The 114096-nt window shown below is 58.6% G+C and carries 106 protein-coding genes and 2 pseudogenes (2 of these 108 cut by a window edge); 47 read left to right on the top strand and 61 right to left on the bottom strand.

Features of this window, described 5'->3' with window-relative positions; translation table 11 throughout:
• Positions 1 to 11 carry the 5' end (the start) of a RadC family protein gene (radC, locus tag PSUM_RS17640; protein ID WP_033041752.1) on the bottom strand. The gene continues 664 nt to the left of window position 1, outside the view, so 11 of the gene's 675 nt are visible here — the first part of the coding sequence; its start codon is at positions 9 to 11; the stop codon falls past the left edge of the window.
• A 136-nt stretch (positions 12 to 147) separates the two neighbouring features.
• Between radC and coaBC the strand changes: the two genes are divergently transcribed.
• The 4 genes and pseudogenes from coaBC (at position 148) to argB (ending at position 4319) form a co-directional block, all read left to right on the top strand.
• On the top strand, positions 148 to 1356 hold the full coding sequence (coaBC, locus tag PSUM_RS17635; RefSeq protein WP_020797901.1) for a bifunctional phosphopantothenoylcysteine decarboxylase/phosphopantothenate--cysteine ligase CoaBC: 1209 nt from the start codon (positions 148 to 150) through the stop codon (positions 1354 to 1356).
• A 5-nt stretch (positions 1357 to 1361) separates the two neighbouring features.
• Positions 1362 to 1817, top strand: a complete 456-nt coding sequence (gene dut, locus PSUM_RS17630) for a dUTP diphosphatase (protein WP_008054604.1) — start codon at positions 1362 to 1364, stop codon at positions 1815 to 1817.
• 175 nt (positions 1818 to 1992) lie between these two features.
• A pseudogene (locus PSUM_RS17625) lies at positions 1993 to 3396 on the top strand (phosphomannomutase/phosphoglucomutase); the annotation flags it as partial.
• A 17-nt stretch (positions 3397 to 3413) separates the two neighbouring features.
• Complete coding sequence (gene argB / locus PSUM_RS17620; RefSeq protein ID WP_020797904.1) at positions 3414 to 4319, top strand: acetylglutamate kinase; 906 nt, start codon at positions 3414 to 3416, stop codon at positions 4317 to 4319.
• A 179-nt stretch (positions 4320 to 4498) separates the two neighbouring features.
• Here argB and pyrE read toward each other — a convergent pair whose 3' ends face one another.
• On the bottom strand, positions 4499 to 5143 hold the full coding sequence (gene pyrE, locus PSUM_RS17615) for an orotate phosphoribosyltransferase (protein WP_020797905.1): 645 nt from the start codon (positions 5141 to 5143) through the stop codon (positions 4499 to 4501).
• Between the two features lie 82 nt (positions 5144 to 5225).
• Here pyrE and PSUM_RS17610 point away from each other — a divergent pair, with 82 nt between their 5' ends.
• Positions 5226 to 6005 carry a catabolite repression control protein Crc gene (locus tag PSUM_RS17610; protein ID WP_008062840.1) on the top strand — a complete coding sequence of 260 codons (780 nt, stop codon included), beginning with the start codon at positions 5226 to 5228 and terminating at the stop codon, positions 6003 to 6005.
• 167 nt (positions 6006 to 6172) lie between these two features.
• Here PSUM_RS17610 and PSUM_RS17605 read toward each other — a convergent pair whose 3' ends face one another.
• Entirely contained in the window at positions 6173 to 6541 is a 369-nt protein-coding gene (locus PSUM_RS17605; protein WP_020797906.1) for a DUF4870 domain-containing protein, read from the bottom strand.
• A 29-nt stretch (positions 6542 to 6570) separates the two neighbouring features.
• Positions 6571 to 7293, bottom strand: coding sequence for a ribonuclease PH (rph, locus tag PSUM_RS17600; protein ID WP_020797907.1), 723 nt, complete (start codon positions 7291 to 7293; stop codon positions 6571 to 6573).
• A gap of 267 nt (positions 7294 to 7560) precedes the next feature.
• Here rph and PSUM_RS17595 point away from each other — a divergent pair, with 267 nt between their 5' ends.
• From PSUM_RS17595 to PSUM_RS17570, 6 genes are all read left to right on the top strand, one after another.
• On the top strand, positions 7561 to 8424 hold the full coding sequence (locus PSUM_RS17595) for a YicC/YloC family endoribonuclease (protein ID WP_020797908.1): 864 nt from the start codon (positions 7561 to 7563) through the stop codon (positions 8422 to 8424).
• A 10-nt stretch (positions 8425 to 8434) separates the two neighbouring features.
• Complete coding sequence (gmk, locus tag PSUM_RS17590) at positions 8435 to 9055, top strand: guanylate kinase (protein WP_020797909.1); 621 nt, start codon at positions 8435 to 8437, stop codon at positions 9053 to 9055.
• A 167-nt stretch (positions 9056 to 9222) separates the two neighbouring features.
• Positions 9223 to 9486 carry a DNA-directed RNA polymerase subunit omega gene (gene rpoZ / locus PSUM_RS17585; protein WP_007921129.1) on the top strand — a complete coding sequence of 88 codons (264 nt, stop codon included), beginning with the start codon at positions 9223 to 9225 and terminating at the stop codon, positions 9484 to 9486.
• A gap of 57 nt (positions 9487 to 9543) precedes the next feature.
• Complete coding sequence (gene spoT, locus PSUM_RS17580; protein WP_008062824.1) at positions 9544 to 11649, top strand: bifunctional GTP diphosphokinase/guanosine-3',5'-bis pyrophosphate 3'-pyrophosphohydrolase; 2106 nt, start codon at positions 9544 to 9546, stop codon at positions 11647 to 11649.
• Between the two features lie 27 nt (positions 11650 to 11676).
• Positions 11677 to 12057 carry a RidA family protein gene (locus PSUM_RS17575; protein ID WP_003229509.1) on the top strand — a complete coding sequence of 127 codons (381 nt, stop codon included), beginning with the start codon at positions 11677 to 11679 and terminating at the stop codon, positions 12055 to 12057.
• A gap of 67 nt (positions 12058 to 12124) precedes the next feature.
• A complete protein-coding gene (locus tag PSUM_RS17570) occupies positions 12125 to 12865 on the top strand; it encodes a hypothetical protein (protein WP_020797910.1) in 741 nt (246 codons plus the stop codon).
• Positions 12866 to 12991: 126 nt separating this feature from the next.
• Here the strand turns inward: PSUM_RS17570 and PSUM_RS17565 are convergent, their stop codons facing one another.
• Positions 12992 to 13849 carry an SDR family oxidoreductase gene (locus tag PSUM_RS17565; RefSeq protein ID WP_083349912.1) on the bottom strand — a complete coding sequence of 286 codons (858 nt, stop codon included), beginning with the start codon at positions 13847 to 13849 and terminating at the stop codon, positions 12992 to 12994.
• 190 nt (positions 13850 to 14039) lie between these two features.
• On the opposite strand from PSUM_RS17565, the gene exbB reads away from it, so the two are divergent.
• The 6 genes from exbB to PSUM_RS17535 all read left to right on the top strand — a co-directional run bounded on the left by exbB (position 14040) and on the right by PSUM_RS17535 (position 20862).
• Positions 14040 to 15014, top strand: coding sequence for a tonB-system energizer ExbB (gene exbB / locus PSUM_RS17560; RefSeq protein WP_083349913.1), 975 nt, complete (start codon positions 14040 to 14042; stop codon positions 15012 to 15014).
• A 6-nt stretch (positions 15015 to 15020) separates the two neighbouring features.
• Positions 15021 to 15449 (top strand): TonB system transport protein ExbD, encoded by a 429-nt coding sequence (gene exbD, locus PSUM_RS17555; protein ID WP_020797913.1) that lies wholly within the window; start codon positions 15021 to 15023, stop codon positions 15447 to 15449.
• The gene (locus tag PSUM_RS17550; RefSeq protein WP_020797914.1) at positions 15446 to 16195 is read left to right on the top strand and encodes a TonB family protein; all 750 of its coding nucleotides are present in this window, start codon (positions 15446 to 15448) and stop codon (positions 16193 to 16195) included. Before exbD ends, PSUM_RS17550 begins: the two co-directional genes overlap by 4 nt.
• 174 nt (positions 16196 to 16369) lie before the next feature.
• Positions 16370 to 17299 (top strand): hydrogen peroxide-inducible genes activator, encoded by a 930-nt coding sequence (locus PSUM_RS17545; RefSeq protein WP_008064487.1) that lies wholly within the window; start codon positions 16370 to 16372, stop codon positions 17297 to 17299.
• Between the two features lie 8 nt (positions 17300 to 17307).
• Positions 17308 to 19383, top strand: coding sequence for an ATP-dependent DNA helicase RecG (gene recG, locus PSUM_RS17540; protein ID WP_020797915.1), 2076 nt, complete (start codon positions 17308 to 17310; stop codon positions 19381 to 19383).
• A gap of 78 nt (positions 19384 to 19461) precedes the next feature.
• On the top strand, positions 19462 to 20862 hold the full coding sequence (locus PSUM_RS17535) for an aminoacyl-tRNA deacylase and HDOD domain-containing protein (RefSeq protein WP_020797916.1): 1401 nt from the start codon (positions 19462 to 19464) through the stop codon (positions 20860 to 20862).
• 90 nt (positions 20863 to 20952) lie between these two features.
• On the opposite strand, the gene PSUM_RS17530 is transcribed toward PSUM_RS17535, so the two are convergent.
• The 7 genes from PSUM_RS17530 to PSUM_RS17500 all read right to left on the bottom strand — a co-directional run bounded on the left by PSUM_RS17530 (position 20953) and on the right by PSUM_RS17500 (position 26603).
• Complete coding sequence (locus tag PSUM_RS17530) at positions 20953 to 22257, bottom strand: NHL repeat-containing protein (protein ID WP_162276372.1); 1305 nt, start codon at positions 22255 to 22257, stop codon at positions 20953 to 20955.
• A 141-nt stretch (positions 22258 to 22398) separates the two neighbouring features.
• Positions 22399 to 22785 (bottom strand): hypothetical protein, encoded by a 387-nt coding sequence (locus PSUM_RS17525; protein ID WP_020797918.1) that lies wholly within the window; start codon positions 22783 to 22785, stop codon positions 22399 to 22401.
• Between the two features lie 148 nt (positions 22786 to 22933).
• Positions 22934 to 23308, bottom strand: a complete 375-nt coding sequence (locus PSUM_RS17520) for a DUF6124 family protein (RefSeq protein ID WP_083349915.1) — start codon at positions 23306 to 23308, stop codon at positions 22934 to 22936.
• A 376-nt stretch (positions 23309 to 23684) separates the two neighbouring features.
• Positions 23685 to 24590: a leucine-rich repeat domain-containing protein gene (locus PSUM_RS17515; RefSeq protein ID WP_042955426.1), complete on the bottom strand. Its 906-nt coding sequence runs from the start codon at positions 24588 to 24590 to the stop codon at positions 23685 to 23687.
• A gap of 205 nt (positions 24591 to 24795) precedes the next feature.
• Positions 24796 to 25071: an HU family DNA-binding protein gene (locus PSUM_RS17510; RefSeq protein WP_003213368.1), complete on the bottom strand. Its 276-nt coding sequence runs from the start codon at positions 25069 to 25071 to the stop codon at positions 24796 to 24798.
• A gap of 194 nt (positions 25072 to 25265) precedes the next feature.
• Positions 25266 to 26414 (bottom strand): NAD(P)/FAD-dependent oxidoreductase, encoded by a 1149-nt coding sequence (locus PSUM_RS17505; RefSeq protein ID WP_033045498.1) that lies wholly within the window; start codon positions 26412 to 26414, stop codon positions 25266 to 25268.
• An 18-nt stretch (positions 26415 to 26432) separates the two neighbouring features.
• Complete coding sequence (locus PSUM_RS17500) at positions 26433 to 26603, bottom strand: rubredoxin (protein ID WP_007995385.1); 171 nt, start codon at positions 26601 to 26603, stop codon at positions 26433 to 26435.
• Between the two features lie 202 nt (positions 26604 to 26805).
• On the opposite strand from PSUM_RS17500, the gene PSUM_RS17495 reads away from it, so the two are divergent.
• Together PSUM_RS17495 and ubiA are read left to right on the top strand one after the other, a co-directional pair.
• The gene (locus tag PSUM_RS17495; RefSeq protein ID WP_033045499.1) at positions 26806 to 27369 is read left to right on the top strand and encodes a chorismate--pyruvate lyase family protein; all 564 of its coding nucleotides are present in this window, start codon (positions 26806 to 26808) and stop codon (positions 27367 to 27369) included.
• Positions 27369 to 28259: a 4-hydroxybenzoate octaprenyltransferase gene (gene ubiA / locus PSUM_RS17490; protein WP_083349916.1), complete on the top strand. Its 891-nt coding sequence runs from the start codon at positions 27369 to 27371 to the stop codon at positions 28257 to 28259. Before PSUM_RS17495 ends, ubiA begins: the two co-directional genes overlap by 1 nt.
• 113 nt (positions 28260 to 28372) lie before the next feature.
• Here the strand turns inward: ubiA and PSUM_RS17485 are convergent, their stop codons facing one another.
• Positions 28373 to 28759, bottom strand: a complete 387-nt coding sequence (locus tag PSUM_RS17485) for a COG4315 family predicted lipoprotein (RefSeq protein WP_033045501.1) — start codon at positions 28757 to 28759, stop codon at positions 28373 to 28375.
• Between the two features lie 152 nt (positions 28760 to 28911).
• Here PSUM_RS17485 and phoB point away from each other — a divergent pair, with 152 nt between their 5' ends.
• The 3 genes from phoB to PSUM_RS17470 all read left to right on the top strand — a co-directional run bounded on the left by phoB (position 28912) and on the right by PSUM_RS17470 (position 32432).
• Positions 28912 to 29601, top strand: a complete 690-nt coding sequence (phoB, locus tag PSUM_RS17480) for a phosphate regulon transcriptional regulator PhoB (RefSeq protein WP_020797927.1) — start codon at positions 28912 to 28914, stop codon at positions 29599 to 29601.
• 80 nt (positions 29602 to 29681) lie between these two features.
• A complete protein-coding gene (phoR, locus tag PSUM_RS17475; RefSeq protein WP_218646489.1) occupies positions 29682 to 30968 on the top strand; it encodes a phosphate regulon sensor histidine kinase PhoR in 1287 nt (428 codons plus the stop codon).
• Between the two features lie 123 nt (positions 30969 to 31091).
• Positions 31092 to 32432, top strand: coding sequence for a hemolysin family protein (locus tag PSUM_RS17470; RefSeq protein ID WP_008064508.1), 1341 nt, complete (start codon positions 31092 to 31094; stop codon positions 32430 to 32432).
• A gap of 114 nt (positions 32433 to 32546) precedes the next feature.
• Here the strand turns inward: PSUM_RS17470 and PSUM_RS17465 are convergent, their stop codons facing one another.
• The 8 genes from PSUM_RS17465 to PSUM_RS17430 all read right to left on the bottom strand — a co-directional run bounded on the left by PSUM_RS17465 (position 32547) and on the right by PSUM_RS17430 (position 43084).
• Entirely contained in the window at positions 32547 to 33443 is an 897-nt protein-coding gene (locus tag PSUM_RS17465) for a peptidoglycan DD-metalloendopeptidase family protein (RefSeq protein ID WP_083349918.1), read from the bottom strand.
• A 175-nt stretch (positions 33444 to 33618) separates the two neighbouring features.
• Complete coding sequence (locus tag PSUM_RS17460) at positions 33619 to 34515, bottom strand: response regulator (RefSeq protein ID WP_020797930.1); 897 nt, start codon at positions 34513 to 34515, stop codon at positions 33619 to 33621.
• 80 nt (positions 34516 to 34595) lie between these two features.
• Complete coding sequence (phoU, locus tag PSUM_RS17455) at positions 34596 to 35357, bottom strand: phosphate signaling complex protein PhoU (protein WP_008064514.1); 762 nt, start codon at positions 35355 to 35357, stop codon at positions 34596 to 34598.
• A gap of 71 nt (positions 35358 to 35428) precedes the next feature.
• Complete coding sequence (pstB, locus tag PSUM_RS17450; RefSeq protein ID WP_020797931.1) at positions 35429 to 36262, bottom strand: phosphate ABC transporter ATP-binding protein PstB; 834 nt, start codon at positions 36260 to 36262, stop codon at positions 35429 to 35431.
• A gap of 131 nt (positions 36263 to 36393) precedes the next feature.
• A complete protein-coding gene (gene pstA / locus PSUM_RS17445; RefSeq protein ID WP_020797932.1) occupies positions 36394 to 38064 on the bottom strand; it encodes a phosphate ABC transporter permease PstA in 1671 nt (556 codons plus the stop codon).
• Positions 38065 to 38079: 15 nt separating this feature from the next.
• Positions 38080 to 40362 carry an ABC transporter permease subunit gene (locus PSUM_RS17440; protein ID WP_033042684.1) on the bottom strand — a complete coding sequence of 761 codons (2283 nt, stop codon included), beginning with the start codon at positions 40360 to 40362 and terminating at the stop codon, positions 38080 to 38082.
• Between the two features lie 190 nt (positions 40363 to 40552).
• Positions 40553 to 41551 (bottom strand): phosphate ABC transporter substrate-binding protein PstS, encoded by a 999-nt coding sequence (locus PSUM_RS17435; RefSeq protein WP_020797934.1) that lies wholly within the window; start codon positions 41549 to 41551, stop codon positions 40553 to 40555.
• 234 nt (positions 41552 to 41785) lie between these two features.
• Positions 41786 to 43084 carry an MFS transporter gene (locus PSUM_RS17430; RefSeq protein ID WP_033043511.1) on the bottom strand — a complete coding sequence of 433 codons (1299 nt, stop codon included), beginning with the start codon at positions 43082 to 43084 and terminating at the stop codon, positions 41786 to 41788.
• Positions 43085 to 43446: 362 nt separating this feature from the next.
• On the opposite strand from PSUM_RS17430, the gene PSUM_RS17425 reads away from it, so the two are divergent.
• Positions 43447 to 43851 carry an acyl-CoA thioesterase gene (locus PSUM_RS17425; protein WP_007896491.1) on the top strand — a complete coding sequence of 135 codons (405 nt, stop codon included), beginning with the start codon at positions 43447 to 43449 and terminating at the stop codon, positions 43849 to 43851.
• Positions 43852 to 43924: 73 nt separating this feature from the next.
• The gene (locus PSUM_RS17420; protein WP_083349919.1) at positions 43925 to 44824 is read left to right on the top strand and encodes a D-hexose-6-phosphate mutarotase; all 900 of its coding nucleotides are present in this window, start codon (positions 43925 to 43927) and stop codon (positions 44822 to 44824) included.
• An 84-nt stretch (positions 44825 to 44908) separates the two neighbouring features.
• Here the strand turns inward: PSUM_RS17420 and PSUM_RS17415 are convergent, their stop codons facing one another.
• From PSUM_RS17415 to PSUM_RS17395, 5 genes are all read right to left on the bottom strand, one after another.
• Positions 44909 to 45445 carry a DUF3299 domain-containing protein gene (locus PSUM_RS17415; protein ID WP_083349920.1) on the bottom strand — a complete coding sequence of 179 codons (537 nt, stop codon included), beginning with the start codon at positions 45443 to 45445 and terminating at the stop codon, positions 44909 to 44911.
• An 83-nt stretch (positions 45446 to 45528) separates the two neighbouring features.
• The gene (locus tag PSUM_RS17410; protein WP_020797938.1) at positions 45529 to 45774 is read right to left on the bottom strand and encodes a GlsB/YeaQ/YmgE family stress response membrane protein; all 246 of its coding nucleotides are present in this window, start codon (positions 45772 to 45774) and stop codon (positions 45529 to 45531) included.
• A 112-nt stretch (positions 45775 to 45886) separates the two neighbouring features.
• Positions 45887 to 46969, bottom strand: coding sequence for a 5-(carboxyamino)imidazole ribonucleotide synthase (locus tag PSUM_RS17405; protein ID WP_020797939.1), 1083 nt, complete (start codon positions 46967 to 46969; stop codon positions 45887 to 45889).
• Between the two features lie 11 nt (positions 46970 to 46980).
• Entirely contained in the window at positions 46981 to 47472 is a 492-nt protein-coding gene (purE, locus tag PSUM_RS17400) for a 5-(carboxyamino)imidazole ribonucleotide mutase (protein ID WP_007971731.1), read from the bottom strand.
• A gap of 308 nt (positions 47473 to 47780) precedes the next feature.
• Positions 47781 to 48695, bottom strand: a complete 915-nt coding sequence (locus PSUM_RS17395; protein ID WP_020797940.1) for a LysR substrate-binding domain-containing protein — start codon at positions 48693 to 48695, stop codon at positions 47781 to 47783.
• A 180-nt stretch (positions 48696 to 48875) separates the two neighbouring features.
• Here PSUM_RS17395 and aspA point away from each other — a divergent pair, with 180 nt between their 5' ends.
• The 3 genes from aspA to PSUM_RS17380 all read left to right on the top strand — a co-directional run bounded on the left by aspA (position 48876) and on the right by PSUM_RS17380 (position 53308).
• A complete protein-coding gene (gene aspA / locus PSUM_RS17390) occupies positions 48876 to 50300 on the top strand; it encodes an aspartate ammonia-lyase (RefSeq protein WP_020797941.1) in 1425 nt (474 codons plus the stop codon).
• 412 nt (positions 50301 to 50712) lie between these two features.
• Complete coding sequence (locus tag PSUM_RS17385) at positions 50713 to 52164, top strand: alanine/glycine:cation symporter family protein (protein WP_020797942.1); 1452 nt, start codon at positions 50713 to 50715, stop codon at positions 52162 to 52164.
• Positions 52165 to 52303: 139 nt separating this feature from the next.
• A complete protein-coding gene (locus PSUM_RS17380) occupies positions 52304 to 53308 on the top strand; it encodes an asparaginase (protein WP_020797943.1) in 1005 nt (334 codons plus the stop codon).
• An 87-nt stretch (positions 53309 to 53395) separates the two neighbouring features.
• Here the strand turns inward: PSUM_RS17380 and PSUM_RS17375 are convergent, their stop codons facing one another.
• The gene (locus PSUM_RS17375) at positions 53396 to 56260 is read right to left on the bottom strand and encodes an EAL domain-containing protein (RefSeq protein WP_083349921.1); all 2865 of its coding nucleotides are present in this window, start codon (positions 56258 to 56260) and stop codon (positions 53396 to 53398) included.
• A gap of 257 nt (positions 56261 to 56517) precedes the next feature.
• Here PSUM_RS17375 and uvrD point away from each other — a divergent pair, with 257 nt between their 5' ends.
• The 4 genes from uvrD (at position 56518) to PSUM_RS17355 (ending at position 60798) form a co-directional block, all read left to right on the top strand.
• Complete coding sequence (gene uvrD / locus PSUM_RS17370) at positions 56518 to 58701, top strand: DNA helicase II (RefSeq protein WP_020797945.1); 2184 nt, start codon at positions 56518 to 56520, stop codon at positions 58699 to 58701.
• Positions 58702 to 58754: 53 nt separating this feature from the next.
• Positions 58755 to 59195: an EamA family transporter gene (locus tag PSUM_RS17365; protein ID WP_033038816.1), complete on the top strand. Its 441-nt coding sequence runs from the start codon at positions 58755 to 58757 to the stop codon at positions 59193 to 59195.
• Positions 59196 to 59373: 178 nt separating this feature from the next.
• Positions 59374 to 60252: a Tim44 domain-containing protein gene (locus PSUM_RS17360; protein WP_033038818.1), complete on the top strand. Its 879-nt coding sequence runs from the start codon at positions 59374 to 59376 to the stop codon at positions 60250 to 60252.
• A 138-nt stretch (positions 60253 to 60390) separates the two neighbouring features.
• Positions 60391 to 60798, top strand: coding sequence for an SMI1/KNR4 family protein (locus tag PSUM_RS17355; RefSeq protein ID WP_003187120.1), 408 nt, complete (start codon positions 60391 to 60393; stop codon positions 60796 to 60798).
• Positions 60799 to 60821: 23 nt separating this feature from the next.
• Here PSUM_RS17355 and PSUM_RS17350 read toward each other — a convergent pair whose 3' ends face one another.
• Complete coding sequence (locus PSUM_RS17350) at positions 60822 to 62585, bottom strand: cation:proton antiporter (protein WP_083349922.1); 1764 nt, start codon at positions 62583 to 62585, stop codon at positions 60822 to 60824.
• Positions 62586 to 62871: 286 nt separating this feature from the next.
• Here PSUM_RS17350 and PSUM_RS17345 point away from each other — a divergent pair, with 286 nt between their 5' ends.
• Entirely contained in the window at positions 62872 to 63354 is a 483-nt protein-coding gene (locus tag PSUM_RS17345; protein ID WP_083349923.1) for an acyl-CoA thioesterase, read from the top strand.
• 62 nt (positions 63355 to 63416) lie between these two features.
• Here PSUM_RS17345 and pdxY read toward each other — a convergent pair whose 3' ends face one another.
• A complete protein-coding gene (gene pdxY, locus PSUM_RS17340) occupies positions 63417 to 64289 on the bottom strand; it encodes a pyridoxal kinase PdxY (protein ID WP_083349924.1) in 873 nt (290 codons plus the stop codon).
• Between the two features lie 120 nt (positions 64290 to 64409).
• On the opposite strand from pdxY, the gene PSUM_RS17335 reads away from it, so the two are divergent.
• Positions 64410 to 64823 carry a DUF3301 domain-containing protein gene (locus PSUM_RS17335; protein ID WP_020797952.1) on the top strand — a complete coding sequence of 138 codons (414 nt, stop codon included), beginning with the start codon at positions 64410 to 64412 and terminating at the stop codon, positions 64821 to 64823.
• A 70-nt stretch (positions 64824 to 64893) separates the two neighbouring features.
• Here PSUM_RS17335 and PSUM_RS17330 read toward each other — a convergent pair whose 3' ends face one another.
• On the bottom strand, positions 64894 to 65859 hold the full coding sequence (locus PSUM_RS17330) for a CobW family GTP-binding protein (RefSeq protein WP_083349925.1): 966 nt from the start codon (positions 65857 to 65859) through the stop codon (positions 64894 to 64896).
• A gap of 26 nt (positions 65860 to 65885) precedes the next feature.
• On the opposite strand from PSUM_RS17330, the gene PSUM_RS17325 reads away from it, so the two are divergent.
• Positions 65886 to 66242 carry a hypothetical protein gene (locus PSUM_RS17325; protein ID WP_042955427.1) on the top strand — a complete coding sequence of 119 codons (357 nt, stop codon included), beginning with the start codon at positions 65886 to 65888 and terminating at the stop codon, positions 66240 to 66242.
• A 3-nt stretch (positions 66243 to 66245) separates the two neighbouring features.
• Here the strand turns inward: PSUM_RS17325 and zigA are convergent, their stop codons facing one another.
• Positions 66246 to 67451, bottom strand: coding sequence for a zinc metallochaperone GTPase ZigA (gene zigA, locus PSUM_RS17320; protein ID WP_083349926.1), 1206 nt, complete (start codon positions 67449 to 67451; stop codon positions 66246 to 66248).
• 94 nt (positions 67452 to 67545) lie between these two features.
• Here zigA and folE2 point away from each other — a divergent pair, with 94 nt between their 5' ends.
• On the top strand, positions 67546 to 68442 hold the full coding sequence (gene folE2, locus PSUM_RS17315) for a GTP cyclohydrolase FolE2 (protein WP_083349927.1): 897 nt from the start codon (positions 67546 to 67548) through the stop codon (positions 68440 to 68442).
• Between the two features lie 195 nt (positions 68443 to 68637).
• Positions 68638 to 69537: a His/Gly/Thr/Pro-type tRNA ligase C-terminal domain-containing protein gene (locus PSUM_RS17310; protein ID WP_020797957.1), complete on the top strand. Its 900-nt coding sequence runs from the start codon at positions 68638 to 68640 to the stop codon at positions 69535 to 69537.
• Positions 69538 to 69598: 61 nt separating this feature from the next.
• Here the strand turns inward: PSUM_RS17310 and PSUM_RS17305 are convergent, their stop codons facing one another.
• Complete coding sequence (locus PSUM_RS17305; RefSeq protein ID WP_020797958.1) at positions 69599 to 70120, bottom strand: DUF3617 domain-containing protein; 522 nt, start codon at positions 70118 to 70120, stop codon at positions 69599 to 69601.
• A gap of 133 nt (positions 70121 to 70253) precedes the next feature.
• Here PSUM_RS17305 and cls point away from each other — a divergent pair, with 133 nt between their 5' ends.
• Positions 70254 to 71693, top strand: a complete 1440-nt coding sequence (gene cls / locus PSUM_RS17300; protein ID WP_020797959.1) for a cardiolipin synthase — start codon at positions 70254 to 70256, stop codon at positions 71691 to 71693.
• Positions 71694 to 71696: 3 nt separating this feature from the next.
• On the opposite strand, the gene cfaB is transcribed toward cls, so the two are convergent.
• The 5 genes from cfaB to hflK (PSUM_RS17275) all read right to left on the bottom strand — a co-directional run bounded on the left by cfaB (position 71697) and on the right by hflK (PSUM_RS17275) (position 79013).
• Positions 71697 to 72884: a C17 cyclopropane fatty acid synthase CfaB gene (gene cfaB / locus PSUM_RS17295; protein WP_020797960.1), complete on the bottom strand. Its 1188-nt coding sequence runs from the start codon at positions 72882 to 72884 to the stop codon at positions 71697 to 71699.
• Positions 72885 to 73052: 168 nt separating this feature from the next.
• Positions 73053 to 74966: a heavy metal translocating P-type ATPase gene (locus PSUM_RS17290; RefSeq protein WP_083349928.1), complete on the bottom strand. Its 1914-nt coding sequence runs from the start codon at positions 74964 to 74966 to the stop codon at positions 73053 to 73055.
• Positions 74963 to 76021 carry a protease modulator HflK gene (gene hflK, locus PSUM_RS17285; RefSeq protein WP_020797962.1) on the bottom strand — a complete coding sequence of 353 codons (1059 nt, stop codon included), beginning with the start codon at positions 76019 to 76021 and terminating at the stop codon, positions 74963 to 74965. The genes PSUM_RS17290 and hflK (PSUM_RS17285) overlap by 4 nt, the downstream gene beginning before the upstream one ends.
• Positions 76018 to 77052 carry a protease modulator HflC gene (gene hflC, locus PSUM_RS17280; protein WP_083349929.1) on the bottom strand — a complete coding sequence of 345 codons (1035 nt, stop codon included), beginning with the start codon at positions 77050 to 77052 and terminating at the stop codon, positions 76018 to 76020. Before hflC ends, hflK (PSUM_RS17285) begins: the two co-directional genes overlap by 4 nt.
• Entirely contained in the window at positions 77049 to 79013 is a 1965-nt protein-coding gene (gene hflK / locus PSUM_RS17275) for a protease modulator HflK (protein WP_083349930.1), read from the bottom strand. Before hflK (PSUM_RS17275) ends, hflC begins: the two co-directional genes overlap by 4 nt.
• A gap of 218 nt (positions 79014 to 79231) precedes the next feature.
• Between hflK (PSUM_RS17275) and lpdA the strand changes: the two genes are divergently transcribed.
• Complete coding sequence (gene lpdA, locus PSUM_RS17270; RefSeq protein WP_083349931.1) at positions 79232 to 80632, top strand: dihydrolipoyl dehydrogenase; 1401 nt, start codon at positions 79232 to 79234, stop codon at positions 80630 to 80632.
• 109 nt (positions 80633 to 80741) lie between these two features.
• On the opposite strand, the gene PSUM_RS17265 is transcribed toward lpdA, so the two are convergent.
• Positions 80742 to 81215, bottom strand: coding sequence for an Lrp/AsnC family transcriptional regulator (locus PSUM_RS17265; RefSeq protein ID WP_008064568.1), 474 nt, complete (start codon positions 81213 to 81215; stop codon positions 80742 to 80744).
• A gap of 146 nt (positions 81216 to 81361) precedes the next feature.
• On the opposite strand from PSUM_RS17265, the gene PSUM_RS17260 reads away from it, so the two are divergent.
• Complete coding sequence (locus PSUM_RS17260) at positions 81362 to 81991, top strand: LysE family translocator (RefSeq protein WP_020797966.1); 630 nt, start codon at positions 81362 to 81364, stop codon at positions 81989 to 81991.
• Positions 81992 to 81994: 3 nt separating this feature from the next.
• Here PSUM_RS17260 and PSUM_RS17255 read toward each other — a convergent pair whose 3' ends face one another.
• From PSUM_RS17255 to PSUM_RS32650, 6 genes and pseudogenes are all read right to left on the bottom strand, one after another.
• Positions 81995 to 84124 (bottom strand): hypothetical protein, encoded by a 2130-nt coding sequence (locus PSUM_RS17255; RefSeq protein ID WP_083349932.1) that lies wholly within the window; start codon positions 84122 to 84124, stop codon positions 81995 to 81997.
• Entirely contained in the window at positions 84111 to 85307 is a 1197-nt protein-coding gene (locus PSUM_RS17250; RefSeq protein ID WP_083349933.1) for a DUF3142 domain-containing protein, read from the bottom strand. Before PSUM_RS17250 ends, PSUM_RS17255 begins: the two co-directional genes overlap by 14 nt.
• A 112-nt stretch (positions 85308 to 85419) precedes the next feature.
• A complete protein-coding gene (locus PSUM_RS17245) occupies positions 85420 to 87450 on the bottom strand; it encodes a 2Fe-2S iron-sulfur cluster-binding protein (RefSeq protein ID WP_083349934.1) in 2031 nt (676 codons plus the stop codon).
• 63 nt (positions 87451 to 87513) lie between these two features.
• The gene (locus PSUM_RS17240) at positions 87514 to 88140 is read right to left on the bottom strand and encodes a glutathione S-transferase family protein (protein ID WP_083349935.1); all 627 of its coding nucleotides are present in this window, start codon (positions 88138 to 88140) and stop codon (positions 87514 to 87516) included.
• A gap of 131 nt (positions 88141 to 88271) precedes the next feature.
• Complete coding sequence (locus tag PSUM_RS17235; protein ID WP_083349936.1) at positions 88272 to 89174, bottom strand: LysR family transcriptional regulator; 903 nt, start codon at positions 89172 to 89174, stop codon at positions 88272 to 88274.
• Positions 89175 to 89253: 79 nt separating this feature from the next.
• Positions 89254 to 89346 (bottom strand): annotated as a pseudogene (locus PSUM_RS32650) (hypothetical protein); the annotation flags it as partial.
• Positions 89347 to 89729: 383 nt separating this feature from the next.
• On the opposite strand from PSUM_RS32650, the gene PSUM_RS31725 reads away from it, so the two are divergent.
• The 8 genes from PSUM_RS31725 (at position 89730) to PSUM_RS17200 (ending at position 96655) form a co-directional block, all read left to right on the top strand.
• Positions 89730 to 89900: a hypothetical protein gene (locus PSUM_RS31725; RefSeq protein WP_020797973.1), complete on the top strand. Its 171-nt coding sequence runs from the start codon at positions 89730 to 89732 to the stop codon at positions 89898 to 89900.
• An 88-nt stretch (positions 89901 to 89988) separates the two neighbouring features.
• Positions 89989 to 91206, top strand: a complete 1218-nt coding sequence (locus PSUM_RS17230) for a YcaO-like family protein (RefSeq protein ID WP_020797974.1) — start codon at positions 89989 to 89991, stop codon at positions 91204 to 91206.
• Entirely contained in the window at positions 91187 to 91867 is a 681-nt protein-coding gene (locus PSUM_RS17225) for a TfuA-like protein (RefSeq protein WP_083349937.1), read from the top strand. The genes PSUM_RS17230 and PSUM_RS17225 overlap by 20 nt, the downstream gene beginning before the upstream one ends.
• The gene (locus PSUM_RS17220; RefSeq protein ID WP_042955428.1) at positions 91864 to 92628 is read left to right on the top strand and encodes a hypothetical protein; all 765 of its coding nucleotides are present in this window, start codon (positions 91864 to 91866) and stop codon (positions 92626 to 92628) included. Before PSUM_RS17225 ends, PSUM_RS17220 begins: the two co-directional genes overlap by 4 nt.
• A gap of 9 nt (positions 92629 to 92637) precedes the next feature.
• The gene (locus tag PSUM_RS17215; RefSeq protein ID WP_020797977.1) at positions 92638 to 92910 is read left to right on the top strand and encodes a MoaD/ThiS family protein; all 273 of its coding nucleotides are present in this window, start codon (positions 92638 to 92640) and stop codon (positions 92908 to 92910) included.
• 1 nt (position 92911) lies between these two features.
• Positions 92912 to 94039, top strand: a complete 1128-nt coding sequence (locus tag PSUM_RS17210; RefSeq protein WP_020797978.1) for a HesA/MoeB/ThiF family protein — start codon at positions 92912 to 92914, stop codon at positions 94037 to 94039.
• Positions 94040 to 94084: 45 nt separating this feature from the next.
• Positions 94085 to 95389 carry an MFS transporter gene (locus tag PSUM_RS17205; RefSeq protein WP_020797979.1) on the top strand — a complete coding sequence of 435 codons (1305 nt, stop codon included), beginning with the start codon at positions 94085 to 94087 and terminating at the stop codon, positions 95387 to 95389.
• Positions 95390 to 95434: 45 nt separating this feature from the next.
• Entirely contained in the window at positions 95435 to 96655 is a 1221-nt protein-coding gene (locus PSUM_RS17200; protein ID WP_020797980.1) for a spermidine synthase, read from the top strand.
• Between the two features lie 53 nt (positions 96656 to 96708).
• Here PSUM_RS17200 and glmS read toward each other — a convergent pair whose 3' ends face one another.
• From glmS to mnmE, 17 genes are all read right to left on the bottom strand, one after another.
• A complete protein-coding gene (gene glmS / locus PSUM_RS17195) occupies positions 96709 to 98541 on the bottom strand; it encodes a glutamine--fructose-6-phosphate transaminase (isomerizing) (RefSeq protein WP_020797981.1) in 1833 nt (610 codons plus the stop codon).
• Position 98542: 1 nt separating this feature from the next.
• Positions 98543 to 99322: a DeoR family transcriptional regulator gene (locus tag PSUM_RS17190; RefSeq protein ID WP_173667189.1), complete on the bottom strand. Its 780-nt coding sequence runs from the start codon at positions 99320 to 99322 to the stop codon at positions 98543 to 98545.
• A 200-nt stretch (positions 99323 to 99522) separates the two neighbouring features.
• A complete protein-coding gene (glmU, locus tag PSUM_RS17185) occupies positions 99523 to 100890 on the bottom strand; it encodes a bifunctional UDP-N-acetylglucosamine diphosphorylase/glucosamine-1-phosphate N-acetyltransferase GlmU (RefSeq protein ID WP_020797983.1) in 1368 nt (455 codons plus the stop codon).
• A 115-nt stretch (positions 100891 to 101005) separates the two neighbouring features.
• Complete coding sequence (locus PSUM_RS17180) at positions 101006 to 101431, bottom strand: F0F1 ATP synthase subunit epsilon (RefSeq protein ID WP_007969909.1); 426 nt, start codon at positions 101429 to 101431, stop codon at positions 101006 to 101008.
• A gap of 45 nt (positions 101432 to 101476) precedes the next feature.
• Positions 101477 to 102856 (bottom strand): F0F1 ATP synthase subunit beta, encoded by a 1380-nt coding sequence (gene atpD / locus PSUM_RS17175; RefSeq protein WP_020797984.1) that lies wholly within the window; start codon positions 102854 to 102856, stop codon positions 101477 to 101479.
• 27 nt (positions 102857 to 102883) lie between these two features.
• Positions 102884 to 103744, bottom strand: coding sequence for a F0F1 ATP synthase subunit gamma (gene atpG / locus PSUM_RS17170; protein WP_008064595.1), 861 nt, complete (start codon positions 103742 to 103744; stop codon positions 102884 to 102886).
• 50 nt (positions 103745 to 103794) lie between these two features.
• Entirely contained in the window at positions 103795 to 105339 is a 1545-nt protein-coding gene (gene atpA, locus PSUM_RS17165) for a F0F1 ATP synthase subunit alpha (RefSeq protein WP_020797985.1), read from the bottom strand.
• Positions 105340 to 105360: 21 nt separating this feature from the next.
• On the bottom strand, positions 105361 to 105897 hold the full coding sequence (locus PSUM_RS17160; protein ID WP_008064599.1) for a F0F1 ATP synthase subunit delta: 537 nt from the start codon (positions 105895 to 105897) through the stop codon (positions 105361 to 105363).
• Between the two features lie 12 nt (positions 105898 to 105909).
• Positions 105910 to 106380, bottom strand: a complete 471-nt coding sequence (locus PSUM_RS17155) for a F0F1 ATP synthase subunit B (RefSeq protein WP_008064601.1) — start codon at positions 106378 to 106380, stop codon at positions 105910 to 105912.
• A 58-nt stretch (positions 106381 to 106438) separates the two neighbouring features.
• Positions 106439 to 106696, bottom strand: a complete 258-nt coding sequence (gene atpE, locus PSUM_RS17150) for a F0F1 ATP synthase subunit C (RefSeq protein ID WP_003097235.1) — start codon at positions 106694 to 106696, stop codon at positions 106439 to 106441.
• 134 nt (positions 106697 to 106830) lie between these two features.
• Positions 106831 to 107700, bottom strand: a complete 870-nt coding sequence (atpB, locus tag PSUM_RS17145) for a F0F1 ATP synthase subunit A (RefSeq protein ID WP_020797986.1) — start codon at positions 107698 to 107700, stop codon at positions 106831 to 106833.
• Positions 107701 to 107716: 16 nt separating this feature from the next.
• Complete coding sequence (locus tag PSUM_RS17140; protein WP_008064605.1) at positions 107717 to 108124, bottom strand: F0F1 ATP synthase subunit I; 408 nt, start codon at positions 108122 to 108124, stop codon at positions 107717 to 107719.
• 148 nt (positions 108125 to 108272) lie between these two features.
• Positions 108273 to 109145: a ParB/RepB/Spo0J family partition protein gene (locus PSUM_RS17135; protein ID WP_008064607.1), complete on the bottom strand. Its 873-nt coding sequence runs from the start codon at positions 109143 to 109145 to the stop codon at positions 108273 to 108275.
• 9 nt (positions 109146 to 109154) lie between these two features.
• A complete protein-coding gene (locus tag PSUM_RS17130; protein ID WP_008064610.1) occupies positions 109155 to 109952 on the bottom strand; it encodes a ParA family protein in 798 nt (265 codons plus the stop codon).
• An 18-nt stretch (positions 109953 to 109970) separates the two neighbouring features.
• Positions 109971 to 110615, bottom strand: a complete 645-nt coding sequence (gene rsmG, locus PSUM_RS17125) for a 16S rRNA (guanine(527)-N(7))-methyltransferase RsmG (protein ID WP_008064612.1) — start codon at positions 110613 to 110615, stop codon at positions 109971 to 109973.
• The gene (gene mnmG / locus PSUM_RS17120; protein ID WP_020797988.1) at positions 110612 to 112510 is read right to left on the bottom strand and encodes a tRNA uridine-5-carboxymethylaminomethyl(34) synthesis enzyme MnmG; all 1899 of its coding nucleotides are present in this window, start codon (positions 112508 to 112510) and stop codon (positions 110612 to 110614) included. Before mnmG ends, rsmG begins: the two co-directional genes overlap by 4 nt.
• A gap of 551 nt (positions 112511 to 113061) precedes the next feature.
• On the bottom strand, positions 113062 to 114096 hold the 3' portion of the coding sequence (mnmE, locus tag PSUM_RS17110; RefSeq protein ID WP_020797989.1) for a tRNA uridine-5-carboxymethylaminomethyl(34) synthesis GTPase MnmE. 336 nt of this gene lie beyond the right edge of the window; the window shows 1035 of its 1371 coding nt (coding positions 337-1371); the start codon falls outside the window, past its right edge — the gene reads right to left on this strand; the stop codon is at positions 113062 to 113064.

Raw genomic sequence — 114096 nt, 5'->3', positions numbered from 1 at the left:
CGAATACTCATAGCACCTCCCTGTCTGTGGGCGCCGCTGTTCCGTAGCGGTCGCTGTGATATCGTAGCCCATCTTTTTTGCGGGCGATTTCACTCCTGGGGAGGGGGTATCGCAACGCAGTCATCAACGAAAATGAAAGGCAGGCCTATGCAGCGGCTGTATCGGAAACGCATTGTTCTGGGCGTCGGCGGCGGTATCGCTGCCTACAAGAGCGCCGACCTGGTTCGCCGCCTGATCGATCAGGGCGCGGAAGTGCGCGTGGTCATGACCCGTGGCGGCGCTGAATTCATTACTCCGCTGACCATGCAGGCCCTGTCCGGGCATCCAGTGCACCTGGACCTGCTGGACCCGGCGGCCGAAGCGGCGATGGGCCACATTGAGCTGGCCAAATGGGCCGATCTGGTGCTGATCGCCCCCGCCACCGCGGATTTGATCGCGCGCCTGGCCCAAGGCATTGCCGATGACCTGCTGACTACGCTGGTGCTGGCCACCGACGCAGTGGTTGCCATCGCTCCGGCGATGAACCAGGCCATGTGGCGCGATCCGGCCACCCAGGCCAACCTGCAAACCCTCGAAAACCGTGGCATCAAGGCCTTCGGTCCAGCTTCGGGCAGCCAGGCCTGCGGCGACGTCGGCCTGGGACGCATGCTCGAAGCGACGGAGCTGGCTCAATGCGCGGCAGACTGCTTCCAGCGCCAGGCACTAACCGGCAAGCACGTGCTGATCACCGCCGGCCCTACCCAGGAAAACATCGACCCGGTGCGCTACATCACCAACCACAGCTCCGGAAAAATGGGCTTTGCCCTGGCCGAAGCGGCGGTTGAAGCCGGCGCCCGCGTAACCCTGATCACGGGCCCGGTGCATCTGCCGACCCCGGACCGTGTTACGCGCATCGACGTAGTCAGCGCCCGCGACATGCTCGCCGCGTGCGAAGCGGCGATTCCTTGCGACCTGTTTATCGCCTCGGCAGCGGTCGCGGACTACCGCCCAGAAGTCGTTGCACCACAGAAACTCAAGAAAGATCCTACGAACGGCGACGGCTTGTTGCTACAAATGGTGCGCAACCCGGACATCCTGGCCAGCATCGCTACACGCCCCGACCGTCCGTTCAGCGTCGGTTTCGCCGCCGAAACCGAACACCTGCTCGACTACGCTGCCCGCAAGCTGAAAGACAAGAACCTCGATTTGATCGTCGCCAACGACGTCGCCAACCCGAGCATTGGCTTCAACAGCGAAGAAAACGCCTGCAGCGTAATCGACCGTGAACTTCACGCCACACTCTTCGCCCAGACCAGCAAGAGCAAGATTGCTCGCCAGCTGATCACTTTTATCGCCGAACGTCTGAACCAGGTTTAATTTACATGCACGCTTTGCAAGCCAAGATCCTCGACCCCCGCATCGGTACCGAATTTCCGCTGCCACAGTACGCCACGCCAGGTTCCGCCGGCCTCGACCTGCGCGCCATGCTGGAGCAGGACATCGTGATCAAGCCGGGTGAAACGGTACTGATCCCCACTGGCCTGTCGATCTACATCGGCGACCCGAACCTGGCGGCGCTGATCCTGCCGCGCTCCGGCCTGGGCCATAAACACGGTATCGTCCTGGGCAACCTGGTCGGACTGATTGACTCCGACTACCAGGGACCGCTGATGGTCTCCTGCTGGAACCGTGGCCAGACCGACTTCACCATGGCCGTCGGCGAACGCCTGGCGCAGCTGGTGCTGGTGCCGGTGGTGCAGGCGCATTTCGAGATGGTTGAAGAGTTTGTCGAAACCCAGCGTGGTACCGGCGGTTTCGGTCATTCCGGCAGTCACTGATACGTTCGCTATACCTCTGAAATCAATGGATTGAACGGCCCAAAGCCGCTCGCGTCGCTGGCATGGCCTTTTCGCACCACGAACTCTGGGCGAAAAACGCCGTCATACCTTTCAGTTTGAACCTGCCGTCGAGTCGTTCGCAGGCAGGTCCAGCCACTTTCAATATGGAGCATTTCCCCAGATGAGCACCCCAGTGCGCGTTGCCCCCAAGTTCCCCGACAGTATTTTCCGTGCCTATGACATACGCGGCACCGTCCCGGAATTTCTCAACGCCGAAACGGCTTACTGGCTCGGTCGCGCCATCGGCGCACAGAGCCTGGCCCAGGATGAACCGAATGTATCCGTTGGCCGTGACGGTCGCCTGTCCGGCCCCGAGCTGGTTGAACAGCTGATTCAAGGCCTGGCCGACAGCGGCTGCCATGTCAGCGACGTCGGCCTGGTGCCAACGCCCGCACTGTACTACGCCGCCAACGTGCTGGCCGGCAAATCCGGGGTGATGCTCACCGGCAGCCACAACCCAGCGAACTACAACGGCTTCAAGATCGTCATTGCCGGCGATACCCTGGCCAACGAACAGATCCAGGCCCTGCATGACCGCCTCAAGACCAACAACCTGACCAGCGGCAAAGGCAGCATCACCCGGGTCGAGATCCTTGATCGCTACAACACCGAAATCGTCCAGGACATCAAACTGGCCCGCCGCCTGAAAGTCGTGGTGGACTGCGGCAACGGTGCAGCCGGCGTGATCGCCCCGCAATTGATCGAGGCGCTGAACTGCGAAGTCATCCCGCTATTCTGCGAGGTCGATGGCAACTTCCCTAACCATCACCCGGACCCGGGCAAGCCTGAAAACCTCGTCGACCTGATCGCCAAGGTCAAGGAAACCAATGCGGATATCGGCCTGGCTTTCGACGGCGACGGCGACCGCGTCGGCGTGGTGACCAACACTGGCAGCATCGTTTTCCCGGACCGCCTGTTGATGCTGTTCGCCCGCGACGTGGTGGCGCGCAATCCGAACGCCGAAATTATCTTCGACGTTAAATGCACTCGCCGCTTGATCCCCCTGATCAAGGAATACGGTGGTCGTCCACTCATGTGGAAAACCGGCCATTCGTTGATCAAGAAGAAAATGAAACAATCCGGCGCCCTGTTGGCCGGCGAAATGAGCGGGCATATCTTCTTCAAGGAGCGCTGGTTCGGTTTCGACGACGGCATTTACAGCGCCGCGCGGTTGCTGGAGATCCTCAGCAAGGAGAAATCCACGGCCGAAGAGTTGTTCGCGACCTTCCCGAACGATATTTCTACGCCGGAAATCAATATCCATGTGACCGAAGAGAGCAAATTCAGCATCATTGATGCATTGCACGACGCGAAGTGGGGCGAAGGCGCCGACCTGACCACCATTGACGGCGTGCGAGTCGACTATGCCAAAGGCTGGGGCCTGGTTCGCGCTTCCAACACCACACCGGTGCTGGTCCTGCGTTTCGAGGCCGATGACGAGGCAGAACTTTCGCGCATCAAGGACGTTTTCCACGTCCAGTTGAAGCGTGTTGCACCTGATCTCCAACTACCGTTCTGATTCACCCGGAGCCCTGAATGACCCTCGAACGCGAAGCCGCCGCCAACACCGCCAAGGTCCTGTCCGAAGCGCTGCCTTACATTCGCCGCTATGTCGGCAAGACACTGGTGATCAAATACGGCGGCAACGCGATGGAAAGCGAGGAGCTGAAAACCGGCTTCGCCCGCGACATCGTGTTGATGAAGGCCGTGGGCATCAACCCGGTCGTGGTTCACGGCGGCGGCCCGCAAATCGGCGATCTGCTCAAGCGCCTGTCGATCGAGAGCCACTTCGTCGACGGCATGCGCGTTACCGATGCCGCTACCATGGACGTGGTCGAGATGGTCCTCGGTGGCCAGGTCAACAAGGACATCGTCAACCTGATCAACCGTCATGGCGGCAGCGCCATTGGCCTGACCGGCAAAGACGCCGGGCTGATTCGTGCGAAGAAACTGACCGTCACCCGCCAGACCCCGGAGATGACCCAACCAGAGATCATCGACATCGGCCAGGTGGGCGAAGTGGTCGGGATCAACACCGAGCTGCTGAACCTGCTGGTCAAAGGCAACTTCATCCCGGTGATCGCGCCAATCGGCGTCGGCGAAAACGGCGAGTCGTACAACATCAATGCTGACCTGGTGGCCGGCAAAGTCGCCGAAGCGCTGAAAGCCGAGAAGCTGATGCTGCTGACCAACATCGCCGGCCTGATGGACAAGGCGGGAACGGTCCTGACCGGCTTGACCACCCAGCAAGTCGACGACCTGATCGCCGACGGCACCATCTATGGCGGCATGCTGCCCAAGATCCGTTGTGCTCTGGAAGCGGTCCAGGGTGGCGTGGGCAGCTCGCTGATCATTGACGGTCGGGTACCGAATGCGATTCTGCTGGAGATCTTCACCGATACCGGTGTGGGCACCCTGATCAGCAATCGCAAGCGCCCTTAAGCGATAGCGCACAAAAAAGCCCCCGCTCAGCCTGGCTGAACGGGGTCTTTTTTTGCCCACGATCCCTATGAAACCTGAATATCCCTGTAGGAGCTGCCGCAGGCTGCGATCTTTTGACTTGGCTTGTAAAAAACAGGATCAAAAGATCGCAGCCTGCGGCAGCTCCTACAGGGATCGTGTTAAACGCCGAATTGCGCGCGATAGGCTTCAACGGCTGGCAAATGCTGCTTGAGCTGCGGATCGTCGGCGAGGAATTCCAGCACCTGGTTCAGCGAAACGATGCTGATCACGGGAATACCGAAATCACGCTCCACTTCCTGGATCGCTGACAACTCACCGTTGCCACGCTCCTGACGGTTCAGGGCGATCAGCACGCCGGCCGCCTTGGCGCCGTCCTGGGAGGCGATGATCTGCATCACTTCACGGATCGCGGTGCCAGCGGTAATCACGTCGTCGATGATCAGCACATTGCCGGTCAGCGGCGCGCCGACCAGGCTACCGCCTTCACCGTGAGCCTTGGCTTCCTTGCGATTGAAGCACCATGGCAGGTCACGACCGTGATGTTCGGCCAATGCCACTGCAGTGGTCGCCGCCAAAGGGATCCCTTTGTAGGCCGGACCGAACAGAACATCGAAGCCAATACCGCTTTCGGCAATGGCTGCAGCGTAGAAACGACCCAGCTGCGCCAAGGCCGAACCCGAGTTGAACAGGCCCGCATTGAAGAAGTAAGGACTGGTGCGCCCGGACTTCAGGGTGAACTCACCGAAGCGCAAAACGCCGCGATCGATGGCAAAACGAATGAAATCGCGCTGATACGCTTGCATGAAAAAAACCCCAAATACCACGGATTTAGCTAATTAGGTTGACGCCGTGTATCATACACGCACGCGATTTTTGGGGCCATTTATGCGGATCATCAGTGTGAACGTCAATGGTATTCAGGCTGCAGTCGAGCGAGGTTTGCTCAGTTGGCTGCAGGCACAGAATGCCGACGTCATCTGCCTGCAGGACACCCGTGCCTCCGCCTTTGAACTGGACGATCCAGCCTTCCAACTGGATGGATACTTCCTTTATGCCTGCGACGCCGAAGTTCCCGCCCAAGGCGGCGTGGCTTTGTACTCGCGGTTGCAACCGAAGGCTGTCATCAGCGGTCTCGGTTTCGAGACGGCAGACCGCTACGGGCGCTACCTGCAAGCAGATTTCGACAAAGTTAGTATTGCAACCCTGCTGCTTCCTTCCGGGATGAACGGCGATGAGGACTTGAACCAGAAGTTCAAGCTCATGGACGACTTCGCCAAGTACCTGGACAAGCAGCGGCGCAAACGCCGCGAGTACATTTATTGTGGTTCGCTGTATGTGGCGCAACAGAAACTGGACATCAAGAACTGGCGTGACAGCCAGCAATCCCCGGGCTTCCTGGCGCCTGAACGCGCCTGGATGGACGAGATTGTCGGCAACATGGGTTACGTCGATGCCCTGCGCGAAGTCAGCCGTGAAGGCGACCAGTACAGCTGGTGGCCGGATAACGAACAGGCCGAAATGCTCAACCTCGGCTGGCGCTTCGATTACCAGATCCTGACCCCGGGCCTGCGCCGCTTCGTACGCAGCGCACGCCTGCCACGTCAGCCACGGTTCTCGCAGCACGCGCCACTGATCGTGGACTACGACTGGACGCTGACCATCTAAGTGTCAGATGCAAAAAAGCCGACAGCGATGTCGGCTTTTTTATGGGTGATTAGTTTTCTGTCGGAGCGAGCCTGCTCGCGAAGGCGGAGTGTCAGTTAATACAAATGTCGCCTGGCACAATGCTTTCGCGAGCAGGCTCGCTCCCACAAAAAGATCTTCGCTGATCGTTATTTGATCAACCGCCAGGTGAACGGATACCGATATGGCACCCCTTCATTGGCTTTCACACCACCGATGATGGTCAAGACCAGCGCCCCAATCGCCACCAGGCCGAACAGGAAAAACCCGATAATCACCAGCATCAGCAGCAAGCAAATGGCGGAAGCAATGGCGACCGTGATCTGAAAGTTCAGCGCCTCCTTGCCCTGCGCGTCGATGAACGGGTCCATCTCGCGCTTCATCTGCCACAGAACCAGCGGGCCGATCAGCGTACCGAATGGAATCCAGATCCCCAGCAAGGCGGACAAGTGACAAAACATGGCCCACTGCCGAACCTCTTTGCTCGGGGTGGGAAGTAGCTGTTGCTCTTCACTCATGGCACCCTCCTTGCCTACAGGTATCCAGATCAGTCGGCCAGTGCAGCCTTTTGCAGATCAAAGATTTCGTTCATGCCTTTTTTCGCCAGTTCCAGCATGGCGTTCAGCTCTTCAGGCTGGAACGGCGCGCCTTCGGCAGTGCCCTGGACTTCGATGAAGCCGCCAGTGCTGGTCATCACCACGTTCAGGTCGGTCTCGGCCGCCGAATCTTCCAGGTAGTCGAGGTCGAGCACAGGTTCGCCTTGATACATGCCCACCGACACGGCGCCGATCATTTGCTTGAGTGGGTCGCCGCCTTTCAGGCCGCCACGCTTCTTGATCACTTTCAAGGCATCGACCAGGGCAACCATGGCGCCGGTGATGGAGGCGGTGCGCGTGCCACCGTCAGCCTGGATCACATCGCAGTCAACGTACAGGGTGATGTCGCCCAGCTTGGACATGTCCAGCGCAGCGCGCAGGGAACGGCCGATCAGGCGCTGGATTTCCAGGGTACGGCCACCTTGCTTGCCGCGGCTGGCTTCACGCTGGTTACGCTCGCCGGTGGCGCGCGGCAGCATGCCGTACTCGGCCGTCAACCAGCCCTGGCCCTGGCCCTTGAGGAACCGCGGCACGCCGTTTTCGACGCTGACGGTGCAGATGACCTTGGTATCACCGAACTCGACCAGTACGGATCCCTCGGCGTGTTTGGTGTAGTTGCGGGTAATGCGGATCGAGCGGAGCTGATCGGCAGCGCGACCACTTGGACGTTTCATAAGGGATACCTGTACGGGGACGGAAAACTGCGGAGCATTATAGAGCCGCCAGCCACGACTGGGCACTTCTAAAAAAATCCTCGGACGAGCGAAGGCTCTGCACAGCCCGCTGCCGACGACCTGCAGGCCTTTGTCACACCGTGTGTTTGGGCGCATCCACGCCACTGCGCTACAATCCTGCGCCTTTGCTGCCAGTCGGCTTAAATTCATTCATATCGGATTGCCGGAACGTCAGTTGCGCGCCGATCCGCATTGCGAGGTACCTCCATGGTGCACAGCATGACCGCCTTCGCCCGCGTCGAGAAAGCCGGGGGCCAGGGCACCCTGAGCTGGGAGCTGCGCTCGGTCAACAGCCGCTACCTGGAACCCCACTTGCGCCTGCCGGAGTCCTTCCGCGACCTCGAAGGCGCCGTACGCGAAGCGCTGCGCCAGGCTGTCTCCCGAGGCAAGCTCGAATGCACCCTGCGCTTCACCGAAGAAAATACCGGTAAACCACTGCAGGTGGACCAGGCACGCGCAGCACAACTGGTTGCGGCCGCCGAGACCATTGCCAGCCTGATCAAGAACCCAGCTGCGCTCAACCCACTCGAAGTGCTGGCCTGGCCCGGCGTATTGGTGGGCGACGCGACCGACCCGCAAGCGCTGAACGCCGAGGCACTGGCACTGTTCAACCAGGGCCTCAAAGAGCTCAAGGCCGGCCGCGAGCGCGAAGGCGCGGAGCTGGCACGGCTGATCAACGATCGCCTGACGTCCATTGAAGAAGACGTGGTGACCCTGCGCGAACTGGTTCCGCAGATGCTCGCCACCCAGCGCCAGAAAGTGCTCGACCGCTTTGCCGACATGAAGGCCGAGATGGACCCGCAGCGCCTGGAGCAGGAAATGGTCATGCTCGCGCAAAAAAGCGACGTCGCCGAAGAACTGGATCGCCTGAGCACTCACATCATCGAAGTTCGCCGGGTGCTCAAGTCCGGCGGCGCCGCCGGTCGGCGCCTGGACTTCCTGATGCAGGAACTCAACCGCGAAGCCAACACACTGGGCTCCAAAGCCTTCGACCCGCGCAGCACCCAGGCTGCGGTCAACCTCAAGGTGTTGATCGAGCAGATGCGCGAACAAGTGCAGAATATTGAGTAAGGCAAACCCCATGACCCACAGCACCGGCACCCTCTACATCATTTCCGCGCCTTCGGGCGCCGGCAAGACCAGCCTGGTCAAGGCCTTGATCGACGCCCAGCCGCAGATCCAGGTTTCCGTTTCCCACACCACCCGCGCGATGCGCCCGGGCGAAGTGGATGGCGTGAACTACAACTTCGTCTCGCGCGAACAGTTCGTGAAGATGATCGAGCACGGCGATTTCCTTGAGCGCGCCGAGGTGTTCGGCAATCTCTACGGCACCTCGCAGAGCCATCTGCAGCAGACGCTGGACGAAGGCCATGACCTGATCCTGGAAATCGACTGGCAAGGCGCCGAGCAGGTGCGCAAGCTGATGCCCCAGGCGCGCTCGATCTTCATCCTGCCGCCGAGCCAGGAGGCCCTGCGCCAGCGCCTGGACAACCGCGGCCAGGACAGCAACGAGATCATCGAAGGTCGCATGCGCGAAGCCGTCAGCGAAATGAGCCACTACGTCGACTACGACTACCTGATCATCAACGACGATTTCGCCCACGCACTGGACGACCTGAAGGCGATTTTCCGCGCCAATCAGTTGCAACAAAAACGCCAGCAGCAACGTTTTGGCAAATTACTGGCTGAATTACTCGGCTAAAGAGCTCTTCCCAAAACAGCTGCAAGGGCTTTACATTGGCACTTGCAGCGCGTTGAAGAGCTTGGTCAAAAAATCAGCGCTTCCCTAAACGCTGGTGATTTTTTAAACTGTTGAGTCCGCTCGCCCATCCGGGCAGCGCGCATATTGCATTTGCTACGAGGAAGACCATGGCCCGCGTAACCGTTGAAGACTGCCTAGAACACGTGGATAACCGCTTTGAGCTGGTCATGCTCTCTACCAAGCGTGCCCGTCAACTGGCCACCGGCGGCAAAGAGCCGAAAGTAGCATGGGAAAACGACAAGCCTACCGTCGTCGCCCTGCGTGAAATCGCTGAAGGCCTGATCGACTACGCAGCTATCGCCGAAGCCGAAATCGTTGAAGATGAACCGCTTTTCGCTGCATTCGAGGACGAGTCCAACGAGGCCGTCTAAGCCTATGCCTGGTCGACGTAGCACGGCGCGGGAACACAGCTTGCGGCAGGAGTCATCATGCCGAGCATAGACGCCCTCGCCGATCGCTTATCGACCTACCTCGGCAAAGACCAGGTCAACCTGGTCCGCCGAGCGTATTTCTACGCCGAACAAGCCCACGACGGCCAACGCCGCCGTAGCGGTGAGGCGTACGTCACGCACCCACTTGCGGTGGCGAATATTCTTGCGGACATGCACATGGACCATCAGAGCCTGATGGCGGCCATGCTGCATGACGTGATCGAAGACACCGGCATTGCCAAGGAAGCGCTGCAAGCGCAATTTGGCGAAACCGTGGCCGAACTGGTCGACGGGGTCAGCAAACTGACCCAGATGAACTTCGAGACCAAGGCCGAAGCCCAGGCTGAAAACTTCCAGAAAATGGCCATGGCCATGGCGCGCGACATTCGCGTGATCCTGGTCAAGCTGGCCGACCGCCTGCACAACATGCGCACGCTGGAAGTGCTGTCCGGCGAAAAGCGCCGGCGCATCGCCAAGGAAACCCTGGAAATCTATGCACCCATCGCCAACCGGCTGGGCATGCACGCCATCCGCATAGAATTCGAAGACCTCGGCTTCAAGGCCATGCACCCGATGCGTTCCGCGCGAATCTACCAGGCGGTCAAGCGCGCCCGGGGCAACCGCAAGGAAATCGTCAACAAGATCGAAGAATCCCTCAGCCATTGCCTGGCCATCGATGGCATCCAGGGCGAGGTCAGCGGGCGCCAGAAACACCTCTACGGCATCTACAAGAAGATGCGCGGCAAGCGTCGGGCCTTCAACGAGATCATGGATGTATATGCATTCCGGATCATCGTCGACAAGGTCGATACCTGCTACCGCGTGCTGGGTGCTGTTCATAATTTGTACAAACCGTTGCCGGGGCGCTTCAAGGATTACATCGCGATCCCCAAGGCCAACGGCTATCAGTCGCTGCACACCACGCTGTTCGGCATGCACGGTGTTCCGATCGAGATCCAGATCCGCACCCGCGAAATGGAAGAGATGGCCAACAACGGCATCGCCGCCCATTGGCTGTACAAATCCAGCGGCGACGAGCAGCCAAAAGGCACGCATGCGCGCGCGCGCCAGTGGGTCAAGGGCGTACTGGAAATGCAGCAACGGGCCGGCAACTCGCTGGAATTCATCGAAAGCGTGAAGATCGACCTGTTCCCGGACGAGGTCTACGTGTTCACGCCAAAGGGCCGGATCATGGAGCTGCCCAAGGGCTCCACGGCGGTCGACTTCGCCTACGCGGTGCACACCGACGTCGGCAACAGCTGCATTGCCTGCCGGATCAACCGTCGCCTCGCGCCGCTGTCCGAACCGTTGCAAAGCGGTTCCACGGTCGAGATCGTCAGTGCTCCCGGCGCACGGCCGAACCCGGCGTGGCTCAATTTCGTGGTGACCGGCAAGGCACGCACCCATATTCGCCATGCGCTGAAACTGCAGCGCCGTTCCGAGTCCATCAGCCTGGGCGAACGCCTGCTGAACAAGGTGCTCAACGGCTTCGACAGCTCGCTGGAAAAAATCCCGGCCGAGCGCGTGAAAGCGATGCTTGCCGAGTACCGCCTCGAACTGATCGAAGACTTGCTTGAAGACATCGGCCTGGGCAATCGCATGGCCTACGTCGTCGCCCGACGCCTGCTTGGCGAAGGCGAGCAGTTACCCAGCCCCGAAGGCCCGTTGGCGATCCGCGGCACCGAAGGCCTGGTCCTCAGCTACGCCAAGTGCTGCACACCGATCCCGGGCGACCCGATTGTCGGTCACCTGTCCGCGGGCAAGGGCATGGTCGTGCACCTGGACAACTGCCGCAACATCAGCGAAATCCGCCACAACCCGGAAAAATGCATCCAGCTCTCGTGGGCCAAGGATGTCACCGGCGAATTCAACGTCGAACTGCGCGTTGAGCTGGAACACCAGCGCGGCCTGATCGCCCTGCTGGCCAGCAGCGTCAACGCGGCCGACGGCAACATCGAAAAAATCAGCATGGATGAACGCGATGGTCGCATCAGCGTGGTCCAACTGGTGGTCAGCGTGCACGACCGTGTGCACCTGGCCCGTGTGATCAAGAAACTGCGCGCCCTGACCGGGGTGATCCGCATCACCCGCATGCGCGCGTAGCCACCCATCCATTACAAGGAGTCATTCATGACCAAGACTGTTATCACCAGCGACAAGGCCCCGGCCGCCATCGGTACTTACTCCCAGGCGATCAAGGCTGGCAACACCGTCTACATGTCGGGCCAGATCCCTCTGGACCCAAAAACCATGGAACTGGTCGAAGGCTTCGAAGCACAGACCGTCCAGGTGTTCGAGAACCTCAAGGCCGTGGCCGAAGCCGCCGGTGGTTCGTTCAAGGACATCGTCAAATTGAACATCTTCCTCACCGACCTGAGCCATTTCGCCAAGGTCAACGAGATCATGGGCAAATACTTCGACCAGCCTTACCCAGCACGCGCCGCCATTGGCGTTGCGGCCCTGCCAAAGGGTTCGCAGGTTGAAATGGATGCCATCCTGGTCATCGAGTAACGCGTCTGGCGCAGCCAATGGCTGCGCCGACCGCTCTGCAGTAAAGAAAGCCTGAAAGGATTCCACCATGCGCAAAGCGCTTGTTCTCTCGCTGCTCGCCCTGTTTTTGGGCGGTTGTGCCAGCAACCCTGCCGACCGTGATATCAGCGGCACCTGGATCAACCAGGCGGCGATCGATGCTGCAGCCAAAGGCGGCCCCCTGCGTGAAGCCCTCCAGGCCTATGGTCCGAACCTGGAGTGGGACGTCAACACCAAGGCCAGTCAGGCCCGCTACACCAATGGTTTTGAAAATGTCGAAGGCAAGTTGCTGGGCGAACAGTCCGGCGCCTGGAAAGTCGACTTTTATGGCAGCTCTGCCAGCGAGCTCAAGCGTGACGGCAAGCAACTGAGCCAGGCCGCCAGCGACAACGAACCCGAGCAGGTCTTCGACCGCGCATTGATTCCGGTTCCGGATGGCGCACCGATGGGCGCCAGTTTCGAACGCGCGCTGTACTCGGCGTACATGGGCGGTAGCTGGAAGGTCGTCAGCGGCCCCGGCGAAGGCAATAGCGTGCAGTTCCAGGCCGACGGCCAGGTCATCGGCCTGCCGGAAGCCGATCGATATGCCCTGTGCCTGGCGGGTGATTGTGCATCGATGAGCGGTGGCAACGACAACATGTGGTTGCAACTCAACGGACAAGGAAACCCCTGGATCTTTGCGCGCAAAGGCAAGGAACTGGAAATCTTCCAGGCGGTGAATACCGCCCAGGCAGACGAAATGCCCCAGTACACACCGGGCAATCGCAAGTGGCTGCTGGAAAAACAGTAATCCACACATGCCCCATGTGGGAGCGAGCCTGCTCGCGAAAGCGGTGTATCAGTCAACATAAATGTTGAATGTTACGACCTCTTCGCGAGCAGGCTCGCTCCCACGATTGATTCGGGCGTCTGGCAGTTAACAATTCCCTTCAATGATCGCCGCATAACCCTCGCGAAAACTCGGATACTTCGGCTTCCAACCCAACGCCTTCGCCCGCGCATTGCTGCAACGCTTGCTCCCGGTGCGGCGCACAGTGGCGTCCTCCGCCCATTCGGTCACACCCATGTACTCGCGCAACCAGCCCACCACATCCGCCAGCGCGGCAGGTGCGTCATCAACACCTATATAGACATCGTCCAGTGCCACTCCACGCCGGTCCGCCTCGAGCAGACACGCCATCAAGCCGGCGGCGTCATCGGCATGAATTCGATTGGCGTACAGCGGCGGATCGATCGCCACGCGATACCCGCGGCGAACCTGGGTCAGCAACCATTCACGACCCGGGCCGTAGATACCGGTCAAACGCACGATACTGGCCGGGATGCCGCTATTGAGAGCAATCTGCTCCGCTTCAAGCATCACACGCCCTGAATAACCCGCCGCCACGGCTGGCGAAGTCTCATCAATCCACTCGCCCTGCTGCTGGCCGTAGACACTGCTACTGGAAACGAACAACAAGCGATTGGGCACCTGGCCATAGTCGTCCAGCCACTCCAGCACATGCTGCAAGCCCTGGACATAAGCGGCCCGATAACCCGCTTCATCGTGATCGGTGGCGGCCGCGCAATACACCAGGTAATCCACCGCACCGACCGGCCAAGTTGCCGGGCAGTCCTTGTTGAACAGGTCGCCGGCCACTCCGACAACCCCGTCGGGCAGGCGCGAAACGTCACGGCGCAGGCCATGGACTTCCCACCCGCCAGCCAACAACTGCGTGGCCAGGCGACTGCCGACATCACCGCAACCGGCGATCAAAACAGAGGGTGCGGACATCAGAAAACTCTCCTTGAAAATGGACAAACCAGCGCTGGCAATGGACGAGCGGCTAGCAATGCAGGAAAAAAAGAGACGCTATTACTTCTGTTAACAAGAATTACTTGCAATAATGCGGACCACTTTTGTTCTCGGCCTTACGAGGCCTGGAAGAACATTAACCGTCTTTTTCCTTCAGGTCCGGCCCAGCATGACACGTATTCAACTCTCCGCTTCGCCAACCAAACGACCTCGCGCCTGGAGCGCGGTGGCCGCCCTGCTACTCAGCCTGATGCTGGCGCCAACCGCCGCCTTTGCTGACGCACAAGCCCCCGCCACCCCGACTGCCGCCGCCGCACCTGCCCAGGCCGACCACGCCGGCCCGGCAGCGGCGCCGGTCGCGACCGATCCTGCCCAGGCAGTACCGGCAGATGCGATTGGTGAAGACGCTCCCGAAGTCCTCGAGGCCGACAACACCCTGGGCATGGCCCATGACCTGTCGCCGTGGGGCATGTACCAAAACGCCGACATCATCGTGAAAATCGTGATGATCGGCCTGGCCATCGCCTCGATCATCACCTGGACCATCTGGATCGCCAAGGGTCTTGAGTTGATGGGCGCCAAGCGTCGTCTGCGCGGTGAAATCGCCCAGCTGAAAAAGTCCGCCTCCCTCAAGGAAGCCAGCGCCACTGCGGCAAAGGAAGGCACCCTGGCCAACCTGCTGGTCCATGATGCCCTCGAAGAGATGCGCCTGTCGGCCAACAGCCGTGAAAAAGAAGGCATCAAGGAGCGCGTCAGCTTCCGCCTTGAGCGCCTGGTAGCGGCTTGCGGTCGCAACATGAGCAGCGGCACCGGCGTGCTTGCCACCATCGGTTCCACAGCGCCGTTCGTCGGCCTGTTCGGTACCGTATGGGGCATCATGAACAGCTTCATCGGCATCGCCAAGACCCAGACGACCAACCTCGCCGTCGTCGCCCCCGGCATCGCCGAAGCCCTGTTGGCCACGGCTCTGGGCCTGGTTGCAGCGATCCCTGCGGTGGTGATCTACAACGTGTTCGCCCGCTCCATCGCCGGTTACAAAGCGCAGGTCTCCGACGCGTCGGCAGAGGTCCTGCTGCTGGTCAGCCGCGACCTCGACCACCAGCCTGAGCGCAGCTCACATCCGCACATGGTGAAAGTGGGGTAATCGGCCATGGGCCTGCATTTGAAAGAAGGGGCAGACGACGATCTGTCCGAAAACCACGAAATCAACGTCACGCCGTTCATCGACGTGATGTTGGTGCTGCTGATCATCTTCATGGTGGCGGCCCCGCTGGCTACCGTAGACATTAAGGTCGACCTGCCCGCGTCCACCGCCAAGCCGGCGCCACGGCCGGAGAAACCGGTGTTCCTCAGCGTCAAGGCTGACCAGCGCCTGTTCCTCGGCGAAGACGAAGTGAAGGTCGAAGCACTTGGCGCCACGCTCGACGCCAGGACCCAGGGCAAGAAAGACACGACGATCTTCTTCCAGGCCGATAAAGGCGTGGATTACGGCGACCTGATGAGCGTGATGGACAATCTGCGCGCCGCCGGTTACCTGAAGGTGGGCCTGGTCGGACTCGAGACGGCAGCCAAGAAATGATCAATACGCGCCATAAGCTGACGCGTTACAGCGGTAGCCTGGCCATTGTGCTGGGCGTTCACGCGCTGGCCATCGCACTGGCCGTGAACTGGACTGCCAACCCGCCCATCGAATTGCCACCTCAGGCAATGATGGTCGAACTGGCACCGCTTCCCGCCCCGCCACCGCCTGCACCGCCGAAGGTCGTCACGCCACCGCAGCCGCCCGCTCCGGTTGAAGAATTGCCGATACCCAAGCTTGCCGAAGCGCCGAAGGCCGAGATTGCCGTGCCCAAGCCGGTAAAACCCAAGCCGAAGCCTCAGCCGCCCAAACCGGTAGAGAAGAAGCCTGATCCGCCAAAGGAAAAGCCGTCGGAGGAGAAACCCGCCGACACGCAGCCGACCCAGGCGCCGACGGAGAAGTCCGCACAGCCCGCACCAGGCCCTTCAGCGGCTCAAGTCGCGGCCAAGGCGAGTTGGCAAGGCGCATTGCTGGCGCACTTGCAAAAGTACAAGAAGTACCCTGCCAGTGCACAGGCACGGGGCAAGGAAGGCATGAACCGTCTGCGTTTCGTGGTGGACGGCGAAGGCAACGTCCTGTCTTTCGAGCTGGTGGGCGCTTCGGGCACAGCCGATCTGGACCGGGCGACCCTGGACATGATTCGCCGAGCGCAGCCGCTGCCCAAGCCGCCGGCCGACATGCTGACCAATGGCTCCATCGAAATCGTTGCACCCTTTGTGTACTCGATCGACAAGCGCCGACGCTGATCACACCGGCCATCCAGGCCCCTGGCTCTGCAAAAGGCACCGATAAGGTGCCTTTTGCATATCTGGATACGGCAAACCGGTATTGCCCTGTGTTACACGCCACATACCTTCTGATAACGTGCGTCTATCGATTGCAGCCGGTATGCTTGGCTCGCAACTTCATGGACGCTTGCTATGACCCTCACAGAATTACGCTACATCGTTACCCTCGCCCAAGAACAACACTTCGGCCATGCCGCCGAGCGTTGTCACGTCAGCCAACCAACCCTGTCGGTGGGCGTGAAAAAGCTTGAAGACGAACTCGGTGTGCTGATTTTTGAGCGCAGCAAAAGCGCCGTGCGCTTGACCCCGGTTGGCGAAGGCATCGTCGCCCAGGCGCAAAAAGTACTCGAGCAGGCTCAAGGCATTCGCGAACTGGCCCAGGCTGGCAAGAACCAGCTGACCGCGCCGCTCAAGGTCGGCGCGATCTATACCGTCGGCCCATACCTGTTTCCGCACCTGATTCCACAACTGCACCGGGTTGCCCCGCAGATGCCGTTGTACATCGAGGAAAACTTCACCCACGTGCTGCGCGACAAACTGCGCAATGGCGAACTCGACGCGATCATCATCGCCCTGCCGTTCAACGAAGCCGACGTGCTGACCTTGCAGCTCTATGACGAGCCGTTCTATGTCCTGATGCCGGCTCAGCACCCATGGACGCAGAAAGAATCCATCGACGCCAACCTGCTCAACGACAAGAGCCTGCTGCTGCTCGGCGAAGGGCACTGCTTCCGCGACCAGGTACTCGAAGCCTGCCCGACACTGGCCAAGGGCAACGACGGCGCCAAGCACACCACGGTGGAGTCCAGTTCGCTGGAAACCATCCGCCACATGGTGGCCTCCGGCCTCGGCATTTCAATCTTGCCGCTGTCGGCGGTCGATAGCCATCACTACGCCCCCGGCGTGATCGAGGTTCGACCACTGTCGGCGCCAGTGCCATTCCGCACCGTAGCCATTGCCTGGCGTGCGAGCTTCCCGCGACCCAAGGCCATTGAAATTCTCGCTGACTCCATTCGCCTGTGCTCGGTGGCCAAACCCGCCGCACCGGTAACGGCCGGTTAAGCCACGCCATGACCGAGTTGTCGCAAGTGTCGGTGACGGCACTCAAGGGTGTCGGTGAAGCCATGGCCGAAAAACTGGCCAAGGTCGGCCTGGAGAATCTCCAGGACGTTCTGTTTCATTTGCCATTGCGTTACCAGGATCGCACTCGCGTAGTGCCGATCGGCGCACTGCGCCCAGGGCAGGACGCCGTCGTCGAAGGCACCGTCAGCGGCGCAGACGTGGTCATGGGCCGACGCCGCAGCCTTGTCGTGCGCATGCAGGACGGCACCGGCGGCCTGAGCCTGCGCTTCTATCATTTCAGCAATGCACAGAAAGAAGGCCTCAAGCGCGGCACGCGGATTCGCTGCTACGGCGAAGTGCGGCCCGGCGCCTCGGGGCTGGAAATCTACCACCCGGAATACCGCGCCATCACCGGCGACGAACCACCGCCCGTGGATGAAACCCTGACCCCGGTGTACCCGCTCACCGAAGGCCTGACCCAACAGCGTCTTCGGCAGCTGTGCATGCAAACCCTGACTTTGCTCGGCCCGAGCAGCCTGCCCGACTGGCTGCCGAAGGAACTGGCCCGCGACTACCAATTGGCGCCGCTGGCCGATGCGATCCGCTACCTGCATAACCCGCCTGCCGATGCCGATGTCGACGAACTCGCCTTGGGTCACCACTGGGCCCAGCACCGCCTGGCCTTCGAAGAGCTGCTGACCCATCAACTGTCCCAGCAGCGCCTGCGCGAGAGCATGCGTGCCCTGCGCGCGCCAGCGATGCCGAAAGCCACGAAGCTGCCCGGCCAATATTTAGCCAACCTCGGCTTTACCCCGACGGGCGCGCAGCAACGGGTGGGCAACGAAATCGCCTACGACCTCAGCCAGCACGAACCCATGCTGCGACTGATTCAGGGCGACGTCGGCGCGGGCAAGACCGTGGTCGCCGCGTTGGCTGCACTCCAGGCGCTGGAAGCCGGTTATCAAGTCGCCCTGATGGCGCCCACCGAAATCCTCGCCGAGCAGCACTTCATCACCTTCAAGCGCTGGCTCGAACCGTTGGGTATCGAAGTCGCGTGGCTCGCCGGCAAGCTCAAGGGCAAGAACCGTGTCGCCGCGCTTGAGCAGATCGCGGGCGGTGCGCCGATGGTGGTCGGCACCCACGCGCTGTTCCAGGACGAAGTACAGTTCAAGAATCTCGCGCTGGCGATCATCGACGAACAGCACCGCTTTGGTGTACAGCAACGCCTGGCGCTGCGGCAGAAAGGCGTCGGCGGGCGGATGTGTCCGCACCAACTCATCATGACCGCCACGCCGATCCCCCGGACGCTGGCCATGAGCGCCTACGCCGACCTCGACACCTCGATCCTCGACGAACTGCCCCCCGGCCGTACTCCGGTGAACACGGTGCTGGTCACTGACACCCGGCGCGTCGAAGTGATCGAACGAGTGCGCGGTGCTTGCGCCGAAGGGCGTCAGGCCTATTGGGTGTGCACGCTGATCGAAGAATCGGAAGAGCTGACCTGCCAGGCCGCTGAAACTACGCACGAAGACCTCACCGCCGCCCTCGGCGAATTAAAAGTCGGCTTGATCCATGGACGCATGAAGCCTGCCGAAAAAGCGGCGGTGATGGCCGAGTTCAAGGCCGGCAACCTGCAACTGCTGGTCGCCACCACAGTCATTGAAGTCGGCGTGGACGTACCCAACGCCAGCCTGATGATCATCGAAAACCCCGAACGCCTGGGCCTGGCGCAACTGCACCAGTTGCGCGGCCGCGTGGGGCGGGGCAGCGCGGTCAGCCATTGCGTGCTGCTTTATCATCCGCCGTTGTCCCAGATCGGACGTCAGCGACTGGGTATCATGCGCGAAACCAACGACGGTTTCGTGATTGCCGAAAAAGACCTCGAACTGCGCGGCCCCGGCGAAATGCTCGGCACACGGCAAACCGGCCTGCTCCAATTCAAGGTCGCCGACCTGATGCGCGATGCCGACCTGCTGCCTGCCGTACGCGACGCCGCCCAGGCCTTGCTGGAACGCTGGCCTGACCATGTCAGCCCGTTACTCGACCGCTGGTTGCGCCACGGGCAGCAATACGGCCAAGTGTGAGCAGTGTCTCAGTTTCCAGGCGATGGCTTTGAGCAAGCTGGTTATACTCCTGAAATTGTTTTGGAACGGATACAGACCATGACCGAAGTTGCCCTCGCACCTGCTGCCCCGCACGCTCCGTCGGTCATTCGGCTGCTGCTGGACAAAATGGGCATTACCTTCGAAGAAGTGCTCGACCATCACGGCCTGAACGCTGCGCGCAAAGTCCAGGCCGTGCTGCTCGATGACAGTGTCGGCGCGCTGATGGTGCTGTATCCGCAGAGTCAATTGCTGGACCTCAATCGCCTGACCGAACTCACAGGCCGCCGCCTCACAGCCGTGTCGACCGAGCGTCTGCAGAAAATGCTCGGCAAACACAGCCTGAGCCTGCTGCCGGGCCTGCCATCGCTGACCAGTTCGCCCTGCCTGTATGAAGAAAGCCTGTTGCGCGAACCCATGGTGCTGGTCAATTCGGGGGAGCCGGGCGTGCTGCTGGAGATCACCAGCGAAGCCTTCAGGTCCATGCTGACCAAGGCCAGCGCCGCCAACTTCGGCGAGAACCTGAGCAGCATCCGCCCCAACCTCGATCGCCCTGACGATGACCGCGATGAGATCTCCCAAGCCGTCCAGGCGTTCACGGCGCGACGTATCCAGCAACGACTGGAAGCGACCATCGAGATTCCACCGCTGGCCGAAACGGCGCAGAAGATCATCAAGCTGCGCGTCGACCCTAACGCCACTATCGACGACATTACCGGCGTGGTCGAAACCGACCCGGCCCTCGCCGCACAAGTGGTGAGCTGGGCCGCATCGCCGTACTACGCCTCACCGGGCAAGATTCGTTCGGTAGAAGACGCGATCGTCCGGGTACTGGGTTTCGACCTGGTGATCAACCTAGCGCTGGGCCTGGCCCTGGGAAAAACCTTGAGCCTGCCCAAGGACCGCCCGCAACACAGCACTCCGTACTGGCAGCAATCGATCTACACGGCCGCGGTCATCGAAGGCCTGACCCGGGCCATGCCCCGCACCCAGCGCCCGGAAGCGGGCCTGACCTACCTGGCGGGCCTGCTGCACAACTTCGGCTACCTGCTGCTGGCCCACGTGTTCCCGCCGCACTTCTCGCTGATCTGCCGTCACATGGAGGTCAACCCACACCTGTGCCACAGCTACATCGAGCAACACCTGCTCGGCATCAGTCGCGAACAGATCGGTTCATGGCTGATGCGCTACTGGGACATGCCGGAAGAACTCACCACCGCGCTGCGCTTCCAGCACGACCCAAACTACGACGGCACCTACGCCGAATACCCGAACCTTGTTTGCCTGGCCGTACGCCTGCTGCGCAGCCGGGGCATTGGTTCGGGACCGGACGAAGATATCCCGGACGCCCTGCTCGAACGTCTCGGCCTGAGCCGTGCTAAAGCCGAAGACGTTGTCAGCAAAGTGCTGGAGGCTGAAGTGTTATTGCGTGAGCTGGCGTCGCAATTCAGTCAACCCTAAAAGCTTCGCGGGCCAGCATCGCTCCTACAAGGATTTGGATCTTCCTGTGGGAGCAAGCATGCTGGCAATGGGTAAAGGTGGCCGAAGAAATCAAGCCAAGCAGCGCACCACATGGCCTGCTAGACCGCTTACGCGTCCATACCCACAAAAAACCACCCGGTGGTCCGGCAACACTGCTAGAGATCTGAAAAAGCCCTCAGTTGCGTCGAAAGCAATAAACCCTTTTCCGCCACCAAACGTCGTATCAAAAGACCCATCAGGAAGGTAACGCGCAACCAGGTTGACCAGCTCTCTACTATCACCAACAAACACTGCCAGCCCCACTAGGATTCGCCCGTCATCCTGCAAAGCAAGGCTTTTCACCACATTGTTTGAATATCCAGAATAAACAGATAACGCTGGCTGCCCCTCATTGAAATCTTTGGAAAAACTGCCATTCGAAGTTAGTGAAACGAGTAGCGTACTCCTTCCAGAAACGCTTGAGTTATCGCCTGCTGCTACCACCCCCCCGTCAGGCTTTAGTGCCATCGAAGTTAGCGTGCTAGATAAGTTAATACTCGGAATGGTCACAATACCAGTTCCTTTATCACCGTAACTTATGTCAACGCTTCCGTCCTGATTATAGCGAATGACATGGACATAGCCGTTATACTTAAAGAAAACCAAAACTTTACCGTCCTGCTGTAACAGTACCCCACGACTAAAACGCTCCTCCGAGCTAGCGGAAGCAATGAATACATAGCCCTTACCACCAAATGTTTCGTCCAATGAACCATTCTCGCTCAGTCGAATCACGATTACCCTAAAATCGCTTGCGCCGACTTTGATAGTCCGAGTCAAAACAATTTGACCATCCAGTGCAGTTGCGACTCCTCTAACACCGCTTGAGTAACCGGTTGATTTATCGACCTGCTCCCCCTCAGCTTCACTGCTGTGAAAACTGGCACCAGGATAGCTATTGCTATCAAGAAAATTGTAAACGTTATAACTGACTTGACCATCATTATTATCGCCAAACGAGGGATCTGGCGCACCATCCTTTACCTGCCGAACAATTGCGACAGTGTTATTTATCGCGCCACTAACAAGAAACTTGTCATCTGGCAACAAATCCAATGAGTTAGCATAAAAATAACCGATACGGGACGTCGGAACAACGACACTCCCACCACTGGCAAACGACGAGTCAAGTGATCCGTCTTCATTTAGCCTTACCATTTTTAGACTTGTATCGTCACCAGTAGTAACCATCAGCAATTTGTTTTGTGGCAGGGTAGCTATCGCCTGAGGAAAATCACTAGCGGCGACATTATCGATTGGGAAGGTTACAACACCTCCGATACCAAAAGTTTGATCGTAAAAATTCCCAGCTATTTTAGCTTGCGATTGACTCATGATCAGGCTCCACCAGGTCGGCATTGATGTACTAAGACCCCCACAATGGAGCATGTCCTCATTTAAAACACCTGTCAGAAATGATAGCTATACATTCTTTTGAGGCAAGATAACCGACTTATCAGGCCAAAAAATCGGAACTCAGCTACCTTTAGTTGGCTTCTTCCGCGGCTTCAAATACTTGGTCAACCCCTGGAACCAGATCACCAGCGCCGGGTTGCCCTTGATCTGAATCGACTTGTCCTGAATACCCGTCATGAACGCCAACTGCTTGTTCTTGGCCTGCATCGTGGCAAAGCCGTAGGCCGCATCCTTGAAGGCAATCGCAAACGCTGGCTCGGCATACACACCCGCCTTGCTGGTGATGCGCTGATCCTTCACCCGGAAGTGCCGCGCTACTTTCCCGTCCAGGGTCTGCAGTTGAAACACCAGTTCTTTATCACCCAGCTGCTGCTGAAACGCCGGATTGGTCCGACTGGCCTTACCCATCAACAAACCCAGCATCCACAGCAGAAAACGAAATTTCATGCGCAAGCCTCAGAAGAAAAATGAACGGCCGGCGCAGTGTAGCGATTAAATTCCAGAACGCCACCTTCCAGATATGTTTGGAGGAGATGCCTGGATTTTTGACGCCGATGACTACCAAGTCACGGACGAAAGCCTGCCTTTTCTGGACTCAGACGGGGTGTGGTGGGGCGACGTTATCCAGCACTCGATTTACCGCCAGTTCACCGAGCATGATCACCTGCTGAAGCGCCAGCATCGTACTGCGGTGCACCCCCTCGAGCATTGCGGCGATTTCACTTGCCATCACGTTGGCCGACGCCAACGACTCACAGGCGTGGGCTAATAGCGTCTCGTTGTCGATGTCAGGCGCCACGACAAAGATCGCGCCGGGTGGATGAGCCCCGGTCATGACCAAGGCATTGGGTTTCAGGTAATGGTCCAGGGCGCGGGTGGCGGCATGGTGCAACTTTCTTGAAGTCGCGGACATGTACGGGGTAGTGCTAACGCTTTCTAATCCGGCGGGCAATTCTTTGGCCTTGGGCATGGTATATCTCCGATGAAGATTGGGAGTGACCAAACTAACCGTCGCGCTTCCGAAGGCCAACCTTAAAAAAGCGTCAGATGCTTCCTCAATTTTGTAAGGAAATTCATCATTTTCGAGATACGTTTAACGATTCCAAACCTGCCGTTTGGTAGCATAATCGCCATGGCCATCAGCAGAATGGTAAATAGGTAATTCATCGCACTCGGCTCTGGACTGCCCTCACACACCGATCCTGAACATGAAAAAAATCGTCCTGTAGGAATGGCCTAAGGCTGCGACATTTTGATGTTTGTCCCGCAAGCTTGCCGGAAACTTCCTGCAAGACGCGGGACGTATCTCGGGGTTCTTCATCCGCTAACCAAAGGATCGTTGGCCGTTACTCGATCACCGCGTAGCGATAGTTCACATTTGTCAGCCGCCCATGAATCGCCAGCATCACTTCGAACGTACCAGTGGTGCCGGTCGGCAAATGCACATCATGCCGGTTTGGGTCCAGATGCGTTCCTGGAGCGCCCACGATTTGAACTCCACTCGGCTCATACAGCTTGTCATCCGGTGTTTGGGCCTGAACAAATATTTCAGGTAGCCTGATGGTCAGCGAATTGTTTTGGCGTACTTTGCCCAAGTCGAAAATGCCCAAGGCTTGATTGTGGAAATTAATATTGGTGGTGGAAGGCATGGCATTCAACACAGTCATGTCTTCAAACCCGTTACTTTGAATCAACAGGTTTTTGAGGGCGGTCAGCCTGGCCATTGAGTCTGGCAGTTTTCCGCACAGATTATTGTTATTACCCACGTCGAAGCGTTCCAGTCTTGTCAAATTACCGATCGACTCCGGAATACTGCCTCTCATAATGCCCAGCGGCCTTTGAGAGCTCAGATTCAACTGGGTCAGGCTGGTGAGATTCCCTATCCAGTCCGGAATTGATTTGAGTGCGCTGTTGATGAAGTGCGCCGACGTCAACTTTGCCAACGTTCCGAAGTCTTCAGGCAGGCGAGTGACAGGTTGATTTTCTATCATTACGTTTTGCAAATTGCGCAGATGCCCAATGCCTCGCAGGCTGGTGAACTTTCCAGGCGCCCCGCTCAGCACACTCAAGACCGTCACTTTATCAAGCATGTCCTGCGTCACGACATCGTCGATGGTCACCGGTATGCCCGTGGCTTCTGAAATATGTGCGGCCGCAATGTGCGCAAAAGAAAGGTCGTCAAAGAGCGTCCTTATCTTTGCCGGGATTATCACAGGGGAAAAAGCCTTTGCAATAGCAGTGTCCGAAGTCATGTCGTCACCTTGCCCGCATTTAATGAACTCCTTTTATAAACCATCGGTTGAAGTTCGGTAACTGTCATAGCTGACAGTTGACAAAAGCCACTTGGCTACATGCTTGATAAGCAGGACTTCTCGATTAACAAAAAATGGGCACCCAATCTCATTGGCGTGCCCATTCTTCAGTCCGCTCCCCTGAACTGCAGGTTCGCGAAACAGATTACGGATTAACACTGTCCTTCAACGATTTACCCGGCTTGAATGCAACAGTGTTGCTGGCCTTGATCTTAACCGGCTCACCGGTTTGCGGGTTTTTGCCGGTGCGGGCACCGCGGTGGCGTTGCAGGAAGGTGCCGAAACCTACCAGCGTCACGCTGTCTTTGCGGTGCAGGGCGCCGGTGATTTCTTCGAGAACGGCGTTGAGGACGCGGTTGGCCTGCTCTTTGGTTAGATCTGCTTTTTCAGCGATGGCTGCGGCGAGTTCTGGTTTACGCATATTAGTGAAGCCCCTTTGACGGTTTTTTGTTGTTATGTCCGTGCCGCCCTCTATGGAGCAGCGCCCAAAGCGCCGCAGGTGCTCTACTCTGCGGCAGACGGGAGTGAGGATGGCACGCAGTGAGGAGCCGCGCCAGTGTCGGCACGGCCAATGTACGGGCAAAATGGGGGTGATTCCGACAGAACGACCGGTATTTACGCCAGCAGTGCCGGAAGCTCTTTGTTGAGGGCCAGCTTTTCCATCACGGCTGCGCCTGTAAGGGCATAACCGAGCAGTTTGCCGTGGGCATCACGGCATAAAACCTTGATGTCGGCGCCCTGCCCTTCGACTGTCCAGAAGCCCTCCGTACCCCGTGGCGGCGGGGATACCACCAATGGGCACACTGGGGTTTTGACAGTGATCGGCATCGGGCCGTAGTTGACCACCGTTGGGTTGCCGGCAAGGGTCTGTGCCAGCGCTCTCGCACAACTCATCAGGGGCATCACGTACAACAGGTTCAGCCCATCGACCTCGGCACAGTCACCCAGGGCGTAGATGTTGGCATGGGACGTTTGCAGGTGCCGGTCGACCACTACGCCGCGATTGACCTGCAGGCCGGCAGCGGTGGCCAGGTCGATGCGCGGACGCAGGCCAATGGCCGACACCACCACGTCGCACGGTATGACCTGACCATCGGAAAGATGGGCCTCCAGGCCGTCAGCAACCCGCTGCAGGCGATTGAGCAGCGGCCCGAGGTGGAAACGTGCACCCAGGCTTTCCAGCCCGGCCTGGACCGCTGCGGCCGCTGCCGGGTGCAATAGGGTCGGCATGACCTGCTCGCACGGTGCAACCAGCTGCACCTCGTAGCCGCCCAGGGTCAGGTCGTTGGCGAACTCGCAACCGATCAGGCCGGCGCCCAGCAACAAGACCCGCCGCTTGCCGGCCGCAGCCGCGCGAAAGCGCGCGTAGTCTTCCAGATCGTTGATCGGGAACACGCAATCACCTGCATCACCTTCGATGGGTACGCGCACGGTTTCCGCCCCCCACGCCAACACCAGGTCACGGTAGATCACCGCTTCCTCGCCGATCCACAGGCGCTTGTGGCCCGGGTCGATGCCACTGATGCGGGTATGGGTGCGCACCTCGGCCTTCAATTGCTCGGCCATCGCGCCCGGTTCAGCCATGCTCAGGCCGTCGGCGTCCTTGTTTTTGCCGAAACCGGTGGAGAGCATCGGTTTGGAGTAGGAGCGCCCGTCATCGGCGGTAATCAGCAGGAGCGGGGTTTCGCTGTCGAGTTTGCGAAACTCGCGAGCGACGTTGTAGCCAGCCAGCCCGGTACCAACGATTACGACAGGTGCGTTCATTCCTTACTCCTCAGTTGTTCAGGCGGCGATTTCGATCATTTCGAAATCCATTTTGCCCACACCGCAGTCCGGGCACAGCCAATCTGCCGGGACGTCTTCCCAACGGGTGCCCGGCGCAATGCCGTCATCGGGCCAACCGTCGGCTTCGTTATAAATCAGGCCGCAGACGATACATTGCCACTTTTTCATTCAGGTAATTCCTCGGGATTCAGGCTATTGCCGGCGCGGACGGTCGATGGTTACTGCGTTGCCATCCAGCTCAAAGCGTTTTTTTACTGATCGGGCACGACAGATGCAAGCCGGTTCGGAGCATCCGGTGGCCCGGATCAATCAACATTGGTGGCTGACATGGTAAGCTCACAGGCTCCTTTGCTGCCAATAATGACTCATTGTGCAACACACAGAATCCCCCTGCCCTCCCCCAACCTGGCTCTTTCAAAGCCAACTGACGCCTCTCCCCGACACGTCTATCCTCGATTGGTTGTTCGATAATGGCTCGCTGACCAGGCGTCTCATTCATCTGACGAATGATGCGTTTAGCGTCACGCCATTATTCGAAGGGTGGCAGCCCCTGCGCACGGATGAATGCGCCGCGCTCGACCTGGCCGAGGGCAGTGAAGGCTGGGTGCGCGAGGTGTATTTGCGTGGCCACGGGCAAGCCCTGGTGTTTGCCCGCAGCGTAGCGGCGCGCAGTGCGTTGCAGGGCGACGGCTTGCACATGGACGAATTGGGCAGCCGCTCCCTGGGCGAACTGCTGTTTTGCGATCACGCCTTCCAGCGCCGTGCCATCGAGGTTTGCCACTACCCGCAGGCGTGGTTGCCGAGCGAAGTGCGGGCGCCCGGGCTGTGGGCTCGCCGCTCGCGTTTCGACCGTGGCGCCTTGAGTGTGCTGGTGGCCGAGATCTTCCTGCCGACCCTGTGGAGCGCCGCCCGCGTCCATCCGGAGAATTGCTGATGTACCAGAGCCTGCTCAAGTCCTTGAACCGCTTGAATCCCCGGGCCTGGGATTTCATTCAGCTGACGCGCATGGACAAGCCGATCGGCATCTACCTGCTGTTGTGGCCGACGCTATGGGCGCTGTGGATTGCCGGCAAGGGCTCGCCGTCGCTGGCCAATATCGTGATTTTCGTCCTTGGCGTGGTGCTGACCCGCGCGGGGGGCTGTGTGATCAATGATTGGGCGGACCGCAAGGTCGATGGCCATGTGAAGCGCACTGAACAGCGCCCGCTGCCGAGCGGCAAGATCAGCTCCAAAGAAGCGTTGGTGTTCTTTGCATTATTGATGGGCCTGAGCTTCCTGCTGGTGCTATGCACCAACGCGGCAACGGTCTGGCTGTCGTTCGGTGGCTTGGCGCTGGCCTTCACCTATCCGTTCATGAAGCGCTACACCTATTACCCGCAAGTGGTGCTGGGCGCGGCGTTTTCCTGGGGGATGCCGATGGCGTTCACTGCCGAGACCGGAGAACTGCCGGCGGCGGCGTGGCTGCTATGGATCGCCAACCTGATGTGGACGGTGGGTTACGACACTTACTACGCGATGACCGACCGCGACGATGACTTGAAGATCGGCGTGAAGTCCACGGCAATCCTGTTTGGCGAGGCTGATCGGGTGATCATCCTGACCCTGCAAGGGTTGGCGTTGGGTTGCCTGCTGCTGGCCGGGTCTAAATTCGAGCTCGGCGGCTGGTTCCATCTGGGACTGGCGGTGGCGGCGGGCTGTTTTGCCTGGGAGTTCTGGTACACCCGTGACAAGGACCGTATGCGCTGTTTCAAGGCGTTCTTGCACAACCATTGGGCCGGGTTGGCGATTTTTGTCGGGATCGTGCTGGATTACGGGTTGCGTTGACCCGTTTTCCTGTAGGAGCGAGCATGCTCGCGAAGATCTCACAGACGCCGCGGGGTGTCAGGCTTGCCGCGTTATCGTTGACCATCATCGCGAGCATGCTCGCTCCTACACGTTTACTTCTGCGACTCGTGCATGACGTGCCAGACGTCCTTCATTTTGTCGCCTTTCATGTCTCCAGGTTTTTCGTCCTTCACAAAGGTATAAAGTGGTTTGCCGTCATAAGCCCACTGCATCGTGCCGTCATCGCGTTTGATTGGCGTAAATTTGCCCTCGGCCTTGGCGCCCGCCGGTGCCATCATCGGCGGCCAATTCTTGGCACAATCACCATTACACATCGACTTGCCACCCTCGTCCTTGTCGAATGTGTACACCGTCATGCCTTTATGGTCGACCATCATGCCGCCTTTCATCATCGCCGGTTCATCGGCAAAGGCCATGCTCGGCAGCGTTAGCGCAGCAGTCACCAGCAAAGCCTTCCAGGATTGAGCAATGTGTTTCATGGAAACCTTCCGTTTGTGGTTGTCAGGATTCGGACTTAGAGCTTAGCCCAGGTTCATGACAATCGCCGGGTGACTAAAATACTGTCACACGACTGCAATAATTCCGTTATCTAATGCGGCGCAAGACAGTTAAATGACAAGAGGATTAAGGCATGGTTGGCAGGAGCATTCTGATCGTCGACGACGAAGCGCCCATTCGCGAAATGATCGCCGTTGCGTTGGAAATGGCCGGCTACGACTGCATGGAGGCGGAGAACTCCCAGCAGGCCCACGCCATTATCGTCGACCGCAAACCGGACCTGATCCTGCTTGACTGGATGCTGCCCGGCACGTCCGGCATCGAGCTGGCCCGCCGCCTCAAGCGCGACGAGCTGACCGGGGATATCCCGATCATCATGCTCACCGCCAAGGGCGAAGAAGACAACAAGATCCAGGGCCTGGAAGTCGGCGCCGATGACTACATCACCAAGCCCTTTTCCCCGCGTGAGCTGGTCGCACGCCTCAAGGCCGTGCTACGCCGTGCCGGCCCCTCCGATGGCGAAGCACCGATCGAAGTCGGCGGCCTGCTGCTGGACCCGATTGGCCACCGCGTGACCATCGACGGCAAACCGGCAGAAATGGGACCGACTGAGTACCGTCTGTTGCAGTTCTTCATGACCCACCAGGAACGCGCCTACACCCGTGGCCAGTTGCTGGATCAGGTCTGGGGCGGCAATGTGTATGTCGAGGAGCGCACCGTGGATGTGCACATCCGGCGCCTGCGCAAAGCCCTCGGCGATGCCTACGAAAACCTGGTACAAACCGTGCGCGGCACCGGTTACCGCTTTTCAACAAAAGCGTGACCCGGATTTCCCCGTTTTAGAAGTAGACAAGGACGCGCTTTCAAGTGAACCAAAACTGGCATGGCACCCTGATTCGCCACATGCTGCTGCTGGTCACCGCCTGCCTGGTGATCGGCCTGATCACCGGCTACTACGGCTGGAGCCTCGCCGCGGGGCTTGGGGTTTACCTGGCCTGGACCCTCAAGCAACTGCTACGCCTGCACGAATGGCTACGCCTGCACAAACCCGATGAAGCACCTCCCGATGGCTACGGCCTGTGGGGCGAGGTGTTCGACAGCATCTACCATCTGCAACGTCGCGACCAACGCGTTCGCGGGCGCCTGCAAGCGGTCATCGACCGGGTCCAGGAATCCACCGCTGCCTTGAAAGACGCGGTGGTCATGCTCGACAGCGACGGCAATCTGGAATGGTGGAACCGTGCCGCTGAAACCCTGCTGGGCCTCAAGACCCCGCAGGACAGCGGCCAGCCGGTGACCAACCTGGTACGCCATCCGCGCTTCAAGGAATACTTCGAGCAGGACAGCTACGCCGAACCGCTGGAAATCCCTTCGCCGACCAACGACCGGATGCGCATCCAGTTGTACATCACCCGTTACGGCAACAATGAGCACCTGATGCTGGTGCGCGACGTGACCCGTATCCATCAGCTGGAACAGATGCGCAAAGACTTCATCGCCAACGTTTCCCACGAGCTGCGCACGCCGCTGACGGTGATCTGTGGCTACCTGGAAACCCTGCTCGATAACGTCGAGGAAGTGAACCCGCGCTGGACCCGTGCCCTGCAACAGATGCAGCAGCAAGGCGGGCGCATGCAAACCTTGCTCAATGACCTGCTGTTGTTGGCCAAGCTGGAAGCCACCGATTACCCGTCGGACAACCAGCCAGTGGCCATTGATGGCTTGCTGCAGTCGATCAAGGGCGACGCTCAACAGCTGTCGGGCCAGAAGAATCAACAGATCACCCTGGAAGCCGACCCGACGATTCTGCTCAAGGGCAGTGAAGCGGAATTACGCAGCGCGTTTTCCAACCTGGTGTTCAACGCGGTGAAATATACCCCCGCCGAAGGCAGCATCCGCATCCGCTGGTGGGGCGATGAGCAAGGCGCGCACCTGAGCGTACAGGACTCCGGGATCGGCATCGACAGCAAGCACCTGCCGCGCCTGACCGAACGCTTCTACCGCGTCGACTCCAGCCGCAATTCCAACACCGGCGGTACCGGGCTGGGCCTGGCGATCGTCAAGCATGTCCTGCTGCGTCATCGCGCGCGCATGGAAATCAGCAGTGTGCCGGGCCACGGGAGTACATTTACCTGCCACTTTGCACCTGCTCAGGTCAGCAAATCCCGGGTGATCAGCACCGCCGACTGATACCGGCCAGCACACGCCACTAGGCAATTTCACGGTCAGCCGCTACATTGGCTGACTTGTGCCTGCCTTTCAGGTGCACTTTTTTCTTTTCATTCGATTACACGGAACCCGCAAAACTCCATCATGGACCCTTCCCCTGGCTTGACCCTCGCAACAATATTCGCCGACTTCGGCATGATCCTTTTTGCTCTGATCCTGGTTTTGCTCAACGGCTTTTTCGTTGCGGCGGAATTCGCCATGGTCAAATTGCGCTCGACCCGGGTCGAAGCCATCGCTGAGCAGCACGGCTGGCGTGGACACATCCTGCGCACCGTGCACAGTCAGCTCGATGCTTACCTGTCGGCGTGCCAATTGGGTATCACCCTCGCCTCGCTGGGCCTGGGCTGGGTCGGTGAACCTGCGTTCGCGCACCTGCTGGCGCCTGTACTGAGTGCCGTGGGCGTCGATTCGGCCGAAGTGGTCAAGGCCGTGTCGTTCTTCACCGCGTTCTTCATCATTTCGTACCTGCACATCGTGGTCGGCGAACTCGCCCCGAAATCCTGGGCCATCCGCAAACCCGAACTGCTGTCGCTGTGGACCGCCGTGCCGCTGTACCTGTTCTACTGGGCCATGTACCCGGCCATTTACCTGCTCAATGCCAGCGCCAACCAGATCCTGCGCATCGCCGGGCAAGGCGAACCCGGCCCGCACCACGAGCACCATTACAGCCGGGAAGAACTGAAACTGATCCTGCACTCCAGCCGTGGACAGGACCCGAGCGACCAGGGCATGCGCGTACTGGCCTCGGCCGTGGAAATGGGCGAACTGGAAGTGGTCGACTGGGCCAACTCCCGCGAAGACCTGGTGACCCTGGAATTCAACGCGCCACTCAAGGAAATCCTGGCGATGTTCCGTCGCCACAAGTTCAGCCGTTACCCGGTGTACGACAGCGAGCGCCAGGAGTTCGTCGGCCTGCTGCACATCAAGGACCTGCTGCTGGAGCTGGCGGCCCTGGACCACATTCCCGAGTCGTTCAACCTGGCCGAACTGACCCGCCCGCTGGAGCGCGTGTCGCGGCACATGCCGTTGTCGCAGCTGCTGGAGCAGTTCCGCAAGGGCGGCTCGCACTTCGCCGTGGTCGAAGAGGCCGACGGCAACATCATCGGCTACCTGACCATGGAAGACGTGCTGGAAGTGCTGGTGGGCGATATCCAGGATGAACACCGCAAGGCCGAACGCGGCATCCTCGCTTATCAGCCAGGCAAGCTGCTGGTACGGGGCGATACGCCCTTGTTCAAGGTCGAGCGCCTGCTGGGTATCGACCTGGACCACGTTGAAGCCGAAACCCTCGCAGGTTTGGTCTATGAAAGCCTCAAGCGCGTTCCTGAAGAGGAAGAAGTGCTGGAAGTCGAAGGCCTGCGCATCATCATCAAGAAGATGAAGGGACCGAAGATTGTGCTGGCCAAGGTGTTGATGCTCGATTGATGGGCTGATCCAGAGCCGAGTCGATCCCTTCGCGAGCAGGCTCGCTCCCACATTGGAATGCATTTCAAATGTGGGAGCGAGCCTGCTCGCGAAGGCGTCAGATCAGTCAACGCATTATTGTTTGCCCAGCGCGAAGTTGGGTAACGCCCCCATCGGTTGCTTGAACTGGTACGGGATCGACACCAGCCCCATGCCGGTATTGCGCTGCACCACGAAGTGCAGATGCGGCCCGCTGCTGTTGCCGGTATTGCCCGACAGCGCCAGCGGGCTGCCCACGACGACCCGCTGCCCTTCGCGCACGCTGACCGAACCTTTTTGCAGGTGCAGGTACACGCCCATCGTCCCGTCATCATGCAGCACCCGCACGAAATTGCCCGACGGATCGGTACCGCGCCCGGTCTGCCCGTTTTCGGTCTTCACCACGATCCCGCCCCGCGCGGCAATGATCGGCGTGCCTTCCGGCATGGCGATGTCGATGGCGTAGCGATTCCTCGGGCCGAAGTGGCTGTATTGGCCTTCGGCGCCCTGGCTCACGCGAAACGGTCCGCCACGCCAGGGGTACGGGTATCGGTAGGCCACGGCAGCGCCTTCGGGGTCGCCCAGGGAATATTCGAACTTGGGAAGGTAGGCGAGCGGCCGCCCGGCCCTGGTCGGCGTGAGCTGTGCCAGGCGAATGCTGCTTCGCAATGGCATTACCCGACGAATGGGACGACTCGGTGCACCGCTGACGTTGTTCAACCCGGTAAAGCTCAATTCGATTTCGACCGGCGCATACAGGTCATTGCGAACGTAGACGCTGTCCACGCCGTCCTTTTTCATGATCACGAGGTACACCTGACGCTCGAGGTTCTCGACCATGCGATCGCGGAACGTGAACACGCTGGAGCCTTTCGTGGGGCGGTCGCTGTAGGAGACCACGCCACTGGCGTCGGTGGACTTGTAGATGGTCACTGCCATGGCCGAAGTCGAGGCGATGAAAAGACCACAGAAAAACAGTAGGCGCGCGAACATGGGCGGGATTCTGTCGATTCAGGTTTGGGATTGAGCCTAGCAGGCGCAATGGACCTGTGAAGTCGGCAGATGTTCAGATGGATGTACGGTGATTTCGAGGGCCTCTTCGCGAGCAAGCTCGCACCTACAGGTCGGCGCAAACCCTGTGGGAGCGGGCTTGCTCGCGAAGGCGGTCTTAAGCGCCAGGAATGAAATGCTTCTGCGCCGTACCACGAGCGATCAATCGCGAAATGTAGTCGAGTTTCTGCGCATCCTGATCGACAAAGCGGAAGGTCAGCTGCAGCCAGTCGCTGTCGGGCTTGGGCTCGTGGGCCACCACAGCGTGCAGGTAGCCATTGAGGCGGGCCACTTCGGCACTCTCGCCCTGCTCCAGATCCAGTACGGCGCTGTCGAGGACCTGCGGCAGGCTGTCGGTGCGCTTGACCACCAGCAGCGCTTCCTTGAGGCTCAGCGCCTTGATCACGCACGGCTGGATGCCGTTGGGCAGCCGCAGCTGACCCTGGCCGCGTCCACCGCCGCCAGTAGCAGCCACCGGAGCCTTGACCGGTGGGCTGTTGAGCAACCCTGGGGATGCTGCCGCGGGCGCCGGAGCACTCACGGCAGGCTTGCCACTGGTCAATGCGTTCAGGGTGTCGTTACCAAATGCCGAGATCGTTTTGGTCGCCGCCACGCTGATCAAGCTGTCGAGTTTGCCGACCTTGTGCAGCGCCTGCTTGACCTTGGTGATCAGTTGCTCGTTGGTGAAGGGTTTGCTGACGTAGCCGGAAACGCCGGCCTGGATCGCCTGGACGACGTTCTCCTTGTCGCCACGACTGGTCACCATCACGAATGGCATGCCTTTGAGGCTGTCTTGTTCGCGGCACCAGGTCAGCAGCTCCAGGCCGGACATCTCTGGCATTTCCCAGTCGCACAGCACCAGGTCGAATGCCTCCCTGGCCAGCAGCGACTGCGCCTTGCGGCCGTTGACCGCGTCTTCGATGCGCATGCCCGGGAAATAGTTGCGCAGGCATTTCTTCACCAGGTCACGAATGAACGCAGCATCGTCCACGACCAACACACTGACCTTACTCATCCACAACCCCTTTAAAAAATCCCGGCGACCCCCAAACGAAAACGCCCGGCCAATAGGCCGGGCGCTTTAATTGGGCAATCTTACTTATCGTCAGATTTGCCCGGAACATTAGCGGTTTCGCCGCTGGTTCCTTCAACTTCTTCCTTCATGCGCTTGAGGCCCAGGTGACGTACGTCTGTGCCTCGCACCAGGTAAATCACCAGCTCCGAGATATTGCGTGCGTGGTCGCCGATGCGCTCCAGCGAACGCAGTACCCAGATGATGCTCAAGACCCGCGAGATAGAGCGTGGGTCTTCCATCATGTAGGTCGCCAGTTCACGCAGGGCCGTCTTGTACTCACGGTCGATGATCTTGTCGTACTGCGCCACCGACAAGGCCAGGTCGGCGTCAAAACGGGCAAAGGCATCCAGCGCATCACGGACCATGTTGCGCACCTGGTCGCCAATGTGGCGAACCTCGACGTAACCCCGCGGCGCTTCGCCTTCTTCGCACAGCTGGATGGCGCGACGGGCGATCTTGGTCGCTTCGTCACCGATGCGCTCCAGGTCGATCACCGATTTGGAAATGCTGATGATCAAACGCAAGTCGGACGCCGCCGGCTGACGACGGGCCAGGATACGCAGGCATTCTTCGTCGATATTGCGTTCCATCTGGTTGATCTGGTCGTCGATCTCACGCACCTGCTGGGCCAAGCCGGAATCGGCCTCGATCAGCGCGGTGACCGCGTCGTTGACCTGCTTTTCGACCAGCCCGCCCATGGCCAGGAGGTGGCTGCGCACTTCCTCGAGCTCGGCGTTGAACTGCGCGGAAATGTGGTGGGTAAGGCCTTCTTTACTAATCATGTTGGCGTCCTTGGAGCGTCCGGTAAGGTGCGGTGGACCGCAGCGTCAGTTTAGTGAGCAACAACCGCTTACTAGCCATAACGACCGGTGATGTAGTCTTCGGTCTGCTTCTTCGCCGGATTGGTGAACAGGGTATCGGTGTCGCCGAATTCCACCAGTTTGCCCATGTACATGAACGCCGTGTAGTCGGAAACCCGCGCGGCCTGTTGCATGTTGTGGGTCACGATGACGATGGTGAACTTGGATTTCAGCTCGTAGATCAGCTCCTCGACTTTCAGCGTCGAGATCGGGTCGAGTGCCGAGCAGGGTTCGTCGAGCAACAGCACTTCCGGCTCCACGGCGATGGTACGGGCAATCACCAGGCGTTGTTGCTGGCCACCGGACAAGCCCAGCGCCGATTCATGCAGACGGTCTTTGACTTCGTCCCACAGGGCCGCGCCTTTCAACGCCCACTCAACCGCTTCGTCGAGTACGCGTTTCTTGTTGATGCCCTGGATACGCAGGCCGTAGACCACGTTCTCGTAGATGGTTTTCGGGAACGGGTTCGGCTTCTGGAACACCATGCCGACGCGACGACGCAGCTCGGCCACGTCTTCGCCCTTGCGGTAGATGTTGTTGCCGTAGAGGTTGATCGCGCCTTCGACACGGCAACCGTCCACCAGGTCGTTCATGCGGTTGAAGGTGCGCAGCAGCGTCGACTTGCCGCAGCCGGACGGGCCGATGAAGGCGGTCACGCGCTGTTTCGGGATGTTCATGCTGACGTCGAACAGTGCTTGTTTGTCGCCGTAGAACAGGCTCAGGCCCGGCACTTCGATGGCCACGGTTTCCTGCTCGAGGCTCAGGCTCTGTTTGTCGCGACCCAGGGCCGACATGTTGATGCCGTGGGTATGTGCTTCGTGCTGCATGGGAGGCTCCCTGTGCTAACAAATTCGGTTCAATTTTTGTGGGAGCCAGCCTGCTGGCGAAGGGGCCATCAATGGCGCCAAAAGCTTCGCGAGCAGGCTCGCTCCCACATAGAAATAATTGCTGCTGCTAATCAGCTATCCAGCGCCTTGTACTTCTCGCGCAGGTGGTTACGGATATAAACGGCCGACAGGTTCAACGTCGCGATCACCAGCACCAACAGTAGCGCCGTGGCGTACACCAACGGCCGCGCGGCTTCGACGTTCGGGCTTTGGAAACCGACGTCATAGATGTGGAAGCCCAAGTGCATGATCTTCTGGTCCAGGTGCAGGTAAGGGTAATTACCATCCACCGGCAGCGACGGCGCCAGCTTCACCACACCCACCAGCATCAGCGGCGCCACTTCACCCGCGGCGCGTGCCACGGCGAGGATCATGCCGGTCATCATGGCCGGGCTGGCCATTGGCAATACGATCTTCCACAAGGTTTCCGCCTTGGTCGCGCCGAGGGCCAACGAGCCTTCACGCACGGTGCGAGGAATCCGCGCCAGGCCTTCTTCGGTGGCCACGATCACCACCGGCACCGCCAGCAGCGCCAGGGTCAACGATGCCCACAACAGGCCCGGTGTACCGAAGGTCGGCGCCGGCAAGGCTTCAGGGAAGAACAGGCGGTCGAGTGAGCCACCCAGCACGTAGACGAAGAAGCCCAGCCCGAACACGCCATAGACGATCGCCGGAACGCCCGCCAGGTTGTTCACCGCGATGCGGATCACCCGGGTCAGGGTGTTCTGCTTGGCGTATTCACGCAGGTACACCGCGGCCAGTACGCCGAACGGGGTCACGATCATCGCCATGATCAACGTCATCATCACGGTGCCGAAGATCGCCGGGAAAATCCCGCCTTCGGTGTTCGCTTCACGCGGGTCGTCGCTCAGGAACTCCCAGACCTTGCTGAAGTAGAAACCGATCTTGGTAAAGGTGCCCATGGCGTTCGGCTGGTAGGCGTGAACCACTTTGCCGAGGCTGATTTCGATTTCCTTGCCGTTGGCATCGCGGGCAGTAAGGCTGTCGCGGTTGAACTGCGCGTGCAGATCGCCCAGACGGGCCTCGATGTCTTGATAACGGGCATTGAGCTCGGCGCGCTCGGATTCCATGTCCGCTTGCGCAGCGGCGTCGAGCTTGCCGTCCAGCTCCAGTTTGCGGCCGTGCAGGCGGATGCGTTCCAACCCGGCGTTGATCGCGCCGATGTCGGACTTCTCCAGGGTCTTGAGCTGGGCAGCCAGCTGATTCACGCGGTTGATCCGCGCCTGCAGCTCGGGCCATGCAGCCTCGCCTTCGGCAATCACCTTGCCGTCCTGTTTGACGTTGACCAGGTAGCCGTAGAAATTGCCCCACTCGCGACGCTCAAGCGCCATCAATTCGACCGGCGTTTTCTGATTGGTCAGCCACTCGCCGACGATCCACGTGAAATCGGTGCCGTTCAGGTCACGGTTGCCGACCTTGATCAGCTCGCGGGTCATGAACTCCGGGCCGTCCTCAGGCACCGGCAGGCCGGCACTCTTCAAACGCGCACGTGGCACTTCTTCCTTCTGCACCACTTCGCCGATGACCAAATGATTGGCCTGGCCCGGCACGTCGTAGCTGGCGTGGATCAGGTCCGCCGGCCAGAAGTGACCCAGGCCGCGCACGGCAATCACCGCCAGCAGGCCAATGGTCATGATGACCGCGATGGACACCGCGCCACCGCTGATCCAGACGCCCGGGGCGCCGCTCTTGAACCATCCTTTCAGGGAGTTCTGTTTCACAGACTTCTACCTTTCTTAAAGCGACGAGTATTTCTTGCGCAGACGCTGACGAATCAGTTCCGCGAGGGTGTTCATGACGAAGGTGAACAGCAGCAGCACCAGCGCCGAGAGGAACAGCACGCGGTAGTGGCTGCCGCCGACTTCCGACTCCGGCATTTCCACCGCGACGTTGGCGGCCAGGGTACGCAGGCCTTCGAACAGGTTCATTTCCATGACCGGGGTGTTACCGGTGGCCATCAACACGATCATGGTTTCGCCGACCGCACGACCCATGCCGATCATCAGCGCCGAGAAGATGCCCGGGCTGGCGGTGAGGATCACCACGCGGGTCATGGTCTGCCACGGCGTTGCACCGAGGGCCAGCGAGCCCAGGGTCAGGCCGCGCGGCACGCTGAATACGGCGTCTTCGGCGATGGAGTAGATGTTCGGGATGACTGCGAAGCCCATGGCCAGGCCGACCACCAGGGCGTTGCGCTGGTCGTAGGTGATGCCCAGGTCGTGGGAGATCCACATGCGCATGTCGCCGCCGAAGAACCAGTTCTCCATGAACGGGCTCATGTACAACGACAGCCAGCCGACGAACAGGATCACTGGAATCAGCAGGGCACTTTCCCAGCCGTCAGGGACTTTCAGGCGAATCGATTCCGGCAGTCGGCTGAAGGTGAAACCGGCGACCAGGATGCCGATTGGCAGCAACATCAGCAGGCTGAAGATGCCCGGCAGATGCCCTTCCACATAAGGGGCGAGGAACAGACCGGCGAAGAAACCGAGGATCACCGTCGGCATCGCTTCCATCAGCTCGATCACCGGCTTGACCTTGCGGCGCATGCCCGGAGCCATGAAGTACGCGGTGTAGATCGCCGCGGCGACGGCCAGTGGAGCGGCCAGCAGCATGGCGTAGAACGCGGCTTTCAGGGTACCGAAGGTCAGCGGCGACAGGCTCAGCTTGGGTTCGAAGTCGGTGTTGGCGGCGGTCGATTGCCAGACGTATTTAGGCTCGTCGTAGTTCTCGTACCAGACCTTGCTCCACAACGCGCTCCACGACACTTCCGGGTGCGGGTTGTCCAGCAGCAACGGTTGCAACTTGCCGCCGGCCTCCACGATCACGCGGTTGGCCCGTGGCGACAGACCGAACAGGCCCTGGCCTTCGACCACCTGGTCGACCAGCAGGGTACGGTGTGCGGTGCTGTGGAACACGCCGAGCTTGCCCGAGGCGTCGAGGGCGACGAAGCCCTTGCGGCGCTCTTCGGCGGTGATTTCAACGATGGGCGTGGTGCCCATCTGGAAGGTGCGGATCTGCTTCAGGCGCTGCTCACCATCCGGGTCGCGGGCCATGAACCACTGGGCCAGACCACCTTTGGAGTCGCCAAGGATCAGCGAGATGCCGCCTACGAGCTGGGTACTGGCGGTAATTTCGGCTTCACCGTTTTCCAGCAGTTTGTAGCGACCGTTCAGGCTCTTGTCACGCAAGCTGAAGACGTCGGCCTGGGCACGACCGTTGATCACGTACAGCCACTGCTGACGCGGGTCGACGAAGATGTTCTTCACCGGCTCGGTCATCTGCGGCAGATCGATGCGCTTCTGCTCGCTGGTGATTTCGCCTGTCATCATGTTTTCTTCGCTGGTCAGCGACAAAACATTGAGTTGCGAACCGGTAGAACCCACCAGCATCAGGGTCGAATCGTTGGCGTTGAGGCTGACGTGTTCCAGCGCACCACCCGCCTCGTTCAGCGTGATCGGGGATTCGCCATACGGGTATTCAATGGCTGGCGAGATGGTCTTCTTGCCGTCCGGGTAGCTGACTTTGTAGGTGTGGCGGAACACCATGGCCTGGCCGTTGGACAAGCCCACCGCCACCAGTGGGTGACCTGGCTGGTCGTCACCGATGGACGTCACGCTGGCACCGGCCGGGATCGGCAGATCGACGCGCTTGAGTTCGACACCACTGTCGATGTCGAAGAACAGTGCCTGGCCCTTGTCGGAAACCCGCATCGCGACCTGGTTCTGCTCTTCCAGGGAGATCATCAACGGCTTGCCGGCGTCTTGCATCCAGGCCGGCGTGATGGCGTCCTTCGATGTCAGGCTGGCCCCCTGAAACAGGGGCGCAACGACGTAGGCGAGGAAGAAAAAGATCAGCGTGATCGCGCCGAGAACGGCGAGGCCGCCCACCAGGACGTACCAACGGGTCAGGCGATCCTTGAGCGCGCGGATACGGCGCTTGCGTTGTAGCTCAGGCGTATTGAAATCAATTCGCTTGGGGGGATTTGTAGTCATTGTGGAATTGGCCAGATCATTCATTCGCACACCCTAGCTATCCTGTATGACAGAAAGATGACAGTGCAGTGACGCAACAAATCCGCCGCCCGGTGAAACCGGCAGCGGAGCGAAAAATTTGGGGGTGTTGGAACGCAACTCCGTGGCGAGGGGATAAATCCCCTCACCACACAAGCCCCCCAAAGAGATCCGGGGTTAGCCCCGGATCAGGGTTTTACTTTTTTGCGACTTCGGTACCTTCCTGCAGACCCAGGTCAGCCAGTGCTTTTGCTGCAACCTTGGCTGGCAGCGGGATGTAGCCGTCTTTCACCACGACTTCCTGGCCCTGCTTGGACAGAACCAGCTTCACGAACTCGGCTTCCAGCGGCGCCAGAGGCTTGTTCGGGGCCTTGTTGACGTATACGTACAGGAAGCGGGACAGCGGGTACTTGCCGTTCAGGGCGTTTTCTTCGGTGTCTTCGATGAACTCGCCGCCTTCTTTCTTGGCCAGGGCAACGGTTTTCACGCTGGCAGTCTTGTAGCCGATGCCCGAGTAACCGATACCGTTCAGCGAGGAGCTGATCGACTGCACGACCGAAGCCGAACCTGGCTGTTCGTTGACGTTCGGCTTGAAGTCGCCTTTGCACAGGGCTTCTTCCTTGAAGTAGCCGTAGGTGCCGGATACCGAGTTACGACCGAACAGTTGAAGCGGCTTGTTGGCCAGGTCACCGGTCACGCCCAGATCACCCCAGGTCTTGACGTCGGTCTTGGCGCCGCACAGGCGAGTCGAGGAGAAAATCGCGTCGACTTGAGCCATGGTCAGGCCCTTGATCGGGTTGTCCTTGTGCACGAATACAGCCAAGGCGTCCACGGCAACCGGGATAGCGGTTGGCTTGTAGCCATACTTGGTTTCGAAGGCTTGCAGCTCGTTATCCTTCATCTTGCGGCTCATCGGGCCCAGGTTAGCGGTGCCTTCGGTCAGCGCAGGTGGCGCGGTAGACGAACCGGCGGCCTGAATCTGGATGTTTACGTTCGGGTATTCTTTCTTGTAGTTCTCAGCCCAGAGGGTCATGAGGTTGGCCAGGGTATCGGAACCGACGCTGGACAGGTTGCCCGACACACCAGTGGTCTTGGTGTAGCTCGGGATAGCAGGGTCAACAGCGGCAACCGCGTTGGCAGTCGCAACGCCAGCAGCGACAAAAGTCATTGCCGCCATCAAACGCTTCAGTTTCATGCCTTACTCCTAGCAGATAGGGTGTGTTATTCGGGGCCAAGTATCAGCAGGCCGTGTGAACACTCTATGGCTGAAATATGACAATTGGATGAAAGGCCAGCATCTGCCGACAGATCGTTCCCACGCTCTGCGTGGGAATGCCTCAAGGGACGCTCCGCGTTCCAGCTTTAGGAAGGGCCGCGGAGCGACCCTGGCTGCGTTCCCACGCAGAGCGTGGGAACGATCGGCGGTGAATTAGCGCCCTTTCTTCCAGAGATACGCCCCCACCAATATCCCGACCCCGCACAGCACCGCCACGTAATACGCCGGTCCCATCGGGCTTTCCTTGAGCAGCAGGCTGACGACCATCGGCGTCAAACCACCGAAAATCGCGTAGGCCACGTTGTACGAGAACGACAGGCCGCTGAAACGCACCACTGGCGGGAACGCCTTGACCATCACGTACGGGACCGCGCCGATGGTGCCCACCAGCAGACCGGTCAGGGCATACAGCGGGAACAACCAGTCGGGATGGTCGGCCAGGCTGTGATAGAACGTCCAGGAACTGGCCAGCAACGCCATGCATCCGACAACGAACACGCGCCCCGCACCAAAGCGATCCGCTAACGCACCGGCAATGATGCAGCCAATGCTCAGGAACACGATTGCCACACTGTTGGACTGCAACGCGGTGGTTGGCGCGAAGTGGTAGACCGTCTGCAGCACGGTCGGGGTCATCAGGATCAACACCACGATGGCGGCGGACAACAGCCAGGTCAGCAGCATCGAAATGGCAATTGCACCGCGATGGTCACGCAGCACCGCGCGCAACGGCACCTCCTCGGCCAGAGCCTTGCGCTGCTGCAGCTCGGCGAACACCGGAGTTTCGTGCAGCCAACGGCGCAGGTACACGGAGAACAGACCGAACACGCCACCGAGCAGGAACGGGATCCGCCAGGCGTAATCCGCCACTTCAACTGGCGTGTAAATGCTGTTGATCGCCGTGGCAACCAGGGAACCCAGCAGGATACCCGCCGTCAGGCCGCTGGTCAGGGTGCCGCAGGCATAGCCGACATGCCGTTGCGGTACGTGTTCAGAAACGAAGACCCAGGCACCCGGCACCTCACCGCCAATTGCCGCGCCCTGGATCACCCGCATCAGCAGCAACAGGATCGGCGCCCACATGCCGATCTGTGCATAGGTCGGCAACAGGCCCATGATCAGGGTTGGCACCGCCATCATGAAGATGCTCAGGGTGAACATCTTCTTGCGCCCCAACAGGTCGCCAAAGTGCGCCATCACGATGCCGCCCAGTGGCCGCGCCAGGTAGCCGGCGGCGAAGATGCCAAAAGTCTGCATCAAGCGCAGCCACTCGGGCATGTCCGCCGGGAAGAACAGCTTGCCCACCACCGTGGCGAAGAACACGAAGATGATGAAATCGTAGAACTCCAGCGCGCCACCCAGGGCCGACAGCGATAGCGTCTTGTAGTCGTTGCGGGTCAGCGGACGTGCGGATGGGGAAGGCTGCGCGATACTCGAGGGCGCTGTGGTCATGGCAAGGGCTTCTCTTATAGTCAGGTCTGCCGCCCCAACAACGCTGGCAAGGGCTCGGGCAGGACCGGCACGATAGCAAATTGTTCGAAAAAGCACATAGAGGCGCGTATTTGATGGGCAAAATGAGAACCGGACGGTCGTATCGGAGTCTATCGACCGATATACTCGCAATTGTGTAATAGCTTGTAAGGGGTTGCTGTGCGAAAACGCCTGTCAGGTTCATAGGCGATTTCGCAGAGTTTCCCTTTAGGCGCCTTACGAAAAACGTGACGAACGCAGTGAGTTCGGGGATGAATCGTTTTTCCAGGACGGCTATTTATCCGCTACACAACGAAGAGTCACGGGTCAGAGGCACCCCCCGCATGATAGAGCTCGAACAAGAAGATCCGATCCCGCAAGGCGACCTGGCCCTGCAAATTACCGCGCTTCCTCGCGAAACCAACGGCTTTGGCGATATTTTCGGCGGCTGGCTGGTGGCGCAGATGGACTTGGCCGGTACTGCGATGGCCAGCAAGGTGGCTGGCGGTCGCGTGGCCACTGTCGCGATCGACCGCATGGCATTCCTGGTTCCGGTCGCAGTGGGCGCCCAGCTCTCCTTCTATACCCAGGCACTGGAAATCGGCCGCAGCTCGATCCAGATGATGGTCGAGGTCTGGAGCGACGATCCACTGTCCAGCGAATGGCGCAAAGTTACCGAAGCGGTGTTTGTGTTCGTCGCCATCGATGGCAGCGGCCGTACTCGTTCGGTTCCGCCCCGGGCACGTTAAAAACGGGCTGCGTTAAACCCGATAAGCGTTTTGCGGTCCATTGCAGTCATTGTTACTGATCGAGAGCTGTCCCATGAGCACGCCCAACGTTGAAGCCGTCAAACTGGATGAACTGAACTGCTGGCGCATCCGCCACGGCCAGGCCGAATTGCTGGTGGCCCAGCAAGGCGCGCACATCCTCAGCTATCAAGTGGCCGGCCAGCCACCGCTGATCTGGCTCAACGACGAGGCCGTGTTCAAGGCGGGCAAAAGCATCCGCGCCGGTGTGCCAGTGTGCTGGCCGTGGTTCGGCAACCTGGCGCGCAACCCGCAGAGTGTCCAGGCAATGCGCATCAGCAGCGAACCCGCCGCCCCTCACGGGCTGGTACGGGCGATCGACTGGGAATTGGGCGGCATCGAGGCCGAGGGCGAAAGCCTGAAGATCGAGTTCCTCTTGCCTTGCCCCGAAGGCGGCTTGCCTGGCTGGCCGCACAAGGTCGACCTGAAGTTGAGCATTCGTCTGGATGAGCAACTGCATATCAGCCTGACCAGTCACAACCAGGGCACCGACACCGTCACGATCAGCCAGGCGCTGCACAGCTATTTCGCCGTCAGTGATGTGCGAAATGTGCATGTCGAAGGGCTGGACGGGCTGAGCTATATCGAGACGCTGGACGACTGGAAAACCGTGACCCAGTCCGGTGACTTGCACTTTACCGGCGAAACCGATCGCATTTACCTCGATACGCCGACCCAGCTCAGCATTGTCGACCCGTCCTGGGAGCGGCGTATCGAGCTCACCAGTTCCGGTTCACGTTCGGCTGTAATCTGGAACCCATGGACCGAACGCGCCGCGGCTTTCAGCGACATGGCCGACGATGGCTGGCAACGCATGCTGTGCATTGAAACGGCAAATGTGATGGGTGATGTGGTGGCTTTGGCTCCGGGGGCCAGTCATACACTCGGCGTGAGTATTGGCAGCAAAGTGCTTTAAGATCAAAAGATCGCAGCCTGCGGCAGCTCCTACACAGATCCCTGTAGGAGCTGCCGCAGGCTGCGATCTTTTTGCTTCACTCGATCACAGGTCCGATTCCTGCACCACCCTCACCTTCGCCGCGTCCAGCGCATACGCCGCATCCGCCAGGTCATTGCTGACCTTCTCGATCTTCAGCGTGCCGGTCACCCACAGCGGCGTGTAGATATCCTCCAGCTTCAAACCCTTGGGATAACGCACCAGCACCAATTGATTGGGTGGCGGCGGCGGTACGTGGATGCAGGCCCCCGGGTATGGCACAAGGAAAAACAAGGTGCTGCGGCCCTTGGCGTCGGACTCCAGCGGTACCGGATAGCCACCGATACGGATGTCCTTGTCGTTCATGGACGCTACGGTCTTGGTCGAATACATCACCGCGGGCAAGCCCTTGCTCTGCTTCATGCCACCTTTTTCAGTGAAGGTGCCATTGGCTTCCGGAGAGTCGTGGTCGATTTCAGGCATGGCCTCGAGGGCTTTCTGGTCCGACTTGGGCATCAGTTCGAGCCAGTCGGTTTCCGGCAGCTCGCCGGCATGGGCAAGGCCCGTACTCAGTAAAACAAGAGTCAGCAGAAGACGTCGCATGAAAATGCCCGGTAGGGTTAAGGAGATCGCCGGGCATTCTAGTCCTCCCGGGCTGCGCAGCCGAGAGGACTTTGTCGCTTGAGTCAGTTCTTTTTGATCAAGCCGTAGATCACCAGCAAGATGACGGCGCCCACCAGTGCGCCGATGAAGCCTGCGCCTTCACCCGCTTGATAGAGACCCAGAGCCTGGCCGCCGTAGGTGGCTGCCAGCGAACCGCCGATACCAAGCAGGATGGTCATGATCCAGCCCATGCTGTCATCGCCCGGTTTAAGGAAGCGTGCCAGCAGGCCGACGATCAAGCCGATAAAGATGGTTCCGATGATTCCCATGGCATTTCCCTCTGATTAAATGGCAGTGTCCAAAGCCTAGTCAGACTTTGGCATCCTGCCATGAGAGAACGGCGGTCCCTGAATGGTTCCGCCGCTGCCACATGAAACTGTTTTACTCGGCGATGAGCGCTTCGACCTTGAGGATCTGTGCGGCCAGCGTTTCGCGGTCTGCACAGCGCAGATTGGCGTGACCCACCTTGCGGCCGACCTTGAATGCCTTGCCGTAGTGATGCAGGTGGCAATCGGCGATGGCCAGGACTTTGTCGGTCTCCGGCACTTTACCGATGAAGTTCAGCATTGCGCTTTCGCCGACCTTGGCGGTCGAACCCAGCGGCAGGCCGGCGACCGCCCGCAGGTGGTTTTCGAACTGGCTGCACTCGGCACCTTCGGTGGTCCAGTGCCCGGAATTGTGTACGCGCGGGGCAATTTCGTTGGCCTTCAGGCCCCCGTCGACTTCAAAGAACTCGAACGCCATCACGCCAACATAATTCAGCTGCTTGAGCACACGGCTGGAATAATCTTCGGCCAAGGCTTGCAACGGGTGATCGGTGCTGGCCACGGACAGCTTGAGGATGCCACTGTCGTGGGTGTTATGTACCAGCGGATAGAACCTGGTTTCGCCATCGCGGGCGCGCACGGCGATCAGCGAGACTTCGCCGGTGAAGGGTACGAAACCTTCCAGCAGGCAAGCCACGCTGCCCAGCTCGGCGAAAGTGCCAACCACATCTTCAGCTGTACGCAGGACTTTCTGGCCCTTGCCGTCGTAACCCAGGGTGCGGGTTTTCAGCACGGCTGGCAGACCGATGGAAGCCACGGCGGCGTCCAGATCGGCTTGCGACTGAATGTCGGCGAACGCCGGGGTTGGAATGCCCAGGTCCTTGAACATGCTCTTTTCGAACCAGCGATCACGAGCGATGCGCAGGGCTTCGGCACTCGGGTAAACCGGCACGAACTGCGACAGGAACGCCACGGTTTCCGCCGGGACGCTCTCGAACTCAAAAGTCACCAGATCGACTTCATCGGCCAGCTGACGCAGGTGATCCTGATCGCCATAATCGGCGCGCAGGTGCTCGCCCAACGCGGCAGCACACGCGTCCGGCGCCGGGTCGAGGAAAGCGAAGTTCATACCCAGCGGAGTTCCCGCCAGCGCCAACATGCGACCCAATTGGCCGCCACCGATTACACCGATCTTCATCGTCAACAACCTCAGGCGATGCGTGGGTCTGGATTTTCCAGGACGCTGTCTGTCTGTTCAGCACGGAAGGTTTTCAGCACCGCGTGGAACTGCGGGTGCTTGGCGCCCAGGATACTCGCCGAAAGCAGGGCGGCGTTGATCGCACCGGCCTTGCCGATGGCCAGGGTGGCGACCGGAATGCCTGCTGGCATCTGCACGATGGAGAGCAGCGAATCGACGCCCGAGAGCATCGCCGACTGCACCGGCACGCCCAGCACCGGCAGATGGGTCTTGGCTGCACACATGCCAGGCAAGTGGGCTGCGCCACCGGCACCGGCGATGATCACCTCGATGCCACGCGCCTCGGCTTCTTCAGCGTACTGGAACAGCAGGTCCGGGGTGCGGTGGGCAGAGACCACTTTCACCTCGTAAGGGATGCCGAGCTTTTCCAGCATATCGGCGGTGTGGCTAAGGGTGGACCAATCGGACTTGGAGCCCATGATCACGCCAACCAATGCACTCATCGTCCTGCCTCTTCTCTCTGGGCGCCCGCAGGCGCATCAAAAAACAACAAGCCACGCAGAATGCGTGGCTTGATTGTACGAATTATGGCCAGGCGAACCGGCCGAAGGCCGCGCAGTATACCTCAATGAAGCAGATAAACAGCCCCCATTGCGACCATCTGTCACCCACCGCAAAGCACCGGATTTATTGACTCTAAGGTCAGTAGAAATACTCGCCATCGCCCCGCCCCCTGTAGGAGCACAGCTTGCTGGCGATGGCGATTTCGAAGACGCCATCGCCAGCAAGCTGTGCTCCTACAAAGGCATCGTTAACCGGCGGTGCCCTGCGCTGCCCCGCCCTCCAGCTTGCGCCACAACAACCGCACATTCGCCTTGCGCACCAGCGCACAGCGATACAGGCGGATCTCAAGCGGCACATGCCATTGCGGACCGCCACAGACCACCAACTCACCGCGTGCCAGTTCGGCGCGCACACTCAGTTGCGGCACCCAGGCAATCCCCAGCCCTTCCAGGGCCATGCTTTTCAGGCTATCGGCCATGGCGGTTTCATAAACAGTAGTAAAGCGCAGCGCGCGCTGGCGCAACAGCCCATTGACCGAACGCCCAAGAAACGCTCCGGCGCTGTAGGCCAGCAATGGCACGCTTGCCTCGCCCTCCAGGTCGAACAGGGGCTTGCCCTGCTCGTCTGCCGCGCACACCGGGAGCATTTCGGTGTGCCCAAGGTGCAAGGAAGGAAAAATCTCAGGGTCCATCTGCATGGCCGCGTCCGGGTCATAGAACGCCAGCATCAAGTCACAACCGCCCTCGCGCAACGCATGCACGGCGTCGCCAACGTTGGTGGCGACCAACCGTGTGGCGATGTTCAAGCCTTCATTGCGCAGTTGCGCGATCCAGCGAGGGAAAAACCCAAGAGCCAGTGAGTGTGCCGCCGCGACTTGCATCACTTCGCCCTGCCCGCCTTCCAGATGATGCAGGTGGCGCAGCACCTCACCGAGCTGCTCGACCACGGTACGCGCGGTAACCAGGAACAACTGGCCTGCCGCCGTCAGCTCGACCGGCGTGCGGGAGCGGTTGACCAGGGTCAATCCCAGCGCGGCTTCGAGGCTGCGGATTCGGCGGCTAAAGGCCGGTTGAGTCACAAAGCGGCGTTCCGCTGCCTGGGAGAAGCTGCGGGTGGCGGCCAGGGCACTGAAGTCCTCCAGCCATTTACTTTCCAGATTCATCACATCCTCCCGGACACGCACCAAATTAGGTCACACGCTCGCCGTCAACATGGCGTCACATGGGCATTATGCCGAATGTGCATAGGCCAGTGTTTAACAGCATTGGCCCAAAATTCTCCACAAGCCTAGCATTTGCAGTGTTCCGGCACAGCCCGGGTCCATATTGAGATGATTTCTATCATGTCCTCCGCTGCATCATTCCGCACAGAAAAAGACCTGCTTGGCGTACTCGAAGTACCGGCTCAAGCGTATTACGGCATCCAGACCCTGCGAGCGGTGAACAACTTCCGCCTCTCCGGCGTTCCGATCTCGCATTACCCGAAGCTGGTAGTCGGCCTGGCCATGGTCAAGCAAGCCGCCGCTGACGCCAACCGCGAGCTGGGTCACTTGAGTGAAGCCAAGCACGCGGCCATCAGCGAAGCCTGTGCACGACTGATCCGCGGCGATTTCCACGAAGAATTCGTGGTGGACATGATTCAAGGCGGCGCTGGCACTTCTACCAACATGAATGCCAACGAAGTCATCGCCAACATCGCGCTGGAGGCCATGGGTCACCAGAAGGGCGAATACCAGTACCTGCACCCGAACAACGACGTGAACATGGCGCAGTCGACCAACGACGCCTACCCGACCGCGATCCGCCTGGGTCTGCTGCTGGGTCATGACGCGCTGCTGGCCAGCCTCGACAGCCTGATCCAGTCGTTCGCCGCCAAAGGTGAAGAATTCAGCCACGTCCTGAAGATGGGCCGTACCCAGCTGCAAGACGCTGTGCCGATGACCCTTGGCCAGGAATTCCGTGCGTTCGCCACGACCTTGGGCGAAGACCTGGCACGCCTGAAGACCTTGGCACCCGAGTTGCTGACCGAAGTGAACCTGGGCGGTACCGCAATCGGCACCGGCATCAACGCCGACCCGCGTTACCAGCACCTGGCCGTTCAGCGCCTGGCCACCATCAGCGGTCACCCGCTTGTACCGGCAGCCGACCTGATCGAAGCCACCTCTGACATGGGCGCCTTCGTGCTGTTCTCCGGCATGCTCAAGCGCACCGCGGTCAAGCTGTCGAAGATCTGCAACGACCTGCGCCTGCTGTCCAGCGGCCCACGAACCGGCATCAACGAAATCAACCTGCCGGCGCGTCAGCCAGGCAGCTCGATCATGCCAGGCAAGGTCAACCCGGTAATCCCGGAAGCCGTGAATCAGGTAGCGTTCCAGATCATCGGCAACGACTTGGCCCTGACCATCGCGGCCGAAGGCGGCCAGCTGCAACTGAACGTGATGGAGCCGCTGATCGCCTTCAAGATCTTCGACTCGATCCGCCTGTTGCAACGCGCCATGGACATGCTGCGCGAGCACTGCATCACCGGCATCACCGCCAACGAAGAACGTTGCCGTGAACTGGTCGAGCACTCGATCGGCCTGGTGACCGCGCTGAACCCGTACATCGGCTATGAAAACGCCACCCGTATCGCCCGCATCGCCCTCGAAAGCGGCCGCGGCGTATTGGAACTGGTGCGCGAAGAAGGTCTGCTCGACGACGCCATGCTCGCCGACATCCTGCGCCCGGAAAACATGATTGCCCCGCGTCTGGTGCCTCTGAAGGCTTAACCAACGCTGTAGCACCGCTCACCAGGTCGAGGGACTAGACACCTCTCACCTTTTGAGGGCTTGGAGATTTCTCTCCAAGCCCTTTTTTTTACAAGCGAAAAGATCGCAGCCTTCGGCAGCTCCTACGGGGGAATGCGGTCCCTGTAGGAGCTGCCGCAGGCTGCGATCTTTTGATCTTGCACCACAACCGTGCAGACGGACGGCACTGTCATCGGTATAGTGCCGCCCCTCTTCGCGTGAGCGGTCGTCGGTAGCGAGGCCACAACCCATGCGAAACCCGAACTAACAACAAACCCGCGATATGAATCCGGGACGAACTTCGCCTGATCCGTTATGCCGTGCGCGAACGGATGTAACACGATGTTTCTTCCTGGCCAGCATCTGCCTACACAAAAAACAGCGAGGAATAACCATGCTCGAAGTCATTAACGACTTCCTCTCAGGGAAAGTACTGATCGTGCTCATTGTCGGGCTCGGTAGCTACTTCACGATCCGCTCGCGTTTCGTTCAATTGCGTCACTTCTTCCACATGTTCGCGGTGTTCCGGGACAGCCTCAAAAGCAGCGCTGGGCAACTCAGCTCGTTCCAGGCCCTGATGCTCAGCCTTGCCGGTCGTGTCGGCGCAGGCAACATCGCCGGTGTCGGTATTGCCGTGACACTGGGCGGCCCCGGTGCCGTGTTCTGGATGTGGGTGACCGCACTGGTCGGCATGTCCAGCAGCTTCTTTGAATGCTCCCTCGGCCAACTCTACAAACGCACCGATGCCGACGGCACCTTCCGTGGCGGTCCGTCCTATTACATTCAGCACGGCCTGCAGAAGCGCTGGTTGGGGATGATCATGGCGTTCCTGCTGCTGATCACCTTCGGCTTCGCCTTCAACGGCCTGCAATCCCATGCCGTGACCCACTCGCTGAACAACGCTTTCGGCCTCGACACCACCTGGACCGGCCTTGGCCTTGCCGTACTGCTGGGCCTGGTGTTCATCGGTGGGATCAAGCGCATCGCCAAGGTCGCCGACCTGCTGGTGCCAGTGAAAACCCTGGTGTACATCGGCGTGACCATCTACGTGATCGTGCTGCAGTTCGATCAGGTACCGGGCATGCTGATGACCATCGTTAAAAGCGCCTTCGGCCTTGACCAGGCATTTGGCGGCCTGATCGGCAGCGCGATTATCATGGGCGTTAAACGTGGCGTATTCGCCAACGAAGCGGGCCTGGGCAGCGCGCCGAACGTGGCCGCGGTGGCCTCGGTCGAGCACCCCGTCGCCCAAGGCGTGGTTCAAGCGTTCAGTGTGTTCCTCGACACCTTCGTGATCTGCACCTGCACGGCCCTGCTGATCCTGCTCTCGGGTTTCTACACCCCGGGCTTCGAAGGCGACGGTATTGCCCTGACCCAGAACTCCCTGGCTGCCGTGGTCGGTGACTGGGGCCGGATGTTCATTTCCGTGGCGCTGGCGTTGTTCGTGTTCACCTCGATCCTCTACAACTACTATCTGGGTGAGAGCAACCTGCGCTTTTTGATCGGTGAAAACCGCAAGGCACTGATGGGCTACCGTGCGCTGGTTCTGGTGCTGATCTTCTGGGGCGCCATCGAAAACCTCGGGACCGTGTTCGCCTTTGCCGACATCACCATGACGATGCTCGCGTTCGTCAACCTGATCGCGCTGTTCCTGCTGTTCAAGGTCGGCATGCGCATCCTGCGCGACTACGATGACCAGCGTGCAGCCGGGATCAAGACGCCGGTGTTCGATTCGAGCAAGTTCCCGGACCTGGATCTGGATCGCCAGGCCTGGCCAGCCAATCCGCCTACAGTCACCACCAAGGCCGAAGCCGTGCCGCAAGGCGTGCCCGCAGCGCAACGCTGATCGGTTAAAGTGCGAAATCCCTTGTGAGAGCGGGCTTGCTCGCGAAAGCGGTGTATCAGACAACACTAATGTCGCCTGACACTCCCTCTTCGCGAGCAAGCCCGCTCCCACAGGACATCATCGTTCTCGGAGCAGCTCCATGAATTCCTCGACCTACCCTGCCGCCCAGCACGTCATGGTGCTCTACACGGGCGGCACCATCGGCATGCAAGCCAGTGCCCACGGCCTGGCGCCGGCGTCCGGTTTCGAAGCGCGGATGCGTGAGTACCTGCACAGCCAGCCTGATCTCGTGGTACCGCAATGGCGCTTTCGCGAAATGTCGCCGCTGATCGACAGCGCCAACATGACCCCGGCGTATTGGCAGCAATTGCGTGAAGCAGTGGTCGATGCCGTGGACGTGCAAGGTTGCGACAGCGTGCTGATCCTGCACGGCACCGACACCCTCGCCTACAGCGCCGCCGCCATGAGCTTTCAATTGCTCGGCCTGCACGCACGCGTTTGCTTTACCGGCTCGATGTTGCCGGCCGGCGTGACCGACAGCGATGCCTGGGAAAACCTCGGCGGAGCCCTGGTTGCATTGGGCCAGGGCCTGGCTCCGGGTGTGCACTTGTACTTCCACGGTGAATTGCTGGACCCAACCCATTGCGCGAAAGTGCGCAGTTTCGGCCGTCATCCGTTCAAGCGACTGGAACGTCAGGGTGGTGGTGCGAAAGCGTCTTCGATTCCGGCGCAACTGCATTACAACCAAGCCCGGCAACAGGCGAACGTTGCAGTGTTACCGCTGTTTCCCGGCATCGGCGCCGAAATACTCGATGGCCTGATCGACAGCGGTATTCAGGGCCTGGTGCTGGAATGCTACGGCAGCGGTACCGGGCCGAGCGACAATCCCGGGTTCCTCGCCAGCCTGGAACGGGCGCGGGACGCGGGCGTCGTGGTGGTGGCAGTCACGCAGTGCCACGAAGGTGGCGTAGAACTGGACGTGTATGAGGCGGGCAGTCGTTTGCGGGTGGCCGGTGTGCTTTCAGGTGGCGGCATGACCCGTGAAGCGGCGTTCGGCAAGCTGCATGGCTTGCTGGGGGCAGGACTTGAACCTGCGGAGGTCCGGCGGCTAATTGAACTGGACTTGTGTGGGGAGCTGGCCTGATACATCGAAGCTTACCCATCAGCCTGTTTCCCACGCTTTAAAACTTTCCGCCAGACACATCAGGTGTCTGGCGGAAAACCTCGTCGATCAACTTACACCTTGTACTTGAAGCAACCGTGCCAGGGCCTCGGCCTCAACCGGCCGGCTGATCAGATAGCCTTGCACTTCATCACAATGTTCGGCTTTCAAAAATTCAAGCTGCTCCAGCCGTTCCACGCCTTCAGCCACCACTTTCAATTTCAAGCCGTGCGCCATCGCAATGATTGCCCGAGTGATCGCCGCGTCTGCCGTACCCTCTCCCAGGCCCCGGATAAACGCCTGATCGATCTTCACGTAATCCACCGGGATGCGCTTGAGGTAGCTCAGGGACGAATACCCGGTGCCGAAATCGTCGATCGCCAGCGTAACGCCCAAATCACGCAGTTGCTGGAACGTCGCGATAATGTGCTCGACGCTGTCGAGTAACTGGCTCTCGGTCAGTTCCAGCTCCAGATAATGCGGCGCCAACCCGGTTTCTTCCAGGACCTGACGCACCAGGCTTACCAGTTTGCCCTGACGCAATTGGTGCACCGACAGATTGACCGACACCCGAATTCCCTCAAGCCCCAGGCGCTGCCACTCGCAGGCTTGCCAGCAGGCCTGGCGCAAGACGAACTCGCCGATTGGGCCGATCAAACCGGTCTCCTCCGCCAAGCCAATGAAATCCCCCGGCGGCACACGTCCCATGGTCGGGTGGTCCCAACGCACCAAGGCCTCGGCAGCATTGAGCTTGCCCGTGGCGAGGCACAGCTTCGGTTGGTAAAACACCTTCAGTTGCTTCTCTTCGACCGCTTTGCGCAGATGATTTTCCAGCTGCAGGCGCTCAAGGGTGCTGGCTTGCAAGCTATCGGTGTAGAACTGGAAATTGTTACCCCCCAAATGCTTGGCGTGCTGCATAGCCATGTTCGACTGACTGACCAATGCGGATATTTCCCGGGCGTTGTCCGGCAACAGGCTGATACCCATGGATGCGCTGACCACCAGCTCATGACCGTCGACGGTCACCGGCACACGCAATTTGGCCGACAAGCGAGTCGCCACTCGCGCCAGACTGGAGAGGTTGCCGTAGGCATTGAACAGGACAGCGAATTCATCGCCGGACAAGCGTGCGATGGTGTCTGCCTCGGGCAATGCGTTGACCAGGCGCCGGGCCATTTTCTGCAATAGCTGATCGGCCACCTCATGACCCAGGCTGTCGTTGAGCTGCTTGAAGCGATCCAGATTGATGTGCAACAAAGCCAGGCTGCGATAACCGCCCTGGCGTACCCGCTGATGTGCTTCGCTGAGTCGTTCGCGGAACATCGAGCGATTGGCCAGCCCCGTGAGTTCGTCGTGATGGGTCAGGTAGCGCATGCGCTCCTCGGATTCTCGCCTTGCCGAGAGATCCGCGAAGAAGCCCACGATATGACTGACATTTCCCCGAGTATCGCGTACGGCGGTCAATTGCAGCCATTGCGGATACATCTCGCCACTCTTGCGGGTTTCCACCAGCTCACCCTGCCAATTGCCGTGCTGCTCCAGGGTTAGATGGATCGCACCGTAATGCCGGCGCGCATCGCGACTGCAGGGCAACTCGACCACGTTGCGTCCAAGAACCTCCTCGATTTCATAGCCAGTGACCCGGCTGAAGGCTTGGTTGACCGCGATCACGGCATAATTCGGATCGAAAATCACAATGCCTTCGCTGGCGGCCTCGAACACGGTCGCCGCCAGTTGCAGTTGCTCTTCCTGGACCTTGCTGACACTGATATCGCGCCGCGTGCCCACCATGCGAATCACCCGGCCGTTGGCGGCACGTTCCACCGCCCGTCCGCGGTCCTCGATCCACACCCAATGGCCATCGCCATGCCGCACGCGGTACTCGATCTGGTAATCCTCGGTGCGCCCCTTCAAATGCTCGACCAACGCTTTTTTCAGTGCAGGAAGGTCGTCGGGATGCAAGCGCGGTTTGAGGTGGCGCAATAATGCCGTCACCTGGTCCGGCTCCAGGCCGAACAATTCCTGGATCTGCGTGTGATGGACTTCATCGGTTTGCAGGTTCCAGTCCCACAACCCCAGTTCGCTGGCCTTCAGTGCCAGTGCCAGGCGCGCCTCACTCTTGCTCAGCGCCTGGTTGGCCGCGTCCAGCTCCAGACTGCGCTGGGCGACACGGTTTTCCAGGTCGACCTGGATTTCGCGTAATTCGTCTTCGGCACGCCGACGCTGATCGATTTCCCTGGCCAGCTTTTGATTGAGCTGATCGCTGCAGTTCTGCGCCTGCTGCAGATTCTCGATCAGCGCCTGATTCTGGAAGCGTCGCAACAGGCCCCGATCGATCAGCCGGTTCACTTGCCAGGCAACCACACTCAGCGCACCCAGCAAAATCAAGCCGAACCAGCCCCAACCGTGCTCATCCCCACCCCAGAACATATAGGCAATGGCCGGCAACAGGCAGGGTAAGGTGAAGGACAGGAACGCCGGCAAACTCACCGCATAGGCCACGCTGGCCGACAGCGCCGCGGCGCCGATCAGGCCAAAGACCCAGGCTTGTTGAATGAAGTTATCGGCAGGAACCAGAGCAATACCGGCGCCAGCCAGGGTCAGGCCCGTGAGACCCGAGCCCAGTAAAAACATGCGCCGCCAGATCGGATGAGCCTGGCGGTTGGGAATCGCCGAATCGAAGGCCGCCACCTGGATCACCCGCAATGCCACCAGCGACAGCAACCACACCAGCCAGACACTGACCAGGAAGTAGCGCTGCGGACTCCAGAGCAATCCAGCGCAGACCAGGCCATTGATCAACATGAACAGCGTGGGCAGCAAGGACCCCTGATACAACAGACGCGTGCGTTCGACCGCCATTTCCATGGCGTATTGTTTACGAATAACCCTGGGCTCCACAGTAGGGCCCGACAGGTCGAAGCTGAGGGTCATAGGCAGTGTTCTTGTTCTTATAATGATGAGCATGTGCCCGAAACGTCGACGGAGCATACACAAGCCAATGCCCGGACCAAACTGCTCCCGATCAAAAAACAGACCAAAGTATCAGCCGCCAGCGGTGGCAAAATGCCGCCAAACAGGCACGGCAAACGATTGCAGCCGATGACTGACCGGTCGTCCCTTGCGTAACTTTCATCGGCTAAAACGAAGCGGGGTTTGCCCGGGGTGACGCGGCCCCCTAGAATGGCCCGATGCGCGATGATCTCTCCCTTCTGCTGAACTCTCTCAACGATGCCCAACGCCAGGCCGTAGCTGCCTCCGTGGGTCGTCAGTTGGTCCTGGCCGGTGCTGGTTCCGGTAAAACCCGAGTGCTGGTGCACCGTATCGCCTGGTTGATCCAGGTCGAAAACGCCTCGCCCCACTCCATCCTGTCGGTGACCTTCACCAACAAGGCTGCTGCCGAGATGCGCCATCGCATCGAGCAGCTGATGGGTATCAACCCGGCCGGCATGTGGGTCGGCACCTTCCACGGCCTGGCGCACCGCTTGCTGCGGGCGCACTGGCAGGAAGCCGGCCTGAGCCAGACCTTCCAGATTCTCGACAGCGACGACCAGCAACGCCTGGTCAAGCGGGTGATCCGCGAGCTCGGCCTGGACGAACAGCGCTGGCCCGCCCGTCAGGCCCAATGGTTCATCAACGGGCAGAAAGACGAAGGTCTGCGCCCGCAACACATTCAAGCCAGCGGCGACCTGTTCCTGGCGACCATGCGCAGCATTTATGAGGCCTACGAGGCCGCGTGCCTGCGCGCCGGTGTCATCGACTTCTCCGAATTGCTGCTGCGCGCCCTCGACCTGTGGCGCGATCACCCTGGCTTGCTGGCGCACTATCAGAAGCGCTTCCGGCACATTCTGGTGGACGAGTTCCAGGACACCAACGCCGTGCAGTACGCCTGGTTGCGCCTGCTGGCCAAAGGTGGCGACAGTCTGATGGTGGTCGGCGACGACGACCAGTCGATCTATGGCTGGCGTGGCGCGAAAATCGAGAACATCTACCAGTACTCCGAAGACTTCCCGGACGCCGAAACCATTCGCCTGGAGCAGAATTACCGCTCCACCGCAGGCATCCTCAAGGCCGCCAACGCCTTGATCGCCAACAATACCGGGCGCTTGGGCAAAGAGTTGTGGACCGACGGCGGCGACGGCGAAGCGATCAACCTGTACGCCGCGTTCAACGAACACGACGAAGCTCGCTACGTTGTCGAAACCATCGAAAGTGCGCTGAAAACCGGCTTGGCTCGCAGCGATATCGCGATTCTGTACCGTTCCAACGCCCAATCGCGCGTGTTGGAAGAAGCCTTGCTGCGCGAGCGCATTCCCTACCGCATCTACGGCGGCCAGCGCTTCTTCGAACGTGCTGAAATCAAGAACGCCATGGCCTACCTGCGATTGCTCGAAGGCCGTGGCAACGATGCCGCGCTGGAACGGGTGATCAACGTGCCAGCCCGGGGCATCGGCGAGAAAACCGTCGAAGCGATCCGCGACCACGCCCGCCACAGTGATGTGTCGATGTGGGAAGCGATGCGCCAGCTGGTGGCCAATAAAGGCGTTACCGGCCGCGCAGCCGGCGCGCTGGGCGCGTTTGTCGAGTTGATCGAGAACCTTGCCGCCAAGTGCATGGAAATGCCGTTGCACCTGATGACCCAGACCGTCATCGAACAGTCGGGGCTGATCGCCTATCACGAAGCGGAAAAAGGCGAGAAGGGCCAGGCCAGGGTAGAAAACCTTGAGGAACTGGTCAGCGCGGCGCGCAACTTCGAAAACAGCGAAGAGGACGAGGACCTGACGCCACTGGCAGCCTTCCTCGGTCACGCCTCGCTGGAAGCCGGCGATACCCAGGCCGACGAACACGAAGACAGCATTCAATTGATGACCCTGCACAGCGCCAAGGGCCTGGAATTTCCCTATGTGTTCCTGGTGGGCATGGAAGAAGGCCTGTTCCCGCACAAGATGAGCCTGGAAGAACCCGGCCGTCTTGAGGAAGAACGTCGCCTGGCCTATGTCGGCATCACTCGGGCCATGCAGAACCTGGTGATGACCTATGCCGAAACCCGACGCCTCTACGGCAGCGAGACCTACAACAAGGTTTCGCGGTTCGTACGCGAAGTGCCCAAGGGCCTGATTCAGGAAGTACGGCTTTCCAACAGCGTCAGCCGGCCGTACGGCGGCAATCAGTCGATGAGTGGCAGCAATCTGTTCAGCGGCAGCGAGATTCCGCAGACCGGCTTCAGCCTGGGCCAGACTGTACGCCACTCGATCTTCGGTGACGGCGTGATCCTCAACTTCGAAGGCGCCGGAGCGGCGGCTCGGGTACAGGTTAACTTCAGCGAAGGCAGCAAGTGGCTGATGCTGGGGTATGCCAAGCTGGAAGCGATCTAAAGACCGCCGCTCCCACAGGGTTATGCATCGTCTGAACTGAAAGGAAACGACTCATGGGCTCAGGCTTCTTTTCTTCCTGGACATTCTGGGCCCTGTTATCGGCAGCATTCGCGGCAATGACCGCCATTTTCGCGAAGATCGGTGTCGAAAACGTCAATTCAGACTTCGCCACCCTGATACGCACGGTGGTGGTGCTGGTCAGCCTGGCCTTGATTTTGTGCGCCACGGGCCAATATCAGTCTTTAGGATCGATCTCCTCCAGAAGCTACCTGTTCCTGTTGTTGTCGGGCCTTGCCACCGGTGCCTCGTGGATTTGCTACTTCCGCGCACTCAAGGTCGGCCCGGCCTCACTGGTTGCCCCTGTGGACAAACTCAGCGTGGTGCTGGTAGCCGTGCTCGGTGTGGTCCTGCTGGGCGAGAAGCTTGATCTGCGCCAATGGAGTGGGATCGGCCTGATCACGGCGGGCGTCATCATGCTCGCGCTGCGACGATAAACATCTTCCTACAGAACTTATCCACTTTTCCTACAGACCAAAGTTAACAAGCCCTATTGCACTGACTGAAGCTGAATGCAACCTGTCAGGCAAAAGCTCGAAACACTCTGCCGCTAGCCAGTAACACTTCAGCTGTGCAACATGGCGCGCGTGCCTTCCACAAATGGGAATTCCCTTTATGAAACGTTTTCTTAGCATCGCCATGGCGTTGTGCATCGGCTTGACGATGAGCCTCGACGCCAATGCCGCCAAGCGCTTTGGTGGTGGCAAAAGCGCAGGCGCTGCGCCGACACACCAGACCAGCCAGATGGCTCCTTCTTCTCCAGGCATGGGCGGCGCTGCAGCGACCGCTGGTGCAGCCGGTGCCGCTGGCGCCGCAGCCAAGGCCGGTGGCGCTTCGCGCTGGCTCGGCCCTCTGGCCGGCATCGCCGCTGGTGGCCTGCTGGCATCCATGTTCATGGGCGACGGTTTCCAGGGCATGCAGATCCTCGACATCCTGATCATGGCGGTCATCGCGTTCCTGGTCTTCCGCTTCATCGCCGCTCGTCGTCGCAAGCAGCAGCCGCAAATGGCTCCGGCAGGCTACGCGCCGATGCAGCGTGAGGCGTTCGAACAGAAGCCTGCTGGCGGTTCGATCTTCGGTGGCGCGGCAGCACCGGTTGCCGCTCGTCCGGTAATCAACGCTCCGGCCTGGTTCAACGAACACAACTTCATCGAAGCTGCGCGCAATCACTTCCAGTCCCTGCAGCAACACTGGGACGCGAACGAAATGGACAAGATCGCCGAGTTCGTGACCCCGCAAATGCTGGAGTTCCTCAAGCGCGAACGTGCTGACCTGGGTGACGGCTTCCAGTCCACCTACATTGATAACCTGAATGTGCAATTGGACGGCGTAGAAGATCGTGCCGACAAGACCATCGCCACCCTGACCTTCAGCGGCGTGTCGAAGACCTCGCGTTTCGACCAGGGCGAAGTGTTCAGCGAAAGCTGGAACATGGAACGTGCACAGGGCGAAAACCAGCCTTGGCTGGTGGCTGGTATCCGCCAGAACGGCTGATTCCCCTCCGCGCTTCACTTGTTGTAATAAAAACCCCAGCCTCGGCTGGGGTTTTCTATTTCGCGGTTGCATCTATAGCGAGCTACTGTATAAACCGCCCCATATAAACCGCGCCATACAAGCAAGAGGATCCCGGACGTGGAAGAAATCATCGAACAACTGCGTGAAGCCAACGAACCGGTACCGGTCCCCTTGGAGTTGCCCGACGAAGATCTGCTGGTCGAAATCGAAGAACAACTGTTCATCGACATTCCGTTCGTCTTCAGGGAGTTCCTGCTGACCGTCAGCGACGTGGTCTATGGCAGCCTGGAGCCCGTGACCGTCACGGACCCGCAATCCCACACTTACCTGCCGGACGTTGCCGCCAACGCCTGGGATGCAGGCGTCGATCGCAGCCTGATCCCGATCTGCCAGGACGGCGACGACTACTACTGCGTCGAAGAAGACGGCACCGTAGTGCTTTGGCAGGCCGAAGAAGAGCTGATCGCCGAAGAAACCTGGGAATCGGTATGGCACTGGGCGCGGGACGTCTGGCTGGAAAGCTGAGCCGTTCGACGCCCCTCACATGATCAATGCCCCGGCGAATCCTTGTGGTTTTCCAGGGTATCGAGCAAGGCTACCTGCATCCGTGTGTGCACTCGGATGAACCAGCGCCAGAGCAACGCCGCTACGGCGGCCGCGACCACGGCGATCAGGACCAGTAACTTGTTGGTCGGCAGAATACTGGCCGACAAGGCTGCCAGCAGCAGGAAAATCACCAGCAGCGAGAGGATCGGGATCACTTCGGAGATCACCCGGCGCACTCGCTGCGTGTGACGACCCGCCATCTCCGGTTTGACACCCATTTCCGCCAGCAACATCGACAACGCCTTGAGCTTGCGATACGCGGCAATCAGGAAAGGCAGCGACAGTAGCAGCGCCCCACCCCAGATCAGCGCTTTCTGCCAGCTCGAGTCGCTGATCCAGTCTTGCAGATAGGTAGACATGCCTTCGGCAAAGTAAGCACCGGCGAAGAAGATCGCAATCACCAATGCCAGATTGACCCCCACCTGCAGCAAAATCCGCCGAATCATCGAAGCCAGCAACGCACCCTCGCCCTGCGGTTGAATACTGCGCAGCCATTCGCCATACATCCCCAACACCCGAGCCAGCCGTTGCGGCATCACCGCGGCCAGCTTGATCGACAGCGGGTCGGCCGCGCGGATCAGATAGGGCGTCATTAGCGTGGTGAGCACCGAGACCGCCACGGCCACCGGGTAAAGGAAGTTACTGGTGACCTGCAGGGTCATGCCCAGCGATGCAATGATGAAAGAGAATTCGCCAATCTGCGACAGCCCCATCCCGACGCGAAGCGAAGTTCGTCCGTCATTGCCGGCGATGAAGGCGCCAAGGCCGCAGGACAGCATCTTGCCGAGCACCACCGCCACGGTGATCACCGCAATTGGCCAGGCGTATTGCAGCAAAATCATCGGGTCGAGCATCAACCCGATCGCCACGAAGAAGATCGCGCTGAACAAATCGCGAACCGGTTCGATCAAGCGCTCAATTTTCAGCAACTGACGAGACTCAGCCATGATCGCGCCAATCAGGAACGCACCGAGCACCATGCTGTACTCAAGCTTGACCACCAGCAGGCAGAAGCCAAAACACAGGCCCAGCACGGTGATCAGCAGCATTTCGTTGCTCTCGAACCTGGCCACGTACGCCAGCAAGCGCGGCACCAGCAAAATGCCAATGACCAGCGCGACGATCATGAACAGCGAAAGCTTGCCGACAGTGGAGAACACTTCGCCCGAACTGACCGTGCCGCTGACCGCGATACTGGACAGCAAGGCGATGATGCCGATACCGAGGATGTCTTCGACGATCAGTACGCCGAAAATCAACTGCGCAAAGCGCTGATTTTTCATCTTCAGGTCATTGAGTGCCTTGACGATGATGGTGGTCGAGGAAATGGCCAGGATCGCCCCGAGAAATAGCGAGTCCATTGTGTTCCAATCGAACCAGCGGCCGATTTCGTAGCCGATCCAGATCATCAGAACGATTTCCAGGAACGCCGCGATAAACGCCGTGGCACCGACCTTGAACAGCTTGCGCAGGCTGAACTCCAGGCCCAGGCAGAACATCAGGAAAATCACCCCCAGCTCCGCCAGGGTCTTGATGGTTTCTTCATCGTGGATCAGGCCGAACGGTGGAGTGTGCGGGCCAATAATGAAGCCGGCCACAATGTAGCCCAGCACCACCGGTTGCTTGAACCGATGGAACAGTACGGTCACCACGCCCGCAACCAACATGATCACTGCCAGATCCTGAATAAAACTGATGGCATGCATGGCGTGGGCTCCTTGGGTGCATTGGCTTAATCATCGGACGCGGCTAAGCGTCCGATTCGAGCAGCGTAAAATTCTGCTTTGCGTGTAGGACTTTTCCCTTGGTCCGGGCTTTTGCAGGGTAACACCGCGACTTCCGGCGAAAAGGCGGTGCAATATATGGAAACAGATCGATCAGGCGTGACGGCGGCCGCCCGCGCGGCGTCCCGATATCTGTTGGTTTGAAAAAACCGCTGAAGCGCCCGCAGAGGTGCGTCCCTCAAACCTTGCCTTGACCCGTGAGAACGCTATGGAACCCGGAAACGCCCAGCTGTCGATGACAGTATTGATGACCCCCGACATGGCCAATTTCTCTGGCAATGTTCATGGTGGCACCCTGCTCAAATACCTCGACGAAGTGGCCTACGCCTGCGCCAGCCGCTATGCCGGCCGCTATGTGGTGACCTTGTCGGTAGACCAGGTGATTTTCCGCGAGCCGATCCATGTCGGTGAACTGGTGACCTTCCTGGCGTCGGTCAATTACACCGGCAACACCTCCATGGAGGTGGGCATCAAGGTGGTGACCGAGAATATCCGTGAGCGCTCGGTACGCCATACCAACAGCTGCTTCTTCACCATGGTCGCCGTGGATGACCAGCGCAAGCCCGCCCCGGTGCCGCCACTGCAACCTCAAAACAGTGAAGACAAGCGCCGTTATATCCAGGCCCAGCAACGTCGTCAGATTCGTCAGGAGCTGGAAAAGCGTTATCAGGAAATCAAGGGCGACGCTTGAAGCAAAAGATCGCAGCCTCTGTAGAAGCTGCCGCAAGCTGCGATCTTTTCGCCGTAACCGGATTACAAACTGATCGGCGTGGCCTCGAACCGCACGCGCGGATGGGTGATCCGGTCCTGAGCCCGAACCAGTTCCATTTCGTAACTGGCGCAGGCCTGGGTCTCCAGCAACACTTCATGCACCGCCGACGCGGCGAATTCGAAAGCCGCCACCAGGCTATCGCCCAGCAGGACGCGGGCCAGGAACAACCCGGACGTCAGGTCGCCAACACCCACCGGCTGACGCGGAAACGCCAGCAGCGGACGCTGCAGGTGCCAGCTGCCTTCGGCCGTCACCAACAACATCTCAAAGACATCGGTTTTTTTCCCGGGATAATCCAGGTGCTTGACCAACACCGCCTTCGGCCCGCGTGCCAGCAGCGCCCGCGCCATCGCCAGGCAATCGAACAGCGACTGCGGCTTGCGCCCCGAGAAGCTGTCGAGCTCCAGTTGATTGGGGCACATGAAATCGGCCACGCTGGCGGCCTCCTCCAGCAGGAAATCGCTGACTTCCGCCGGTACGCTGCAGCCCTTCTCCGGATGGCCCATCACCGGGTCACACAGGTACAACGCCTTGGGATTGATCGATTTGATCTTCGCCACACCCGTCAGGATCGCCCTGCCCTGGGCTGCACTGCCGAGGTAACCGGACAGCACCGCATCGCAGTTGCCCAGCTCGCCAATGGCCGCGATACCGTCGACCAGATCGGGAATCTGGTGCGGTGCCAATACGTCACCCGCCCACTGGCCGTATTGGGTGTGATTGGAAAACTGCACGGTGTTAAGCGGCCAGACATTCACCCCGACCCGCTGCATCGGGAAAACCGCGGCACTGTTGCCTGCGTGACCGAACACCACGTGGGACTGGATAGCAAGCAGATGGGGTGTACGTTTCATGCGGTGAGTTATCCGTAAAACGATTGAAATTCGTGCCGCGCAGTATGCGACTAAACGCAGCCTGTACGACAGACCAACGACACAGTTAAGCTGACACTATCTTGTTGGAGCGCCCTGTAGATGCTGACCCTTGGAAATATTCTAGTGCTGATGCTTTTCGCTACCGCGGCTGCCTGGCTATGGCACAACCACGGCTTGCGCGAACACGCACTCGAGCGGGTCAAGCAGCATTGCGCCAAGCTCGGGATCGAGTTGCTGGATGGCAACGTAGCATTGAAAAAAATCGCGTTCATCAAGGATGCCAATGGTCGGCGACGATTGGCCCGTGTGTATAACTTCGAATTCACTGTAACCGGCGAAACCCGCCACAACGGCACCATCACCCAATTCGGCCCACACAGCGCACAGATCGAACTGGCGCCTTATCCTGTGCCATTCGACGACACCGCCACGGTGGTCGACGTGGTCAAGCCGCGTGCCGAGGTGATCGAATTGAGCCAGTGGCGGCAGGAACATACCAAGTGGCGGCCTTGAACTAACGCAACTGGCGATCCCTGTAGAAGCTGCCGCAGGTTCGGCCTGCGTTCGGACAATCTTTTGATCCTCACCCCAACCGACAGCCGTCCAGTCCTCGTTGCAGCACCTGAACATCCTGCATCTGACTGAAAATAAGCTCAATCCGCGAGTCCTGGCGCCATTCGCTGGACCGCCATTCCAGCGCCGCATTATCCAGTGCATTCGCCGACATCCACCCCTCGACGCTGTGGATAACCAGCTTGGCCCGCCGCCAATCAAGGCCTGCGAGCCAGCGAGCGATCCTGTTAGTGTCAAAGGTCTGGCTCGGATGCCAGCGCCAACCAATGCTCCAGCTGTCCTCCTGCGCCTGGCTCAAGCAAATCGGTAGCGCCGGATCGGTCCAGATCGCCGGTAACTGTGCCAAACCCTTGGGCGCCACGAAGTTATCCACACCCGCCACAGCCTGCGCGGCCAGGCCTGGCAATTGGCTCAATGGCAAGGCTGCATGGTGCGCCCAATACATTGGGCGCTCCGGCAACTGCGCGACAAGGCGTTGCCGAGCGATTTCATCGAGGTGTTCCGCCTTGTTCAGCAGCAACAGGCCAGCACTCTCCAACGCCTCCCGTTGCGCCAGCGGGAGCGGCTTGCCAGCAGCCAGCGCCTGGGCGTCCAGTACCAGAACGCAGGGCTGGACACTCAGGACACCTTGCCACGGCGTTTCACGCAACTGCCGGATCAACTGCGCCGGATGCCCCAACCCGGACGGCTCGATGAACAGTCGATCCGGTCGCGCCTTGCGTAATAAACGGCCGAGACCGACCTGAAACGGCGCACCGTTGACGCAACACAAACAGCCCCCGGCCACTTCACCCAGTGCGATACCATCGGCATCACGGGTCAACAACGCGGCATCGATACCGATCTGTCCGAATTCGTTGATCAGCACCGCCCAGCGCTCGCCAGCGGGACGTTGCGCCAGCAGGTGGCTGATCAGGCTGGTCTTACCGGCCCCCAGTGGCCCGGCGATGACATGGGTGGGTATGTTCTGCAACATGATCGAAGGTGTCTTGGGAGGTAAGAATGCGGTGGATAGGCGTGTCGTTGCTGCTGGCGCTCAATAGTGGCGAGGCGCTGGCCCAGGCTTGCGTGGTCCACAGCCAGGCGGAACGGCTTGACGTGAAAGTCTGCCAGCAAAACCGCAACATTCCGCAAAAACTGTTCGCCGATGGATTCTGCCAGCCAACCCTTGCAGGGCAGAAAGTCGAAGTGCAGTACGTCGACCAATGCCCTGGTGGGGCGTTCGGCCTGTGCAGCAACGCCCAAGTCGCCAATATGCCTTACCGGCAGGATATTCACTATTACGGCGTTGCCACGGATGCGGCGTATTTGAAGCCGTTTTGCGAAGCCCAGAGCCAGGGAACCTGGCTCGAGCCTTGAGGATCAAGCGGCCTCTTCATACCAAGGGCCAAACGGATCAGGCAACGAGCACCAGCTCTCTGCGCCTGGCGCCATCTCTTCATCGCTCAACAGACAATCGTCCAGCTCGGCGGCAAGTTGCGCGAAATCGACGTTCTGGCCGATGAACACCAGTTCCTGCCGGCAATCGCCACTATCAGCGTCCCAGTTCTGCAGGATGGCGGCGGTGCTTTCCTGATCCTGCGGCCACTGATCCTTCGGCACGAAACGCCACCAGCGCCCGGCAAAACCATAACGCATCATTCCGCCGGCCTGGGACCAACTGCCAGCGTCCGTGTGTTTGCTCGCCAACCAGAAGAAGCCCTTGGAGCGCAACAGCTTGCCATTGAGCCACGGGCCATCGATGAAATTGAAGAAGCGTTGCGGATGAAAGGGGCGACGCGCGCGATAGGCGTAGGACGCGATGCCATATTCATCGGTTTCCGGCACGTGTTCACCACGCATTTCCTGCAACCAGCCCGGTGCCTGCGCCGCTTTCTCGAAGTTGAAACGACCGGTATCGAGGATCTTCTCCAACGGCACTTCGCCCATGACCATCGGGATGATTAGCGCCTGCGCATTGAGGCGTTCAAGAATCGCCGTCAGCTCCTCGCGTTCTCGGCTACTGATCAAGTCAATCTTGCTGATCAGGATGACGTCGGCGAATTCGATCTGCTCGATCAACAGATCGGTGATCGCGCGTTCATCTCCCTCGCCCAGCGTTTCGCCTCGTGACGCCAGGCTTTCGGCAGCCTGGAAATCGAGCAGGAAATTCATGCCATCGACCACGGTAACCATCGTGTCGAGCCGGGCGATGTCGGTGAGGCTCTGGCCGTTTTCATCGCGGAAGGTAAAGGTCTCCGCTACTGGCAGCGGCTCTGAAATGCCAGTTGATTCGATCAACAAGTAATCAAAACGACCCTCCCCGGCGAGCGAGCTAACCTCCTTCAGCAAGTCTTCCCGCAACGTGCAGCAGATGCAGCCGTTGCTCATCTCCACAAGTTTCTCTTGCGCACGATTGAGACTGACATCGCGCTGGACTTCACTGCCGTCGATATTGATTTCACTCATGTCATTGACGATGACAGCAACGCGCAGACCATTTCTATTACGTAGTATGTAATTAAGAAGTGTACTTTTTCCGGCTCCAAGAAAGCCCGAGAGGACTGTCACGGGAAGGCGATTTGGCATCAGAAGCTCCTCACAGGGTACCCGGTGAAATTATCGGGCTTGTCTTAATGTTATCATATAACATTACACAACAAACTCCACTATGGACCTGCTCATGAATGCGCTGACTCTGCCGGATATCGCCGCGCAGGCTTTACGCCAAGCCCACCCATTGGAATGGGTGGGCATGTGTGGCATTGCTCTTCCTGTTTTACTCGACGGCAAAAAATTGCCTGCGACGGCCGACGCGGGTGTGAGCCTCGATAACGGCGAGGCGCGTGGGATTCATATGTCGCGGCTGTATCTGGGGTTGGAAACGCTTGAGCAAGAAACGCTCTCGCCCGGTCTGCTACGACGGGTTTTGCATAGTTTCCTGATCAGTCACGAAGGGCTATCAAACAACGCCTACCTGACTATTCACACCGATTTGCTGCTGAAAAGACCGGCATTGGTCAGTCCTCTGTCTGGCTGGAAAAGCTATCCCGTCAGCATCGAAGCACGTTTGAAAAACCAGATGTTCCACGTGGAACTAAAAATGGCACTGCCTTATTCCTCAACCTGTCCTTGTTCAGCCGCGCTGTCCCGACAACTGATCCAACAGCAATTCGTCGATGATTTTGCCAACCGGACTTTGCATCACGACGAAGTACTCGCTTGGCTCGGTTCCCCTGAAGGCATTGTTGCGACGCCCCATAGTCAACGCAGTACGGCGCAACTGAGTCTGCGATTGCACGAGAGCCTGGATGAATTGCCGCTGGTCGCAATCATCAACGACGCCGAGGCAGCCCTCGGCACCGCCGTACAAACCGCTGTCAAACGGGCTGATGAACAGGCGTTCGCCTTGGCTAATGGTCAGAACCTGATGTTTTGCGAAGACGCTGCTCGACGCTTGAACCTGGCCCTGAAACGCTCACCCGGCGTCAGTGGGTTCCAGATACGCGTCATCCATGCTGAAAGCCTGCATGCCCACGATGCCGTTGCCGAGAGTCGGTGGAACTGGGAGGCCGCATAATCCATTTACAGGCATTGCGCCAGGCTCTGTACCGAAGTTATGGCGCGCATCAACAATCAATCTGCTGCGCGCCTACAGGGCTTTCTAGAAAGAGTTTTGAGTGGGCACGACAAACGTCTACATGACAGCGGCCGGGTTTTGGATCTAAGGTTAAGCCGCTGACGCATGTGATCGAAGCATTCGAGAACAAAAACTATGATCCAGATCACTCTGCCCGATGGTTCATTGCGTGAATACGATCAACCGCTGTCCGTACATGAGATTGCCGCGAGTATTGGCCCCGGGCTGGCCAACGCTGCAGTAGCGGGTCGGGTGGACGGCCTGTTGGTCGACTGTGAGTTCGTGATCCGGGCCAATGCCAGGGTCAGCATCGTTACGCCCCAGGAACCCGACGGCCTGGAGATCCTCCGACGCTCCTGTTCGCTGATGCTGGCGATGGCAGTCAAGCAATTGCATTCCCATGCTCAATTGCGAACCGGCTCGGCGTTGGGTGACGGGTTCTATTGTGAGTTCGCTGTCGAACGTCCAATGAGGACCGCTGACCTGCCGCTGATCGAAGCGCGTATGCAATCATTGGCGGCGGCCAACCACTCGATCCGTCGCAATCGCAACCACTCGCCCTCTTGCGCCGATCTGTCGCTGTATCGCCTGGGGGATACCGACTATGTGACGAGCGGCCCTCATGTGCCCACCACCAGGGTCTTACAAGCTTTCGCCCTCGATCACATCAACGGAACCTTGCAGCAAAGGATCTATGGTACCTGCTGGTCCAACCACCACGAGCTGCAGCATTGGCGCCTGCCAGCCCATGTGGTGGTGGTCAGCATGGATGACCGGCAGGCAAGTTACGCACACGCAGTTACCGAACACTTGCGCCGCAGTGGTGTGCGTGCCCTGGCGGACCTGCGTAACGAAAAAGTTCGCCACAAGATTCGACATCACAGTCAGACGGTGCCGTACCTGGTGGTGGTTGGTGAACAGGAAAGAGCTGGCGGGTATGTCAGCGTGCGCAATCGCAATGGAGAGGATTTTGGCAGGATGAAGGTTGAGGCGGTGTGCGAGTGGTTAGGTCAGCCGGGGATTGGTGGTGGCTGAACGGACGTCTTCGCGGGCAAGCCTCGCTCCTACAAAAAAGCAAGGCTCGCCCCGATGAGGTTTAGGCTCTTGGTTTTACGGTGCCGCAGTCCTGTCCCAACCAGACCGCGCGGGTATCGAGGCTACCCTTCTGCTGGATGCCGGTGGCGTTGAACGTACCGTTGACCTTGGTGGTGAACTCACGATCACTGAGGAAGGTGGCTACACCCGCGCCCTGTGCTTTCGGGCAGCTGAAACGGAACTTCCACTGATTACCGGTGCGCTCGGTGATTTCCTGTTTGCAGCCCGATTGTGGGTCGGTCAGCGGAATGTTGTCGCTCTTGACCTGCTCTGGCGTCAAGCACGCCCGAATCCCTTTGCCACCCATGGTGATGCCCTGTTTTTCCAGCTGCGCGCGCTGTTCAGGAGTCATCTGGCTTTGTATTTGACCCAGGATCAGTTGCAGATCCGGCAGGTTCTGGTCATCGACTTTCATGTTGCTCGAAGTCAATTCCCACAAACCTGGCTGAAGCATCTGCGCCTGAGCAGCCACAGGAAGTGCCAAACCAAATGCCATGGCCAAACCCAGCAGACGAACGTTCATCGAGTAACTCCTGATCAGTAGTGGCCGTTAGACGTCGCCAGCGGGCTTCGGTTCATGGGCCAATTAAATAGCGACATTCTGCACGGAACATGGTCTGTTAAGCATTGAATCTTCAGGAGCAAGGTTGCCCCCCATGGATTATTTTGGACCCCATGTCTTTGGTTATTTCATCGCGCTGCTGCACTCATTGGGCCTGATTGCAGCAATCCATGCCGTGTTGACCGTCCGCACCGCGCAAGGCTCGATTGCCTGGGCCTTGTCATTGTTGTTCATGCCTTACCTGACACTCATCCCCTACCTGGTATTCGGCCGCAGCTCCTTCGACGGCTACATCAAGGCTCGGCGCCAAGCCAACGAGGAGATGCGCAAGGCGGTCTCCGAGCTGAACTGGCGGCCATGGGTGGAGGAAGCCCTCACCGCTCGCGCATCCAGCGCCTACGCGTCGCTGAGGGCCATGCCGAAACTGGGACGCATGCCGTGCCTGGCAAACAACGAAGTGTGCTTGCTAGTGAATGGACAGGCGACCTTCGAAGCGATTTTCCACGCCATCGACCAGGCCAGGGAAGCCGTACTGGTCCAGTTCTTCATCATCCACGATGACCGGCTGGGCCGTCGCCTGCATGACTTGCTCCTGCACAAAGCCAGCGAAGGCGTGGCGATTTACCTGCTCTACGACCGAATTGGCAGCCACTCCCTGCCCCACGGTTACGTCCAGTCACTGCGCGATGGCGGCGTCAAGGTCAAAGCCTTCGCCACCCGCAGCGGCTGGCTCAACCGTTTCCAGGTCAACTTTCGCAACCACCGCAAGATCGTGGTCGTCGACGGCATGCTCGGCTTCGTCGGTGGCCACAACGTTGGCGATGAATACATGGGCGAGAAACCACCGCTGGCACCGTGGCGCGATACCCATGTGCAAGTACGGGGACCGGTGGTGGCCTGCATGCAAGAGTCCTTCGCCGAAGACTGGTTCTGGGCGGCTCGAGAATTACCGCCGCTGATCCTGCCGCAGGTTTACCCGGACGACGGAGTGCTGTGCCAGGTACTCGCCAGTGGCCCGGCGGACGCCTACGAAACCTGTTCACTGTTCTTCGTCGAAGCGATTCACGCATCGACCGAACGGGTATGGATCACCAGCCCTTATTTCATCCCCGATGAAGCGGTACTCGCAGCGTTGCGCCTGGCGGTCTTGCGCGGGGTGGATGTGCGAATCCTGCTGCCGTCGCGGCCCGACCACCGAATCGTCTACGCCGCTTCCAGCCTCTATGCCTTTGAAGCCGTGCGCGCTGGTGTGCGGGTGTTCCGCTACCAACCCGGGTTCCTGCATCAGAAAGTGGTGTTGATCGACAGTGAAATCAGCGCCATTGGCAGTGCCAACATGGACAACCGATCGTTTCGATTGAATTTCGAAGTGATGCTACTGACGGTCGACAAAGCGTTTGCTGCCCAAGTGGAGCAAATGCTAAACGACGACTTCGACCAGGCTCACGAAATCGCCAAGGAAGAAGGCCGGGAGACCCGTCGCTTGCAGCAAATCGGCATGCGGGTCGCCCGGCTTATTTCGCCCATTCTCTAGGGATCAGGGATTGTAGATATCGTCTCGCGTCCAGGGCAGCTCATGGCTGCCATCGGCGTGGGCCTTCACCGCGAGAATCTGGTGCAGGTTGATCCAGCCGCGGGCGAACGCGTAGGCACAACCGGCCAGGTACAGGCGCCAGATGCGCAGGGCTTGATCCGGCACCAGTTTCGAGGCGGCCTCCAGATTGTCTTCCAGACGTTCGCTCCAGTGATCCAGGGTCCGTGCGTAATGCAGGCGCAGGCTCTCGACATCGACGATCTCCAGGCCTGCCTCACTGATCTCGGCAGAGATCATCGACAGGTGCGGCAGTTCTCCATTGGGGAACACGTATTTCTCAATGAACTCACCCGCACCGCGTCCCACAGGACGCCCATCGGTGTGCTTGGCGGTGATCCCGTGGTTCATCACCAACCCGCCCTCTTTCACTGCGCCGAACAAGGTTTTGCAATACTCGGCCAGGTTCGCGTGCCCGACATGTTCGAACATACCGACACTGACCACCTTGTCGAAGCGTCCGTCTTGAGGCAGGTCGCGGTAGTCGAGTAACTGCAACTCGATCAGGTCCTCCAACCCTTCCTCTTTTACCCGCTCCCGGGCCAGGGCCAGTTGTTCCTTGCTGAGGGTAATACCGAACACCTTCGCACCAAACTCACGGGCAGCGTACCGCGCCAGCCCACCCCAGCCGCAGCCGACATCCAGCAGATATTCGCCAGGTTGCAGGCGCAACTTGCGGCACAGATGACGGAATTTTGCCTGTTGGGCCTGTTCAAGGGATTCACTGCCTGTCTCGAAGTAAGCGCAGGAATACGCCATGTCGCTGTCGAGCCACAGTTGGTAAAAGGCGTTCGAGAGGTCGTAATGGTAGGAGATTGCCTTGGCGTCAGTCTCCTTGTCATGCATGGTGCGGACCGGCTGATTGCCGTCGTCCTCATCCAGCAACGCCTGACTCCATTCATCGCACACGCGGATCACATCGCTGATGGAACCTTCGAGTTCCAGTTTGCCCTCGACAAACGCAGCCCCGAGCGCGTCCAGGCTAGGGTGGGTGAACTGGGTGACCATTTGTGGGTCCTTGACCACAATTGTGACACTGGGCGTCGGCCCCAGATTGAATTCATGACCGTCCCAGAGTCGCAGGCGTAGCGGTAACTGCAGATTCTGTAAGGCCGGTGGAAGTTGCGCGAGCATGGAAAATCCCCCTTGTTTCAGACGTCTGCTGAGAGGTTAGACCATCCTGGAAAAACAACTGGCTATCGATTTCATAGCGGCACTCTACGAATATACAACGGTTGCGAATTCGCAGAAATGACCGCTCTTAGCTAAATGACTGCAAATCCGGCCCACAGTTCTGTATTGTTAAAACCGCTCTTCATTGAGCTTGAACAGCGGCTCCTGAAATCGCAACAAACGCCCAGCATTGCCCAACACCAGCAACGTACTGAGGTTATGCAGCAACGCAGCGATCATCGCCCCTGCTGCCCCGAGCCAGCCGAACGCCGCGAAAGCAACGATCGCCAAAGTCCAGCCCAAACCGATAATCACGTTGACTTGCAAAGTCTGACGGCATTGCCGACTCAAGCGCACGCAGGTGCCAAGGCGCCGCAGGTCGCTACCGATCAACACGATATCCGCTGAAGCCAGCGCGATATCCGCCCCGCCTGCACCCATTGCCACACCGACAACGCCAGCCTTGAGCGCCAGGGAATCGTTGATGCCATCGCCGACCACCATAGGCCGAAAGCCGTTACCGATTTCTTTCAACACGCGATTCAATTTGTCCTCGGGCAAGGCCTGCGCCTCAACCTCACTGATGCCGACATCCCGAGCGAGTGTGTGAGCGACGCTGTACCGGTCGCCGGTGAGTAAAAGCTGTCGGCCCAATCCAAGGTCCTTCAGCTCACTCAAGGCAACCTTCGCTTCCGGTTTAACACTGTCGGCCAACAACAGCCAAGCGAGAAACTCACCGTTGAGTGCCAGCCCGGCAATGGGGCCATCGTGGTCGGGAACATTTGGGGTAGCTATACCCAATTGGGCGAACAACTCCGGCCGCCCAAGCGCAGCCTCGCCCTGCTCTGTCATGGCCACCACGCCCAGACCCTGACGCTCGCGAATGTCCGACAGCAACTGAAAATGCTCTGGTGGGACGAGCCCGGCGAGCGCCCGGCTGACCGGGTGACTGCTGGCGGAACCGAGGCTGGCGGCGAGCCTCAAGACGGGGTTGCGATCCGCTAGCGAGCTCTCGATGGATTGCAGGCGCAAGGTGCCGAAGGTGAGGGTTCCGGTCTTGTCGACCACCAGCGATGTCAGGTCTGCCAGCTCTTCGAGAAACGCCGAGCTGCGAATCAGAATGCCGTGCCGAGCGGCTACTGCTACCCCGGCAATCGCCGTAGCGGGTGCCGACAGTACCAGCGCACAAGGGCAAGCAGCGACCAGCACCGCGAGCATGGCCTGGGCATCGTTGGTGATGAACCAGGTGACTGCGGCCAGCAACAACACCAGCACCAGGTAGCTCCCGGCGTATCGCTCCAGTAACCGGGTGATTGGTGGCTTCGATCGCTCGGCGTTTTGCATCAGCGCGATCACTTTGCCGAGGGTCGATTCGTCGCCGGTCCGTGTCACTTCAATGCGCAACAGGCCATCGAGATTGATCGCGCCACCGAACACCGCCATTCCGACACCCGCCTCCATCGGCACCGACTCGCCGGTAATGGATGCGGTGTCCAGACTCGCCTGGCCGGACAACACCTGGCCATCCGCCGGCACCCGACCACCGGCACGGACTTCCACCAGATCGCCGGCCCTGAGCGTGCCATTGTCGACTTCGACGATGGAGCCGTCGGCCTGAACCTTATGCGCGTGGCTGCGGGTCAGTTTGCCGAGGGCGTGAATGGCTTCCTGCGAGCCGATCACGCTGCGCTCTTCCAGCACATGGCCGAAGATCATGATGATCGGCAGCAATGCAGCCGTCAGCAGATCGCCTGTCGCCCATGCGCCAAGCATCGCCAGGGCGATGAGTTGATCGGTGATGCCCTGCAGGCTCGGATACCGCAAGCTGTACCAGGCTGAACGCATCACTGGCACGGCCACCAGTACAGAAGCAAAACCCAGCAACAATTGGCTGACCCCACTTTGCTCCGGGGACAACCAGCGCCATACAAGGCCCAACGCGAGCAAGCCGAGTGCAAGCATGGCCAAAGTCAGTTGGCGAGCAGCGCTGCGTTGTTCGGCCGAGGACAACATGCTCGGTGCGGCGGCAGTTTGAGCGGTCATTGTGCAGCTCCCTGAATGATCAGGCGGGAATCGTCTTGCGGATCGACCGTAATGACTGAGCCGGCCTGGCCAAGAATTTTCGGCATCCGCTCGCGGTAGATTCGCAGCAACATTTGCGGATCGGCGGCCTGTTGTTGCGCATTGGCCAGACTGATCACCGTGGCGGTATCAGCCGAGGCTTTCGCCAGCCGTTCACTCGCCTGAGCGTGTGCGACTTGTAGCGTACGGTCGGCTTGTTCATTGGCGGCCTGGGTCAGCTTCTCTGCTTCAGTGCGCGCGTTGGCCACGTCCTTGTCGGCTTGTTGGCTGGCGGTCAGTACGGCGTTGAAGGCGTTGATCGCAGGCGCCGGCAGGCTCGACTGCACGTCAACCCGCGCCACTTCGATCCCCAGCCCCTGCCCTGTCGCGGCCAATTGCGCCAGACGCTGATTGATGCCTTGCACCAGATCACCCCGTAGACGCTCGCGCCTTTCTGCCGCCTGATTATCAGCGCCGATCAACTCCGGCCGTGCGACCAGAATTGTGTCCAGGTCTCGTGCAGCCGTGAGTGCCAATGCGCTACGGGTCACCAGACGATCCAAGGCCGCAAGCACATGCTCGCCTTGAAGCACGAAGGCATACGGATCTGTGACCTTGTAGAACACCCGCACATCCAGTTGCACCACACCGGCATCCCCCGTCAGCAAATAACCGGAACCTGCCAGCGCATCACTGATCGGCGTTGCAAAACTGGCGGCGCGATCGGCCTGCAATGCGGCGTCAGTTCGCAGCAGGTTCTCCACTCGACGCTCGATGACCCTATCCGCCGCTGGCAGCAAAATCACCTGTTCAAACGGTCGCGGCCAGGCCAATAGCAAACCGGCATTCTGGACGCGATCAAGAGCGCCGAAGTGCAAAACCACCGCACGATTTTGCGGGTCGATTTGTCGCACATTGGAGAACGCCCAAGCCAAAGCGGCCAACACCGTCACGGCATACAGAGCGAAAAACGCCACGCGTCCGGCCTGAATCCACGGGCTACTCAACTCATTTGTTCCACGTGGAACCAAATTCATGGCTGCGACCCGGGTTTATTTTCAAGCGTCGGCGGACCATCAACCAATGCCCGGAAAGGCGCGGCATCGGTACGCAGAATCAGTTTTGTGCCCGGGGTAATCACCGTGCCCAAGGTATCGAGTGAGCGCAGCAAATTGTAAAGCTGCGGTGAACCAGCGTAGGCACGCGCGTAAATCTGCGCGGCTTCGACCCTGGATTGCGCCTCAATGTCCGCCGCTTTCACCGTGGCATCGGCCTGGACGATTCGTGCATCGCGTTCCGCCGCGGAGCGAATTTGCGCCGCTTCGCGCTTGCCAATGGCGGTGCGTTCAGTAGCGATTGTTTCACGCTCGGCGCGCATGCGATCGACCGTCGCAGTGAGCGTGACCGACGGTAAGGTCAGGCGCTCGATGCCAACTTGTAGCACTCGCACGCCATAGGTGTTCAGCAACTGCTGATCGATTTGCTTGCGCAACTGTGCTTCGAAATCGGCGATGTGCACCTGATTGGCATCGGTGTTCACCAGGTTGGCCAAATCGAAACTACTGGCCGTGGTTTCCAGCGCGGAGCCGACGAAGGTGCGAATCTGCCGTGCCGCTTCGTCCGGCTGGTTTTGCACAGCGCGCATAAAGCGCTGCACGTTGTCCGGATCACCCTGCACCTGCCAGGCAACGTAAGCCTGAACGATAATGCGCAAGCCGTCCCGCGTGCCCACATCCTGCAGACCGCTGGACGTGGTGCGCAGTCGCAGATCCACCGGGATCGCTGCTTCGAAGGGTGCCGGCCAGCGCCAGCCTAGCCCGGGTTCTACCAGCACCCGCGATGGATTGCCAAAACGTGTGATGACCGTGGCTTCGCCTGAACGCACTTGCACCAGGCTTGCTGCCGCCACGGCAAACGCCACCAACAACGCCGCCCAGCCCATGCGTCGCCAGGGGAACGGGCCGGCTTCTTGCGGATCACCATGATGGTGATGGCCGTGGTGATGGCCGCCATGGCTGTGATCGTGGCCACTGTGGTTGGCATGATCGTGGGTATGTAGCTGGCTCAATTGGCGACTCCTGGCTGAGCAGTTTTACGCGACGACGCAGGGTCAGCCGGCAACGTGAATGTACGCAGATCGATGGTCGGAGCATTGCTGCTGCCGCCCAGACGATGATCGAGAACCAGCAAGCTGGCGCTGGCCAGGCCCTGGGAAAGTTGACCGAGGTATTGCTCCAGCACAAAGGCCTGGCCGGCATTGGCGTAAGCCTTTTTCTCGGCGCTGAATTTCAGCTCGCCAGCCTTGGCCGTCGCGTTGATTTCATGGGCGGTAGCCGTTGCCTGATCCCGGGCAATGCTCGCCTGCAACTGCGCCTGGTTGGTGGCTTCGGCGGCGGCTCCGCGTTCACGGGCAATCAACGCCTGCGCGCCGATCTGTGCGGCTTGCACCCCGTGATAAGCATTGGCAGCCCCTGCCGGGGGATGGATCGCTTCAACGACCGTAGCGAGAATTTCCACGCCGCTGTCGAGTTTCTGCAGGTCGGCCTGCACGGCCCGGCCGATTTCCTCGGCAAGCCCTACCCGGTCCTCACCGAGCAAACCGTCAAGGGTGCGAGACGCGAAGTCGTGAACCAGAACTCGGCTCGCGGTGCTGCGGATCAACGTCGGCACATCCGCATTGTTATAGGTTGCAGCCAATGCCGCCTGATCGCTCAAACCAATGCGATAAACAAAACGCACGTCCATGTTGACGATCTGAAAGCTCTGCTTGTCTGCGCGGCTACTGGCAATCACCTGGGATTTGTCATTCACATGGCTGGCGTCCCACAACCGGTTGGCGGTTATCGGCGCCGGGCCTTCGGCGGGGTCTGCCTGCACGGGGGCCGATGTTTCGCCGACACTGGTGGCCAATTCGTGAACCACGCCATTTTCGACACTTAGCACCCTCCCCAATGGCCACGGTAAACCCGCATGCAGACCAGGCCCAAACACCGTCACCGGTTTACCGAATCGCTCGTAGATCCCCCGCCCTTGCAGCGGAATTTCGTGAACACCGGTCAGCACCCAACCGACGATGCCTACTACCCCCAGCACCGGCAACAATGCCCGGCGCATGTAAGTGAAGGCCCAAATTTGCCGCAGGTCGATGCCGAAGCGGTTGTGCAATTCTTGCTGTAACGCCTGCAATGGCCGTGGCGGCCAGCGCAACATGTCGGCGACAAAACTACTCGCCAGCAATGCAGGTTCAAGTTGTTCGCGACGCGGGCTGAACAATGACAGCACGGCACGCAGCAGTAATTCGAAGGCAACGAAGCCTGGCAGCAGGCCGATCAGTACCGCCAGACGCACCGGCCAAACCGAAGTCTCACTGCCGAACAGCAGGCAAAACGCTCCAAGAATCAGGCTGATGATCGCCACGCGGGTCAGCTGCGCCAAGGCGCCTGCCTCGGGCCATTGAGCAGTATTTTCCTGAGCAAGCTGACGCTCGAGAACCAACAGACCAAAGGCCAACAACAACCCCAGGGTCGCGCTGACAGTGGCCGACATGCCCAGCGCTGCGGAAGGCAAAGCAAGGGTCCATGCCTGTTCGACGCACAACAACGCCAGCAGCGCCCAACCGGCCAGCCACAGTGTCGGGGCTCCGATTTGCCTGAGTAGCTTCAGGCAGTGCTGACTGATTCTCTCAAGCAGTCGCTCATACCAGCCTGCCGGGACTTCAGCTTCATCAGAATCGACCACCGACTCCAAGGGATTCATCGCCTGCGCACGCCATTGCGTGACCCACCAGGCCGATTGCAAGCCGGCGACCAGCACCAGCAATGCGGCGCTCTGATTGAACAACAGCGCAGGCCAAAGGGATTGCGGAGCAAACATCCCGACAAAAAAACCCAGCACCAGGCCCATTGCCGCGAGCGCGCCGAGACCGATGGCGAGCAGGCGCAATCGTCGCCCCTGAAAAACTGCCTGCTGAAAACGCGGCAGCCCGGCTACCTGCGCTCCATCACCACCCTCTTCGAGATCGACTTGCATACCACTCCAGTATTTAGAATTGCCCCGCGGGCCATTTCGTAACGATATAACAGTACCGGTGAAATTTTCGTGCTCAATCGCCCTATCTAAAGATGCTCAACCTGTCGCCAAGCTGAAGCCTTGACCGAAATGCATCGGAGCGCACATATTACGCTCGTAATTTTATTCAAAGGCTACTTTTACCCCTCCCCGTCCGCTTTCAATCCAGGAGTACTTCCATGAGCACCTATGACGTCGTGATACTCGGTGGTGGCCCCGGTGGCTATAACGCAGCGATTCGAGCAGGCCAACTGGGATTGAAGGCGGCGTGCGTAGAAGGACGCGCTACGCTCGGCGGTACCTGCCTGAACGTCGGTTGCATGCCGTCCAAGGCATTGCTGCACGCCTCGGAGCTGTACGATGCAGCCATGGGAGCGGAATTCGCCAACCTTGGGATCGAGGGCAAACCCACGCTCAACCTCGCCCAGATGATGAAACAGAAAGATGAAAGCGTGACCGGGCTGACCAAGGGCATCGAATTTCTCTTCCGCAAAAACAAGGTCGACTGGATCAAGGGTTGGGGCCACATCGACGGGCCGGGCAAAGTCACCGTGACGGATAACGTCGGCGGCAAGACCGAACTGGTTGGCAAAGACATCATCATCGCCACCGGTTCCGAACCCACTCCCCTGCCTGGGGTGGACATCGATAACCAACGCATCCTCGATTCCACCGGCGCACTGTCACTCACAGAAGTGCCGAAGCATCTGGTGGTGATCGGCGCCGGGGTGATTGGGCTGGAGCTTGGTTCCGTCTGGCGGCGCTTGGGGGCTCAAGTGACCGTGGTCGAGTACCTGGACCGGATTTGTCCGGGTGTGGATGGCGAAGCAGGAAAAACCCTGCAACGCTCACTGAGCAAACAGGGCATCAGTTTCAAATTGAGTTCAAAAGTGACCAGCGCCACGACGACCGCAACCGGCGTGCAGCTCAGCGTCGAACCTGCCGCAGGTGGAGCAGCCGAGTCGCTGGAGGCCGATTACGTGCTGGTGGCGATCGGACGTCGGCCTTATACCCAAGGTCTGGGGTTGGAGAACGTCGGCCTCGCCACCGATAAACGCGGCATGCTCGCCAACAAGGGGCACCGTACCGAAGCGGCGGGCGTCTGGGTGATTGGCGACGTCACCTCCGGACCGATGCTTGCCCACAAGGCTGAAGACGAAGCCATGGCCTGCGTCGAACAGATCGTCGGCAAGGCTGGTGAGGTCAATTACGACCTGATCCCCAACGTGATCTACACCAAGCCGGAGCTGGCCAGCGTCGGCAAGACCGAAGAACAGTTGAAGGCCGAAGGTCGCGCATTCAAGGTCGGCAAATTTCCGTTTACCGCCAACAGCCGGGCGAAGATCAATCATGAAACCGAAGGATTCGCCAAAGTGCTGGCCGATGAGCGTACCGACGAAATCCTCGGTGTGCATCTCGTAGGGCCAAGCGTCAGTGAAATGATTGGCGAATATTGCGTGGCCATGGAGTTCAGCGCATCCGCCGAAGACATTGCCCTGACCTGCCATCCTCACCCGACCCGATCCGAAGCCTTGCGCCAGGCCGCGATGAATGTGGAGGGGATGGCGACGCAGATGTAGGCCTCCAGATTTTTGGTGGCTGGGCCTTCGCTTCGCGAGCAGGTGCGCTCCCACATTGGAATGCATTCGTATGTGGGAGCGAGCCTGCTCCTGAAGAAGTCTCCTCGGTCTACAGCGGCAAATGCCCCAACGGCAACGCTCCCGGCGTCTTCACCGTGTGGATCGCAAAGTTGCTGCGGATATCGCTCACCCCTGGCAGCTTCAACAAACACCCCGTGAGAAACCGGTCGTAGGCGCGTAAATCCGGTACCACCACTTGCAACAGAAAGTCCGATTCCCCAGATACCAGAAACGCCGAAATCACCTCCGGCAATGCTGTCACGGCCAAGCGAAAAGATTCAGCCTGTTCATCGTTATGGCGCTCGACTTTTACTCCAACGAACACGGTCAGCCCTAGTCCAACTTCATCGCGATCCAGATTGGCCTGATAACCACGAATCACTCCGGCCTCTTCAAGCATCCGTACCCGGCGCAAACATGGCGAGGCGGACAGACCGATTTCTTCAGCTAATTGCACATTACTCAGCCGACCATCCCGTTGCAGAGCGGCAAGAATCTTGCGGTCGTAGGCATCCAGTTTCATCGTTTGGCATATCCCGCTGGTTGAACCGTTATTTGTTGGCAGGTTATGCCAAAACACCCACCTTTAGAAGCAAACTACGCAAGCACATGCCCTACTCCCTGGCTCTAGACTGGCACCACTGAATCGACTACGGACAGGGGTACGACATGGCGGGACTCGGGCTATTTTTCATGGCGCTGGCGGTGGTCTATCTGTTACCCGGCCCCGATATGATCCTGCTGCTGCAAACCGGTGCCCGCCAGGGCAAAGGCGCAGCGTTGGCCACGGCCGTCGGCCTGGCGATCGCCCGCGGTTGTCATGTAGTGCTGGCGGCGTTGGGATTGGCGGCATTGTTCAAGGCGGCTCCCTGGACATTCGACGCAGTGCGCCTGGTCGGGGCTGCTTATCTGCTGTGGATCGGTATTCAATGCCTGCGGACGACGATGCTGCCATCCCTGAACGGCCCAGGTACAACAGACGAAAAAACACGCTGGGGCGAAGCGATTCGCCGCGGTCTACTGACCAATCTGCTTAACCCCAAGGCGCTGCTGTTTTGCTCGGTATTGCTGCCGCAGTTCATCGATCCACTCAATGGACCGGTACTCGCGCAATTTGCGGTCCTTGGCCTGGTGTTGGTCGGTGTCGGTTTGCTGTTCGATAGCGCCTATGCGTTGACCGGTGCCGCGCTGGGTCGTTGGCTGCAACGCAGCCCCAGCTTCCAGCGCGTTCAACAATGGCTGTTCGGCAGCCTGTTGATCGGTTTCGCCGTGCGGCTGACCTTTGTTCAACAGGCTTGAACCTTATTGCACTTTGCGGCGACGACGCTTGACCTGCACCAGCGCCACCGCCATGACCAACAACACGCCTCCCATCTGCAGAGCTGTCTTGTACGGCCGCAGGGCCGAGCGGGCAGCATCGGTGACCTGCGTGACATAGCGCTTGTCTGCACTTTCAAAGTCGGGATACGGGCATTGATGGCCAAAATCCGCTGCCCACTCCACGAATGGTCCCTCTTTGACATATCGCTGGTAGAGCGCACTTTGTTCTTCAAGGCTGCTGTTCCAGCCGGCCGCTTCACACAGCACAGCGGCGAACGCCTGGCTGGTGTGTGGCAGATTGTCGGCTGCACGGCTGGCCAGTGCCGTCGCCACGAAGCGATAGTGGTAGCGCTGATCGGGTTGGGCGGCGCTGGCTCGCTGACGCTTCACTTCGTCCTCGGCTACTAGCGGCCCGACCTTGAGTTCAGCACTCTCAAGGCTGAAGTTGCCCCCGAACGTGGCGTAGTCCGGCGCCATTTCATAACCGAGAATATCCATCCCCCATTCACGTGCGGTCCAGGCGGCATTGAACAGAGCCGCGGCGCGTCGCGTCGGCCACCATGCCGAATCCGCCGCCATACGTTGCTGGCCGTACAGCCTGGCTTTGTGGCGCAAGCCATCGTTATCGAAATAAGCCGGCGCTTGCTCGTAGTGTCCTTCGCGCAACAAACGCCGCCCAAGCAGATTGCGCAGGCTCGCCGCCACCGGCAGAGGCACGTAGTTGTCCACATTGTGCTGGCTGAGGGGTGGCGGTGCCGGTACCTGAGTATCGACGTACTGCTTGAGCTCATCCAACGTCAGTACACGCTCGGCAACAGTGGCCGCGTCCAACCAATAGATGCCTTGGCTGCGGTACAACTGGTCGAACGCCTGCAGATAATCCCCGCGTTGCAGGGCCAGGATCGCGCTTTCGCCTTCGACCCGGCATTTGGGTTGCAGTGTTTCGAAATCGTAATCCGGCGTTCTCCGATCACCCCACGATTCATTCTGCGGGAAAGCCTTGGCGGCCTTCGCATACGCCGCAGCCGCCGCCGCTTTATCGCCATCGCGCACCGCCAGTTTGGCCCGAAGCCACCAGGCCAGGCCGCCGTCGCCAGCGCGCTCGAGAAAGGCTTTGGCGCTGTTGAAATCGCCCTGTTGATAATTCACCGCGGCCAGGCGGTCCGCATTGTCGAGGCTGCCGCGCGTACTGCTCTGCAACAGCTTGATCAGTTTTTGCTCGTTAGGTGGTTGATCACCGAATGACCAACCCAGCCGGCTGATCAAGGCGGCGGTCACCAGCTGCTGCACAGGCTTGCCCTTGAGCAACCCGGCCAACTGATCCTCGGGCATCGAAGCCAGTTCAGCCATCAACAGCTTCAACGAGGTGTAACCCACTGCCGAACCCTGAAGGTTCTGCGTCGCATAAAGTTCGATCGCCCCGTTCCAGTCACCTGCCGCCCGGGCCACGCGAGCCTCTTCACCGAGACTGGCGACGCCCAGTTCCAATGGGTCGCTGAAGCCGTCGATGCTCAGTTGGCGGGTTTGCTCAAAGGCTTTGCGCGATTGTTCCAGCAGGTTGGGGGCGGCGTCGGCCTGCGAACTCATGGCGAACAACGCCCGCCCCAGCGAGTAGGCAGCCCAGGTACTGCGCAATGCCCGTTGATCGGCGGGCAGCGCCAGCACCTTGCGGAAGTATTCGGCGGCCAGCGTTTGATCGCCGGCATTGAACGCTACCGCGCCCGCCAGATACAACTTGAGCTCGGCGGGAAGGTTCGTACCCTGTACTTCAACCTGCCGGGCATCGGCGAGCCCACGCAACTGTTTCACCTGTGCCTGCTGTTCATGGGTCAAACCAACCTGCTCGGCCTGATCCCGCTGTTCAACATGAGCGGAGGTCTCTCCATAGGCTGCGCCAGGGACAAGGGTGGCTGCCGTAACAGGCTTGAGACCGGCAATCGCATGACCGAGGCGGCTCACCTCGAAACTGAAATTGCCCTCCGGTAATTCCGCAAGGGATTGACCTCGATTGTCCAGCAACCGCATGGGGAAATCCGGCCCGCATGCCATGGCTGCCAACGGCAGGCCAAGGCTCAGACAAAGCAAGTGACGAGGCCAGTTACGGGTGAACATTCGAAGCTCCTTGATCAATGATTGCGCAGCGTGCCCAACCGATGGCGCGCTGTCCGCCAGCCGCTATCCGGCCGTCGCGCAGGCGGGTGAAGGTAAGCAGGTTCGGTTCTTGTTGCAACGTATAACCGGCCAGCGCATCGGCCCCCTCACAACCCTGTACCGCCAGCGTCACGCGCTCGGGCCAGGCATTGTCGAGGTTGCCCTCATTGCTGATACCAATGTCATGGAGGCCTTCGTGCTCCGAAAGATTCAGTGCCAGATGACTCTCAAGGACATCACCACGCGACACGGCGCGCAAGGTCGCCAGGCTCCAGGCTCGACGGTCGTTGGCCAAAGGCAGCCGAAACCAGATCAAACCGGCCATATGAGCCGGCGGGTCTGCGCGCAACCGCGCAGCAAGCTTGCTCAATTGCAGTGGATCAGCCAACAACTCCCGGCGCTTGCCGTTACGCTCAATGGCTACTTCGCTTTCCACGATGGGAGCGCCACCGACACTCGGCAACAACGCGACGCCATAGGCCGGCAAGGCCAGGAAAAAGGGTTTCGAGGTGATACGACTCCAGGCCATTGCCCATTGGCTAGCGAGATCTGAATCGAACAATCCGCGCCGGGGATCGCTCACGGCATGAACCTGTAACACGCTGCTATCGACGGTGGATAACAACACTGGTAACTCTGGACTGTCGAGCCATGCCGGCAATGCAGTGATACTTAAGGCCATGGGCGCTGGCATTGCAGAACGCAGGTGCGCCAGAAACGCGCGATAGGCGGGTAACCGAGCGTTGCCCGCATCGTGGTCGATTTCCACCCCGGCGAGTGTCAGCCCCTTGCCCTGCCAATCGCTAATCAGGCGCTGGATCTGCTCCATGACCTCATCCTGATCCAGCGACTGTAGCTGGCCATCAAGGCGAATCACCGCAATCAGCCGCCGACCATCGCGCTTGAGCAGCGCCGGATCAATCCGCGCGCGACTCCAGCCCGCCTGAGGGAAGGCCTGTAATGCCAGCACCCGCAAGGTGGAAAAGTCGGCGCGACTCTCCCGCAATGCAGCGTCATGCGCCGGGGTCCATTGGCGTTGCCACACATAGAGTTGCTGATCGAGTGGCGGTGCGTCGTGCTGCTCGCAACCACCAAGCAGCGCGAGCGCCGTCAGCGAGACGATCACGCGAGTGAGAAAACCCATGAAAAAACGCCTGTCCCTGAAATGCACAAAGGGCCTTTTTTCGGCCCTTTTTCGTACTACCTACCCTACCCAGCCAACGACCGTCGGGCAATGGCTCCCGCGAGTTGACCCGTTAAAGATCCAGGACCAAAGGCTGCGTGCCTTGAGCCGGAACTGCGCAACAAATCAGCACCTGACCTTCATCCGGTATCTCCGCTGGCAGCTGTGGATAATTGACCTGGCCGCTGATCAGCCGTGTCTTACAGGTGCCGCAGGAGCCGCCGCGGCAACTGAATTCCGGGTGCAATCCGCGACTTTCCGCCAGCTCCAACAGACTGCCGCCATCCGGTTGCCAGCGAGCTTCCTTGGCTGAGCGCTGGAACACCACCGGCACCGAGGTGGTAGCCGCTGGCGGTTGCTCAATGACGATGGCATCGGGGTCAGGCCGACGACGCAAAGTCGAAGGTCCGAAAGTTTCGGCATGAATCCGTGAGTCGCGAATATCCAGTTCGCGCAGGGCGTCATACAGTGCCTGGGTAAAACTGCCGGGACCACAGAGGACAAAATCCAGCTGATCATAGTCCTCGACCTCGAGCAGTTCCGAAAGCCGAGCGACATCAATTCGCCCGGTCACATCAAAGTCCTCGCCCTCCCGTGCCTCCGGCTCCGGTTGACTGAGCAGACGCACCACCCTGATCGCGTCACCGGCATGATCGAGCAAGCGATCCACCTCGGGACGAAATGGCTGATCGGCCAGGGTGCGCGAACTCTGGAAGAACCAGGTCGGCCGGATGTGTCGAGTGCGCAAACCTTGATAAACCACCTCACGCAGCATCGACAGCAGTGGCGTAATACCCACACCAGCGGCCAATAACACCAGCGGCCGCCGTTCATGGGGCGCAACAGTGAAATGCCCCTGGGGTGCCCTTGCCTCCAACAAGTCACCGACGCGAACCTGGTCATGCAGGTGCGAAGACACCCGACCGTCACGTTTCACACTGATACGGAAAAAGTCATCCGATGGCGCACTCGACAGGCTGTAGGTGCGGATATGGGTTTCACCATCAATGTTGAAGCGCAGCGGTAGATGTTGCCCGGCTTGAAACAACGGCAACCCGACGTCGTCGGCTGGCTCCATATATATCGAACGGATGTGTTGGCTTTCCGCTTCGATCCGCACCACCCGCAGTGGCCGCCATTGATCGCCCAAGGTCTTGGCTTGCAAGCGCGCCTTGGCCTGCTCCCATGTTCCCGTCAGCAAACTGGTCGGCGAAACACCGTCAAAGCGCCAGCGCAAACCGAGGGCAGCGGGACGACGAACAACGTGTTCCACGTGGAACATCCACAAACGTTCAGCACCTTGAAATGCCTCTACCTGCGGGCCTTCAAGGATGATTTCGGTGCGCCCACTTAGCTGTAGCAGATCACCGGAATTGAAATCAATGAACAGCAAACCGGCTTTTGGATTGACCCGCAGATTACCCAAGGTATTGAAAAACAGGTTGCCGGCAAAGTCCGGGATGGTCAGGCAGTTCCCTTCCACCCGGACAAAACCAGACTGTCCACCACGGTGTGAAACATCCACCGACCGTACGCCATCGACATCGACGTAACTGGCGACGAAAAAGGTGTCCGCCTCAGCAATCATGGCTTTGGCCGCGTCATCCAATTCATTGAATTGCTGCGCCGGACGTGTAGCCGGATCCGCCAGGGGCACCGAGCGGAACTGCCTCAATTGGATGTATTGCGGGCAATTACCATAGGACTGATCCACCGTCACAGCAAACCCGCTGGTGGTCATTGCGCCGATATGGCCATTAATGCGATTGCGACGACGGGTATGCAGTTCAATGCCCAACAGACCGATCGCCGAACCCGCGCCCAGTTGCGCAGGATCATCAGCAGCCGGCAAGCTGCTAAATTGCAATAAACCTGGATTGGGGGAATGTACGAAACCCGGTTGACCTTCAAGCACGCTGGCCCAAGGACGACCGTCAGCATCAACCGCGCCGTACAACATGAACGGAAGTTGCTGATAGAAGGTGCGATGTTGATCCGGCATCTGGTCGCGAATTACCCTGCGCCCGAGTACGTCCATTCGCTCACCCACACCGAGATGAGCCTGCAATTCTTTTTCGCCAGCATGCCACGGTGAATGGTCCATTGCGGCTTCTCCCCTGCGCCATCGGCACAGCGTGAAGGGCCCGATAGAAGTCGGGCGAAAATATCAGGCAGTTTTTTGCAGGCCGGCGACAGTGCGAGGCATGCCGATAAAACCGGGCAAGGCTTCGACCCTCGCCAACCAGGCGCGGATGTTAGCGTAGTCCTCCAGCGAGACGTTGCCTTCCGGTGCATGGGCGATGTAACTGTAGGCAGACACATCGGCGATGGTCGGTTCGCTGCCGGTCAGGAAAGCTGTGTTGGCCAGTTCCTGATCGATCACCTTGAGCACGCTATGAGCGTAAGGAATCACTTCATCAGGATTGTACGGTGCACCAAATACCGTGATCAGCCGTGCCCGGGCGGGCCCGAAGGCGATTGGCCCGGCAGCAACCGACAACCAGCGCTGCACTTTGGCGGCACCGACCGGATCGTCTGGCAGCCAGCGACCTTTACCGTATTTTTTCGCCAGGTAGACCAGAATCGCATTGGAATCCGCCAGCACCACACCTTGATCGTCGAGCACCGGCACTTGGCCAAAAGCGTTGATGGCCAGGAACTCCGGCTTTTTATGCTCGCCCTTTGCCAGGTCGACGAGGACCAGCTCGGTCGGCAGTTGCAGCAGCGAAAGCATCAGTTCCACACGATGCGCGTGGCCGGAACGTGGAAAGTTGTAGAGTTTGATGGCTTGCATGGTCGACTCCGCTGGGCAGTGGCGCTGTCAGGGGAGAGATCAGCACCGATGGCAGCCATCTTCTACCAGTCACGAAAACAACAGAATACCCAGCAAACGCAATCAATTATTTCACCCAGAGAAATAAAGCATCAGTCCCGCAAAGCGAGATGCTCGCGGAGTGCCTTCACCGTAAAGTCGACAAAACTACGAACGCGCGTCGCAGCCTTGTGCCCGCCTTGATAAAGCACATGGATGGGCAAAGGCGGCATTTCGAAATCCGCGAGTACAATTTCAAGCTTACCTGCCGCCACTTTGCTCGCCGACTGATAGGACAGAACCCGGGTAAAACCCAGTCCAAGCCCGGCCGCGGTGATCGCTGCTTGATTCGCCGTTACTGTCAGACGCGGTTCTACCCGGACACTCAGTGGCTCGCCTCGCTCGAGAAAGGGCCAGTGCTTCAACTGTCCAATCGCGGACGTCGCAATAATCGGCGCCTGAGCCAGTTCTTGTGGATGTTTTGGCCGACCATGGATACCCAGAAATTGCGGCGATGCACAGATCACTCGCCGCACTTCGCCCACCCGAATCGCATGCTGGTTGCTGTCAGGCAACTCACCGATGCGGATGGCCACATCGACCCCTTCCTCGACGATACTCACCACCCGATCCACCAGCAGCGCATTGATCGTCACGTCAGGAAACTGCGTGAGAAAACTCACCATCAGCGGAGTGATGAACAACTCACCGAACAAAACTGGCGCCGTAATCGTCAGATGCCCACGGGGCTGGACGTGACTGCCTGCCGCGGAATCCTCAGCTTCCTGCACTTCAGCCAGAATTCTTCGACAGTCTTCCAGATATCGCTGCCCGGCCTCGCTCAAATAAACACTGCGCGTAGTGCGCGTGAGCAACTGCGTGCCAATGCGCTTCTCCAACGCCGCCACCGCCCGGGTAACGCTGGCGGCGGACAAACCCAAACGCCGCGCTGCTGCGGAAAAGCCCTGGTCCTGGGCGACGGCGGCGAAGACCTGCATTTCCTGGAAGCGGTCCATGGGCGTGTCCTCGATTCAGATAAAAAAAATCGCAACCAAGTGGCTGCGATTTTTTAAGGTTCGATCAGCTGTGGATAACTTATTCCACAGTCACCGATTTCGCCAGATTGCGTGGTTGGTCGACGTCGGTGCCTATCGGCGCAGGAACATAGTATGACAGCACGTTTTTGGGGAAGATGTTGGTCGCTACTAAAAATTAGATCTGCCCCTGAAGCGTCCGTTTCTTTGCCCACCACGAAAATATCGAGAATCCAGTGAGTGGACTTCACATTACAACGTTGAAGTGACATGAAAATACGGCAAAACATTACTAATCAACAACTTATAAAAGGCAATTTAATATCGACTAATAAAGCGGCAAAATTAATACTCCACCCCAACACTCCAATTACTGTAAGAAAACTTACCAACCTTTGTAAGCCGCATCCGTAAAATATCAAATCCATAATATCCCCACCTCAAATAATTTGACACCACCAGTGGTATCTGCAAAAAATCATCACCGCTACACAACGATAATTTCTAAAACGAAATATTAGGGAAAGGACACGAAAAATGGATACCACAATCAATAACGAAACCTTCGATCTTGCACTAGATGCAGAAACTGCGGAGAAGTTCTCTGACATTCTTAACGATGAAAGCCTGATGCACGCCGGCTTTGTAGCACACCAGTCAAACAACAACGTGTTGACACTGCCTGAAGACAGTAAAATCGCAGCCTGACAAAATTGGAGGGAAGCGATTCCCTCCATTTTCTCCATTGTGCCTAACATGATACTGACAACTCTTATTAATCAGAGTGGGATAATTTATGCAAAGGCTTAGTTCGAGTCTTCGTCGGCGTAGTGCCGAAAATACATTAGATATTATCATTAACGATATTGCTCCACGACTGGGAATCACCCGAGTTACCGATACAACTTGGTTGGATCGTATTGGAATTCCGGTATTTGCAAGCATACGACCAGATGCATTGAATGGCTCTCTGTGCGTAAACGCCGGCAAAGGATTGAGACCAGCAGAAGCCAAAATAGGCGCATACATGGAGGCTATCGAGTTCAGCCTTGCGCAATATAATACTGCGCAACTTAAACTGATAAAGACCACTCCAAGAAAAATCATTGAAAGCCACGATGGGCAGATAGACTTCAACCAGTTCTGCATGTTGTATGGATTTTTCGCCGACGCCGACTCGCTCATCATGGCCATCGAAGTCGAAGATGTATTGCGCAAGAAAGAAGCGCTTGCGCCCGCAGAACTGGTGTTCATTCCATATTCCGAAAACCCTGGGCAACGACTCTTCGGGGAAAGCTCCAGCGGCTTGGCATCAGGCAATGACTTGGTGGAAGCCTCGGTACACGCTGTTTGTGAACTCATGGAACGCGATGTTCAAGCTTTTAATCACCTACATGATTGTTCCTGCTTCGTTAATCTAGACTGTTACAGTGCAGAAACCGAAGCCCTGATCAATAAAATCAATGCCGCGGGATTGAGCTTGTCGGTTCGTTACACCGAGAATTGTTTTGGTCTAGCCTATTTTCAAGCTTTTATCATGGAAGAGTCCTTCCAGGCTCCCATATCGGTAGCCACCGGCTCGGGTTTGCATCCAATAAAAGAAATTGCATTGATCCGTGCTATCTGTGAGGCAGCCCAAAGCCGTTTAAGCCACATCCATGGAGGCCGGGACGACATCATCGAGCGTGTCAAATACTTCGAGAAAAAAGGCCGTTCGGCCGAGCTTCAGGCTGTATCACGCTTGCGTGCCGAAGCCACTTCCCGGGCCCAGACCATCGATTACTCCTCCATCAATTGCCAGGAAGCGGCGATCCCCACGATCGAGTCAGCTTGGGAGTTACTCATTGAACGTTTGCAGCGTGCAGGGCTGAATACCGTGTTAAGGGTCTTGCTCAGCAAAGCGACTGACGACATTACTGTGGTAAGAGTCATTGTTCCGGGGCTGGAAACGTTCGAACCCGGTTTGAAAAGGATCGGTCCGAGGTTACGTACGTATGTCAAACAAAGCGCTTGAGGTATGCACGCTGTTTGCTGGCCCCTCCCTACAAGGAATCGACAGTCAATTACTGCGGGGTGGCGGACTGGAGTTATGCCCCCCCGTCAAACGCGGCGATATAGAACGCATAGTGCTGCAATCGCCACCGTCGAACCTCGCTATTGTCGATGGAGTGTTTCATTCACACCCTGCCGTCGGTCATTCCGAGATTCTCGCCGCTCTGGGTGCCGGTTGGCGCATTTGGGGATTGTCGTCCATGGGTGCCATTCGCGCATGTGAAATGGATGGGCTTGGAATGACAGGTTTTGGTGAAGTATATAAACAATTTGCGAACGATCCGGATTTTTCCGACGACGAAGTGACGCTGATACATCAAGCACAAGAGCCTTATCTCCCACTGAGCGAACCGCTTATTCATATCAGACAGTTTTTAAAACAGTGGACAGCTGAAAATATAATTACGCCAGCACAAGAACAACACATACTTAGCCATCTAAAAAACATGTGGTACGGACATAGAACCCTTGATTGTTTAAAAAAATCTTTGTTGACGCTCCCGATTGATGCAAAAAAAATAGACTACGCTATTGCTAATTTTTCTACCCACAGAATTAAAACCAATGACTTGAAAAATTTTCTAATAACGCAACCATGGACAAGGACGGAAAAAAATAAATGACTCCATCACAGATTTTGTATGAAATAAATGGCCTGCCCTTTGTGCACCCCGAGTTCAATAGTACAAAACTTTTGACACTTGTCGCTGTCGTACGTAAAAACATCGATGGAGGCGAGTTACATTTAACTACTTATTTGCAACCGGATTTTGCTACTACCCTGTATAACCGGCACGTCGCAGGTGCACCAGAATTTCCGCCTCATCAAGCGCTTAGTAACGCCGAGCAGTTAATGATAGCTGAAGCGAAGAACAATCTAAAAGCGTTGCTGCCGGAATGGAAAAACTTACTGGATATACCGATTAAAATACACAAACTGCTGAATCAACAAGTCAGTCTGACCAACCCCTTACTGCCCCAACAGATGTTCTTAGGTGAAGCCGCGTTTACGACCATTACGGACCTTGAAGAATTTTTGGTGCATGAGCTATCCCATATCTGGTCAAGTTTGATCGCCGAGATTTACGATTTCCAACTCAAGAACAGTTCGAACAACTACGTACTGCCATCAGGAACAGGCGGGAAGAACCCTAGGGGTGTCTTGCTGGCTTGCCTGTTTGCGGTCAGCGCAGTGAACTACTATCAGCGCTTGCTGACTAGCGGTTCCGTGAGAGCTCGTTCCGAACGCCTCGTTTACTTGCACCAATATTTCTTCAAAAGTCTGGCCACTCTCCAGGCTTCGGACGAACTGTCCGAAATGGGAAAATTGATCACATCCAGGCTGGATGCGTTTTCTGGCGACCTGACAACCAAATCTATTTAAGGATGACTCATGGCAGTCGTACACTTTCCCCGGCAGTTCATGTCCTACACCAATCAGCATAAAACACATACCACTGAGGGTTCGTGTGTCAGCGATGTGCTAAATAATCTGACTGCACATTATCCCGATCTGATTGGGCCGGTCTTCACTGCGGATCTCCACCCACTGCCGTTCGTGGGGCTGTTCGTCGACGGGATGTCCGTGACCAGTGAGCACGACCGTCTTCGTCCTCTGGACAGTAATGCGCAATTGATTCTGATCAGCGCAGTGGCAGGTGGCTGACATGCAATGCCACCTAAAACCGGAAACAACCCGTTACGCTCGCCAAATCATCCTCTCTGAGGTTGGCACCCAGGGGCAGCAACGCCTTAGAGACAGTAAGGTGCTGGTGGTTGGCGCAGGAGGGTTAGGCTGTCCAGTAATCCTGTATCTGGCAGGTGCCGGTGTCGGGACAATCGGCATCGTTGATAACGACACCGTCGACGTGAGCAATCTACACCGACAAATTCTCTATGCGATTGCCGATGTAGGCGACCTGAAAGTGTTGGCAGCTAAACGCCGCATCAACGAGTTGAATCCGGACATTATGGTCCACACCTTTGACACGACTTTGAACTCGGAGAATGTTCTACCGCTGCTGACGGAATACGACATCATCGTTGATGCAACTGATAACTTCGTCGCCAAATACCTGATAAGTGACGCTTGTATCATTTGCGAAAAACCAATGGTCTATGCCTCGATCAGTCAGTTCGAGGGTCAGGTGGCGGTCTTTAATTATTACAACCGGCATACTCAACAATGGGGGCCGTGTCTCCGGGACCTGTTCGAAACGCCGCCCCCACCGCATTTGACCCAAAACTGCTCGGAAGCAGGCGTTCTTGGCGTCATACCTGGTTTGCTCGGTTGCTTTCAGGCTAATGAAGTACTCAAGCTTATCCTCCGTGTCGGGGAGCCCTTGAGCGGACAATTGTTGTCTATCGACTGCCTCGACAACACTTTCCGCCTGTTGAGTATCAACACAAAAATCCAGGATCGCCCCCCTAGTAAGATGCTTGGTGTTATGACCACGCCTATATGGCGCAATAGCGACTGGCTGTCCCCCGACGCACTACATGACTGGATAGCTAAAAAAGTGCCATTTCAATTGGTCGATGTGCGCGACGTCAGCGAGCATCAACAAGGTTCGCTGGGTGGCCGACTGATTCCGCTCAAAGACATCATCAAGCGCCAAGCAGAACTCGATACCACCCGCCGTATCGTTTTTTATTGCAGATCCGGCGTCAGGAGCAAGGCCGCCCTACTGGCAGTTCGCAGCCTCGACCAGGAAGCGGAACTCTATAGCCTGGAGGGTGGCATAGAACGATATCTGGCGATTTATCCTGATGAACACTACCCCGTCGCTTATTGAACGCCCCTGATTACGCAGTCCCCCTATCCGCACTAAGGAACGTCAATGTCTGCACATTTTTCGGGTAATGCGTGGGTCTTTCCCGGCACCGACCGCCGTTTGCTGAAAGTGCAATTCAGCTTCTTGCTGATGGTCCTGGGGGGACGTTGCAATCAACTGGCGGTCGCCTGGTGGGCATTACAGGAAACAGGCTCTGCGCTCTATTTTGCCAACATGGTCGCTTGTTCCATCGCGACGGAGGTCTTAGCCAAACCCTTGCTGGGATGGCTGGGAGACAAATACAACAAAATCCTGATCATCAAGCTGGCCTCATTGATAAGCTTGCTGACAGCGCTGTTGATGATGATGCTGTCAGCTATGGGGTCGTTTAACCCCTGGACGGTTGGCACGCTAATGATGATCAGCAGCGCGATTGTCGGCGTGCGCGACCCTCTCCAAGCATCGATCATTCCTTTATTTGCAGATGACGATAAAGTTTCCCTCGCCTTTCGGACCAAAAGCGTGATGTCGTCATTTTCAATTTTGCTCGGGCCGGCTCTGGCCAGCGGGTTGATTTACGGATTCGGTATCACCTTCGCCTTTGTCGCCGACTTTATTGCGATTCTCGTCGCTGGAGCGCTGATAGCGACCATCCCGAATCGCATCGGTGCCACTGATCAAGGCGAAAAGGCCGAGTGTGTCAGCGGCTTCAACATGATTTATTCCGGGTTCAAAGTTATTTACGGAGTGAAGGTCGAATTTTATCTGGCGATCATCGCAATGCTTATTAACTTTGCACTATTTCCATTCTTCACCATCCTGATCCCACTATATGTAAAGGACGTCATCCAGTTCCCGGTCACTTATATCGGTCTCCTGGATTCTTGTTTCGGGCTGGGTATTTTAGCGGGCAGCTACAAAATCATCGGCTGGCTATCCGACTGCGTCCCCCGTGATATGTGTGTGTCTGCCGGTTTTGCATTATTGGGATGCAATCTGGTGGTAGTTGGCACCGTTTCATCGTCATTAATCGTACCTGCTGCCTTCTTCTGCGGCGGTGTCGGCTTGATGTTGATCAACATCCCAACTTCAGCTGTGAGGTTATTGGCGACGCCAAAGCTCCACCGCAACCGGATTTTTGCCACCGTGTCATTTCTGTCGGCAGCGGCCAGCCCCTTGGGCAGTTTCGCGATGAATACCCTAGTTGCCTCTTTGGGAGTCGAAATGACAATCACGCTTCTGGGCGTCATGGTGCTGTTGTTGTCTCTGCTCGTCTTTCTGGTACCCGACTTCAAAACTTTCATGCGTTCCCAAGATATGCAGCTCAACGATGCCTACCTCGATAAATACCCTAAAGCGTTTGCGCACTGAAGCGCTTCGTCGCCCTTCGCATCTCACAAACGGAGTGACTTCCAGATGCCCGACCTAAAGGATCGACCTGAATCTGTCCGACACAAACAGATCTTCTGCGGCCAATACTATGACGACTTGGGCTGCACGGGTTTCCTGGGGGATCCATCCAAGGATCGTATCTCGGTTCTGATGCTGGGACTTTCGGACGGTGTGGCGCTGGCGCCAATCGGCGCCAGTACTAGAGTGGCCAGTCTGTTGGCCGTTGATATGGATGAGACCGCACTGGTGCGCAGCCTGGACAATCGGAACCGACTTGCAGCGCATATCGACTTTGAAAGTGTGGTGGCCGATGCCGCTAACTTCCTAGTCGTCACCTCCGACCGGTACGACGTCATTATTGTCGACCTCTATACCCAGAGCGGTTATGCCTCGATCGTGTTTGATCACGGGTTCCACCAACTTTTGAAATGCCGACTCCAACCCCTCGGTCATGTGGTGTTCAACGGTTTTGGCGTCCCTATGAATTTGGACCCGTTCAATGGACCAACGCCCCAAGCTTGGCTCGCTCACTGTTTGAATGACAGTTGGGGCGACATTCATTACCTTCCTCACCGCCGCAATGCGACTTTCGTTATCGGCCCACCGCCTGCAACTAAACTGGATACCATTCCTTCAGCGGAGTTTTTATGCCCCAGTGACCGGCTCTTTATGGACATCATGAGCCTTCGCTTGCGCTATCTGACACCCGCGGTTATCCGTCACGCGTCGCTTGTACCCCCCGCACTGGACTTCGTCGGAATCGATCTGGAAGTGCGAAAACGCTGGATGGAATCGTTACCGGCCTTATCTGCATTGCTTCCAGCCTCACTAAAGCTGAGCGCGCCCAGCGATCTTCGCGAGTTACTGGATGACCCGGATGCATGCCAAGCGCTTCAAGAGCGATTATTTAAGGAGAAGTCACCGTTGCGCATCACCCTGGCCTTGCTGATCGCAGGCGAAGTCAACTTCTCTGACCGAGATGTATCGTGGCTACCAGACTGGGTCGTAGCGACAATTGAGAACAGTGTAGAGATCCACCCACGAGAGTGGCTGGAGGGTTTATTCCCCTACGCCTTTGGCGTCATTACGCACAGAGCTCAAGTAGACGCATCTAAAGTGGAAGGATTTCGAAGGGCGCTAGCACGATTGTCACCTAGTGCCACCTACACACCCACAGCGACAAAATTGCTTGAAAATATCGACTTGTCGGGGGCGACGCCAAACCGCCACCCCCCACTCGTTTAGTCAATGCTCCGGAAAAATTTTCGAAAGCATCAACTCGATCAGCTGTGGATAACTTATTCCACGGTCACCGATTTCGCCAGATTGCGCGGTTGATCAACGTCGGTGCCTTTCAGCACAGCCACGTAGTACGACAGCAACTGCAGCGGGATGGTGTAGAGGATTGGCGACAGGATGTCGTGGATGTGCGGCATGTGCACAACGTGCGTGCCTTCACCATTGGTCATGCCAGCCTTCTCATCTGCGAAAACGATCAGTTGGCCACCCCGGGCGCGGACTTCCTGGAGGTTGGACTTCAGTTTCTCCAGCAGCTCGTTGTTTGGCGCTACGGTCACCACTGGCATGTCGTTATCCACAAGCGCCAGCGGGCCGTGCTTCAGCTCGCCAGCCGGGTAGGCTTCGGCGTGGATGTAGGAAATTTCCTTGAGCTTGAGGGCCCCTTCCATCGCGACCGGGAACTGTGCGCCACGCCCCAGGAACAGGGTGTGGTTCTTCTCGGCGAACAGTTCAGCAATTTTCTCCACGGTGCTGTCCATCGCCAGCGCTTCACCCAGGCGGGTTGGCAAGCGACGCAGTTCTTCGACCAGTGTCGCTTCAACGCCTTTGGCCAACGATCCGTGAACCTGGCCCAGGGACAGGGTCAGTAACAGTAGACCCACCAATTGCGTAGTGAAGGCTTTGGTAGACGCCACGCCGATTTCGCGGCCTGCCTGGGTCAGCAGGGTCAGGTCGGATTCACGCACCAGAGAGCTGATGCCGACGTTGCAGATCGCCAGGCTGGCGAGGAAACCCAGTTCCTTGGCATTGCGCAACGCAGCCAGGGTGTCGGCGGTTTCGCCGGACTGAGAGATGGTCACGAACAGGGTGTCGGGTTGCACCACGACTTTACGGTAGCGGAACTCGCTGGCAACTTCGACTTGGCAGGGGATGCCGGCCAGTTCTTCGAGCCAGTAACGCGCAACCATGCCGGCGTGATAGCTGGTGCCGCAGGCAACGATCTGCACATTGCGCACTTTGGCGAACAGTTCAGCGGCCTGTGGACCGAAAGCCTGTACCAGCACGCCGTTCGGGCTCAAACGACCTTCCAGGGTGCGCTGCACCACGGACGGTTGCTCGTGGATTTCCTTGAGCATGAAATGGCGGAACTCGCCTTTTTCAGCCGCTTCGGCGCCATCGCGATACTGCACGGTCTCACGCTCGACAGCCTTGCCGCTGACATCCCAGATCTGCACGCTGTCACGGCGAATTTCGGCGATATCACCCTCTTCAAGGTACATGAAACGGTCAGTCACCTGACGCAGTGCCAATTGGTCGGACGCCAGGAAGTTCTCACCCAGGCCCAGGCCGATCACCAGCGGGCTGCCACTGCGGGCTGCCACCAGGCGATCAGGTTGCTTCGCGCTGATGACTGCCAGGCCATAAGCACCGTGCAGTTCCTTTACTGTTGCCTTGAGGGCCTCGGCCAGGTCAGGAAGGTCCTTGAGTTTGTGGTTCAGCAGGTGGGCGATGACTTCGGTGTCAGTGTCTGAAGTGAAAACGTAACCCAGAGACTTGAGTTGTTCACGCAGGGCTTCATGGTTTTCGATAATGCCGTTGTGCACCACGGCCAGATCGCCAGAGAAGTGCGGATGCGCGTTGCGTTCGCACGGTGCACCGTGAGTAGCCCAGCGAGTGTGGGCAATACCCAGACGACCAACCAGTGCTTCTTCGGCCAAGGCCTGCTCGAGTTCGCTGACCTTGCCCGGGCGACGCGCGCGCTCGAGCTTCTGATCGTTGGTGTACACCGCCACGCCGGCGCTGTCATACCCACGGTATTCCAGGCGCTTGAGGCCCTCGACCAGGATGGCGGTGATATTACGTTCTGCAACTGCGCCGACAATTCCACACATGTTATTTCTCCTGACTGACAGCCGCGCAAATCAAAGTGATACCGCGGGCTTGAATCTGATCCCGCGCTTCGAGCGACAGGCGATCATCGGTAATGAGGGTATGGATGCTGCTCCAGGGCAGTTCCAGGTTGGGAATCTTGCGACCGATCTTGTCGGCCTCCACCATCACGACCACTTCACGGGCGACTTCTGCCATCACTCGGCTAAGTCCCAGCAGTTCGTTGAAGGTGGTTGTACCGCGGACCAGATCAATACCATCGGCGCCGATGAACAATTGATCGAAGTCGTAGGAGCGTAGTACCTGCTCGGCGACCTGCCCCTGAAAGGACTCGGAATGCGGGTCCCAGGTGCCGCCGGTCATCAACAGCACCGGCTCATGCTCGAGTTCGCTCAAGGCATTGGCGACGTGAAGGGAGTTGGTCATCACCACGAGGCCCGGTTGCTGCCCCAGTTCCGGAATCATCGATGCGGTGGTGCTGCCGCTGTCGATGATGATGCGTGCGTGTTCGCGAATCCGTGCAACAGCTGCGCGGGCAATGGCCTGCTTGTACCTGGAGACCGGTTGACTCAGGTCGGCCACTAATTCCTGAGGCAAGGTGATGGCGCCGCCATAACGACGCAGCAGCAGACCGTTGCTTTCAAGTGCGGCCAGATCCTTGCGAATCGTAACTTCAGAGGTTTCGAAGCGCTTTGCCAATTCATCCACACTGACTTCGCCCTGCTCGTTGAGCAAGGCCAGGATGTTGTGGCGCCTTTGAGGTGTGTTGCGCTTCGACATGATTTGATAAGTTTCGATTCGAAAGATAACGGAAGCAATCAAAACCTATCGAGGAAATTTCGTCAAGCGCGGATCGATCAAAAGACTCTATGGATAAAATAATTAACAGCAAGCCCCCTGAGGTAAGCGAGGCCAGCCGGTTAATATTATTAACAGCCATTTTGCTGTGAATAACTTCCACAAAACACCGAGGTGTGGATAACTTAGCTCTTCTTGAGCTTCTCTGGTCGCTTCCAACCGTCGATGTTCTTCTGGCGAGCACGGGCTACTGCCAACTGCGCTTTATCCACAGTAGAGGTAATAGTCGAACCGGCTGCCGTAGTCGCACCAGACAAGATATCCACAGGTGCCACCAACGAGTTGTTGGAACCGATGAACACGTCTTCACCCAGCACCGTTTTCCACTTGTTGGCGCCATCGTAGTTACAGGTAATGGTGCCCGCACCGATGTTGGTGCGTGCGCCCACTTCGGCATCGCCAAGGTAGGTCAAATGGCCTGCCTTGGCACCTTCGCCCAGGTGAGCATTTTTCAACTCGACAAAGTTACCCACATGCGCCCGCGCTTCGAGCACAGTGCCTGGACGCAAACGCGCGAACGGACCGGCATCGCTGCCTTCACCGAGAATCGCCCCTTCGATATGGCTGTTGGCCTTGATCACGACGCCTTTACGCAAGGTGCTGTCCTTGATCACGCAGTTCGGGCCAATGACCACGTCGTCTTCAATGACGACGTTACCTTCGAGGATCACATTGATATCGATCAGCACGTCGCGACCCACACTGATATCACCCCGGACATCGAAACGGGCCGGGTCGCGCAAGGTCACGCCTTGAGCCATCAAGCGACGGCCGGCGCGCAGCTGATAATGACGCTCAAGATCGGAAAGCTGCTTACGGTCGTTGGCGCCCTGCACTTCCATGGCGTCGTGGGGCTGTTCGGTGGCCACCACCAGACCGTCGCTGACTGCCATTTCAATCACGTCGGTCAAGTAGTACTCGCCCTGCGCGTTGTTGTTCGACAGGCGACCCGTCCAGTCGGCCAGGCGATCGGCCGGAACCGCGAGGATCCCGGTATTGCCTTCCTTGATGGCGCGCTGGGCTTCGTTGGCGTCCTTGTGCTCGACGATGGCAGAGACCTTGCCATCATTGTCGCGAACGATGCGGCCGTAACCGGTTGCGTCATCCAGTTCGACGGTAAGCAGGCCCATCTGCCCAGGCACTACAAGCTTGAGCAAACGCTGCAGGGTTTCGATTTCAATCAAGGGCACATCACCGTATAGCACCAGCACGGTGTCGGACTTGATGAAAGGAACGGCCTGGGCCACGGCATGACCGGTACCCAATTGTTTGTCCTGGAGGACGAAGTTCAGATCGTCAGCGGCCAGGCGCTCGCGTACCACATCGGCACCATGGCCAATCACCACGTGAATGCGCTGTGGATCAAGTTGTCGGGCGCTGTGGATAACATGGCCGAGCATCGAATTGCCGGCAATCGGGTGCAAGACCTTTGGCAGGGCCGAACGCATGCGGGTGCCCTGGCCAGCAGCGAGGATAACGATTTCAAGAGACATGACTGGCTACCAATCCTGGGTGGTCAGCGGCTGCGACCAACGTGATGAATATCGGAAAAATAAAAAAGGGTAGCCGAGGCTACCCTTTTTAATCAATCACACAACAAGCGCTGCCTTAGTGGCCGAACTTCTTGCGGATCTGCTGGACGGTACGCAGCTGGGCTGCGGCCTCGGCCAGACGTGCGGCAGCGGAACCGTAATCGAACTCCGCGCCCCGCTCATGCAAGGCCTTTTCGGCAGCCTTGACGGCTTCCTGAGCGGAAGCTTCGTCCAGGTCGGCAGCACGTTGCACGGTGTCGGCAAGAACCTTGACCATGTTCGGCTGAACCTCGAGGAAACCACCGGAGATGTAGTACACCTCCTCTTCCCCGCCCTGCTTGACCAGGCGGATCGGACCTGGCTTCAGATTAGTGATCAGCGGCGCGTGACCCAGAGCGATACCAAGATCACCCAGTGCACCGTGCGCAATCACCATCTCGACCAGACCGGAAAAGATTTCCCCTTCCGCGCTGACGATATCGCAATGGACTGTCATAGCCATCTGATTGCCTCAACCTAAATTAGCGCCCGTTTCCGGGCGCCGGGATTACAGTTTCTTGGCTTTCTCGATCGCTTCTTCGATGCCGCCAACCATGTAGAACGCTTGTTCTGGCAGGTGGTCGTAGTCACCGTTGAGGATGCCTTTGAAGCCAGCAATGGTGTCTTTCAGGGAAACGTATTTACCCGATGCACCGGTGAAGACTTCAGCCACGAAGAACGGCTGCGACAAGAAACGCTGGATCTTACGAGCACGGTTTACCAACTGCTTGTCGGCTTCCGACAGCTCGTCCATACCCAGGATCGCAATGATGTCCTTCAGTTCTTTGTAACGCTGCAGAACGTACTGGACGCCGCGAGCGGTGTCGTAGTGGTCCTGGCCGATAACGTTCGGGTCCAGCTGGCGCGAAGTCGAGTCCAGTGGGTCTACCGCTGGGTAGATACCCAGGGAAGCGATGTCACGGGACAGAACGACGGTGGCGTCCAAGTGGGCGAAGGTGGTCGCTGGCGACGGGTCGGTCAAGTCGTCCGCAGGTACGTATACCGCTTGGATCGAAGTGATCGAACCTTCCTTGGTCGAAGTGATACGTTCTTGCAGAACGCCCATCTCTTCAGCCAGGGTCGGCTGGTAACCTACTGCCGAAGGCATACGGCCCAGCAGTGCGGATACTTCAGTACCGGCCAGGGTGTAACGATAGATGTTGTCGACGAACAGCAGAACGTCGTTACCTTCGTCACGGAACTTCTCGGCCATGGTCAGGCCGGTCAGTGCTACGCGCAGACGGTTACCCGGCGGCTCGTTCATCTGACCGTAAACCAGTGCCACTTTGTCCAGAACGTTGGAGTCCTTCATCTCGTGGTAGAAGTCGTTACCCTCACGAGTACGCTCACCCACACCGGCGAACACGGAATAACCGCTGTGCTCGATGGCGATGTTACGGATCAGTTCCATCATGTTTACGGTTTTGCCTACACCGGCACCACCGAACAGACCAACTTTACCACCCTTGGCGAACGGGCAAACCAGGTCGATAACCTTGATGCCGGTTTCCAGCAGGTCGTTGCCGCCTGCTTGTTCAGCGAACGAAGGCGCTGCACGGTGGATACCCCAACGCTCGTCGGTGGCGATTGGGCCAGCTTCGTCGATCGGGTTGCCCAGTACGTCCATGATCCGGCCCAGGGTCGCTTTACCGACCGGTACGGAGATGGCTGCGCCAGAGTCGGTCACTTCCAGACCGCGCTTCAAGCCCTCGGTGGAACCCATCGCAATGGTACGAACCACGCCGTCGCCCAGCTGCTGCTGAACTTCCAGGGTGGTTTCAGCCGCGCTCACTACTTTCAGCGCGTTGTAGATGCTCGGTACGCTGTCGCGTGGAAATTCCACGTCGATAACGGCGCCGATGATTTGAACGATACGTCCGCTACTCATAGCTGGATCCTCTGAATATTTGAACCGTTAAACCGCGGCAGCGCCGCCGACGATTTCCGAGATCTCTTGGGTGATCGCAGCCTGACGCGCCTTGTTGTAGACCAGCTGCAAATCGCTGATCAAATCACCGGCGTTGTCGGTAGCGTTCTTCATCGCGATCATCCGCGCAGCTTGTTCAGCCGCGTTGTTCTCGACCACCGCCTGGTAGACCTGCGACTCAACGTAGCGGACCATCAAGCCGTCAAGCAGCTCTTTGGCATCCGGTTCGTAGAGATAGTCCCAGTGGTGCTTGAGGTCCTGATCCGGGGTTGCCACCAGTGGAATCAATTGCTCCACGGTAGGCTGTTGCGTCATGGTGTTGATGAACTTGTTGGAAACCACGGACAGGCGGTCAATACGGCCGTCCAGGTAGGCATCCAGCATCACTTTGACGCTACCGATCAAGTCGTTGATCGACGGCTCTTCACCCAGGTGGCTGATAGCTGCTACGACGTTGCCGCCGAAGTTGCGGAAAAAGGCCGCACCCTTGCTACCCACTACACACAGATCAATCTCGACGCCTTTCTCGCGGTTTACCGCCATGTCCTTGACCAGGGCCTTGAACAGGTTGGTGTTCAAGCCACCGCACAGACCACGGTCACTGCTCACTACGACATAACCAACACGCTTGATTTCGCGGTCGATCATGAACGGGTGGCGGTATTCCGGGTTGGCGTTGGCCAGATGCCCAATAACCTGGCGGATGCGCTCCGCATAAGGACGGCTAGCAGCCATGCGCATTTGTGCCTTGCGCATTTTGCTGACCGCCACTTTTTCCATGGCGCTGGTAATTTTTTGCGTGCTTTTGATGCTCGCAATCTTACTGCGAATCTCTTTTGCGCCTGCCATGTAACACCTATCAGGTTAGCAAGCGGGAGCCTTGCGGCTCCCGCTGCGGCTTACCAGGTTTGGGTGGCCTTGAACTTCTCGATACCGGCTTTCATGCCAGCGTCGATATCGTCATTGAAGTCACCCTTCACGTTGATCTTCGCCATCAATTCGGCGTGATCGCGGTTGAAGTAAGCAATCAGCGCTTGTTCAAAGCTGCCGACCTTGGCGATTTCGACGTCAGTCAGGAACCCACGCTCAGCGGCATACAGCGACAACGCCATGTCAGCGATCGACATTGGGGCGTATTGCTTCTGCTTCATCAGCTCGGTAACGCGCTGACCATGCTCAAGTTGCTTACGGGTCGCTTCGTCCAGGTCAGAAGCGAACTGGGCGAATGCCGCCAGTTCACGGTACTGAGCCAGAGCGGTACGGATACCACCGGACAGCTTCTTGATGATCTTGGTCTGAGCGGCACCACCCACACGGGATACCGAAACACCGGCGTTCACTGCAGGGCGGATGCCCGAGTTGAACATGGCCGATTCCAGGAAGATCTGACCGTCGGTGATGGAAATCACGTTGGTCGGAACGAACGCGGAAACGTCGCCAGCCTGGGTTTCGATGATCGGCAGTGCGGTCAGGGAACCGGTTTTGCCGGTCACTGCGCCGTTGGTGAACTTCTCTACGTACTCTTCCGAAACGCGGGATGCGCGCTCCAGCAGACGGGAGTGGAGATAGAACACGTCGCCTGGGTAAGCTTCACGGCCTGGTGGACGGCGCAGCAGCAGGGAAATCTGGCGGTAAGCCACTGCTTGCTTGGACAGATCGTCATAAACGATCAGCGCGTCTTCACCGCGGTCGCGGAAGAATTCACCCATGGTGCAACCGGAGTACGGTGCCAGGAATTGCAGCGCAGGAGATTCCGAAGCACTGGCAGCCACGATGATCGTGTTGGCCAGGGCGCCGTTTTCTTCCAGCTTGCGAACCACGTTGGCGATGGTCGATTGTTTCTGACCAATGGCTACGTATACGCAGAAAATGCCGCTGTTCTTCTGGTTGATGATCGCGTCGATCGCCAGAGCGGTTTTACCGATCTGACGGTCACCGATGATCAGCTCACGCTGGCCACGGCCGACAGGGATCATGGCATCGACAGCCTTGTAGCCAGTCTGTACAGGCTGGTCTACCGACTTACGCCAGATCACGCCTGGAGCAACTTTCTCGACCGCGTCGGTCTCGGTGTTGCCCAGTGGACCTTTGCCGTCAACAGGGTTACCCAGTGCGTCGACTACGCGACCCAGCAGTTCCTTACCAACTGGAACTTCGAGGATGCGGCCGGTGCACTTGGCGCTCATGCCTTCAGCCAGAGACTGGTATGCGCCCAAAACAACGGCACCTACGGAGTCTTGCTCCAGGTTGAGGGCCATACCGTAGACGCCGCCCGGAAACTCGATCATCTCGCCGTACATGACGTCGGCCAGACCGTGAATCCGCACGATGCCGTCAGATACGCTGACGACAGTGCCTTCGTTACGGGCTTGGGAGGTCACATCGAGCTTGTCGATGCGGCCCTTGATAATTTCACTTATTTCGGAAGGATTGAGTTGCTGCATTGCTCTGCTGCCCCTTCAAACTCAAGATTTCAATGCTTCGGCAAGTTTCGCGATTTTGCCGCGAATCGAGCCATCGATAACCAGGTCGCCGGCGCGGATTACGACACCACCTATCAGGGCGGCATCCTCCGCAACTTGCAGGCGCACTTCCCGGTTGAGTCGTGCACTGAGAACCTTGGCGAGTTTGTCTTGCTGTTCTTGGTTCAATGCAAATGCACTGGTCACTTCAACGTCTACCGACTTCTCTTGCTCGGCCTTGTACAGGTCGAACAGAGCGGAAATCTCCGGCAACAGCGGGAGACGGTCGTTTTCGGCAACGACGTTGATGAAATTCTGTGCCTTGGCATCGAACTTGTCGCCGCACACGTCAATGAACGTGGCGGCCTTTTCTGCGCTCGTCAGTCGCGGGGCCTTGAGCACGCGCTGCAGGGTATCGTCTTGCGATACCGCTGCTGCCAGGCCGAGCATGGCTGACCAATTGGCCAGTTGCTGGTGGGCCTGAGCGTGCTCGAAGGCCGCCTTAGCGTAAGGTCGGGCCAACGTGGTCAGTTCTGCCATGATCGCCCTCGCTTAGATTTCAGCAGCCAGTTGGTTAACCAGCTCTGCGTGCGCGTTTTGATCGATTGTGGCACCCAGGATCTTCTCGGCGCCGCCGACTGCCAGCAAGCCCACTTGGGCACGCAGCGCGTCTTTGACACTGTTCAGTTCCTGTTCGATCTCGGCCTGAGCCTGAACCTTCACACGGTCAGCGTCGATACGGGCTTTTTCAACAGCCTCTTCAACAATCTGATTACCGCGTTTCTTGGCTTGCTCGATGATTTCAGCTGCCTGAGCTTTCGCTTCGCGCAGTTGCTGACCCGCTTTCTCTTGGGCCAACTCCAGGTCGCGAGCTGCACGGCTGGCAGCGTCCAGACCATCAGCGATCTTCTTTTGACGTTCGTGCAATGCCGCAATGACCGGAGGCCATACGAACTTCATGCAGAACAGTACAAAAATCAGGAACGCAACGGACTGGCCAATCAGGGTCGCATTAATGTTCACGCCAACACCTCGCAGTTACGTTGTCCATCACACCAAATTACCCGGATTATCCGAGTAATTAGCCAGCGATCTGACCAACGAACGGGTTCGCAAAGGTGAAGAACAGAGCGATACCAACACCGATCATGGTTACGGCGTCGAGCAGACCGGCAACGATGAACATTTTAACTTGCAGCATTGGAACCATTTCTGGCTGACGCGCTGCGCCTTCCAGGAACTTGCCACCCAACAGGCCGAAACCAATTGCGGTACCCAGTGCGCCCAGGCCGATCAACAGTGCAACAGCGATAGCGGTTAGACCAACTACAGTTTCCATCTTTCCTCCCGACTTTTACGTCGTATGGTTTAGGTTTTTTTAATTTAAAGCGGTAAAACAAATCGTTTCAGATGCCCCGTGAGGAGCACCCTCCCGTTTGACCGGGAGGGACATCAGACTAGTCGAGACTGGTCTTAATGGTTTTCTTCGTGCGCCATCGACAAGTAAACGATGGTCAGCATCATGAAGATGAACGCCTGCAGGGTGATGATCAGGATGTGGAACACAGCCCACGCCCACTGCAGAACAACGCCCAGGCCACTAAGCCAGAGCAGGCCGCTGCCGAACATCACAGCGATCAGAATGAACACCAGCTCGCCGGCATACATGTTGCCGAACAGACGCAGGGCCAGGGAGATCGGCTTGGCGATCAGGGTCACGAATTCCAGCAGGAAGTTCACCGGGATCAGCAGGGCCTGAACGAAGATGTTCTTGCTGCCGAACGGGTGCAGGGTCAACTCGCCGATGAAACCGCCGAGGCCCTTGACCTTGATGCTATAGAAAATGATCAGTGCGAAAACCGAGAACGCCATGCCCAGGGTCGCGTTCGGGTCGGTCGTCGACACGGCGCGGAACGGGATGTGGGAGTCGCCGGAGATCAGGATGGCCAGCTGAGGAATCCAGTCGACCGGTACCAGGTCGACGGCGTTCATCAGGAACACCCAGACGAAGATGGTCAGTGCCAGCGGTGCAATCACCGGGCTACGGCCATGGAAGCTGTCTTTCACGCTGCCATCGACGAATTCGACCAATACTTCAACGAAGTTTTGCAAAGCACCTGGTTGCCCGGAAGTCGCTTTCTTGGCCGCCATGCGGAAAAGAAGAACGAAGATCAGACCCAATGCGACCGACCAGCCGAGGGTATCGACGTGGAAAGCCCAGAAGCCCATTTCCTTGGCTTCTGCTGCGGTGTGGGCAAAGCCCCAGCCGCCGGTAGGGTGCTGACCGAAGGTCAGGTTCTGCAAGTGGTGCTGGATATAGCCCGAAGCGGTTGTTTCTGCCATGGTTGCCTCAAACGCCCTAAGGTCTCGAAAGTCTTGTTCTCATCAGCAGGGGAGCGAACCAGCTGACTGACTGAGTCAGCACGAAGACACCGAATACTGCAATCGGTGCCAGTGGCTTCACACCTGCGAACACCAGTGCAAACAGCACTGCCGTCAAAATCAGTTTGCCTGCCTCGCCGGCATAAAAAGACCGGACGATGGACTGGGCTGCTCGGGCGCCGGAAAACCGAAATGCCCTGTGAGCAAAATAAACATTGGGCAGCAAGGCTATCAGGCCTCCGCAAAGTCCCGAGTACCCGGCAACGACTCCATGCCATTGCCAGAGCGCCAAAGCAGCAATCAGCAAAACGACAAATTGAGCCATTAACACCGGAAAAACTGCCAGGCGATGGAAGGGCAAGCGGTTTGGCGTGCGGGTTTCCATCACTATTGCTCTCCAATGGTCGGCTGCCAGAATTCAATAACTTGGCATAATTTGTGCCGACAAAATGCGCGCAGAGTATAGGGGCGGTTCTGCCCCTATTCAACTGTCAGGTAGTGATTTCCGACTGCGCGCTACATAAGGAATTGTTTCAGCGAATGTGTGCGAGCACACCCTGAAGTTCATCCAAAGAGTTGTAGCCGATAACCAGTTGTCCTTTACCCTTCTTCCCGTGGCGGATCTGCACCGCAGAGCCTAGGCGCTCGGCCAGGCGCTGTTCCAGGCGAGCAATATCCGGGTCCGGTTTCGAGGGTTCCACGGGCTCCGGTTTGCCACTCAACCACTGGCGAACCAGTGCTTCAGTCTGGCGCACGGTCAGTCCGCGTGCGACAACATGTCGCGCCCCTTCAACCTGCTGATTATCCGGCAAACCGAGCAATGCACGCGCATGACCCATTTCCAGGTCACCGTGGGACAGCATGGTCTTGATGACTTCCGGCAGCGAAATCAAGCGTAGCAGGTTGGCCACGGTTACCCGGGACTTGCCCACGGCTTCGGCGACTTGTTGCTGGGTCAGCTGGAATTCGGTCTGCAGGCGCTGCAAGGCCACCGCTTCTTCGATCGGATTGAGATCTTCGCGCTGGATGTTCTCGATCAGCGCAATGGCGATCGCGGTTTCATCCGGTACATCACGCACCATCGCCGGGATGGTTTCCTGGCCAGCTTGCTGGCTGGCACGCCAGCGGCGTTCCCCGGCAATGATTTCGTAGCGACCACTACCGATCGGCCGCACAACGATCGGCTGCATCACGCCTTGTGCCTTGATCGATTGCGCCAGCTCTTCGAGCGCCTGGGGATCCATATCGCGACGCGGCTGGTACTTGCCGCGCTGCAGCAGATCCAGCGGCAGGTGCTGCAGCTCTCGCTGATCGGCCTGCACCGCCTGTTCTTCCAGCGCGCTGACACTCGGACCACTCAGCAGTGCATCCAGTCCACGTCCGAGACCTCGTTTCTTGACGGCCATGGGGATTCCTTAAGTTGCCTGAGCAGCGGCGATGCGTGAGTTTTTGCGTTGGCGACGGACCATTTCGCCCGCCAGGGCCAAATAGGCCACGGCACCGCGCGATGATTTGTCGTACGCCAGGGCCGGCATGCCGTAGCTCGGCGCTTCCGCCAGGCGAATGTTGCGCGGAATGACCGTGTCGTATAGCTGATCGCCGAAGTGTTCCTTGAGCTGGGCCGATACATCGTTCATCAGGCTCAGGCGCGGGTCGTACATCGTACGCAACAGGCCTTCAACCTTGAGGTTCGGATTGAGCAGCTCGGCGATGCGCTTGATGTTATCCACAAGGTCGCTCAAGCCTTCGAGTGCGAAATACTCACACTGCATGGGGATAATCACCCCGTCGGCGGCTACCAGTGCGTTCAAGGTCAGCATCGAGAGTGACGGCGGGCAGTCGATCAAAATGTAATCGTAGTTTTCGCGGATCGGCGCCAACGCACTGCGCAGGCGGCTCTCCTTCATCTGCATTTCCAGCAGAACCACTTCGGCCGCGGTCAGGTCCCGGTTGGCCGGCAACAGCTGGTAACCGCCGTGCTCGGAGAAATGCATGGCCTGGGCCAGGTCGCATTCCCCGATCAACAGGTCATAGACCGAGTTTTCCAGGCCGTGTTTATCCACACCGCTACCCATGGTGGCGTTGCCCTGTGGATCGAGATCGATCAGCAATACCCGACGCTTGGTTGCGACCAGGGATGCTGCGAGGTTGATACAGGTGGTGGTCTTGCCCACACCACCCTTTTGGTTCGCTATCGCGAATACCTTAGCCATTCTTGCTTGTGTTCCCAATCATGCCGTGCGGCGCAGTATCAGCAGATGGCGTTGGCCTTGGCAACCAGGAACGGCCAGGGCGTGTTCGCTATCGAGGTGGAAGTCTGTCGGCAATGCTACCAGCTCATCGGCGGGATGAACGCCCTTCATTGCCAGCCAGCGTGTATCGGTGTCACCGAGGTGGCGCGTCCAGTTGCTGAAGTTTTCCATGCTGCTGAAGGCCCGGGAGATGATCCCGTTGAAGGGTTGTGCAGGCTGGAACGCTTCGACGCGACTGTGGATAACTTGCAGGTTATCCAGTTTCAGCTCGAGTTTGACCTGGGTCAGGAAGCGGGTTTTCTTGCCGTTGCTGTCCAGGCAGGTCACTTGTGACTCGGGAAAGAGGATGGCCAGGGGAATGCCCGGCATACCGCCACCGCTTCCAACGTCGAGCCAGCGACCGTTTTCGACGAACGACATCACGCTCAGACTATCGAGCAAATGACGGGACACCATTTCGTCAGGATCGCGGACCGCGGTGAGGTTGTAGGCCTTGTTCCATTTTATCAACAGGGCCAGATAACCCAGCAGCTGTGCATGCTGGGTTTCGGTCAGGGCGACACCGAGCTGACGAGCGCCTGTGGATAACTCTTCTGCGTGTTGCGGGGTGACCAACGAACTCAAGCGCTTTGCTCCAACTGACGGCCCGCGCCGCGTTTTTTCAGATGAATCATCAACAGGGAAATGGCTGCTGGTGTCACGCCCGGGATGCGTGACGCCTGACCCAATGTCTCTGGACGGGTCGCGCCGAGCTTGCTCTGGATCTCTTTGGACAGGCCGGAAATGTTCGTGTAATCGATATCCACAGGCAGTTTGGTGTCTTCGCTGGCCCGCAAACGCGCGATTTCATCCTGCTGGCGGTCGATGTAACCCGCGTACTTGGTCTTGATTTCGACCTGCTCGGCAACCTGTGGATCTTCTGCGCCCCCACCGGTCACGGCGATCAGACCAGCGTAGTCGATTTCCGGACGGCTCAGCAGATTGAGCAAGTTGTATTCGTGGGTCAGTGGCGTACCGAATTTTTCGGCAATCGCATCGCCCTGTTCGGTGCCCGGCCGTACCCAGGTGCTTTTCAGACGCTGCTCTTCCAGCTCGATGCTTTCGCGTTTTTTGCAGAACGCTGCCCAACGCACGTCATCGACAAGACCCAATTCGCGGCCTTTTTCGGTCAAGCGCAGGTCAGCGTTGTCTTCACGCAGGATCAGGCGATATTCGGCACGGGAGGTAAACATCCGGTACGGCTCCTGGGTCCCGAGCGTAATCAGGTCGTCGACCAATACGCCGATGTAGGCTTCGTCTCGACGCGGGCACCAGGCATCTTTTCCTTGGGCACGCAGTGCGGCGTTGGTCCCGGCCAGCAAACCCTGGGCGCCGGCTTCTTCGTAACCGGTGGTGCCATTGATTTGCCCGGCAAAAAACAGACCACCGATGACTTTGGTTTCCAGGCTGTACTTCAGGTCACGCGGGTCGAAATAGTCGTATTCGATCGCGTAGCCCGGACGCACGATGTGTGCGTTTTCCATGCCGCGGATCGATTGCACGATCTGCAATTGCACATCGAACGGCAAGGAAGTGGAAATTCCGTTCGGGTACAGCTCGTTTGTCGTCAAGCCTTCCGGTTCGATGAAGACCTGATGGCTCTGCTTGTCAGCAAACCGATGGATCTTGTCTTCGATCGACGGGCAATAACGCGGGCCGATACCTTCGATCTCACCAGCAGCGGAATACATCGGCGAACGGTCGAGGTTCGCGGCAATGATTTCGTGAGTGCGTGCATTGGTGTGGGTAATCCAGCAACTGACCTGTCGCGGATGCTGCTCTTTGGACCCCATGAACGACATCACCGGAATCGGCGTATCGCCTGCTTGCTCGGTCATCACGGAAAAATCCACGGACCGTGCGTCGATACGCGGCGGTGTTCCGGTTTTCAGGCGACCAACACGCAGTGGCAATTCCCGAAGACGCTGAGCTAGCGCAATCGATGGCGGATCACCAGCGCGACCGCCGGAGAAATTCTGCAAACCGATGTGGATAAGTCCGCCAAGGAAGGTACCTGTGGTCAAGACGACCGAATCGGCGAGGAAACGCAGGCCCATTTGGGTGACAACACCACGGACTTGTTCTTGCTCGACGATCAAGTCATCAGCTGCCTGTTGAAATATCCACAGGTTCGGCTGGTTTTCCAGGATTTCGCGTACGGCCGCCTTGTACAGAACCCGATCCGCCTGAGCGCGGGTTGCACGTACGGCTGGGCCTTTGCGGCTATTCAACACGCGAAACTGGATGCCGCCCTTATCGGTAGCAATGGCCATCGCACCGCCGAGGGCGTCGATTTCCTTGACCAGATGGCTTTTGCCTATCCCGCCAATGGCCGGGTTGCAACTCATGGCACCGAGGGTTTCCACGTTATGCGTCAGCAATAGGGTCTTGACCCCCATACGTGCTGAGGCCAGTGCTGCCTCGGTACCGGCATGACCGCCGCCGATGACGATCACTTCAAAACGGGAAGGGAAATCCACCACGCACCTCGTGCCTGCTTAAGTAGGTAATTCAGGAATAGTTTGAGCTCAGGTTTTCGGACCTGGTCGACAAGTATAGGGACTTCGCCCTTCCTAAAGAACCCTTTGCACAAAATTTAACCAGCTGTGGAAAAGTGGCGGTTATAGAAATTAAAAAGAGAGAAATTTATTAAATCTTTGTTTTTATGTTTATTTCTACTGACCGACCTTTCTGTGGATAGATTGCTACAGCCCAATAAATACGTTGTGTACAGAGTTTCAAAACCCTGTGGTCATGTGCCAATGAGGCCCTTGGATAACCGGTTTAAGCCTGTGGATGAATGGGGCGCTTATCCACAGGGGCGGTTATCTTCAGTTTTGAGGCCCTGTTATCAACTGCCCTTAGCCGCGGTTATTAACAGGGCTTAATCCACAGAAAAGCGTCGATCGAAGGAAATTCGGGCAAGGAAAAACCGCTCAAGCAGAAAAATCTGCTCGGCACTGGAGGGGATGGTTTTGAAAATGGAGGGGGCAGACAGGCCAGGACGGCCTGCCTGTAGATAACAGAAAGACTATTTACCGATGCAGAAGCTGGAAAAAATTCGTCCCAACAGGTCATCGGAGCTGAATGCACCGGTGATTTCTCCCAGCGACTGCTGAGCCTGGCGCAAATCCTCGGCAAGTAATTCGCCGGCACCCGCCAGGGTCAATTGCGCGCGGCCGTGCTCAAGGGATGCACTGGCATGACGCAATGCTTCCAGGTGGCGCCTGCGAGCACTGAAACTGCTTTCCGAGGTCTGTTCGTAGCCCATGCAAGCCTTCAGGTGGTCGCGCAGCAACTCCAGGCCAACACCTGCAGACTTGGCGCTGAGGCTAATGGTGACGTGTCCGTCATCGCTGACTTCCAGGGCCATGGCCTCGCCTGTAAGGTCGGCTTTGTTGCGGATCAACGTGACTTTCGCCGGATCGGGGCGGGTTTCAAGGAACTCAGGCCATAGTGCGAAAGGATCGAGCGCTTCCGGCGCGGTTGCATCGACAACGAGCAGCACCCGATCGGCCTCGCCGATGGCTTTCAATGCCCGCTCCACCCCAATTTTTTCCACATGGTCATCGGTATCGCGCAACCCGGCAGTATCCACCACGTGCAGCGGCATGCCATCGATGTGGATATGTTCGCGAAGGACGTCCCGCGTGGTGCCGGCGATCTCGGTGACGATGGCCGCTTCACGGCCGGCCAGCGCATTGAGCAGGCTGGACTTACCCGCATTCGGACGACCGGCGATGACCACGGTCATGCCGTCGCGCAGCAAGGCGCCCTGTCCGGCCTCCCGCATCACGGTGGATAACTCATCGCGCACTTTGTCGAGCATGCCCAGTACGTGGCCGTCGGCCAGGAAGTCGATTTCCTCTTCCGGAAAATCGATCGCCGCTTCGACATAAATACGCAACCCGATGAGTTGTTCCGTGAGGTTATGCACACGAGCCGAAAAGGCGCCTTGCAGGGAGCGCAATGCGTTGCGAGCCGCCTGTGCAGAACTGGCTTCGATCAGGTCGGCGATGGCTTCGGCCTGGGCCAAGTCGAGCTTATCGTTCAGGAACGCACGTTC

The sequence above is a fragment of the Pseudomonas umsongensis genome (assembly GCF_002236105.1).
Classification (GTDB): domain Bacteria; phylum Pseudomonadota; class Gammaproteobacteria; order Pseudomonadales; family Pseudomonadaceae; genus Aquipseudomonas; species Aquipseudomonas umsongensis.
This window is presented reverse-complemented; position numbering and strand designations above follow the sequence as displayed.

Excerpts from the sequence above, each read along its gene's own strand:
- phoU (WP_008064514.1), bottom strand. The coding sequence starts at position 35,357 with ATGATTAGTAAAGAAGGCCTTACCCACCACATTTCCGCGCAGTTCAAC.
- PSUM_RS17395 (WP_020797940.1), bottom strand. The coding sequence starts at position 48,695 with ATGAATCTGGAAAGTAAATGGCTGGAGGACTTCAGTGCCCTGGCCGCC.
- spoT (WP_008062824.1), top strand. The coding sequence starts at position 9,544 with ATGCCGAGCATAGACGCCCTCGCCGATCGCTTATCGACCTACCTCGGC.
- PSUM_RS17570 (WP_020797910.1), top strand. The coding sequence starts at position 12,125 with ATGCGCAAAGCGCTTGTTCTCTCGCTGCTCGCCCTGTTTTTGGGCGGT.
- PSUM_RS17410 (WP_020797938.1), bottom strand. The coding sequence starts at position 45,774 with ATGGGAATCATCGGAACCATCTTTATCGGCTTGATCGTCGGCCTGCTG.
- recG (WP_020797915.1), top strand. The coding sequence starts at position 17,308 with ATGACCGAGTTGTCGCAAGTGTCGGTGACGGCACTCAAGGGTGTCGGT.
- atpD (WP_020797984.1), bottom strand. The coding sequence starts at position 102,856 with ATGAGTAGCGGACGTATCGTTCAAATCATCGGCGCCGTTATCGACGTG.
- PSUM_RS17160 (WP_008064599.1), bottom strand. The coding sequence starts at position 105,897 with ATGGCAGAACTGACCACGTTGGCCCGACCTTACGCTAAGGCGGCCTTC.
- zigA (WP_083349926.1), bottom strand. The coding sequence starts at position 67,451 with ATGCCAAATCGCCTTCCCGTGACAGTCCTCTCGGGCTTTCTTGGAGCC.
- PSUM_RS17385 (WP_020797942.1), top strand. The coding sequence starts at position 50,713 with ATGCTCGAAGTCATTAACGACTTCCTCTCAGGGAAAGTACTGATCGTG.
- PSUM_RS17310 (WP_020797957.1), top strand. The coding sequence starts at position 68,638 with ATGATCCAGATCACTCTGCCCGATGGTTCATTGCGTGAATACGATCAA.
- PSUM_RS17595 (WP_020797908.1), top strand. The coding sequence starts at position 7,561 with ATGGTGCACAGCATGACCGCCTTCGCCCGCGTCGAGAAAGCCGGGGGC.
- PSUM_RS17305 (WP_020797958.1), bottom strand. The coding sequence starts at position 70,120 with ATGAACGTTCGTCTGCTGGGTTTGGCCATGGCATTTGGTTTGGCACTT.
- dut (WP_008054604.1), top strand. The coding sequence starts at position 1,362 with ATGCACGCTTTGCAAGCCAAGATCCTCGACCCCCGCATCGGTACCGAA.
- PSUM_RS17440 (WP_033042684.1), bottom strand. The coding sequence starts at position 40,362 with ATGAATGATCTGGCCAATTCCACAATGACTACAAATCCCCCCAAGCGA.
- PSUM_RS17535 (WP_020797916.1), top strand. The coding sequence starts at position 19,462 with ATGACCGAAGTTGCCCTCGCACCTGCTGCCCCGCACGCTCCGTCGGTC.
- atpA (WP_020797985.1), bottom strand. The coding sequence starts at position 105,339 with ATGCAGCAACTCAATCCTTCCGAAATAAGTGAAATTATCAAGGGCCGC.
- PSUM_RS17250 (WP_083349933.1), bottom strand. The coding sequence starts at position 85,307 with ATGGGTTTTCTCACTCGCGTGATCGTCTCGCTGACGGCGCTCGCGCTG.
- PSUM_RS17425 (WP_007896491.1), top strand. The coding sequence starts at position 43,447 with ATGATAGAGCTCGAACAAGAAGATCCGATCCCGCAAGGCGACCTGGCC.
- PSUM_RS17575 (WP_003229509.1), top strand. The coding sequence starts at position 11,677 with ATGACCAAGACTGTTATCACCAGCGACAAGGCCCCGGCCGCCATCGGT.
- coaBC (WP_020797901.1), top strand. The coding sequence starts at position 148 with ATGCAGCGGCTGTATCGGAAACGCATTGTTCTGGGCGTCGGCGGCGGT.
- PSUM_RS17350 (WP_083349922.1), bottom strand. The coding sequence starts at position 62,585 with ATGCATGCCATCAGTTTTATTCAGGATCTGGCAGTGATCATGTTGGTT.
- PSUM_RS17135 (WP_008064607.1), bottom strand. The coding sequence starts at position 109,145 with ATGGCCGTCAAGAAACGAGGTCTCGGACGTGGACTGGATGCACTGCTG.
- PSUM_RS17220 (WP_042955428.1), top strand. The coding sequence starts at position 91,864 with ATGACTCCATCACAGATTTTGTATGAAATAAATGGCCTGCCCTTTGTG.
- PSUM_RS17210 (WP_020797978.1), top strand. The coding sequence starts at position 92,912 with ATGCAATGCCACCTAAAACCGGAAACAACCCGTTACGCTCGCCAAATC.
- PSUM_RS17140 (WP_008064605.1), bottom strand. The coding sequence starts at position 108,124 with ATGGAAACCCGCACGCCAAACCGCTTGCCCTTCCATCGCCTGGCAGTT.
- lpdA (WP_083349931.1), top strand. The coding sequence starts at position 79,232 with ATGAGCACCTATGACGTCGTGATACTCGGTGGTGGCCCCGGTGGCTAT.
- PSUM_RS17515 (WP_042955426.1), bottom strand. The coding sequence starts at position 24,590 with ATGACTTCGGACACTGCTATTGCAAAGGCTTTTTCCCCTGTGATAATC.
- glmU (WP_020797983.1), bottom strand. The coding sequence starts at position 100,890 with ATGTCTCTTGAAATCGTTATCCTCGCTGCTGGCCAGGGCACCCGCATG.
- PSUM_RS17240 (WP_083349935.1), bottom strand. The coding sequence starts at position 88,140 with ATGCAAGCCATCAAACTCTACAACTTTCCACGTTCCGGCCACGCGCAT.
- PSUM_RS17530 (WP_162276372.1), bottom strand. The coding sequence starts at position 22,257 with ATGAGTCAATCGCAAGCTAAAATAGCTGGGAATTTTTACGATCAAACT.
- PSUM_RS17200 (WP_020797980.1), top strand. The coding sequence starts at position 95,435 with ATGCCCGACCTAAAGGATCGACCTGAATCTGTCCGACACAAACAGATC.
- folE2 (WP_083349927.1), top strand. The coding sequence starts at position 67,546 with ATGAATGCGCTGACTCTGCCGGATATCGCCGCGCAGGCTTTACGCCAA.
- PSUM_RS31725 (WP_020797973.1), top strand. The coding sequence starts at position 89,730 with ATGGATACCACAATCAATAACGAAACCTTCGATCTTGCACTAGATGCA.
- PSUM_RS17130 (WP_008064610.1), bottom strand. The coding sequence starts at position 109,952 with ATGGCTAAGGTATTCGCGATAGCGAACCAAAAGGGTGGTGTGGGCAAG.
- PSUM_RS17380 (WP_020797943.1), top strand. The coding sequence starts at position 52,304 with ATGAATTCCTCGACCTACCCTGCCGCCCAGCACGTCATGGTGCTCTAC.
- PSUM_RS17335 (WP_020797952.1), top strand. The coding sequence starts at position 64,410 with ATGCTGACCCTTGGAAATATTCTAGTGCTGATGCTTTTCGCTACCGCG.
- pstB (WP_020797931.1), bottom strand. The coding sequence starts at position 36,262 with ATGCAGCACGAAGCACATACCCACGGCATCAACATGTCGGCCCTGGGT.
- atpB (WP_020797986.1), bottom strand. The coding sequence starts at position 107,700 with ATGGCAGAAACAACCGCTTCGGGCTATATCCAGCACCACTTGCAGAAC.
- atpG (WP_008064595.1), bottom strand. The coding sequence starts at position 103,744 with ATGGCAGGCGCAAAAGAGATTCGCAGTAAGATTGCGAGCATCAAAAGC.
- PSUM_RS17505 (WP_033045498.1), bottom strand. The coding sequence starts at position 26,414 with ATGAACGCACCTGTCGTAATCGTTGGTACCGGGCTGGCTGGCTACAAC.
- pdxY (WP_083349924.1), bottom strand. The coding sequence starts at position 64,289 with ATGAAACGTACACCCCATCTGCTTGCTATCCAGTCCCACGTGGTGTTC.
- PSUM_RS17565 (WP_083349912.1), bottom strand. The coding sequence starts at position 13,849 with ATGTCCGCACCCTCTGTTTTGATCGCCGGTTGCGGTGATGTCGGCAGT.
- PSUM_RS17290 (WP_083349928.1), bottom strand. The coding sequence starts at position 74,966 with ATGACCGCTCAAACTGCCGCCGCACCGAGCATGTTGTCCTCGGCCGAA.
- PSUM_RS17255 (WP_083349932.1), bottom strand. The coding sequence starts at position 84,124 with ATGTTCACCCGTAACTGGCCTCGTCACTTGCTTTGTCTGAGCCTTGGC.
- purE (WP_007971731.1), bottom strand. The coding sequence starts at position 47,472 with ATGAGTGCATTGGTTGGCGTGATCATGGGCTCCAAGTCCGATTGGTCC.
- glmS (WP_020797981.1), bottom strand. The coding sequence starts at position 98,541 with ATGTGTGGAATTGTCGGCGCAGTTGCAGAACGTAATATCACCGCCATC.
- exbB (WP_083349913.1), top strand. The coding sequence starts at position 14,040 with ATGACACGTATTCAACTCTCCGCTTCGCCAACCAAACGACCTCGCGCC.
- exbD (WP_020797913.1), top strand. The coding sequence starts at position 15,021 with ATGGGCCTGCATTTGAAAGAAGGGGCAGACGACGATCTGTCCGAAAAC.
- PSUM_RS17470 (WP_008064508.1), top strand. The coding sequence starts at position 31,092 with ATGGACCCTTCCCCTGGCTTGACCCTCGCAACAATATTCGCCGACTTC.
- PSUM_RS17235 (WP_083349936.1), bottom strand. The coding sequence starts at position 89,174 with ATGGACCGCTTCCAGGAAATGCAGGTCTTCGCCGCCGTCGCCCAGGAC.
- PSUM_RS17230 (WP_020797974.1), top strand. The coding sequence starts at position 89,989 with ATGCAAAGGCTTAGTTCGAGTCTTCGTCGGCGTAGTGCCGAAAATACA.
- PSUM_RS17415 (WP_083349920.1), bottom strand. The coding sequence starts at position 45,445 with ATGCGACGTCTTCTGCTGACTCTTGTTTTACTGAGTACGGGCCTTGCC.
- PSUM_RS17365 (WP_033038816.1), top strand. The coding sequence starts at position 58,755 with ATGGGCTCAGGCTTCTTTTCTTCCTGGACATTCTGGGCCCTGTTATCG.
- PSUM_RS17375 (WP_083349921.1), bottom strand. The coding sequence starts at position 56,260 with ATGACCCTCAGCTTCGACCTGTCGGGCCCTACTGTGGAGCCCAGGGTT.
- PSUM_RS17510 (WP_003213368.1), bottom strand. The coding sequence starts at position 25,071 with ATGCGTAAACCAGAACTCGCCGCAGCCATCGCTGAAAAAGCAGATCTA.
- PSUM_RS17345 (WP_083349923.1), top strand. The coding sequence starts at position 62,872 with ATGGAACCCGGAAACGCCCAGCTGTCGATGACAGTATTGATGACCCCC.
- PSUM_RS17330 (WP_083349925.1), bottom strand. The coding sequence starts at position 65,859 with ATGTTGCAGAACATACCCACCCATGTCATCGCCGGGCCACTGGGGGCC.
- aspA (WP_020797941.1), top strand. The coding sequence starts at position 48,876 with ATGTCCTCCGCTGCATCATTCCGCACAGAAAAAGACCTGCTTGGCGTA.
- PSUM_RS17500 (WP_007995385.1), bottom strand. The coding sequence starts at position 26,603 with ATGAAAAAGTGGCAATGTATCGTCTGCGGCCTGATTTATAACGAAGCC.
- atpE (WP_003097235.1), bottom strand. The coding sequence starts at position 106,696 with ATGGAAACTGTAGTTGGTCTAACCGCTATCGCTGTTGCACTGTTGATC.
- PSUM_RS17435 (WP_020797934.1), bottom strand. The coding sequence starts at position 41,551 with ATGAAACTGAAGCGTTTGATGGCGGCAATGACTTTTGTCGCTGCTGGC.
- PSUM_RS17205 (WP_020797979.1), top strand. The coding sequence starts at position 94,085 with ATGTCTGCACATTTTTCGGGTAATGCGTGGGTCTTTCCCGGCACCGAC.
- pyrE (WP_020797905.1), bottom strand. The coding sequence starts at position 5,143 with ATGCAAGCGTATCAGCGCGATTTCATTCGTTTTGCCATCGATCGCGGC.
- rph (WP_020797907.1), bottom strand. The coding sequence starts at position 7,293 with ATGAAACGTCCAAGTGGTCGCGCTGCCGATCAGCTCCGCTCGATCCGC.
- phoR (WP_218646489.1), top strand. The coding sequence starts at position 29,682 with ATGCTGCTGCTGGTCACCGCCTGCCTGGTGATCGGCCTGATCACCGGC.
- rpoZ (WP_007921129.1), top strand. The coding sequence starts at position 9,223 with ATGGCCCGCGTAACCGTTGAAGACTGCCTAGAACACGTGGATAACCGC.
- PSUM_RS17605 (WP_020797906.1), bottom strand. The coding sequence starts at position 6,541 with ATGAGTGAAGAGCAACAGCTACTTCCCACCCCGAGCAAAGAGGTTCGG.
- PSUM_RS17545 (WP_008064487.1), top strand. The coding sequence starts at position 16,370 with ATGACCCTCACAGAATTACGCTACATCGTTACCCTCGCCCAAGAACAA.
- PSUM_RS17430 (WP_033043511.1), bottom strand. The coding sequence starts at position 43,084 with ATGACCACAGCGCCCTCGAGTATCGCGCAGCCTTCCCCATCCGCACGT.
- cls (WP_020797959.1), top strand. The coding sequence starts at position 70,254 with ATGGATTATTTTGGACCCCATGTCTTTGGTTATTTCATCGCGCTGCTG.
- PSUM_RS17465 (WP_083349918.1), bottom strand. The coding sequence starts at position 33,443 with ATGTTCGCGCGCCTACTGTTTTTCTGTGGTCTTTTCATCGCCTCGACT.
- uvrD (WP_020797945.1), top strand. The coding sequence starts at position 56,518 with ATGCGCGATGATCTCTCCCTTCTGCTGAACTCTCTCAACGATGCCCAA.
- PSUM_RS17360 (WP_033038818.1), top strand. The coding sequence starts at position 59,374 with ATGAAACGTTTTCTTAGCATCGCCATGGCGTTGTGCATCGGCTTGACG.
- PSUM_RS17610 (WP_008062840.1), top strand. The coding sequence starts at position 5,226 with ATGCGGATCATCAGTGTGAACGTCAATGGTATTCAGGCTGCAGTCGAG.
- PSUM_RS17525 (WP_020797918.1), bottom strand. The coding sequence starts at position 22,785 with ATGAAATTTCGTTTTCTGCTGTGGATGCTGGGTTTGTTGATGGGTAAG.
- PSUM_RS17265 (WP_008064568.1), bottom strand. The coding sequence starts at position 81,215 with ATGAAACTGGATGCCTACGACCGCAAGATTCTTGCCGCTCTGCAACGG.
- PSUM_RS17405 (WP_020797939.1), bottom strand. The coding sequence starts at position 46,969 with ATGAAGATCGGTGTAATCGGTGGCGGCCAATTGGGTCGCATGTTGGCG.
- hflK (WP_083349930.1), bottom strand. The coding sequence starts at position 79,013 with ATGCAAGTCGATCTCGAAGAGGGTGGTGATGGAGCGCAGGTAGCCGGG.
- PSUM_RS17245 (WP_083349934.1), bottom strand. The coding sequence starts at position 87,450 with ATGGACCATTCACCGTGGCATGCTGGCGAAAAAGAATTGCAGGCTCAT.
- PSUM_RS17260 (WP_020797966.1), top strand. The coding sequence starts at position 81,362 with ATGGCGGGACTCGGGCTATTTTTCATGGCGCTGGCGGTGGTCTATCTG.
- PSUM_RS17485 (WP_033045501.1), bottom strand. The coding sequence starts at position 28,759 with ATGAAACACATTGCTCAATCCTGGAAGGCTTTGCTGGTGACTGCTGCG.
- PSUM_RS17520 (WP_083349915.1), bottom strand. The coding sequence starts at position 23,308 with ATGCCCAAGGCCAAAGAATTGCCCGCCGGATTAGAAAGCGTTAGCACT.
- phoB (WP_020797927.1), top strand. The coding sequence starts at position 28,912 with ATGGTTGGCAGGAGCATTCTGATCGTCGACGACGAAGCGCCCATTCGC.
- PSUM_RS17225 (WP_083349937.1), top strand. The coding sequence starts at position 91,187 with ATGTCAAACAAAGCGCTTGAGGTATGCACGCTGTTTGCTGGCCCCTCC.
- ubiA (WP_083349916.1), top strand. The coding sequence starts at position 27,369 with ATGTACCAGAGCCTGCTCAAGTCCTTGAACCGCTTGAATCCCCGGGCC.
- cfaB (WP_020797960.1), bottom strand. The coding sequence starts at position 72,884 with ATGCTCGCGCAACTTCCACCGGCCTTACAGAATCTGCAGTTACCGCTA.
- hflK (WP_020797962.1), bottom strand. The coding sequence starts at position 76,021 with ATGAATTTGGTTCCACGTGGAACAAATGAGTTGAGTAGCCCGTGGATT.
- argB (WP_020797904.1), top strand. The coding sequence starts at position 3,414 with ATGACCCTCGAACGCGAAGCCGCCGCCAACACCGCCAAGGTCCTGTCC.
- PSUM_RS17460 (WP_020797930.1), bottom strand. The coding sequence starts at position 34,515 with ATGAGTAAGGTCAGTGTGTTGGTCGTGGACGATGCTGCGTTCATTCGT.
- gmk (WP_020797909.1), top strand. The coding sequence starts at position 8,435 with ATGACCCACAGCACCGGCACCCTCTACATCATTTCCGCGCCTTCGGGC.
- PSUM_RS17215 (WP_020797977.1), top strand. The coding sequence starts at position 92,638 with ATGGCAGTCGTACACTTTCCCCGGCAGTTCATGTCCTACACCAATCAG.
- PSUM_RS17420 (WP_083349919.1), top strand. The coding sequence starts at position 43,925 with ATGAGCACGCCCAACGTTGAAGCCGTCAAACTGGATGAACTGAACTGC.
- PSUM_RS17325 (WP_042955427.1), top strand. The coding sequence starts at position 65,886 with ATGCGGTGGATAGGCGTGTCGTTGCTGCTGGCGCTCAATAGTGGCGAG.
- PSUM_RS17550 (WP_020797914.1), top strand. The coding sequence starts at position 15,446 with ATGATCAATACGCGCCATAAGCTGACGCGTTACAGCGGTAGCCTGGCC.
- PSUM_RS17180 (WP_007969909.1), bottom strand. The coding sequence starts at position 101,431 with ATGGCTATGACAGTCCATTGCGATATCGTCAGCGCGGAAGGGGAAATC.